The sequence below is a fragment of the Paenibacillus phyllosphaerae genome, assembly GCF_014192105.1.
GTDB lineage: Bacteria > Bacillota > Bacilli > Paenibacillales > Paenibacillaceae > Paenibacillus_Z > Paenibacillus_Z phyllosphaerae.
Window position 1 is genome coordinate 57,672 of sequence record NZ_JACHXK010000008.1, and the last position, 115,343, is coordinate 173,014.

Sequence of the window (115,343 nt, forward strand, 5' to 3'; positions counted from 1 at the left end):
GCCTGCAATCGGACTTTATTGCCACATAGTGGCGTCGATTTGGACTGTTTTGACCTGTCTTGCACTTTCTTGCACCGGGCCGAACAGGGCCGCTGATTCAAGAATGTCTCATTGCCCGCAAACGGTTCGACCTCGCATACTGAGGCTACAACGCTCTAGCGGCGATCAACTAGCGGAGGTGATCCAAGATGAAGCAGGTATCGGCTGCGACCCCGTCGGTCAAGCAGCTCTCTCGCGTCAATCGTAGCCGTCATATGCTCAGCCGGCTAAGAAGGGACAAATGGATGTACGTGCTCCTGCTCCCCGGTTTGCTCTATTTTATCGTGTTCAAATACGTACCGATGTGGGGGGCGCTGCTGGCATTCAAGAATTACCAGCCGTTCGTCGGGTTCTGGAAGAGCGAATGGGTCGGCTTCGAGCACTTCCGGCTGTTCTTCGACAACCCGGAGTTTACGATGCTGCTGCGCAATACCCTGATCCTGTCGCTTTACAACCTGGTGTTCTTCTTCCCGGCGCCGATCATTCTGGCCTTGCTGCTGAACGAGGTGCGGCTCGCATTCTACAAACGGGTCATCCAGACGATGATCTACGTACCGCATTTCATCTCGATGGTCATCGTGGCGAGCTTGACGTACGTGTTCCTCACGACCGAAGGCGGGATCGTCAACGAGCTGCTGCTGAAGTATACCGGTGACAAAATCGATTTCCTCTCCAGCACCGAATGGTTCCGTCCGCTCATTATCCTGCAGACGATCTGGAAGGAATGCGGCTTCGGCACGATTCTCTTCCTGGCCGCGCTCGCCGGCGTCGATGTCGAGCAGTACGAGGCAGCGACCGTAGACGGCGCTGGGAGATGGCGCAAGCTATGGCATATTACGCTGCCCGCGATCCGTAGCACGATCGTCATCCTCTTGATCCTCCGGATGGGACATGTTCTCGATAACGGTTTCGAGCAAATCTATCTCATGCTGAACCCGTTGAACCGGGAGGTCGCCGAAGTATTCGATACTTACGTGTACATGATGGGCATTACGCAAGGGGCGTTCAGCTACAGCACGGCGGTCGGCCTATTCAAGGCGGTCGTCGGCGTCATTCTCGTACTCGGCACGAATCACTTGGCCAAGCGATTCGGCCAGACAGGCATTTATTAGAGAGGAGGGGTCACCATGTCCCGACAACACCGAACGGTATCCGGTACGATCTTCGATGCGGCGAACTATATCTTGCTGGGCATAGCGGCAATCGCCGCGATCTTCCCGTTCCTCTATGTCATCGCCGGATCGTTCGCCTCCGACGCCGAGCTGACCGAGCGGTCGGTGTTCATCATCCCGGAGACGTTCACGCTCGGCGCTTACCGATTCATTTTCTCGACGGATACCATTCTGAAGAGCATCGGGGTGTCGGTCTTCGTTACCGTATGCGGGACGCTGATCAATCTGCTGTTCACGTGCACGATGGCTTATCCGCTTGCCAGACGGGGGCTGATGGGACGCAATCTGATGCTTAATATGATCGTCGTCACGATGGTGTTCAGCGGCGGGCTGATTCCGACTTACCTGGTCATCCGCGAGCTTGGCATGCTGGATTCCTATTGGGCGCTAATGCTTCCGGGGGCGATCAACGCCTTTAATCTGATCATCATCAAGAACTTCTTCCAGGAACTGCCCATGGAGCTGGAGGAGGCGGCGAGGATCGACGGCTGCACAGATATCGGCATTCTGTGGAAAATCGTACTGCCGCTGTCGAAGCCGGTACTGGCCACGTTCGCGCTTTTCTACGCGGTCTCGCATTGGAACGATTTCTTCGCGTCGCTCATCTATCTGAACGATCCGGCCAAATGGCCGCTTCAGGTGATGCTCCGCCAGATCGTGCTGTTGTCCCAGGCGGCAGCGGGCGATCTCGCCTCGATGGATCCGAATTTCGTGAAGCCGCCGGAGCAGTCGGTGAAGATGGCGGTCATCGTCGTCGGTACGGTTCCGATCATGCTCGTCTATCCGTTCTTGCAGAAATATTTTGCAAAAGGCGTGCTGATCGGTTCCGTGAAAGGATAAAAGGGCATTCGTGCCCGTCCGCAAGTGCGGCTGAGGTAATTCCCGAGCTGCTTCCTATGCGTGGAACGTGGTTGGCAGCAGGTTTACGTTTGTGATAGAACATCTAATAGGGAGGTTATCCGTGATGAGTGGGAAGAAGAAAGTTCGCAAGGCCTTGGTGCCGGCATTGCTGGCAGGTACGCTCGCGGTAACGATGGCTGGTTGTGCGCAGAACAATAATGGGGCCAACGGCGGCAACACGCTCGCGAACGCGAATACCAATACGGGCACGAATGCAGCAGAGGGCAGCAACGCCGATAATGGAGCAGCAACGACCGAACAGAAGCCGCTCGATATCAGCATCATGCTGCCGATCTTCAAGACGAATTATCCCAAGGACGACTCGCCGGTCGCGGCGGAGATCGAGAAACGGACGAACGCGAACATCCATTTCGAATGGGTGCCGAATGCCTCCTATACGGACAAATTCAATATTACGCTTGCATCCGGCAAACTTCCGGCGATCATGTACGTACCGGACGTGAAGTCGCCAAGCTTCGTCAATGCGGCCAAGTCGGGCGCGTTCTGGGAACTGGGACCTTACCTCAAGGATTATACGAATTTGGGCGGGGCGAATCCGGTCATTCTCACCAACTCTTCCGTAGACGGCAAGAACTATGGCCTTTACCGGGGAAGGGCGCTGGGCCGCAACGGCGTTATTTTCCGCCAAGATTGGCTCGCGAACGTAGGGCTCTCCACGCCGACGACGATCGATGAATTCTACAATATGTTGAAAGCGTTCAAGGAGAAGGATCCCGACAAGAACGGCAAGGACGATACGTACGGCATGGTATTGGTCAAATGGACCGGGCAATGGGCCAGCGGCTTCGACATTATGAAGCTGTGGTTCGGATCGCCGAACAAGTGGGGCGTGCGGGACGGCAAGCTTGTGCCGGAGCACCTGACGAGCGAATATATGGAAGCATTGAAGTTCATGCGCAAATTGTACGAGGAGAAGCTGATCAACTCGGACTTCGCCGTCATGGACAGCGCCAAGTGGACCGACCCGATCGTGAACGGGAACGCGGGCGTCATCGTCGACGTCGTGGATAACGCCGCACGCATCGACGACAAGATCCATGCCGCTCTGGTCAAGGCGGGCACGGACCAACCGGATATCCACTTCATGGACGTCATCGGCGCCGTGAACGGGACCGACGGGCAATTGCACACGCTGCCGACTTCGGGATTCGCCGGCATGCTGGCCGTTCCGAAATCGACGGTCAAATCCGAAGATGAACTCAAGCGGGTATTGGCCTTCATCGATCAAATGAACGAGCCAGAAATGCAAACGCTTGCAGGTTTCGGGATCGAAGGGAAACATTATACGAAGAGCGGCGAGGCGATCGAGCCGTCGAAGGACACGGTGCTGCTCGAATCCGAGGTGGAAGGCCTCAACCAGATGCTGACTTTCATGCCGGAGGACCGGTCGCTGAAAGTGAAACAGACGCCGCTTCGGATCAAGCAGACGGAGCTGATGAAAGAGAACGAGAAGACGATCGTGTCGAATCCGGCTGAACCGTTCATCTCCACGGTCTATTCGCAGAAAGGCGCTCAGCTCGATAACATGATCAACGACGCGCGAATCAAATATATCGTCGGCAAGATTGACGAAGCCGGTTTCCAGGAGGCGATCGAGGCCTGGAAGAAGAGCGGCGGCGATGAGCTGATCGCCGAGATGAACGAGCTATACGCGGCTAGCCAGAAGTAAGAGGGCGAACATCGCATCGCGTTCATTGACGCTTATTGCAACCATGCGATGGAGTAACGCGCGGGCATATGCACGCTGGCAACTTCGCTGCGTCTCGTGTCGAATATTGCCCGATCGTAGTTCTTGCGATGTAAAATGACGCATTGGAACCGTTTTACAAATAGGTCTTGTTCATTCATTCCTGCCGAGCTATGCTTCTCATGAAGGCAAGAGCATTGAACAAGGCCTTTTCCCATACCCATTTATGGATGCGCTTACACAAAGAAAGTCCGTCATTGCCGCGCAAGATCCGCACGCGTCGATGCACCCACTCTGACGAATTGGCTGGTGAATTCGCATGCTGTATCCGATCCAGGTTCGCGATTCGGTGAACCGCCTCCTATCCAAATTACCGGCGAGCAAAGGGAGATTCTACAGAAGAAGCCTTATTCTGTTCCTGATCGTCTCGGCCATACCGGGTATGATTATCGGCGCGTTGATCTATGGAATCGCCGGGGGGCGAATGGAGAGCGAGCTGCTGCAGCTCCACCACAACCAAATCGAACAGCGTGTCTCCAACATCGACGAGCAATTCACGAATTTGGAGCTGATGCTGTCGCACTGGGCATTCGATTCGACCTTCAATTATAGCTTATATGAAAAAGACTTCGAACGGGATTTCGAAGTGTCGCGCGATATTACGAATACGCTGCTCCTCATGCAAGGTTCGAGCACGATGGTGAAGCGCGTGGAGCTATTCGTCGGCGGACAGGCGCCGGTCGCGTTCGCGCCTGAATATTCGCGCCTTGCGTCGCGGGAGCAACTATCGGTCTACGAGGAGTTGCTGAACACGGACCAATCTACGTATTGGACCAAGCGGGCATTCGATCCGAAGCAACTGGGGACGGAAGATCTGACGCTCGTCCATCTGCTGCCCGGCGGAAGCATGAAGCCGTTCGGGGCGCTAATCGTCCGGCTAGACGGCGATAAAGTAGGCAATATGCTGCGAACGATGACGCCTTATAACGAGGGCGTTACCTTCATGATCGAGGAGAACGGCGAGATCAATGTATCTGCTGGCGAGGGGAAGCGGACCGATCCGTTCCTGTTGGGGTTGAAATCCCGGATCGAGGCGCGAAGCGACGAAGCGGGCTCGTTCTTCTACGATTGGCAAGGGACGACCTACACCGTGTCTTATGGCGCCTTCGACCGGATCGCGGATCGGTGGTCGTATGTTTCCGCGTCGCCGATCACTTCCATCACCTCGCCGGTCCTGTTTATCTCCAAGCTTGTCTTCGCCGTCAGCGTAAGCGCGCTGCTGCTCGCCGCGCTGCTGGCTTGGCTTGCTTCCCGCAGCATGTATTCGCCGATCCGGAGGCTGGTCAGCGCGCTATCCGAAGGGGGCGTGATCCAAGACGGCTATGACGACGAATTCCAGTTGATCGAGAAACATTGGCATCACTTGAATCGGGAGAGCCGCGAGCTTCAGAGCAAACTGACCGAGCAGCTTCCGCATGTGAAGGAGAGCTTCCTGCACCAGCTGCTTCAAGGCTACCTGTACGCTTATTCCGAAGCGGACCTTATTAAGCGGATGGAGGGCTACAAGTGGAACGTGGCCGGCCGCAGGTTCGTCGTGCTCTATGTCCAGTTGACCGGGATTGCAAGCCTGGAGGGCAAGTTCAAGTCCGGCGACGAAGGGCTGCTCACTTTCGCTGCCGTCAATATGATCGAAGAGCTGGCCTCCGTCCGGTTCGAGCAAGCCAATGCGATCAATTTTCATGATCTGGCCGCCGGCTTGCTGGTGACTTTACCGGAGAGCGAGGATTCTTCCGAGGCATTGCAGTCGTTCTGCTCGGAGTTGGCCGAGACGATCAATCATTATCTGAAGATGAACGTAACGATCGCCGTCAGTAAGCTGGTAGACCGGGTCAGCGACATTCCGCATGCATTCGAGGCGGTGAAGCAGGCGGCGGGTTACAGGAACTGCGAGAACAAGAATCAGTTCATTGCGCTGGCTCAGGCGGAATTCCATGACCACGAACCGACCTCGCTGCAATATCCATCGGCGCTGGAGCGCGAGCTGTTAGCCGCGCTTCGAACCGGCCGGGAAGCGGATACCCATGAGCTGCTGCGCGCTTTCCTGGAATCGTTGTCAATGGGCGGCGCGAAGGAAAATGCCGTTCAGCAGGGTATGCTCGATCTGCTCAGCGGCGTCCGTCACGCCATTATGGCTGCGGGGATCGATCCGAACCGATTGTACAAAGGCAACAATCTGTACGAACAGCTGTCTCAAATCCGCGAGTCTTCGCGCATGTTGAACTGGTTCGAAGAGAAGGTGCTGCAGCCGTTCCAACGGGAGTTGGCCGGCCGGTCCGGCAATGCCGTTAAGCAATTGATTGAAGAGGCGCGGCAATACATGGGCGAGCACTATATGAAGGATATTTCCCTCGATAGCTGCGCCGATCGGATCGGGACGAATCCGTTCTACCTCAGCCGTTCGTTCAAACAGGTCACCGGCACCAACTTCATCGACTATTTGACCGAGCTGCGCATGGAACGTGCGAAGGAGCTGCTGCGCGATTCCGAACTTCGCATTAACGATGTCGCCGAACAAGTCGGCTATCAGCACAGCTACTTCAACCGAATCTTCAAGAAGCTCGAAGGCACGACGCCAAGCCGTTATCGGGAGATGAGCCGAAGCGTGTGAAGTTGTTTCTTTGGAAAACCCGGCCGGATCGCGGCTCAACCGGTAAGATGAGCCTCCAGATAACCCCTGCAATAAAGTGCAATCGGCGCAAAAATGTACGAAGCGCGATGTGCTTAACAATTGCAAAAATGTCTCATTGAGCGCAACCTCGCCCGCTCGTACAATGAGGCCATTAGGTTCAGCGCGACCTATGCTGCATGCAAAGTCTTACGGCTTGTAACGCAAACCATGGGTCGTAGCTGGGTGAAAATGGCGAGGGAGTGGTGAGATGAGTACGCAAGCTTCGAACGCGATACCGCTGCGATGGCTCGGTGAGCCGGCTAGCATGCCGACGGGTCTAACCTGGGGCATTCCGTGGCGCGAAGGCGAACTGACCCCGATCGATCAGCTGACGCTGACGGACGAGAACGGCGATGAAGCAGCTGCGCTTCAGAGCTGGTGGACGGCCTATTGGCCGGACGGCAGCGTCAAATGGTCGGCGCACGCCGCGGTCCGCGCCAACGGCGATGCCGCCAAGTGGAGCATCAATAAGGCGAAAGGGCAAGCGGACAACGCGAAGCCTTCCGAGCCGAAGCAGATCGAGCTGACAGAGAACGAGGACACGATCCGATTGAATACGGGAGTCATGGTCCTCACGCTGAACAAGCAAGGCATTCAGCTGATACGCAGCATCGAACGGCAAGGCAAGGAGTTATGCAGCGGCGGCCGTCTTGTATGCTTGAAGGAGAGCGTCAGTCGCCTGTTCGGCGAGCGCGTGGTGAAGGAGGAGGAGTTCCGCAGTACGATCCTGCGGACGACGGTCGAACAGAGCGGTCCGGTCCGCGCTGTGATCCGCATCGACGGACGGCATGCCCATACGGCGGGATCTCGGCAGTGGCTTCCTTTTACGCTGCGGCTGTATGTCTATGCCGGTCTGGAGTCGATCCGCCTCGTCCATACCTTCAACTATGACGGCAATCCGCACGAGGATTACATACGCGGACTCGGCATCACGTTCCAGCTGCCGATGCGAGGGCCTCAGTATAACCGGCATATTCGCTTCGCCGGCGATCGCGGCTGGTTCAGCGAGTCGCCCAAGACGTTGCACACTCGCCGTACGAAAGGCAAATACCGGGAGCTGTTCGAACGGCAGACGGCCGGGGAGACGGTAAGCTTCGAGCCTGGCGCCGATGATTATTTTGCCGGCTTGCTGGATGATTCGGCGCTGTGGAACGACTTCAAGCTGGTCCAGGATTCGTCCGAGCAGTACCGGATCTGGAAGCGGACGGGAGCGGATTGCTGTTGGCTGAAATGTGCGGAAGGGCGTCGATCGGGCGGCTTGTCGTACGTCGGCAGCGAGGGAGGCGGATTGGCCGGGGGGATCCGGAACTTCTGGCGCAAGGCGCCTGCCGGCATTGAAGCTCGGCGCATGGCGGAACAGGAAGCGGAGTTCACGTTGTGGTTCTGGTCGCCGGATGCGGCAAGCATGGATCTGCGCCATTACGATACGCGCACGCATGTCGAATCTTCCTATGAAGGCGCGGAGGAGCTGCGGGCAACCCCCTATGGCATCGCGAATACGAGTGAAGCTATGTTGTGGTGCCTGGAAAATACGCCGAATCCGGAGAAGCTGGCGCAGATGAATCGCGAACTTAATGCTCCATCCCAGCTCATCTGCGAGCCCGAATATTATCAGAAGGCCGGCGCCTTCGGCATCTGGAGCCTGCCTGATCGGAGCACCGCAGCAAGAGCGGAACTGGAGGATCGGCTGGATGGCATCATCGCCTTCTATCAGGCGGAGGTGGAACAGCGGAAGTGGTACGGATTCTGGGATTACGGCGATTTCATGCACAGCTATGATCCGGTCCGGCATGTCTGGAACTATGACCTTGGCGGCTGCGCCTGGCAGAATACGGAGCTTGCGCCGAACATGTGGCTGTGGATCATGTTCCTGCGATCCGGCAGGGAAGATATTTTCCGCCTGGCCGAAGCGATGACGCGGCATACAAGCGAAGTGGACGTTTATCATTTTGGCGAATACGCGGGGCTGGGATCGAGGCATAACGTCGTGCATTGGGGCTGCGGCTGCAAGGAGGCGCGCATCGGGATGGCTGGCCTGCACCGTTACTACTATTACCTGACGGCGGACGAACGGATCGGCGATATGATGGACGAAGTCAGGGACTCGGATTACACCACCGTGAACCTCGATCCGATGCGCGCTTATTTCCCCAATGACGAGCATCCGACGCATATCCGGGTCGGCCCGGACTGGGCGGCCTTCAGTTCGAACTGGATGACGAGGTGGGAGCGGTACGGGGACACGGCGTATCGGGACAAAATTCTAGTAGGCATCGATTGCATCAAACAGGCGAATTTCCGCCTCATCTCCGGACCGACCTATGGCTATGACCCGGTTACCGGGCGCTTGACGCCGATGGGCGACGACAATTGGGGGCGCCATCTGGCGATCTGCATGGGCGGGCCGCAGGTATGGTTCGAGCTGGCCGGCATGTTGAAGGACCAGGAGTGGGAAGAGATGCTGGCCGAGTTCGGCGTGTTCTACAATTTGCCGCAGGAGCGCAAAGACGCGATTACCGGCGGGGCGATCTCGCATGGGCGGTTCGAGCATCCGGTGCTCAGCATCGCCATTACCGCCTATGGCGCGGCATACAAGCAAGACGAAGAGACGGCGCAGACCGCTTGGAAAGTGCTGCTCGGCAATCCTTTTGCCCAGACGGATCTTCAGGCGCAAGCCAGAACGGTCGCTTATGTCGACGAATTGCAGGAGATCGATTGGATGAATACGAACGAAGCGGCGCAGTGGTCGCTGAATACGATTATCGCGCTTGCGTTAATTCCCGATGCGCTGCCGGAGCGACTAACGAATCGGGAAGAACAGGAGGATGAATCGCTTGCCCAAGCATGAGGAAGCTGCAGGAAGCCCGCCAGTCGGCGTGCCGGATGGATGGAAGATGTTCTATGAGAATCCGCTTCATCGCGAAACGGACGTGCGTGGGTTCCGCATGGAAGGGGACGGCGCAGTCACTTTCCCGCTCGGTCGGATGCGTCTCGAGAGCGTACGGGATGCAGAGGAAGGGCAGGCGGCGAACATCGTATTCTGGTGCCCGGAGCAGTTCCCCTCGGATTACGCGATAACTTGGGAGTTCTGGCCCGTCCGGGAACCGGGGCTTGCGATTATGTTCTTCTCGGCCGACGGGAGGGATGGCCGGGATCTCTTCGATCCTGCGCTGCCGGCTCGCGTTGGCATCTACGATCAATACCACCATGGGGCGATGAACGCTTACCATCTGTCGTATTTTCGCAGGCTTTGGCCGCAGGAGCGCATGTTCCATACCTGCAATCTCCGCAAAAGCTACGGCTTCCACATGGTGGCGCAAGGCGCGGATCCGATCCCTGGCGTTGCGGATAGCATCGGTCCTTACCGGTTGCTGCTCACGAAGCATGGGGAAGAGATCAGCTTCACGATCAACGGGCTCCCCATCCTACAATGGCACGACGACGGCGCCACTTATGGCGAGCGTCTGGGCGGCGGCAAGCTTGGTTTCCGCCAGATGGCGCCGTTTATCGGCGAATATGCGAATCTTCGAGTTTATGTGCCGTCTTAACCATATAGGCGCCTGTTAGATTGATAAGGTTGGTGCGCTTGTCTTAGCCCATTCGAAGAGCCCCTTGCTGAATTAGCAAGGGGCTCTTCGTGTTTGGATGTCGGCACCATGACTACGTCTAGCCGGCCCCCGGCACGATCGAAAGCGGAATTCCCGCCTTTCGGTAAGCAGCGGCTTCATACTCGTCCAGACGGCTATCCGTAATAATCTCGTCGAATGCATCGACGCCGGCGAAGATCGCCAGCGAATTGTAGCTGAACTTAGTCGAATCGGCGAGCAAAATGCTTTTCCCTGCGGCCTCCATCGACGTCTGCCTTGCGCCGACCAGATTCGGCGACCACGCCATAGCGCCTTTCGCTTGGGAGACGGCCTCGCAAGTAAGGAACGCGACGTCTACCGTAATCGAACGGAACATCTGCTCCGTGTAGATGCCGTCATTACTGTACGCCCATTTGCTGACTCTGCCGCCTGCGCAATATACGTCGAAGCTGCCGAACCGCTCTTCATTGGACAGCATGAGCGCCGTATGCAGGTCGCGGGTGATGATCTTCAGCCCCTTGAACCGTTCCAATTCGTCCACCATGGCTGCAACCGTCGTGCCGGCATCAAGAATCAGGCTCATATGGTCCTGAATATGCTTGACGGCTTCCTTGGCGATCGCGGCTTTCTCCGCTTTATGTTCATTCGCTCGTTCCTCGTATTTCGCGCCCATGAACCGTTTCACTTTCATGGCTCCGCCATGGGAGCGTTGAATTTTGCCCTCCGTCTGAAGCGTATCCAAGTCACGGCGTATCGTCATCTGCGAGACGTTGAATTGTTCGGCGAGTTCAGGGATCGTGATCTGGGGTTTGGTTTCCAGCAGCTTCATCATTTCATGGCGCCGCGTTCCGATGAGCATGGGAGGGACCTCCTTTAGCAGGTATGTGTTAGCTTATATGTCATTATATCGTTCGAAGAATGCGCTGTCAGCTGAGAAATGTTCGTTTTTGTGAAAAAATAGGTGTACAGTGTTTCTTTTGTGTGATATAAATGTGATCAAGAGGTAGTTGTTGTTACATACTTGTGAGTAAAAGTGACGCAAAATTCAGAAAACTCAACTGAAATTGAAGTTTCACGATGGGTTAGAAGAAGTCGGTGGTAGATATCCTAACATCTAAACTTGAAGGGGGAGTGGTTACGATGTTGTCCCGTTACCAAGGCAATGCCTACGATCGCCGGTTCTTGCCGAGGCTTACAACCCAAGAGATCGCGGCGATGAACAAGGACGACGTCTTGATTGTCCTCCCGGTCGGCGCGATTGAGCAGCATGGCCCGCACATGCCCGTCTACACGGATACGCTCATCGGCGAATCCTTCATGGCGGCGGCATTCGATTGTCTGCCCGAAGACGCGCCGATCTGGCTGCTGCCGTCGATCGGTTACGGCAAGAGCACGGAGCATGCCGGACATCCGGGAACGATTACGCTCTCGGCCAAGACGCTGATGGCGGTGCTCGAGGATATTGCCGTGTCGCTCGCCCGCAGCGGATTCCGCAAGCTGCTGCTCTTCAACACCCATGGCGGCAATGCGGATCTGCTAGGCATGATGGCGCGCGAAATCCGGATCGCGACGGGGCTGGCCGTCTACCGGTTGGAACCTGGAGCGGTCGGCTATAGCGATTCCTTCACCGACGAGGAGGAGAAAGCCGGCGGCATCCATGCCGGCGACGTCGAGACATCGCTCGTTATGGCGGTACGGCCCGAGTGGGTCCGCGCTGAGCTCGCACCCAAGGAGTTGCCGCGTTTTCCGACGTCACGATCCTTTTCCTTCCGGGCCAAATCGTTCGCCTGGGTGATGGACGACATCTCGCGTACCGGAGTAGCCGGTGACGCCACCAAAGCAACCGCTGCGAGAGGAGAGGCGATGTTGAAGGAGGCGGGGCCGCTGCTCGCCAAGGCGCTTATGGAAATCGCGGCTTTCGACATGGAATCACTTCGTGCTGACATTGAAAGGGGATGATGCGATGACGGCGGTCACGGAAGCGAAGGAATGGGTCCGCATGGAACGGTTGTCCAAGGTCTATCCGAATGGAACGACGGCGGTGAAGGAGGTTGACCTATCGATTCGGGAAGGCGAATTCCTCTGTTTCGTCGGTCCTTCCGGCTGCGGCAAATCGACGATATTCAAAATGATCACCGGCTTGTCCAATCCGACCGGCGGTAAGTTGACCGTCATGGGGACTACGGCGAATGAAGCCCGCAAACGGTCGGACACGGCATTCGTGTTCCAGGATCATACGCTGCTGCCTTGGAGTTCGGTCATCGACAACGTCATGCTGCCGCTCGCGCTGCGAGGCGTCTCGCGCAAGGAGAGGCAACAGGAGGCGGAACGCGTGCTCGCGATGGTCGGGTTGCAAGACCATATGCGCTCTATGCCTCGCGAGTTATCTGGCGGGATGAAGATGCGGGCGTCTATCGCCAGGGCACTCGTCGCGAAGCCGAAATTGTTGCTGATGGATGAGCCGTTCGGGGCATTAGACGAGATTACGCGTCAGACGCTTCAACTGGAGTTGCTGTCCTTATGGAGGCAGGATCCGGAGATGACGATCCTGTTCGTGACGCATAACGTCTTCGAGGCCGTCTTCCTGTCGACGCGCATCGCCGTCATGACGCCGCGGCCGGGCAAGATCGATGACGTAATCGACGTGCCGGTGCCTTTCCCGCGCGACGAAACGTTCCGGTCGACGCCGGAATTCGGAAGAATCGTCCATTCCGTATCGATGACGTTAAAGCATTAACGTCCAAGTCTGGGCGGCAAGATCGAGAGGAGGAGCATGCATGGAGTGGATGAAGGACGTACTGGAAGTGTTTGGTGAGGAACGGTTGGTAACGAATCCCGCGCAGATCGACAAGTTATCGAAGGATTACTATTGGTATTCCCCTGTACTTGCGCCGCTCTTGAAGGATAAAAGCGCGGATGCGGTAATCGTGCCGCAAACGGTCGAAGAAGCGACCGAAGTATTGGACTTCGCTTACCAACGCAGCATTCCGGTTACGACCCGGGGCGCAGGTACCGGCAATTATGGGCAGGCGATTCCGCTATCGGGGGGTATCGTCCTGGATTTGAGCAAGTTGGACCAAGTGTTGGAGATTACGGACGCTTATGCGCGCGTGCAGGCTGGCGTTCGGCTCGGCGCGCTGGAGAAACGGCTGCGCGAGCAGGGGAAGGAGCTGCGCATCTATCCAAGCACGTTCATGAAAGCGACGGTTGGCGGCTTCGTATGCGGGGGCTCAGGGGGAATCGGGTCCATTACTTGGGGTAATCTGTGGGACGGCAATGTGCTGGAAGCGGTCGTCCTTACCGCTGAAGAGACGCCGCGCAGACTGATTGTCCAAGGCGAAGAGCTGCAGGCGTATATCCATAATTACGGTACGACCGGGATTATCGCCGAGCTCGTCATTCCGATCGCCGACAAGGTGGAGTGGGTGCAGACGGTCGCGCAGTTCGACGATTTCGAATCCGCGTGCCTGTTCGCTCACGATGTCGCGGTCGACGATTCGATTCGCAAGCGGCTCGTATCTCCGATGGAGTGGCCGATTCCGTCCTATTTCAAGCCGATTGCCGCCAAGCTCGAGGATGGAGCCAGCGTCTGTATGCTGGAAATCGCTCAAGGCTGCGAAGAATCGATTGCTTCCCACGCGAGCGTTCACGGCGGTCGCATCGGCTATACCATTCCGCCCGAGCAATACCGGAAGGTGATGAATCTGTCCGACTTTACGTGGAATCATACGACGCTATGGGCGCTGAAGACCGACCCGTCTCTGACCTATTTGCAAGCTGGCTTCAAGTTGGATCGTCTGATGGAGCAAGTCCGATTGATCAAGAATAAATTCGGCCACGAGGTGCTCATGCATCTGGAACTCATCCGTTCCGCAGGCAGCATCGTCCCTGCCTCGCTGCCGATCGTTCGCTATACGACGCATGAACGACTCTACGAGATTATTGCCTACTTCCGCTCGATCGGCGTCGGCATCAACGATCCCCACACGTGGGTGTTGGAACAGGGCGGACGCGGAGAATGGGACGTCATGCATCAAGCGAAGAGGGCGAATGATCCTCGCGGGCTGCTTAATCCCGGCAAACTCTTGACGCCGGTAGAAAGTTTGACCAATCAGGAGGGATAAGCGATGCATGAAGAGCTGCTCACCGAGTCGAACGTACCGCTCCGAACATCCCCTGCAGGATCGGCAACCGCGTCGCGGCTGCGGAAGATGAATCGGCAATTCGGTCCGCCTGCCGCCGCTTTCGTCCTATTCATCGGGGGGTGGGAGGTTGTCTGCCGCCTGCTCGGCACGAAGCCATATCTGCTGCCGAAGCCGTCGGATATCGTCCTGGCTGCGACGGAGAATGCCGCGAATCTGTGGGTATCGGTCTACACGACGATCGTGGAAGCGGTGCTCGGCATTATTCTAAGCATCATCTTAGGCGTCGGGTTCGCCATTCTGCTTGCCAGTTCGAAGTTCATTGAACGAAGCGTATATCCTTACGCCATCATCATGCAGACCATCCCGATCGTAGCCATTGCCCCGATTATCGTCATCTGGTTCGGCGCAGGCATGAATGCGATCGTCATCATCGCGTTCCTGATCGGATTCTTCCCGATGCTCTCCAACACGCTTATTGGTCTTGATTCAACGGAGCACAACATGAAAAACCTCTTCTACCTGTACAATGCCTCTCCTATGCAGACGATGTTCCGTTTACGTATTCCGGCCGCGCTTCCTTACATCGTGGCAGGTCTCAAAATTTCGTGTACGCTCGCCGTCATCGGCGCGATCGTCGGCGAATACATCGCGGGCATCGGCGGCGGCAAAGGCGGTCTCGGTTATGCGATTACCGTTGCTGCTTCGCGTCTTCAGACACCCTATCTTTTCGCGTGCGGCTTATCCGCTTCGCTGCTGGGCATTGCCTTCTTCCTGCTGGTGAATGCCTTCTCCAAGTGGATGCTCAGTTCCTGGCACGAATCCGAGATGAAATCGTCCGAAGGCTAACGTTAGTCCGTCAATGAAAGGAGCGTGGATGACCGATGATGATCGATGGGATAGAAGCCATCAACGTGAGGCTGCCGCTGCTTGACGATAAGGGGTTCTACACGGTTACGATTCGCGATGGTAAGTTCACGGCGGTCGAACGCCAGGAAAACTTCATTGTTTCACCGGTCCATAAGCCGATCGGACAGCTTGGGTTCGAGGAGCTCAAGACGGCGGCATGGCTCGACATGGAAGGCAAGGCGATGCTGCCCGGATTCGTCGACGCTCACATGCACTTGGACAAAGCGTATTCGCTGCCTTGGGTCCGCAACCGAACCGGCACGCTTCTCGAAGCGATCGTGAACTACCGCTCCGTCGCGCCATCGTTCACGAAGGAGGTCATTCGCGAACGGATCGTAAAAGCATCGCTGCGCGCAGCTTCATACGGATCGGCTGTATTGCGCAGCCATCTCGATGTCCCCGTGCATCTAGGCCGCGATATCGCGATGCGAACGATCGAGGCGGCGCTTGAAGCGAGGGAGATCGTGAATGGAGCATTAGATATTCAATACTTCCCGATCTTCTACTTCGACCAAGCGAAGGAGCGGGAATGGACCGATTTTGCTGCTGAGGCGCTGCGCATTGGCATCGACGGCGTCGGAGGGGCGCCGCATTTGTCGCCGGATCCCCAAGCGAGCTTGGCATGGGCGTTCAAGCTTGCGACGGCGTTCGATAAGCCGGTCGATCTGCACACGGACGAATCCGACGATCCTTCGGTCAAAACCATCGAAGTCTATTGCGAGCACGCGGAACGGTTCGGATACGCAGGCCGTGCGACGGCAGGGCATCTATGCTCCTTATCGGCGATGGAGCAAGATGAAGCGGAGCGTCTGATAGCGCGGATGGCGGAATGCGGAATAGCTGCGGTTACGCTGCCGGCCGTGAACCTGTATTTGCAAGGAAGGGGGGACCGGGGCAATGTCCGCCGCGGCGTCACGCGTGTCCGCGAGTTGCTGGAGGCCGGCGTCCTGGTTGCGGCGGCTTCGGATAATATTCAAGATCCTTTCCATCCTTTCGGTCGAGGCGATATGCTGCAGAACGGGCTGATGACCGCCTATGCCGCCCATATGGCACGGGAAGAAGATATTGGCACGGTGCTGCGAATGTTGACTTCGATTCCTGCTGCAATCACGGGGGTTGCCGACTACGGCATTGCGCCTGGGAACCCTGCAAGGTTCGTCGTTCTAGACGCCGTTTCCGCAGAGGAACTGCTGCAGGAGCTGCCTGCGGGGCGATGGGTGTACAACAAGGCGAAATGGACGTTCGCGTCCCGATTCAGCCGATCCGGATTCGAAGCGGCCATGCCTGAAGAAGCTGCTTCGCCACCACGCGCTGTTCCAACGGATTGATCTTCCTGAGGCTGCGCAGCGGGAAGTAGATCATAGATAAACAAGATTTCGCGGGATAAAGGGAGGAAGAGAACATGCTACATACGGGTCAAGCAGGAGCTTTTAGAAGAACAGGTGGTTTTACCGCCATGTTAGCGTTGGCGATCAGTCTGGCAGCTTGCGGTAACGGAGGCAATGCCAATACGACGGCTGACACTGGCAATAATGCGCAAACCACAGGCAATGCGCCCGCCGCAGCGTCGTCGTCCGAGCCGAAGGAACTTACGAAGGTTACGCAAGTGACCAACTGGTTCGCGGAACCCGAGCACGGCGGTCAGTACGCGGCGCTTGCCAAAGGGTTCTACGAAGAAGCCGGCCTTGATATGACGATCCAGTCCGGTGGTCCGGGCGTCTCTTCCACGCAGATCGTTGCAGGCGGCAAGGCGGAGTTCGGTATGGGGCAGGCCGACGAAATCCTGTTGGCGCGCAAGAACGGGATCCCGCTCGTGGCAATCGCGGCGACTTTCCAGAAGAATCCGCAGGGCATCATGTTCCACAAGGGAAGATTCAAAGATATTTCCGAGCTCAATGGCAATAAAGTCTATGTCGGCAGCGGCGTCGTCTATTGGGAATACCTCAAGAAAGCGTATAAGTTAGACGGCGTGACGGAACTCAAATATACCGGTTCGCTCGCGAATTTCGTCGCCGACCCGGATGCCGCGACCCAGATCTATGTGACGAGCGAACCGTTCTCCATGCAGCAGGAAGGCGTGGAGGTCGAGTATTTCCTTAATTACGACCTTGGATATAAGCAATACGGCAATATCCTCTACACGACGGAGGATTATATGAAGGAACATCCCGACGTCGTGAAGGCGTACGTGCAAGCTTCGATTAAAGGCTGGGATTATTACAAGGACAATTCGGAAGAAATTAACAAAGTCATGCAGGAGAAGAATCCGGACCTGAAACTCGAAGCGATGGCATACGGGACGAAGGCGCAAGAGCAACTCGTGTACGGCGGCGACGCGGAGACGCATGGCGTCGGTTATATGAGTGAAGAGATCTGGTCGGGGCTGCAGCAGCAAATGATCGATATCGGAATGCTCGAGGAAGCCGAACCGCTGGAGAAGGTCTTCACGAATGAATTCCTGCCGGCCCAATAAACGTTCCGGAGGGGGGATGGATGTGGCTAATCTATTAGTCATCTACTTCAGCGCGTATGGGCATATCTACCGGATGGCTGAAGCAGCCGCCCGTGAGGCTGAGCGGGAAGGGCATGTTGTCAAGCTAGCCCGTATTCCGGAGTTTCGTTCGCCGGACAATGTGACGGCATTGCTGGATCATCCCGATCGTCTCCAGGGCAAAGCGGATAGCGCGATATCCGGCACGTTCCGAGTCGGGGCCAGATGGGAGAAGTACGTGGCGGCGCAGGCTATCCAGCGGCATGTGCCGGAAGCCGTAACGGATGACTTGCGATGGGCGGACGGCATCGTCTGGGGGTTCCCGACCTATTACGGCTCGATGCCTGCTCAAGTCAAATCGTTCCTCGACCTGTCCGGCAGTCTATGCGCAAGCGGGGCGTTGGAAGGGAAGCCGACCGGCATCATGACCAGCGCCGGCTCCATTCATACCGGACATGAAGCGACGCTGTTGACTTCAATCGTCCCGCTGCTGCATTTCGGGATGGTCTATGTCGGACTGCCGTATTCGCAGAATCCGGAATATTTGACGGCTGACGCGATCGGCGGTTCTCCGTATGGCCCGTCCACGTTAGCCGGTCCCGACAGCAGCCGCTCGCCTGACGAGCGGGAGCTGAGAATGGCAGGTAGGCTTGCCGCTCGGGTGGCACGATTCGCGGAAGCGAGCAAAGGCATACAATGAATGGCGGTGATAAGGATGGCGGGATCGTGTGACTTCATTGTTCGCAATGTGAGATTACCCGGCAGCAAGGGGAATACCGATGTCGGGATTAGCCAAGGTAAAATAGCGGCAATCGGCAGCATGCCGGATGCGGCTTCCGTAGAAATGCTTGATGCACAGGGCAGGCTCTTGCTTCCACCGTTCGTCGAGCCCCATGTGCATCTGGATACGACGTTGACCGCGGGCGATCCATTATGGAATGAGAGCGGTACATTGGGAGAGGGAATAGCGATCTGGTCCTCTCGCAAGAAGTCGCTGACGAGCGAAGATGTCCTCGCGCGGGCAGAGCGGACGCTGCGACTGTATATTGGATACGGCGCGCTCCATCTCCGGGCGATGGTCGATATCGGCGATCCCCAGCTGACCGCGCTGCGTTCGGTGCTTGAATTGAAGGAACGGTATCGCGAGTTGATCGATATACAGGTCATCGCCTTCCCGCAAGACGGTATCGTCGCTTGTCCGGAGAACGCGACGCGAATGGAAGAAGCGCTGCGGATGGGAGCGGACGGCGTCTCGGCCGTGCCGCATCTGGAGCACACCCGGGAGGACGGCGTGCTTAGCTTGCGCCAAGCTTTCGGCCTGGCCGAACGCTATCATGCATTCGTCCATGTCTTCTGCGACGAGACGGACGACGAATCTTCGCGCTATCTTGAAGTTTGCGCCTCGCTTGCGTTGTCCACCGGGTTAACCTCGCGGGTTGCGGCCGCCCATGCCAATGCCGCCGCCTATTACGGGGAGCCTTATTTTCAAAAGCTACTCGGCCTAGTTCAACGGTCCGGGATGTCGGTCATTGCTTGCCCGCTGATCAACAGCGTCATGCAGGGCCGTTACGATGGTTATCCCAAAGGCCGCGGGATTACGCGCATACAAGATTTTCACAACGCCGGTGTCAATGTCGCCCTATCGCATGACGATATCCGCACGCCGTTCTATCCCCTTGGCACGGGGAATCCGCTTGACGCGGCCCATATGGCGGCGCACTTGGCCCATATGTGCGGACGCTCCGAGCTCTCGGTATTAATCGGCATGTTGACGCGAGGCGGAGCGACGGCAATGAATTTGGGGGAGGCATACGGATTCGAAGACGGCAGGCCAAAGGTAGGCGCGCCGGCCTCGTTCCTGCTGTTCGATGCCGCCGATGCGAGCGAATTGATTCGTCTGCGCCCCGCCCCACGATACGTCTACCGCAACGGCCGCCTGGTCGCGCAGACGCCGCCGGCAGTGACGAGCCTCGCAGCGGGACAGATGATCGAGCATGCGTGAATAAGAGTTGAAAAGAAGCGAGCCACTCAGGAAAGCAAAGACGTCTCTTGTCATCGTGGATGACGACGGGGCGTCTATTTGCGTTTTTGATTTTGAGAATAATGCATCAGGTGATGTTTCATTCTGATGGTAATTAACAGGCATTCGGTTTTGAAGCAACATTTTCACCGGCATGAACTCGAATAACGTTCGTAAGATGCGAAGCCAAGATTGGAGGAGGGAGAACAAATTCTTTATGTAAGAATACATGACGCGAATCTCCGGCGAACTCTTGTGTAGTTTACTTTGATCAAGTATGATGTTAGAAAATCTACCCCGTGTATCGCGAGTTATCGGCGGAAAAAGGTGGGGATCCCGTTGACAAGTTGGTACAAGAAGCAATTACTGTCTTATTTCCCTATTTTCCTGATGGCCATCACCGTCATTGTGCTGCTCGGACTGGTCATTGTGTCGGACATCTCTCGGAAGGAGACGCAGAAGGCGAATCGACTCTCGGCGCAGTTCATATCCGATACGATGGTGCGTGCCTTGGATGAGATCGAGACGGCTTCTCTCGAGGAGTTGGCGGCCAATGAGAGCGTACTTACGTTCACGGATCAGCGCGAAAGCGAGGAAGTCGACGAGAGCTTGTTAATGTACGGCGTGTCCAATGCGCTGCGCGCACTGACCGATAACAATCCGCTCATCCATTCCGTCTACTTGTACCGGGCAGAGGATCGATTGATGCTAACGCCGAACGGGAAGTACCGGCTGGATGCGTTCTCTGACCGCGAATTCGTTGAAGCTTCCCTCACCGCCGGACGGTCCACGGACATCTGGTCCGATGTTCGTAACTTGCGTGCCCCGTTCGAAGGTTCTGCCACGCCCGTTATCTCGCTGGTGAAGCGGCTTCCGGTCCCGTTCGGCGACAGAGGGCTGGCGGTTATCAATGCGGACGTACGGGTGCTGCGGCAATACATCGACGAGACGGCAGATGACCGAGTCACTTATCTGGACGTCGTCGACGAGCGGGGAGACGTGGCGATTGCTTCCGGATCAGGCGAATCGATCGCCGATGACGTGACGTTCCTATCACGCATTCCGATACCCAATACGAAATGGACGATTCGCAGCGGCATTCAACCGGGCCAGCTGTTCGCATGGTTCTCGCTGATCTCCTACGTATGGGTGGCGATCGGATTCGCCACCATCGTGCTTAGTTTCGGTTACATCGTTTACGTCGCGAAACGAAATTACCGTCCTATCGAGAAAATGATGAACAAGCTTGAGTCGATTCAATTGGAAGCTTTGCCCGATGATCGTAAGGTCGACGATCTATCGATCATCGGGCAAGCCTTGGAGCGATTGATCGAGCAGACGGGCGTTTACGAGCAGAAACGGCATGAAAGCTTGGTCGCCAGACGGCGTCAGGCGTTTCTGGATCTGTTGGAAGGCACGGACTCCATCGAGGAGGCCGACTGGCGGGAAGGTCTTCCTCCAGTCGGCCGTGAGGCTGCCGATGCCGGTTCCGTCGTCATCGTGGCCGAAATCGAAAACGCCGAGTCGTTCGAGGAAGGGACCACGGCCGAGGATCGTTCGGTCATGCGGCTTGCGCTGCAAAGCTTCATGCAAGACGCGTTCGGGCGCGGGGCATCTTCGTGGACCGAATGGATTAACGGCACAAGGGTCGGTATTCTGTGCGCGTTCGAAGCTGGCGAAACGGGGAGGGGCGGGCTGCTGGAGGCGGCTGAGTCCACGCGGCGTTGGATCGAGGACAATTTCCGCATCTCCTTCGTATTCGCCATCGGCACGTCGACGACGAATTGGCGCTCTCTTGCTGAGTCTTATGTTTCGGCGAAGGAGGCGCTCGATCATAAGCTCACGCGCGTGCATGACGGCGTAATCGTGGCTGAAGAGGTCGCAGACTACGATCTGGAAGACACGATCTGGTACTGGACGGCCGCTGCGGACATCGCCAAGTCGTTCCGGTTAACGCAGGAACGTTGGCAGTCGTCGCTTGCCGAGCTGTTCGACGATTTCCGTTCCCATCGCACGAAGGACCGGGAAATCTATGCGGTGCTTGAAACGATAACGAAGTTGTTGAAGAAAGAAATAGTCAGCGGGAACGGGACTTCGGAAACTGTAGCGCAGGCATGGTGGAAGATTGGCATCGACCGACAAGTAACCGGCGGCAAGACGCTTGACCAATTAGAATGGGACTTCACCGAGGCGCTCGGCGAGTTGTATCGCTTATACGTCGCGGCTTGCGAGAATGACAGCCAGCAAACCGTCGTTATCGAGATGCGAAACTATATTGAAGCGAATTTCGCCAATCCGGATTTGTCGCTCAAGCATCTTGCCGACCGATTCGGTCTGGCAGGTAAGAACGTCAGCCAAATGTTCAAGGACGCGTTCGATGAGAACTTCGTGGATTTTCTGCTGGCGCTGCGGATCGGCAAGGCCAAGCAATTGCTTACCGAAACAGGATTCGCCCAACAAGAAATCGCGCAGCAAGTCGGTTATTCGAATTCCATTACGTTCGGCAGAATGTTCAAACGTATCGTCGGCGTGACGCCGGGCGACTATCGCAAAAGGCATGAAGCTATATCATAATTCCAACCCGCGGACGGCCATTCATTACTCGATGAATCGGCCGTCTTTTGTGATGTTTTATCTAACATGAATATGACGCCAATTCGCAAGATGAACGGTTTATTTTAGATTTTTAGTCAATAACGTCCATAACAGTGACATTATATGTGTGGTTTATGTCTGAAAACAAGTTTATTGTCGCAAGTCAGGGTCGGATGACATACTGGAGTCGTTCCCGGGGAAAGCAATCGGGACGAACGTTCGAAGAGGAGATGAGAGAGATGGAGAGAAGGATGGGGAAAACCAGTAAGAAAATGCTTGCGGTTACGGCCGGGTTCGCGGTTCTAATGTCTGCCTGTTCGAATGCGGCTCCTAATGAAGGCGCGGAAGGTGCCGCCTCGGGAGAACAGGAGCGAACAACGTTGAAAGTTGAAGTATTTGATCGCGGCAACGCACCTGCAGGGATGTCGATCGACAACAACTACTTAACGAATTACGTGAAGTCTTCCTTCAGCGATACGAGCGGTATCGACGTGCAATACGTGCCGATCCCGCGTTCGGAAGAAATTCAGAAGCTGAACGTCCTCATGGCGAGCGCAGATGATGTGCCGGATATCGTGTTCACGTACGATTCGGGGACTTACTATCGGTACGCGACGCAAGGCGGCCTCACCGATGTTACGGAACTGCTCGACGAGTATGGACCGAATCTGAAGGCATTCCTGGGTGAAGATACATTAAAGTACGGTCAGATCGACGGGCAGCAGCTCGCGATACCGGGACGCCGTCTCGTGCTCGGACGATATGCTTCGTACGTTCGCCAAGACTGGCTGGACAAAGTAGGGCTGCCGGTGCCGCAGACGACCGACGAATTATATGAAGCGCTCAAGGCATTCAAGGCGCAGGATCCGGGCGGCCTCGGCGACAAAATGATTCCGCTCGGCATGTCGATGGCGCCCGCGCAATACGAATCGCTGCTCTGGTCATTCGTCGAACCGCTGACGGAAGAACAGCGCTATACGCTGACGCAGAAACTCGGATCCAGCGATTATCCGGTGCTCCTCCCCGGATTCAAGGATGGGCTGCAATTCATGAATAAACTTTATAACGAAGGTTTGATCAGCAAGGATTTTGCGCTCGACGAAGACAAGAAACAAATCTGGCAAGACGTGCAGAACGGCCTGGTCGGCGCATACAGCGAAGATGCCGGCGAGCTGTTCTTCGGATATAACTCGACGTACAAAAACATGCAGACGAACGTATCTGGGGCAACGTTTACGCCGATCGACCCTTACACGGACGCCGAAGGCAAGCATGCGAAACCGGGATACGCACCGAACGCCATGTACATTATGATTCCGAAGTCCAGCGAACGCGCGGTCGAAGCGATCAAATATCTGGACTGGATGGCATCCGAAGACCACCTGTTCTTCATGCAGAATGGCGTGGAAGGCGAGAACTACGCGCTCGAGGACGGCATTCCGGTACTGGATGCCGAGGCGCCGCAGGACGTTCAAGACCGCTTGTACAACTATGGCGATATGGCCATAATCGTCAACGGCAAGTTTATCGGCGAACCGCAGCAGAACAGTGAAGCTTACATTCGCCAAGTGCCCAAAGAATATCACGAATTGATGCGGACGTCGGTCGATATTTCGAACGTCGACAAGATCGATCAGATCGTCATGCCGCGTCCGATCGAATCCGAATCGAAGTACGGCAATGCGTTGGCCGAGAAGTATAAGGAGCTGATCGTTAAGACGACGATGGCGGCGCCGGACAAATTCGAGTCCACCTACGAATCGATTATGAAAGAATATATGGCCGGCGGCGGACAGGCGATACTGGACGAGCGCAAGACGGTCTACGGCGAGATGCGATAACGCCTTGCGCTACGGGCGGCGGGAGGGCTGATGTGCCTGCCGCTCGGCTCGCGGAAGCAATTCAAGAGGAGGGGACGCCATGAGAGCTTCGACCTATTTCATTCGATACTGGCAGTTATACGCCTTGCTGGTGCTGCCGCTCATCTATTTTGCCATCTTCAAGTATGGTCCTATGTACGGCATTCAGATCGCGTTCAAGGAATTCAACTTCTTCCAAGGCATACATGGCAGCGAGTGGATCGGCTTCGACGCCTTCCGCGAAGTGTTCCAGAATCAGGAGTTCTACAAGACGCTCCGTAATACGCTCATGCTGAACTTTCTTGATCTGCTCGTCTCTTTCCCGGCGCCGCTGTTCCTGGCAATCATGCTCTACGAGCTCAAGAGCAAGGCCTTCCGGAAAGTATCGCAGACGATTCTGTACGTGCCTCACTTCATCTCATGGGTCATTATTGGCGGCATCGTCTATCAAGTGTTCGGCACGCAATCGGGGATGATTAACAATATGATCACGGCGCTCGGATTCGATGCCGTTCCGTTCCTCACCGAGAAGACGCATTGGTTGTTCACGTATCTGGCCACAGGCGTGTGGCAGAGCGCCGGATGGGGGACGATCCTGTACTTGGCCGCCTTGACCGGCATTAACGGCGAACTGTTCGAAGCTGCGGATATGGACGGCGCGAACCGGCTCCAGCGTATCTGGTACATTACGCTGCCCAGTCTCAAGACGACGATCGTGACGCTCCTTATTATCAACCTTGGCCATATTATGACGATCGGCTTCGAGAGGCCTTATGTCATCGGCAATTTGGCGGTGCGCGATTATTCGGACGTGCTCAGTACGTTCGTGTATCGGGTCGGCATGGAATCGGGGCAATATACGCTGGCTACCGTCGTCGGTTTGTTCCAGGCCGTGGTCGGACTTATCTTCGTGCTCGGCGCCAATTACGCATCGAAGAAACTGGCTGACGAGAGTATTCTGTAACCAACACTTCAGACTATGGAGAGGATGAATGCGCATGAGTGCACGAACAGCGAACCGCATCTTCGATGTGACCAATACGGTACTGGTGATCCTTGCCGTGCTGCTGTGCCTGGCTCCCTTCTTGCATATAATCGCGATATCGCTTAGTTCCTCCCGGGCGATCATGTCGGGGGAAGTGACGCTGCTTCCCGTCGAGTGGACCGTAGAGGCATACAAAAGCGTGTTCACGGATTCGGCGATGATCCGTTCCTTAGGCTTTACGATCTTGTTGACGCTGATGACGACGCTGCTGTGCATGGCCATGACGGTGGCGGCCGCTTATCCGCTCGCCAAGTCGCAGCTCAAGGGACGAAAGCTATATATGGTGATCATCCTGATCACGATGTTCTTCAGCGGCGGGATGATTCCCGAGTACATTCTGATCCGCGACCTCGATATGCTCAATACGATTTGGTCGCTGGTGCTGCCCGGACTGATCAGCCCGTTTTATCTGATCATTCTCATCTCCTTCTTCAAAGGCATTCCGGCGGGGCTTGAGGAAGCGGCCGAGATAGACGGGAGCAATCACATCGGCACCTTGGGCCGAATCGTGCTCCCGCTGTCCATGCCTGTGCTGGCCACGCTCAGCCTGTTCTATGCGGTAGGCCGATGGAACGGATTCCAAGACACGCTCATGTACATCACCAAACCTGAGCTCTATCCGCTGCAGCTCAAGCTATACCAAATTATTAACAACAGCCAAGCGACCGACCTATTGCGTATGGAGGGAACCGGCATGTCCGAAGTGCTTCCCGAAGGGCTGAAGGCAGCCAGCGTCATCTTCGCCACGCTGCCAATCTTGATCGTCTATCCATGGCTGCAGCGGTTCTTCGTGAACGGCGTGATGATCGGATCGGTGAAAGGCTGATGGAAAAGGCGGACAAAGGAGACTACTCGTTCTCAACCTGTTGGAATATCAAGCGACACGAAAGCGGTGCTGCGATGATCGAGGAAATCCTATCCCTCGGCTTCCGGAACATCGAACTGAACTACAATGTGACGTTCGACTTGCTGCGAACGATCGAACCGATGATCGAACGCGGGGATATTGCGGTCTCGAGCGTGCATAATACGTTCCCGTTCATCGACGATCCGGATTACGGCACCGATTCCGTGCTTCTCGGCTTCGACGACGAGACGAAGCGGAAGCGGGCCGTCGAATTGATGGTTCGTTCCGCCGAGTACGCTGACCGCTATGGCGCGGGCGCCGTTGTCGTCCATCCCGGCGAGGTGCCGTTCGACTATGATGCGGATGGTGAGCTAAAACGGTTGTATGCGGATCAAGGTCCCGCATCATCGGCGTATCGCGCGCGTTTTCTCGAGCTGGCAGAACGAAGGATTGAACGGTCTGGCGTCTATCTCGAGCGGATCTCGCGGAGTCTGGAAGAAGCGTGCGATATTGTCGCGAAGCGCGGCTATCGCGTCGTCTTCGGGATCGAGACTCGCGCTCGGTTCCATCAGATTCCGACGATCGCGGAGTCGGCTTCGATCATCGATCGGCTGGGCGGCGCGCCTGTCGGTCTCTGGTACGATATCGGACACGGCATGATGATGGAACGAATGGGATTGTATGAGAACGACGCCACTCTATTGGCCAAGCAAGGAAAAGTGGCGGGCGTACATATTCACGAGACGATCGGATTGTCCGATCATTGGTGTCCGTATGTGCACAGCGGTAACAATAGTTATTTCGACCGTTTCCTCCCCGTCATCGAAGCTGCGCCGATCAAAGTATACGAACTCAAGGCGGCTTGCGAACCGGAAACGATCGAAGCGAGCCATCGGATGATCGTCGAGAAGCTGGCCGTGCGGGCGAAAGAGCGCATCAATGAGGCGAGTCGCCGATGATTGCGCAGACGTCAATGGTACGAACAACGTCTCTCCTGCTGGTGAAGCTTCGCGCGTTCTACTTGGCGACAGGTCTTGCGGGCGGGTTGTTGAACCCGTATATGAGCACCATCTTCGTGGAAAGCGGATGGAACCGCAATGACGTCGGCATCATCATGTCGATCTCGTCCTTCCTTATTATTTTCGCTCAGCTCATGTGGGGGAGAATCGCCGACCGGTACCGATTGACGCGCACGATATTACTGCTCAGCTTGGCAGTGCCGGCCGCTGTTGCGCTGCTATATCCGGTAGCGTCAATGCCGGTGCTCGTCGCGGCGTACTTCGTGGTCATCTTGTTCACCTCGCCGCAAGCGCCGATCAGCGATGCCTATGCCGTCGCGGCAGCTCGCGCGGCAGGCTCGTCGTACGGCACGATTCGCAGTTTCCAGAGCGTCGGCAACGCGCTTGGCGGGTACCTCGCCGGCATGCTGGTGGCGACATATGCCCCGCATACGCTTGTGTGGCCGTTCTTCGCGTTCGGCTGTCTAGGCGTGGCGGTGGTGCTCGCGTTTCCGAAGGAGACCGAGGTGGCGTTTACTGGCCGATCGTTTTTATCCGGCATAGGGGATCTGCTTAGGGACATGAAAGTCGTTTTGTTCCTAATCGCCTGTCTCTTAATCAATCAGACGCTGACGGCGTTCAATACGTATTTCGTCGTCGTATTCCAGATGTCGGGAGGAAGTTATGAGCAATCGGGGCTTGCGCTCATGATCGCGGCGCTATCGAACGTGCCGTCCATGTTCCTTGCGTCGCGCGTTATCGGGAAACTTGGCATGGAACGCACGATGATGCTGGCGGCGGCAGCTTACGTGCTCAGATGGGCAATCCAATATGTGCTGCCGATCCCGTCCGTAATGGTCGGCGTGCAAGCATTGCAAGGTCTGTCGTTCGGGCTGTTTTATGTCGCCGCCGTCGAATATGTCGGTTCGCTAGTTTCTAGAGACCTGCAAGCTACGGGGCAGAGCGTGTTCAACGTCGTTTTCGTCGGAGCAGCAGGGATTGCGGGGAATTTGACGAATGGATTCTTGTTGGAAGCAGGAGGGCCTGCGGCCATGAATCTCGCTTGCATGGTGAGCGCGGCTTGCGGAGCGATGCTGTTGTTGGTGATCGTGAAGCGGTCCGGAACGTCTTCTCGGACGCAATCGAGGTTGAATGCGTAAGAACGAATTCAGAGGAGGGCATAACGCACAATGGTACGACAACATCCATGGGACGATATGACGCAAGAACAGCAGTTTCTCGTTACGCAATCAATGGCCTATATGGATCGGCACTACAACGCGGGAATGGGATTATTAAAAGACGAAAGCGGCGCTTATCATTCGACGCGGGCGAGTGCGCATTACGTGCTTGGTTTGCTGCTCAGGAATGCTCCGGGAGACCGGGAACGCGCCGTCGTAGCGATTGAACGAGTCCTCGACACGCAGCTGATTGCGCCGGGCGAGATCTATCACGCCACATTCCGGGCTTCGCCGGAAGCTGCATCGCCTCCGGCGGGGCGCATGGCGTGGGGGGCTTTCCCGCCTAGCATAGCCTATTCGCTTCCGGAGACGCTGGATTCCATCTTCGATACGTTCTTGGTGCAAGCGAAGGACCTGCTTGCGCTCAATGGCCCCGAGGGAAGAACGACGGCGAAGCGTATATTCCAGGAAGCGGCGGATTCCGTGCTGCCTCCAATATGGAGGAGTTACGATCCGAATTGGAGGGAGTTCATCGCTTGCACATTCGCGCTCGTGCTCGAACATTTCGAAGACGCGCTCCCGTCCGAGACGGTTAGGCGCATGGATTCCTCGATGGAGATGGCCGTTGCTGCTTCGATCGAACGCCGGCGATCCCAATCCATAGCGATGAATACGAACATCGAGCTGATGCATATGTTCATCGCGCATTATTATGGACATCGATTCGGACGCGAAGATTGGCAACGGCATGCAGAGGAAGAAGCGGAACGGTTCTTGCATGCCTACGAGGAGTTCGATTCATTCGCCGAATACAACTCGGCAACCTATTACGGCGTCGATCTCGCCGTGCTCGGCATGTGGCGCCGTTACGGGCGTACGGCATCGTTCCGGAAGATCGGCCTCGCCGTGGAGCACGGACTTTGGCGCAACCTGGCCTTATTCTACAACGCCAATCTGGAGAATGTGTCCGGACCATTCTCGCGGGCGTACGAGATGGAGATGGTCGCGCACAGCTCATTAGGCGTATTCGTCTACTTGGCGCTTGGTGCCGGATATGAGCATATGACGGCCGTGAACTGCGAGTCGGAGCATGACCCGATCATCGCGCTTGTCGGCGTAGACGTACCGGACGACGTCCTGCCCCTATTGCGCGAACATAGACAGAACCGCTTTGTCGCGAAGCAATTCCGCGAACTGGTCGAATGGGACCTGCCCGGCAGCAACTCGAACCTATGCACGACGGAAGCGTGGATCGGCGAGGATCTGATGATCGGCGCCTTATCCGGCAGCCGCAATACGAGCGGGCAGCTGCATCCGGCAACCGTTCATTGGCGTGCCGCGAACGGCGAGCGATACTCGATCCGTCTGTTGCGGCGTCTTGCAGGCGAGCATTGGAGCAAGCATACGCGGGGATTCTTGTATGAGGCCCACGCGAGCGAAGGGCATCTTAACGTCGAGATACAGATCGAGACGGATATGGAGATCGAAGTGTTTTTCGAGGTACAAGGGCCGAACCTTGGTTCTGCGGACGTGCGGGGCGGGGAGTGGATATTCCCTGGTTTGCGCTGCTCGCTCGAAGCCGAGGCGCCGGCGCCGTTCGTTCGCGAATTGGGAGAACGTATCGAGATCGTTTATCCCTATCGGCCGGCTCAATCCGCTCAGCGAATGAGCTTCCGACTGCAGGTGGAACGGAGCGACGATTAGTTTGCATGATAGAACGGAATAAGCGAATACATAGGTGGCAAGCGAAGCAGCTTGCCTCTTTTTCTATGTTCTTAAGCAATAGTGAGTTCGACGACCATGTGCTGCATATGCATATGGAAACGTTCTTAATCAGCCGACCATTCCTTAAGATGCATTTCGAAGAGAGGAAGGAAATTGCGGTTGTGATCCAGAATCTATGAGTAAGAAAATTCGTAGGTGGTGGAGAATGAGTCGCGGCATGGAATCGTCGTTCGCCGTAAGAGTGAGCGTTCCGGATGCGGGTTGCCCATACGAAATCAATTTGGCGAGAAATTCCGCCATCAACTACCTGACATCGAGAGGATTAACTATGCACAATTGGATGAAAAAACTCATGGTCGGCGGTATTGCCGCGGCCGCGTTATTGACGGTCGCGAATCGAATAGAAGCACCTTCCGCCAACGCTGCGGCGAAGGCCTATTATGTAGCTCCGACCGGTAAGGATTCGAATGCCGGCACGAAGCAATCGCCATGGAAAACATTGCAGTACGCGGCGGATACGGTTCAACCTGGCAGCACGGTCTATGTTCGGGGCGGCGTGTATAAGCAGAAGCTGAAGATTTCGCGCTCCGGTTCGAAAAGCGGCGGTGCGATTACGTTCGCCAATTATCCGAAGGAGACGGCGGTGCTCGACGGTACGGGGCTCGCGGTCAATGGCCAGGAAGGGCTGATCGAGATCGATGATGCCAGCTACATTACGATCCAAGGCCTGGTCATCCGGAATTTCACGACTGCGAAGAAGGAGCAAATGCCGATCGGCATCTTCGTCTATGGTTCCGGAACGGATATCAAGATCGCGGGCAATAAGGTGTACGCGATCAAGCATACGGTTGCCGTCGATCGCGATCTGGCCGGGCGAGATGCGCATGGCATTGCCGTCTATGGTAATGAAGCGCCCGATGCTATTCGGAGACTGACCATTGACGGGAACGAGCTGTATGGTCTGGTCCTCGGATCCAGTGAAGCGCTCGCCATCAATGGCAATGTAGATACGTTCTCGGTTACCAACAACAGTGTCCATGACAGCGACAATATAGGCATTGACCTGATCGGGTTCGAAGGCGTATCGCCCGATGAACGATATGACCAGGTGCGCAACGGGATCGTGAGAGGCAACAAAGTATACAACATAACGGCCAATTATAATCCGTCTTACGGCCGAACCTTGCCGAACAAAAGCTATTCCGCCGGCGGTATCTATGTCGATGGCGGCAAAGATAGCGTCATTGAGCGCAATTACAGCTTCGGCAACGATATCGGGATCGAACTGGCGAGCGAACATTATGGTAAAGCAACTAGCGGAATCACGGTGCGCAGCAACGTCGTGTACAGCAATCGCTATACGGGAATTGCAATGGGCGGATACGACGAGGACCGCGGGTCGACCGTAGGGAGCGTCATTATCAATAATACGCTTTACAACAATAACACCTTGAACGATGGCAGCGGGCAGATGCTGCTCCAGAATAACGCGCGCAATAACGTCATCATGAACAATATTATTCATGCCGGACAATCGGATGTATTCATCTATAACGAATATACGAGCAACACCGGTAATGTCGTCGACTATAATTTGTACTTCAGTCCGGCTGGGAAAGCCGACTCGTTCTGGACGTGGAAGAATAAGGAGTACACCGGACTCGAGGCTTATCGGAAGGCGACTGGGAATGACAAGCATTCCCTATTCATCGATCCGAAGTTCGTGAATGCGCGAATCGCCAACCTTCACTTGCAGAAGAATTCGCCTGCCATAGATGCAGGAACGGCGCATAAGTCGATCGCGAACACGCTGGACATTGATGGGAACAAGCGCATACAAGGTGCCAAGGTTAATATTGGCGCGGACGAGTAAAAGTCAGACATTGAAGAAATCGCCCTCCGGCAAGCGGAGCGGCGATTTTTTTTTGTGTCGGAAGAAGAACGTCTATTACTGCTATAATTCTAAAATTCTATGAATTGTCGACGAGGATCTGAAGGGTCCAATCTATTGATGACTCCACACCGTTAGACTTGATCGAGCAGCCGCGAATACAAGATATAATCCAGGGCAGCCGGAGGGAAACCGCCAGCGCGCAATGCCGTGTTGATCTGTCCCCGGTGGTATTGGCCATGCAAGGCGACGTGTATGAGAATATCCCGCACGGATGTCTGGAAAGGCGCGCCGGCCTGGCTGCGATAATCGATTACCCGATCCAATTCAGCTTCGGGCAAGGCGTCCAACCAGGCCTTATAGCCGCTGCTGTTAGCTTCGATTAGCTCCGAACAGGCTGCAAGATCAGCCCGGTCTTCCCATATCTTGATTCCTTCGCTGCTGTTGCCGTTAAGGCGAATCAGCCAGACGCGCTCAGCCTGCAGGATATGCCAGAATAACGTAGCAGCCTTGCCGGCTTCATCTGCTTGAGCGGCTTGCAGCGAAGCGAGCAGCTGACGGTTGGCCCATTCGAGATGGGTGAACATACGTTGAATCGTTTGCATAATTGACGGCCTCCTCCAATACTCCATTATCGACATGGTCGGTATCATTTTCCTCATCGTACCACGACTGTATGCGGGTTCCAAGTCAGTTAGATAGACATTTTCGTTCGCCGCTAACGGTATCTTGTCCGGAACTCCTTCGGCGTGCAGCCGGCTAAACGGTTGAAGCTGCGGATGAAATACGAGAATGTGCCGAAGCCTGTCTCTTCCGCGATCCGGCCGATGGTCTCGTTCGTATCGATCAGCAGACGCTTCGCTTGCTCAATTCGATAAGTGGCCAAATATTCAAGCGGCGTACAGCCATAAGCCCGTTTCATGCAGAGCGAGATATAATTGGCGTGAAAATGCAGCTCTTCGGCCATCGCTTTATACGACACCGCCGTTTTATAATTGCGGCGCAGGTAAGCGGATGCCTCGTCCGCTACGGAAATATACGAGCTACTCGCCGGCAATTTGGCTGCTTGTTGGAGGCAGAGCAACAGCTCTTGAAACAGGATTTGCTGCCGCCATTGCGAAGCGACCGTCGTTTCGTCCTCAAGGTCCAGAAGTTCCCTTAGCCATCCGTAAGCAGCTTCCGGGAACGTCATCTTCCCGGTCTGAGGCAAGTAATGGGCAAATTGATGGACCGTCTGCGTCTGAAAGGCATCTTTGGACCCTTCATTGATTGCGTCCGGACGTTCGTCTACCTCTTTCCACTGGCCTAACGTGTGGAAATGGAGCCAGTAGAAATGCGTCTCCTCCTCGCAAGGCAGCGCTGTCCGGTGGAAGCGGTCAGGTCTCAGAAGCGCGAACGAACCCGCTGGCACGGTTAACGAAAGCGGGTCCTCGCTCAGGTGCAGGCAGCCGCGAGTCACGACCAACAGGTCGAATACGCCAATTGAAGAGCGGTCCGGGTGACGGCCGCCAATCGGATACGTATCTTCCCCGCAGCAGATGAAATGGGGCAAAGGCGGAGAGAGGAATTGTATCATTCGGATACCTCCTGGAATGATTCTTCTGGCTTAATTATAACGAATAACGGCGTGTTTGGGAGGGGCCAACTTCGAACGATAAGTTGTGATCGTATTACTAATGAGTGATATCGGCTATCGGCTAAACCGCACAGACAAGGTTATATTCGAGTGGAAGGTTATACCACTACCGAAGGTGAAACGGATTTCGCCGACTTGAAGGGGCAGCACGTTTCTTCCTGAGAAATAGAGGAGTGAGGTCAATATCATGAAGCATACGGCTTTCCAAGCATTGCCGCTCGGGGCGATTAAGCCGGCGGGCTGGCTGCATGACCAATTACGCATTCAAGCCGATGGTTTAACCGGCCATCTGGAAGAGCATTGGGCGGATGTCGGACCGAATAACGGATGGATAGGCGGCACAGGGGAGAGTTGGGAACGCGGTCCTTACTATGTGGACGGTTTGCTGCCGCTAGCTTATCTGCTGGAGGATGAAGCGTTAATCGTCAAGGCGAACCGCTGGGTGGAATGGTCGCTCGCCAGCCAGCGCGAAGACGGATCTTTCGGCCCGGAGCGGATCGAGACCGTGAACAACGATGTGAGTCGGGAATACGATTGGTGGCATTACATGATCATGCTGAAGGTGCTGACTCAATATGCGGAAGCATCTCAGGATGCAAGAGTCGAGCCGTTCTTGTCCCGCTACTTCCGATACGTCCATCGGAATATCGTCGAGAAGCCGCTCAAAGGCTGGGCACAAGCGCGCGGCATGGAGATGTTGCTGTCGATCGAATGGCTGCATGAACGAACGCAAGAACCATTCTTGCTGGAATTGGCGGAGATCATCGCGCAGCAGACGACGGACTGGACCCGCGTATTTCATGATTTTCCATTCTGGCGCAAGGTGGAGCAATGGGACTGGAAGACGCATGTCGTTAACGTAGCTATGGGTACCAAAGCGCCGGCGGTGAGGTATGCGTTAACCGGAGACGAAAGGGAACGAGCCGCCATCCATCGCGGAATCGATAGCTTAATGACGTACCATGGCCAAGCTCATGGCATGTTCTCCGGCGATGAATGGTTGTCCGGCACGCATCCTAGCCAAGGCGTGGAACTGTGCGCGGTTGTCGAATATATGTTCTCGCTCGAGCAGCTGACCCGCATATTCGGCGAGGGAAGATTCGGCGATATCCTTGAACATGTGGCGTTCAATGCGCTACCCGCGACGATTGCCAAAGACTGGACATCGCATCAGTACGATCAGCAGGTGAATCAGGTCATGTGCAACGTGGCCCCTCGAAATTGGAGCAATTCGGCGGATGCGAATCTGTTCGGACTCGAACCGAATTTCGGCTGCTGTACCGCGAATATGCATCAAGGTTGGCCGAAATTCGTCTCCCATCTGTGGATGAAGGACCGCGATGGCGGTCTGGCAGCCGTATCTTATGCGCCTTCGATCATAAACGCCAAGGTAGGCGCTGGAAACGCACAGGCCGAAATTACGGTAAGCGGCGGTTATCCGTTCCGTGAATCGGTCGAGATGGCGATTCAGCTAAGCGAGAAGGTTGAATTCGGCATTTCCATGCGGATTCCGGCATGGTGCGAAGCTCCCGTACTGTCCATTAACGGCGAGAAGCTGGAACTTCATGCTGCGAACGGTTATGCCAAGGTCGTCAGGGAATGGAAGGATGGCGATAAGTTAACCTTACATCTGCCTATGACGGTGAGAACGGTGACGCGCAATCTGCTCGCCGTCAGCGTAGAGCGAGGTCCGCTCGTGTACGCGCTTCCCGTCAAGGAGAATTGGCAGCTCGTGAAGCCTCGCGCTCGCTTCCATGATTGGGAGATCTACCCGCAGTCCCCTTGGTAATACGGACTGCTCGCCGATCATGAGTTCCAGGTCGGTTATGGGGACATTGGACGGCAGCCTTTCGACGCAACGAACTCGCCGGTTCATCTCAAAACCAAAGGTCAATTGATTCGGGACTGGAAGCTCGAAGGGAACAGTGCGGGCACGCCGCCGCTTCATCCCAATACGGAGGGACAGCCGGTCAACGAACTTACGCTCGTGCCATACGGCGGAGCCAAACTGAGGATCGGCGAATTCCCGGTTATTGGCCATGCGCTGGAAGCGAGGCATCATTTATAACAAATAAGGCGATAGGCGTGAACCTCATGGTTATTACCGTGGGGTTCTTTTGGTTGACAGCCATCTATAACGTAGTTATTATAGACTCATAATATCCGCAATTAAAGGAGCTGATCCTATGCAATATGACGTAGCCATTGTCGGAGGAGGTCCGGCAGGATTGAATGCAGCATTGGTATTAGGAAGAGCGCGGAAGCGCGTGGCGCTGATCGATAACAGCGAGCCAAGGAACGGCATTACGCACGCTTCGCACGGGTTCATTACAAGGGATGGCATTACGCCAGGCGAATTCCGGCGTATCGGGTATGAAGAAGTGTTGCGTTACCCCTCGGTGCGGCATGTCATGGCGGCGGTAACCGATATTGGGCAGGCAAACGGGCAGTTTGAGCTGATAACGTCCACAGGTGAGCAGGTGCAAGCACGTAAGGTAATTTTGGCCGCAGGATTGAAAGAGGTGCTGCCCGAGATTGAAGGTATTCGCGAATTTTATGGAAAGAGCCTATTCAACTGTCCGTTCTGCGATGGCTGGGAACTTCGGGATCAACCGCTCGCCGTGATCTCGGACAATCCGCACGTGTTCCACAAGATCCGTCTGCTGCTCAACTGGAGCCGGGACCTCGTCGTGTGCACCAATGGGAGCGATATTCTGAACGCCGAACAACGCCAGCAGCTTGCAGATAAAGGAATTACCGTGGTGGATACTCCGATACAAAGGCTGACTGGCCAGCAAGGTATTTTGCAGCAGGTGCACTTTACGGATGGTACGCAGGTAGCGCGCAGCGGAGGATTTATTGATCCGGCTCTCATTCCGCATGTCCGGTTCGAGGAAGCGCTTGGGTATGAGACAACCGCAAGCGGCGGGATCGTGACCGATGAGATCGGAAGAACAACGACAGCTGGCGTGTATGCGGCAGGAGATTCGGCCTACGTGATGCCTTCCCAATTGATCTATGCCGCAGCGTCAGGGAGCAAAGCGGCGATGGCCGTCATGGCCGATTTCACCGAAGAAGAATGGCAGTCCGTGTAGTTGAGCGTGGACGGATTCTAGCAAAGCGAAAGAGATGCGAGGGGCGACCGTATGAAACGGTTACCGTTAGAACCATTGCGCAGCGGACGCCAATGGTTAACGGCAGGACAATTATGGTATATTCAATGGGTGATAAAGAATATGGGGGTCATCCAGTTGAAAAAGTCTATCCATCTATTCGGTCTCATCATGCTCGCCGGTCTTGTATTACTGTCGGCCTGTTCGAGTGTTGAAGAGAAACCAAGCGCAACCTCTACTGCTGAAACAACTGCGTCTAACTACACAGTCGTTGAAGATAAAAAGTTCGACAATACAGAGCAAAAGCAGGTTAGAGTCGTGACCAATGAACCGAACTACGAGGTCGTCACGAAAGCCGTGATGAACGAATTTAAGAATCAGAACCTCGATTCCATGCAACTGTTCATCCATGCCGCAGCAAGCGATGGCGAGGCTTACGGCGAGCTGAAGGCGCATGCTTTTATCGCCTACACCTCCAAAGGGGTCGGTCAGGTCGGGGCCGAGAAGCCGAACACCTATAAAATCATGGTGGCGAAGACCTCAACCGAAGAGGTAACAGAGCAGACCGTTCATTAATGGCATTAACCGGTCATGATTCGCAACTCGTCAGAATAGGATTAACTTACGGTCTCATAAGTTAACTGACAAGTGATAAGGAGTTGGATCATGGGTCTTTCCCGTATGAAAGTGAGTCGCGCGAAGATGATCGAAGCCATCACCATCATGCATAAGAGCAACATCACCATGGCAGAGGTTATTTTCAAGGCTGTCGCTACGAAAGGGTTTGCTCACATGTCGGATGAGGAAATCGAAAAGCTGTACCTGTACTGCATGAGTTCCCGGGTGCACTGAGACGCTAGAGAGCGAACCACGGTTCGGCTCTCTTTTTTATATCTATATAACTTGAACTGGAAAACCGAACCTAGTGGCGGAGCGGGAGAGATGGAGCTGGAGAAGCGCCAGCGTTCGCCTTTGTGAACGGATTACACCAATAAACTTCCTATCCAAGTAATCCGTGAACAACAGCGATCGGAAGTCCAATCACTCTTGCGTAGCCATTCTTTGTTCGAATCTTCAGTTCAACTTATATAGCCCTTGATTCCAAACACAATTATTACATTTCCCATCTTGAATATTTTACGGCTCGCGGACGGCTTTCCATGGTATGATGTTGCAAGCAGTACGCGGTGTCATAAGTCCATAAGAGATAAGGAATAGGGCGGGATGGGAAGATGGACAAAAAATGGTTGAGCTATGCGGGGCTGGTTACGGTCTCCGCCATTTGGGGAGCCAATTTCGGCATTTCCCGGTATGCGATGGATACATTCGATCCGATACTTTTCACGTTTTTGCGATTCGGGCTGGCAGTGCCGTTCTTCTTCCTGCTGCTGAAGCTGACGGAGGGAAGCATCGGAATCCCGTTAAAGGCAGCGTTGCAGCTAGCGGCAATCGGTTTGGTGGGCATTACGGGACTCGAGATTGCGGTCATGTACTCGATCAAATATACGACGCTTGCCAATGCTTCGCTGCTTAATGTAGCGCCTTGGCCGATTTTTGCCGCGCTATTCGGTCCGTTGTTCATCCGGGAAGCGATCTCTTCGAGGCTGGTTGTCGGCGGCATCGCGGCGCTAGTGGGCGTCTGCCTCATCATCCTTGGCGGCGAAGAAGGCTTGAATCTGGGATCGGATCACATGGTCGGCAACTTGCTTGCTCTCGGGGTCAGCATGATCGGCGCGTTGTATAACGTGGTCTGCATGCCGCTGATGAAGCAGTATTCGGCGCTTCGCGTCTCCACGTGGATGATTCTGTTCGGCAGCTTATTCATGGTTCCGTTCACGATGGGCTCTTGGGGGAAGGTCGCTTGGACGGAGCTTGGCACGGATAGTTATATGGCCATTATGTTCAATGTGCTCGTCAGCACCGTATTTGCCTTCGTGGTATGGAATGCGAGCATGTACAAAATCGGGGCTACGCGCGCGAACTTCTTCCGTTACGTGGTTCCTGCGTCCGCGATGATTGCCGGGTACTTCTGGTTCGACGAGACTATCGCAGGCTCCCAGCTCGTAGGCGCGCTGTTCATGGCCGCCGGACTGATCTGGATTAGCATGGAGAGACGCAAAGTAAACGCGCATCCGCCTTTGCAAGAGCTGAACTAGAAGGGTGCAACGAATACGGCCTTCCACAGGTTGATTTAGATAGCTTCGAATCCGATTCAAGGGATTTGAGGCTTTTTGCTTTGAGGCCAACAGACGGTGACGGGCATACCTCCGATCGAATACGATCGATGAAGTGTATGGTCGTGGGCAATTTTGGAACCGGGGCCGCATTATGCTACACTGGTTGAGGAATTACAGCTTGTTATGGTCAAAGGAGTGAATGGAATGACGGCATTACAACATCAAACGGCAATCATCACTGGAGCAGGCAAAGGGATCGGCAAATCCACCGCGATCGCGCTCGCGAAAGAAGGCGTGCATCTCGGATTGATCGCAAGAAGCGAAGCAGACCTGGCTGCGCTGAAGGACGAGCTATCCTCCCATAATGTGAACGTGTACTATGCGACAGCCGACGTATCGGACAAAGGGCAGGTCGACCAAGCGGTAGCGGGGCTGATCGGTCAGCTCGGCCGGGTCGATATCCTGATCAACAATGCAGGCATTGCCTCCTTCGGCAAGCTCGTCGACATGGAGCCGGAGCAATGGGAGCGCATCATCAACGTCAACCTGATGGGGACGTACTATGTGACGCGCGCAGCGCTGCCGACCATGTTGGAGCAGAACAGCGGCGCCATTATTAACGTCGCCTCGACTGCAGGACTTAGCGGATTCGCGACGGGTTCGGCTTACTGTGCATCGAAGTTTGCGGTGATGGGGCTGACCGAAGCGCTCATGCAGGAGGTGCGGAAGTCGAACATTCGCGTTACCGCACTGACCCCGAGCACCGTGAACACGGAACTGGCGGTGAATGCGGGACTGCCGATCGGCAACGAGGACAGAATGATGCAGCCGGAAGATGTGGCCGAGCTGATCTTGGCTGCCTTGAAATTGCCTGCGCGGGTGTTCGTCAAGATGGCCGGCATCTGGACGACGAATCCGCAATAAGCCACGGAATCGTTAAGTAAACATAAGCCATAGCTGTTACCGACAGAAGGACAACCTTATCGCCGACAGGCGAGAGGTTGTCCTTTTTTTAATGCCGTGCGGCCGGCGGGGAAGGCGCGGGATCGTTCCATAGTCGGGCTTACGTTCGCCTAACGGTATGTTATAATTCACCACATCAGACAAACATACACGGCCCAATATGATCGGTAAGCGCTTGCAATTGACTCGCCGTCGTATGGCTGCACCGAAGAAGGAGGTATTTATGCAGGGACAACTGCACATCCGGCGAAGATTGGGATCGCGATCGCTGCGCCGCACGCTCGTCATGTACCTGATGATTGCCTGCCTGCTGCCGCTTGCGCTCGTCGGCATCATTACGTACACCTCAATCTATTCGATTCTAACGAACAAGATTCAAAGCGGAATAAGCGCCAGCCTAAAGCAAGAAGCAGCCGCGCTAGAGAATTTGATCAGCAACTTGGATTTTGCCTCCAAACAGTTCGCGCTTGACGGGCAGATGGTCGATGAGGTCTCCGCCTTCTTAAGCGAGACCCAGATTTACAAAAAATCCGAAATCATGACGCGGATCAACGAGAAGATGAACCTCGTCAACTTTACGAACCCCTATCTCGGCTTGACCGCCTATGTGATGCCGGCAGCGGAAGGAGATCCCGTCCTCTTCTCGAACCTGAGCGTGAATCCGAACTTTGCGATAGACAAGCTAAGGCCTTTCGTCAAGTACAATGGCGCGACTTACAGCGGGCCGCACCGGACGATGTACAACTACAGCGAGAATATCGTGTTCTCCTCCGTACGCCCGGTTCGCGTCTCCGAGAACCATAAGGTCTATGTGTATCTCGAATCCAACTACAATTTGTTCCGCAAAATTCTTAATCCCGAGTCCTATGGCGTCGAAGTCTCGCATCTGCTCATCAACGAGCACGGAGAGATCGCGTACGTCGAGAATGACGAAGCCCCGATTCCGCTCAGCCAGCCAAGCTGGCAGGATGCTTCGTTGCTGCATGAGGAGTTCGGAGGCTATCATCTGTTCCGTTACAAAAGCGAGCAGGGCTGGGAGCTCATCACCGCGGTGAAGAAATCGACGTTCAACAGCGAGCTTCGGCTCTGGTATTCCAAAATGGTCCTGCTCACTTTCGCCATGCTGCTCTTCGCCGGCCTGATCGCCATGCTCATCTGGCGCAAAGTGTATCGCCCGCTGCGGAAGGTGAATATCGAGATCGTCCGGATGGCGGAGAACCGGACGGCGCCTGTGACGTTAACCCGCATTGAAGAGTTCGATCTGCTGCTCATGAACTTCCAGGAGATGAAGTCAAAGGTGAACGAGCTGATCGATGCGGCCGAGCACAATGAGAAGCAGAAGAGCCAGCTGGAAATCGAGAAGCTGCTCAGTCAGATCAATCCGCATTTTCTGCACAATACGCTCAATTCGGTGCAATGGCTCGCCCGGATGAACGGGCAGAAGGAGATCGACAAGCTCGTCACGCTGCTAGTGAAAGTCCTTCATTACAACCTCGGGAAGCAAAGCTTGATTGTCACGCTTCAAGAGGAGCTCGAGGCGCTGCACAATTACATGGAGCTGCAGCGGGTACGGTACGACTATGAATTCGATTTCGATGTGGAAGCAGACAAGCATCTGCTCAATACGGCGATTCCGCGATTCTTGCTTCAGCCGTTGGTCGAGAATGCGATCTATCATGGCAGCAGCGAGCAGACGAGCCGCGTCACGGTATCGATCCGTACGTCCGGCACCCAGCGGATGGAAGTCAACGTGATGGATAACGGCAGCGGAATGACCGAAGAGGAGGCGGCGCAATTGTTGGAGGACGATAACAAGGGGGCAAGGCGCGGACTTGGCATTGGGCTGTCATATGTGAGCCGGCTGCTCAAGCGCTACTATGGCGAGGAGGCCGCAATAGCGATCCGAAGCCAGCCGGGAGTTGGGACGAAAGTGCGCATCGAGCTGCCGATTAGAGGGAAGGAGCATCTGGAATGATACGTGCCATTGTTGTAGATGACGAGAAGCTCGTCCGCAAAGGATTCATCTCGATGATTGACTGGGAACGATACGGGATCCTCATTGTCGGTGAGGCCGCTGACGCGAAATCCGCGCTGTCGGTGTTGGCGCAAACCCCGGTCGATCTGTTGTTCACCGATATTACGATGCCGGGCCAGTCGGGCTTCGAGCTGATGAAACAAGTCAGACGGCAGTTTCCGCGCGTTCAAACCGTCGTGCTGACCTGTCATCATGAGTTCGATTACGTCCAAGAGGCGCTCCGGCTGGGCGCCATCGATTATATCGTGAAAACGTTATTCGAGCTCGAGAGCACCGCAGAAGTGATGAGCCGGATCGTGGAGCGATTCCGATGGGAGCAAGGCAGCCGCAAGGCGGAAGAGGATGACGCGGAAGGCGGATGGGCAACGGATCGCACACTCGTCTTCATCCCGAATTCGGATCGCTCCGACAGCGGCGAGCTGTATCGGCTGCCGGGCATCCCCCAGAGCATCCGCATGGAGAAAGCCGGGATCTATTGGCTGGTCCCTATACTGGAGTCTGAACGTACGGCGCAATGGCTGCAGGAGTTGGACGAGCTTAAGGAATGGCGAGCGGCACAAGTCGTAGGCGTTGCTGGTGAATCCGTAGCCGATATGGAGCGAGCATTCACGGAAGGGATCGAAGACGCCTTGTACTATGTAGACGGGTCTAGTGAAGGCATGCAGACAATCGGCTATGAGGCTTTGCGTAACCAGAAGACGAGCATAAGCGCGAAAGAAGGATCTCAGCTGAACGAGCGGATGATCTGGGCATTATCGTCACGGGATTTGCGCCAGCTTCTCGAACGGATCGAATCGGAGCGTCCTGCTCCGGCAAGTCTGGCCTTGGCGGCTGAACAGCTATGCCGCGAATGGCATGGGCTGCTGATTACAGCAGCGGAGCGGGGCGAGTTGTCTTCGTTAATCCCACGTATCCGAACATGGCCGGACTTCCAGCAGTGGCTGCGTAGATTCGCCGATTGCGCGCAACGGCGCATGGTGGAACTGGGCTTGTCCAAGGAAGTGATGCTGTCACTGCTTAGCGCGGTCCAGTATATGCGTGTACAGGTCGGCACCCGGATCAATCAGCATGACGTTGCCTCGCACGTCGGGATGAGCCGAAGTTACTTCAGCCAATGCTTCTCGCGTTTCGCGGGCGAGTCATTCGGCGAGACGCTTCGCAGCATGCGGATCGAGCATGCGAAGAGACTGCTGCTGGAAACCGATGACCCGATATATAGCGTTGCATCGCTCGCCGGATTCGACGATGACAAATATTTCAGCAAGCTGTTCCGCGACCGTGTAGGGCTCTTGCCGACCGAATTCCGCTCGCGAGGTGGGAATTTGGTTTAACGGAAGGCGAATATGGTTTGATTTTTGACGACAGCCGCCTTGCAGGAGCATGCGGTTTTCGCTCTCGTTCCTGACACCTATTTCGATACAATGAAAGCGTAAACAACGGCAACGAATTCGGAAGCGGGGGATATCATGAAAGCAAAAATGTGGATGGCTTCATCGATGGTGCTCGTTATGGCGCTAAGCGCTTGCTCGAACGGCGGTAGCAATAATGAAACGGATAGCACCGGGAGCAACAACGGCGCCGCTGCCAATCAGTCTAATGCAGGAGAAGGAAACGCGAACGAACCGGCCAAAACCGGCGATGATCTTGCTTATGAAAAAGTAACGGAACCGATCACGGTTAATATCGGGTTCCGCGCTCCGGACGACAAGCTTCCGGAAGGAGAGACGAACGACAACAACATCGTCTCCCGCTATCTGGAGAGCGTGACGGGCATCAAAGTGGGACATACGTGGGAGGCGAAGGGCGAGGATCCTTTTAAGCAGAAGGTGAATCTGGCGATTGCCAGTAACGACCTTCCGGACGCGCTCGTCGTGGACCGCAACCAGCTTCGGAAACTGGTCGATAATGACATGATCGAAGATTTGACCGAGGTGTACGAGAAGTACGGTTCGCAGCTAGTCAAAGATATGTATGATTCGACGGATGGGCTGGCGCTGGCCGACGCTTCGGTGGATGATAAGCTGTATGGCCTGCCTAACGTCGCGATCGAGGCGGATGCGCCGTCGCTGCTCTGGATTCGACAAGATTGGCTGGATAAGCTGAAGCTTACGCCGCCGAAGACGATAGCCGATCTGGAGAAGATTGCCGACGCGTTCGCGAATCAAGATCCGGACGGCAACGGCAAGAAGGACACCGTCGGTCTGACCGGCGACAAAATGGTCGTGTTCGGCCAGAAACCGAACCCGAACGGATTCGACACGATCTTCAGCGCTTTCCATGCCTTCCCGAAAAACTGGATTAAGGACGCATCGGGCAATGTCGTGTACGGTTCCATCCAGCCGGAGAACAAGGAAGCGTTGGAGTTGCTGGCCGATTGGTACAAGCGAGGCATAATCGATCCGCAGTTCGCGTTGTACAAAGAAACGCAGGAGCCGATCGTCGCGAACAAGACAGGCCTGTTCTTCGGCCCATGGTGGATGCCGTACTGGCCGCTCGCGGATTCGGTCGTCAATGACACGAAAGCAGACTGGAAAGCGTACGCAGCACCGACGGACGAAAGCGGGAAGTTCGTGACGCACATGGCGCCGGTCACCGACCGTTATCTGGTCGTGCGCAAAGGCTATGAGCATCCGGAAGCGGTCGTGAAGCTGCTTAATGCCTTCACGCGGTTGGAGCGCAGGCAAGATCCGAACGCGGAAGAAGTGAAGAAGCTGGACGATTTTGCGGCGGAGACTGGTGTACATGTACGTAACTTCTATCCGTTCGATCTCCTGCTCGACTACTCGGATGCGGTCGTTCAGCGTTACGACAACGTGCAGAAGGCGATAAGAGGCGAGATCGACCCGAATACGTTCGATCCGGATACGAAACTCGTCTACGATTTCTCGTTAGCCGAGAAGGAGAATCCGAAGAAAAATATGGACGCGTGGAAAGCGGCCAAAGCGTATGAGCTGGGCGGCGGCGTTCTCTTCCAGACGGAGATGGAGAAGGTGTACAGCGTCTTCTACGGCATGACGCGCACGATGGAGACGAAGTGGACGACGCTCGAGAAATTGGAGAATGAGACGTTCTTGAAAATCATTGTCGGCGATCTGCCCGTATCGGCTTTCGATGATTTCGTGGCGCAGTGGAATAAGCTGGGCGGCGAGCAAATTACGAAGGAAGTCGCTGAGATCGCAAGCGGCAAATAAGGCGGTGACCTATGTATACTCGCAAAAACGCGCTGCATTATCATGCGATGGTACTGCCCGGAATTATATTGCTGCTTCTCTTCAGCGTCGTTCCGATGGGGTATGCCGTCATCGCGTTCCAGAACTTCAAGCCGGGCCGGGGAATTTCCGGCTCGGAGTGGATTGGGCTTGAAAACTTTCAGTATTTGATGGAGCTGCCGGACAGCCGGCTGATCTTCTTCAATACGATTTTCCTGGCGGTGCTCAAGATCATCGCGAATCTGATCGTGCCGCTCGTCTTCGCGCTGCTGCTCAATGAGGTGCGGGTCCGGTTCTTGCGCAAGTCGATCCAGACTATCGTATATTTGCCGCACTTTATCTCTTGGGTCCTGCTAGCCACGATCTTCTTCGACGTCTTCTCGCTAGAGGGGATCGTCAATCAAGCCTTGGGCTTGTTCGGGATCGATCCGGTCTTGTTCTATGCGAGCAACAGCTGGTTCCCGGCGATCATCGTCGCGACGGATGTGTGGAAAGAGTTCGGATTTAACGCGATCGTCTACTTGGCGGCGCTGACCGGCATCAACCCCGCGCTCTATGAGGCGGCGAGCATGGACGGCGCTTCGCGGTTCAAGCAGCTGTGGCATGTTACGCTACCCGGCGTGAAAACGACGGTGATCCTGCTTGCGACGCTAGCGCTCGGCAACGTCATGAATGCGAATTTTGACCAGATTTTTAATATGTACAATCCGCTCGTCTATCAGTCGGCCGATATTATCGACACCTATGTATACCGGGTCGGACTGAACGATCTGCAGTACAGCCTTGGAACAGCGGTCGGCTTGCTCAAGTCCGTCGTCAGCTTTATCCTTGTCGTTCTATCCTATGTACTGGCCAGCAGATTCGCGGGCTACCGGATATTCTAATGGGAGGTGACTGCTTGTGGTAGGTTACAACAGCGTCCGGAACCGGATCATCGACGGATCGATACTCGCTGCCTTGTTCCTCATTACGATCGCCTGTTTGATCCCGCTGCTCCATACGGTCGCCGTCTCATTCAGCGATAAGACGGCAGCTGACGCGGGCAGAGTGTTCCTTACGCCGATCAAAGCGACGACGGCGAGCTATGCGAAGGTACTCGACGACGGGCAATTTTTCAAGGCGTTCCTGATCTCGGTGGAGCGGGTGTTGCTCGGCGGACTTATTAATTTCGTGCTGACGATTATGATGGCGTTCGCCTTATCGAAGGATGCCAAGCAATTCCCGATGCGCAACGTGTACATGTGGTTCCTCGTCTTCACGATGCTGTTCAATGGAGGCGTTATCCCTTGGTTCATGACGATCAAAACCTACGGCCTGCTCGATTCGATCTGGGCGCTTGTGCTGCCGCACGCCGTACAGGTGTTCAATGTCATCTTGCTCATGAACTTCTTCCGCAATCTGCCAAAGGAGCTGAACGAAGCGGCCGAGATCGACGGCGCTGGTCCGTGGTATGTCATGATCCGGCTTTATATTCCGTTATCGCTGCCGTCGATTGCAACCGTAACGCTGTTCAGCATCGTGTTTCACTGGAACTCTTTCTTCGATGGGCTCGTGCTTATGAGCAAACAGGATCATTATCCGCTGCAAACGTATATTCAGACCCTCGTGACGCAGATCAGCGCGCAAGCGATGACGAGCATGTCGCCGGATGAGCTCGCCGCAGCGATGGCCGTGTCCAATCGCACATTCAATGCCGCGAAGATCATCGTCTCGATGATCCCGATTCTGATTATCTATCCGTTCATCCAACGGTTCTTCATCCATGGCATCACGCTTGGGTCGGTGAAGGAGTAGCAATAAAGTTGGCGAATGCCTGAAGAATATTGACAGTGTTTGCCGTAAACGCAAAAACATACATGCAAGAAAGGCAAAGGATTCGTAGCCGCGCGGCTGCGAATCTTTTTTTATTTCACTTTAATTTCCAAATGTCTATACCTAACATATTCGCGGTATATGGACGATGAATTAATAACCATACTTTAATTACACCAGGAGGAAGAAAGAAGTGAAGATCAATAAGTTATTGGATATTGTCCTAAGTCCTGCGGCTCGATTGCTGAATGCGCTGAAATATACGCAGAAGTTCATCTTGATCGGATTGATCATTCTGTTGTCGTTGTCCACTTTCGGCTATATGCTGCTTAACACTTATATGGGTGAAGCAAGTGATGCCAAACAACGCAAAGACGGTCTCGCGTATATTCAGGAAATTAAGGGACTGCTGCGGAGCGTGCAGCAACACCGCGCGCTCGCCAGCAAGGTCATCAGCGGCGATAGCGCGGCAGAACAACAACTATCTGCCAAACAAGCCGAAGCGGACGCATTCGTGGTTTCGATTGAAGCCGCATCGAGCGGCTATGCCAGCGGTTTCTACGCTCCTGAGGAGCTGGAATCCATGCTGAAACAATGGACTGAGATCAAGGGAAACGTAAACCGCTACACGACGCCAGAAAGCTTTGAGAAACATGTAGCGCTTATCGAAGAGATTCTGACCTATATCGGTACTTCTGCGGACCGGTTCAAGCTTACGCTCGCCACGAATCTGGAGCGTTACTATTTGGTCGACAATATCGTATTCAATATTCCGCAACTGACGGAAACGATCGGCAAAGCCCGCGGAATGGGAGTTGCGGCCGTCACGCGCGGCACCTTTGCGCCTGGCGAGAAAGAACAGCTCTTCCCTATGGCAGGTACGATAAAGACGACTTTGGCTAGCGTTAATCAAAGCTTCGAGCAGGCAGGATTGACCGGGGACAATCAAGCCGTGCTGCAAAGCGAAGTGGACGCGATGAATACATCCATCAATCACTTCCTGGAACAGATGGATGCAACGATGCTTTCCAACGAGAACATCACGATCACTGCCGATGAATATATGACGATTACGACAGCGGCGATCGATGCGGCTTTCAAGCTTCTCGATCAACATATCACGGTGCTCAATGAGATGTACGACACTCGCATTGACCAGCTGAACAGCCAGATTCAGCTATTCGTCGTCATTCTCGTCGTAACGCTTCTCATTCTCCTCTATTTGTTCGTCGCATTCTCGCAAACCGTAAAGCGTACGGTATCGAATCTCGCCAATGGGGCATCCGCAATGGCTGCAGGCGATATGACCGTGCAGTTGAGGCTGGATACGAAGGACGAATTGGCCATCGTCGGCGATTCGTTCAACCAAATGTCCCAATCGATGAGAGCGATGCTGCGAACTTCCGTAGAAGTCTCCGAGCAGGTCGCTGCCGCTTCCGGCCAATTGCGAGTAGCGGCGGATGAGACGGTGGCGGTAAGCGTCGAGAACGCAAACGGCATTCAGCAGATCGCCTCCGGCATGGAGTCCCAGCTGAAAGGTGCTGAGGAAACGGGCCGTGCAATGGAAGAGATGTCCGTCGGTATTCAACGCATTGCGGAATACGCTTCCGATGTATCCGAGAACTCGGCTGCGGCAGAGAAGCAAGCAAGAGAGGGCGGCGGGGCGATCGATCAAGCCATTCGCCAGATGAACACGATTCATGAATCCAGCCGTCAGACCTCAAAGGTGATCCATTCGCTAGGGGAGCATTCCAAGAAAGTCGAGGCTATTATCGAAGTCATCAGCGGCATCGCGCAGCAGACCAATCTGTTGTCGCTCAACGCTTCCATCGAAGCGGCACGGGCGGGCGAGCATGGCAAGGGCTTCGCGGTCGTGGCCAGCGAAGTGAAGAAGCTGGCCGAGCAGTCGCAGAAATCGACAGAAGAGATCGCGTCGATCATCGGGCAGATCCAAGCTTCCGTCCGCGAAGCGGTGTCGGCGATGGATGGCGGTTATCGCGAAGTAGAGGCCGGCACATCGATCATTCAAGAAACCGGCGTCGTGTTCGGGAAGATCGCCGCATCCGTCCATGAGGTAGCCGGTCAGATCCAAGAGATTACATCTTCCGCGCAGCAGATCTCAGCTGGAACCGAGGAAGTAACGGCCTCGATGCAGAACATGGTTGAAATCTCGCAAACTTCCGCAGGCAAGACCCAAGAGATGTCCGCGACCTCCGAGGAGCAGCTGGCCACGATGGAAGAAGTCTCGAAGGCTGCGGCTGACCTGAATGCGCTGGCCGATCAGCTCAAGCAGATGGTAGGGAAGTTCAAGGTTGAATAGAAAGTAGCATATTGTAAAGTAGGACAGCCGGTTGCATGCGATCGGTTGTCTATTTTTTGTTTTACACTTGAATAGGACGATATCATCTATTCCAGCTTCAATGCCGCGAATTTGGGGTATGGTATACGAAGTAAGCTATTTTACAATCAATGACAGGAAAGCGGAGGGGATTGAAATGAAGAAACGTTTAACGATGATGGTAACGGTATTAGCGGCCATGTTGATGATCAGCGCTTGCAACGCCAATACGGATTCGAATAACAATGCCAATAATAACGCGAATACGCAAACCGAAAATAACGCTAATAATAATGCAGATTAATTATCGCTCTGCGAGCCTTCCGTCTAATCACCGTCCGATAGAGAACCAGGGAAAGAGATAACTGACCGTCACGGAAACTATTAGTCGCATAATTGCGGCTTTTTTTCGTTTAAAAGAACAGAATTGCGGGGAGCGGAAATCTGCACAAAATAGTGGCATCAATCACAAAAAAATGGCCATTTTGAATCGTTCCATTAGCTGATAAGATAAGGGCGCGGCAAACGGATGTAAGAAATTACCTGAATGCCGTAAGCTTGAGAGCATGATCATCTTAAGGAAGGAGCGTGATGAACCACCGAGTAATCGATCGGTTGAAAGCTGGGAAGAGAAAGTTTCGTTCTGACGGTTGTGAAGTTTACGGCAATCTGTAAGCGCTTCAACAGCGCGAAATTGAAACCATGCTTCTTTGGCGAACAACGAATTGAAATCGTTTTCCGTGAGGAGGGTATTCATGATTCAAGTGTTCAAGGGAAGGAAACTGTATGCCATAACATTGATCTTCGCAATGCTCGGCGCCTTATTGCCGATGGCGACCGCTAATGCGGCTTATAACCTGGTCTGGAGCGACGAGTTCAACGGTACTTCAATCGACGCGAATAACTGGAGCTTCGAGACCGGAACGGGCAGCGGCGGGTGGGGCAACAACGAGCTGGAGTATTACACGAACCGTGCGGAGAATGCCCGGATCGAGAACGGCAATCTCGTTATCGAAGCGAGAAAAGAGTCGTATGGCGGTATGAATTATACGTCTGCCAGACTGAAGACGCAAGGGAAGAAGAGCTTCAAGTACGGCCGGATCGAGGCTCGCATTAAGATGCCTGTCGGTCAAGGGCTGTGGCCGGCGTTCTGGACGTTGGGCTCCGATATCAACACTGTCGGCTGGCCGAAGAGCGGTGAGATCGACATCATGGAGCATGTCAACAGCGAGGGCAATACGCACGGCTATATCCACTGGGATGTGAACGGCCATGCTACTTACGGCGGAGCTAGCCATGCCGTTGACGTCACCCAGTACCACGTCTATTCGATCGAGTGGACCCCATCGGCGATCAAATGGTTCATCGACGGCGTACAATTCAGGGAAGCGAATATCGCCAATAACGTGAATTCCACGGAGGAGTTCCACAAGGAGCATTTCCTGCTGCTTAATATGGCGGTTGGCGGCAACTGGCCAGGCTCCCCGAATAGTGCCACGCCTTTCCCGGCCAAAATGTACGTCGACTACGTGCGCGTCTACCAAGACGGAGTAGCGCCGCCGTCCTCCGGCCCGATCGTGTCGGGCGGAACGTATAAGCTGATCAACGTGGGCAGCGGCAAGGCGTTGGACGTCCAATCCGCAGGTACAGCGCCGGGTACGAACGTACAGCAATGGACAGATAACGGGACGAATGCGCAAAAATGGACGCTCTACCAAAATGCCGACGGCTCTTACAAGCTGATCAGCGTCAACAACGGGCATGCGCTCGATGTAGCCGGATCGGGAACGGCTGACGGGACGAACGTGCAAGTATGGAATGATCTGGGCAACGGCGCGCAGAAATGGAATATCGTGCAGAACGGGGACGGGTCGTTCAAGCTGATTAACGTGAACAGCGCTAAGGCGTTGGACGTCTCCGGCTCCGGTACAACAGACGGCACGAACGTGCAGATCTGGACGGATAACGGAAGCGGCGCGCAGAAGTGGACGTTCGTGAAACTATAAGCGGTTGAAACATGCGCAGCAGACGGTCGATTCCAATGGAATCGGCCGTTTTCTGTTAATCCGGTTTATGGTGAGTCGGTTGATCGCCTATGTACGCATCGCCAAAGCCGGAGTTAGTTTTATCCAAGTGTTCGCTTAGGATCGTGTATGTTGTCTTGGGAGCGCTTTTCTTATAATCGGTTTGTAAGCAACTCGATCGCATTCTAGGAGGCGTTATACGTGAGCCAACAACCAATTCTCTTGAACGATGAACAGATCCGCAGCTTTATTACGAATGGATTTCTCATTCTGAATGCCGATTTCCCGGAGGCGTTCCACCAACGGCTTACGGAACAACTGGGGACGATCTATGCTGAGGAGGGTAATCCCGGCAACAACCTGCTGCCCCGCATCCGCGAAGTGCAGCAGCTCTTCGACCATCCGACGATAACGGGAGCGCTCACGAGCGTACTGGGGCAGGATTATATGCTTCATGCCCATCGGCATGGACACTATAACGCGCAGCCGGTCCCCGGCGGCTGGCACAAGGACAGCTATTGGGGCTACTCGCGTATGCGCAACCATCATCCATGGTGGGCGATGATCATGTATTTCCCGCAGGATACGCCGCTCGAATTGGGGCCGACGGGCGTAATGCCGGGGACGCAGAACTACGAGACGCGCACGTTCGAATCGGATGAAACGGAAGGCGAGGCTTATGCAAGCGGCAAGGCCGGGACATTCGCTCTCATTCATTACGACATCTGGCATCGCTCGACCGCGAATGTGCGCGGACAATCCCGTTATATGCTGAAGTTCGAATTTATGCGCACGCAAGTCCCGCAAGCCCCGTCATGGAATAACGCGGCAGCAACGTGGACGCCGCCAGCCGATCTCCAGCTGCCGATCGCAAGTCATGACGCCATGTGGGAGGACACGTGGAATTGGTTAAGCGGCAGAGCTGGAAGCCTCGCTGGCACGCGAACGCCGTCCATCTCCGAGATCGAGGAATTGCAGGAACAGCTGCGCGATACGTTCGAACCCGTTCAATTGAACGCTGCCTACGAACTCGCTCGCTGCGGGCAACAAGGTGTTGCCGCATTAGCGCAAGCCTTGCATGACGAGCGGCTGGACGTATCCCGTTTGGCGGCTTACGGCTTGTCCGTATCCGGATCGGAAGCTGCCCAAGTGCTTCGCTCGGCGCTGCACGACACTCGGCCGGAAACCGCTGCCCATGCTGCATTCGCGTTAGGCGAACTCGGCGCTTCGGTGCAGCCTGCCCTTAAAGAACTTGCAGGATTGATGTCTCATCCTTCCGAGATCGTTCGTTTGGCTGTTGTAGAGGCCTTCGGGTTGATCGGCGAAGCCAGTGACGAAGCGGTGTCTTCGCTAATCCGGGCGATGCAGGATCCGGTTGCCCAAGTTCGATTCACGGCAGGGCTCGCGTTGGCTCAGGTCGGTCAAGGCGCCGAAGCGGCCGTTCCTTACCTGGCGGAAGCCATGGAGGACGAGAACCGTTACGTTCGCGCCCACGCGCATGAAGCGCTCCGTTACATCGGCAGCGAGCAGGCCAAAGATATTTTGATCAAAGCGCTCTTCAATGCAAGATGGTGTCCGACCACGACGCCGGCGAATACGTTCTATCCTTAAATACGGCAAAACGTCTCTGTTCGCGGATGCAGCATCCGCGGCAGAGACGTTTTTCCTTACCGGCACAGATTATGTCCGCTCCCTATACTCGCTTGGCGATAATCCCGTATATTCCTTGAACAAGCGGGAGAAGTACGCTGGTTCCATGCCGAGCTCGTGGGAGACGGCGGAGACGCTGAGTTTCGAGAACTGGAGCAGCTCGATGGCCTTGTCCATCCGTTTGCGGTTCACGTATTGGATGGGGGACAAGCCGGTCGTTTTTTTGAAAATGCGGATGAAATAATTGGGGTGGAAGTGAACCAGCTGAGCAAGCTCCTCCACCGTTATGTTCTCGGATAGATGGGCGTCTATGTAGGCGAGTACGACATTCATTTGGCGAAAAGGACCCGAATGCTGCGTGTTCAGCACCACGGCGCCGGATTCCTCGATATAGGCGGCGATCAGGCCAAGCAGGGCGGCCTGCACATGGAGCTCGGCTGTCCATGCTTCGCTCCAACGGGCTTCGACAAGCTGTTGGAACAACGACTTGGCCTTGTCAAAGTCCTTCAGCTGCACGACAGCAGGCGTATCCAGCAGTTGGAACAGATGCTGACCGCCGAGCTTGGCCGTGAAGTGGCACCAGTATTTGCTGTAGGTATGAGGACTGACCGTACCGTAAGATTGCAGCTTCTCTGCAGGAAGCAAGCACAGGGTACCGGGCGTTGGGTAATAGCGATGGCCATCGACCTGGATATAGCCTTCGCCATCTTCAATCAAGTAGAGCTTGTTGAAGTCCGGCGTATAGTGATCTTCGTTCCAGCTGAGCGGCACTTTGGTATAATTAGCGACCGTTACGGAAAGCTGAAGACCGGTCAAATATGACTTCCAGAAGGACTGTTTGTCCGCTTCCACTTGTCACTTCCTCCTTGCGCCCGATGGTTTGCAGCGGAATTCGACTTCGATATTCTGGTTGTAGTTGCCGAACTGCTGCCCGAATAGCGTTACTCCGCCGACGTGGCGGGCGTCCGAGGCGACGCCGATCCGCAGCGGGATGTCTGCGCCGTAAGTGAGGTCGAGATCGCGGATCGTCACGCCCGACAGCGGCAAGCCGTCGATAAAGGAGCCTTCTTCATTGATGGTGATAATCTTAAGCAGGCCGTACTGCGTTTTGTTGATCCGCGGCCACCAGTCCGGATTGAGTGCCCCGCGTTTGTCTCCGAAGTCCCCCGGGCAAGTCCACGTCCCGACCTGGCGGCGGTTCAACTCGAAGAAAATGTCGGATGGCCAGTTTTCGTTGGCGCCCGGTGCTTCGGAGCACAATTCGAGCGAGATCTCGAGCCGCTCCAACTGCTGGTTCTTGAGCAGATAGTTAGGAATGCGGTATTCGACGTACCCTTCGCCGAACCAGATGACGTCCGCGTTAAAATGCAGCGGATCCGAAAAATAACGCGGATCGTCGATCTGTCCGATAAATCCCGACGATTCAGCCAATCCGCAGGTCGGCTTGACCATATAATCGGTATAGTGCCCGACTCGAATGGAGCAGGTGAACGAATGATCGGCATCCCGCTGCTTGTCGAACCGACCCTCGAACTGCGTGTGGGTGAGCGAGCAAATCTTCTGCTGCCCGTGTTTGCCCGGGGCAGCCCGGCACAACAGCAGACCAGCCTCCTCAAGCTTGCGGATATGGACAGTCACCGTCGCAGAGGAGAAAGAGAGACGGTCGGCGATCTCTTTGACGCTGAGAGGCTGCTCGGCGACCATTTGGAGAATCGCGAGCCGTGGTTTGGAAGCAAGCGCTTCATAGACAAGCAACGATTGTTCATCGGTAGATAGGGAAAGCATAGATTCACCTCGTTTAGTTAGTTATCATTCTAACAAAAAGGTGGGATACCTTCAATTATCGTCCTTGGTTCCTTGGAAGGATTGACGAATCGAAAGAGGGTTTTTAGAATATAGTCTGTAGACGAATTAATTCGTTATTAAACTAACTTAAAGAAGGCTGAATAGGAACAGGAGGACTTGGTATGCAGTTGTCGGAAGCCGAGTTAGGCTCGGTCATCGAAAAAATCGAATTTGCCAAGCTGCACGGAGAGCGGGCCCGTCTCGCGGGGTCGAACGGACGGATCGGCGTGCATGGGAAGCATTGCGAAGTAAGCATTGTTCGACTCACCATCGATGGACAGACCGGATATGGATCTTCTTACTTATCGAGAGAAGAGGCGCGATCCGTTGTCGGGCAGCCGCTTGGCGCCTTCGTAGATGGGGAAGGGCGCGTCCTGAACCCGTTCAGGACCTCTTTGGAATATCCGCTGCTCGATTGGCTGGGGCGCCGGAGGAACAAGCCTGTCTATGAGCTGGCCTCCGAACAGCCGCTGTCTCCAGGCGAGCAGCTGAGCGTGCCGTGTTATGATACGTCGCTGTACTTCGACGATCTCCATCTGCCGGATGAGCGCGATGCGGTGAAGCTGCTGCAGGAGGAAGCGCGGGAAGGGTATGCCAAGGGACACCGCCACTTCAAAATCAAGGTCGGCCGCGGGGGCAGACATATGCCGCTCCTGGAAGGGACAAAGCGTGATATCGCCATCGTCCGAGGAATCAGTGAAGTTGCGGGACCGGCAGGAAAACTCATGATTGACGCGAACAACGCCTACAACTTGAACTTGACCAAGGAAGTGCTTGGCGCGCTGAACGATGTGAACCTTTATTGGCTGGAAGAGGCGTTTCACGAAGATGATGCGCTATATGCTGATCTCAAGTCCTGGCTGACCGAGCGGGACCAACAAGTGCTGATCGCGGACGGCGAAGGTCTTGCCTCTCCGTTTCTCGTCGATTGGGCGGTTAAGGGGTTCGTCGATGTGCTCCAGTACGATATTATTCATCCAGGGTTTACATTCTGGCTGGAGCTCGGCAAGAAGCTCGATGAGCACGGGCTGCGCACCGCGCCGCATTGTTATGGCAACGCTTACGGGATTTATGTATCCGGTCATCTAGCGCCGAGTATCGCTGGTTTTCAGTTCGTGGAATGGGACGACATTACGATCGCGGGCATGGACACTTCCGCTTATCGGGTCCATGAGGGGGCGATGCTCATCCCGTCCTTGCCGGGATTCGGCTTGCGGTTCGATGATGAGCTGTTCACGCACCAGTCTGCCGCTAAGGGATGGACAATTGAGAGGGGATAATAAATTGGTCGTCAGGATCGAAGATTGCGCAGTGTTACGGAACGGGGTTCATATGCCGTGGCTTGGTTTCGGCAGTATGGGAGCGGGCGCGAATCCAGAGGCAACGGTTGAGATTGTTGCAGAGGCAATTCGTACCGGTTACAGAAGCATTGATACGGCCAGCGTTTATGGCAATGAAGAAAGCGTCGGCCGCGCCATCCGGCAGAGCGGAGTACCGCGTGAGGAATTATTCATCACGACCAAATTGTTCAATACGGACCAGGGGTACGAGGAGACTCTCCGCGCCTTTGACCGCAGCATGGAGAAACTTGGTCTTGAGGTGCTCGATCTATACTTGGTCCACTGGGCGATTCAGGGCAAATACAAAGAGACGTGGCGGGCATTCGAGAAGCTGTACCTCGACGGTCGGGTGCGGGCGATCGGCGTCAGCAACTTCTTAATCCATCATCTGGAAGACCTGCTTGCCGACTGCGAAATCATGCCGATGGTCAACCAGTATGAGTACCATCCATTACTGAGCCAGCCCGAGCTGCTCGCTTACTGCCAATCGAAGGGGATCCAGGTGACGGCGTACTTCCCGCTCATGCAAGGGCGTCTCGATCATCCGACCTTGGCGGAATTAAGCGGCAAGTACAAGAAGACGGCAGCACAGATCGTTCTCCGCTGGGAGCTGCAGAAAGGCGTTGTCGTCATTCCGAAAACGTCCACGGCTGCCAGGCTGACTGAAAATGCAGATATTTTCGATTTCATCTTGGCCGAAGAAGACATGGAGCGGATCGACCTTATGAACACCAATACGAGATTCAACCATCATCCAGACGATCCGAAGTGAGGAGATAAGCACGGGGTTGTTGAACGCGAAGGAGATTGTTGCAGAAGTTGATCCCGCCAGCCCCTGTGGCGTTCTATTATGTATGGTAGTTTTGCAATGAATGCTTACCTTTGGTTTTCCATTGGTAAGCATTTTTTTGTGCGTTTATCCGGACAGAGGTCACAATGGGATCCATCTTCGCAAGATTCCCATGTTATGCGGTATGTTTCGGAAGATTCTTGGATTGTCCGGGAATTCGCGCTCCGTTACAGTTGACATGAACGATGAGAGTTCCATTCGCGAAAGGAGAAACATGATGAAGAAACCGCTTACGTTATGGTTGGCACTACTGCTTATGCTCTCCATTATGACGGCCAATGCCGGGTTTGCGGAAGCGCCTGCTGCGGACGCGAGCACAGAAGAGGCATCTTCTGCGCAAGACGGCATTACCGCCGAGCCGATTGCGCTTCAAGCCGCGTCGGAAGCTTCAGGAACGGTATATGAGGCGGAGGCTGAAGGCAGCGTGATGACAGGCAACGCTTCCGTATCGGATTGCCCTCCATGCTCGGGAGGCCTTAAGGTCGGGGGACTGTATCAGGGCAGCTCGCTTGAGATGACGGGAATCGAAGTTGCGGCAGCCGGTTCGTATTATGCCATCATCGATTACATCTCCGGTGATCCGCGCAGCGCGGAAATTAGCGTCAACGGCGGAGCTGCCAAGCATGTCGAGTTCATGAAGACCGCGGATTGGGACACGCTCGGGACGCAATCGGTCATGCTCGAGCTTGCGGCCGGCATGAATGCCATCACCTTCGCCGACGGCAACGGTTATTCCCCGGACATCGACCGCATTACGATCGTGCCTGCGGCACAAAGCTACGAGGGAGAGGCAGCGGGCAATGAACTGAGCGGCAACGCCTCCATCAACGATTGCGCGGCTTGCTCGGATGGGAAGAAAGTCGGCAATCTGTACCAAGGCGCCGCTGTACGCATGAACGGTATCAACGTTCCCGAAGCCGGCGCATATGAAATTACCGTATATTATATCTCCGGCGATCCGCGTTCGTTCAGTGTGAGCGTCAATGACGGTCCTGCGCAGAGCATCCTGTTCGCCAAGACGCCGGACTGGGACACCGTAGGCACCCAGAACATTCAGGTCATGCTGCAAGCCGGCGATAACAGCCTCTTGTTCTCGGACGGCGGCGGCTATGCGCCGGACTTGGACAAGATTACGGTCGCGCCGCATGCAGGTCAGGTCGTGGCCGGATGCGAGCGGGCCGAAGCCAATGCGCAACTGCCGGCTGGCAAGCCGACGGCTTCCAAGTCCTTCGGCAAGATCAGCGTGAAGCAATTCGAGCATATCGTTCAGATCGAACAAGGATCTTATTCGGTCCAGTACGATACGCAGAAGGGGCTTGCCGCATACAGCTGGAACGGGCAGACCGTCGCTAAAGGCGTATACAGCAAATTCGGCGATCTGGCGAGCAGCTGTTACAGCGCGCACACGTTCTCGATGAGCGACGTGAAGCCGCTGAAGGACGGATTCGGCAGCGGGATCAAAGTGACTTTCGCAAGCCATGAAGCGGGTAAGCCGACGCTGAATCAGATTTACAGCTTCTATGCGAATAAGCCGTACTTCTTGACGCGCACGGAGGCGCCCGGGGACGGAGCGCTTTCGGCGAATTATTTTGCCCCCGTGGTGACGAATACCGAAGGCGGTATCGATATCGGCCTGGGCACGCTCGGCAATGGCGACGGCCGCGTCTTGTCCGTCCCTTACGACAACGATATGTGGGTGCGTTACCAAGCGGTGCCGATCAATGCTGCCGATACGAGCTATGAAGTAACGGCCGTCTACGACAATACGTCCCGCAATGGCCTCATTGTCGGTTCTGTCACGCATGATACGTGGAAGACGGGAATCGATTTTATCGGGGAAGCGAACAAGCTGAATTCGCTTAGCGTATACGGCGGCGCTTCATCCGCCAAGACGCATGACTCGCAGCCGCATGGGACGGTTACCGGTTCGAAGCTGACATCGCCTCAGGTCTTCGTCGGTTACTATAACGATTACCGCACGGGCATGGAAGCATACGGCGAAGCGAATGCGGTCATCGCGCCGCCGCTCGCATTCGGCAAGAAGGTGCCAAGCGGAGTGCCCGTCGGTTGGAACAGCTGGGGAGCATTCGGCAGTTCGCTATCCTACCAGAATATCATCGATACGTCGAACTACTATAAGAAACAGCTCAAGTCCATGGATAACGACAACGTGACCTACATCAACCTGGATTCCTATTGGGACAACTTGAACGACCAGCAGCTCGCTGACGTGGTGGCGACGATCCGGAAGAACGGCCAGAAAGCCGGCATCTATTGGGGGCCGTTCGTCTATTGGGGCAACAATATGGAACAACCCGTAGACGGTTCAACGTACAAGTACGGCGATATCCTGCTTCGCGACCATGACGGCAATCTGCTGCCGACGCTTGATGGTGCCTATGCGGTCGACCCGACGCATCCGGGCGCGAAGGAGCGGATGAACTATTTCCTTGGCAAATTCAAGCGCCTCGGCTTCGAATATATCAAGTTGGACTTCCTGACCCATGGCGCGCTGGAAGGCGACCATTATGATCCGGCCGTGCAGACCGGTACGCAAGCCTACAATGCCGGGATGAAGGAAATGAACAAACTGATCGGCAGCTCCATGTTCATCAGCGCGTCGATCGCGCCGATGTTCCCGAGCCAATACGCGCATAGCCGCAGGATTGCCACGGATACGTTCGGCAGCATCGGCGATACCGAGTATCAGCTGAATGCGCTGACCTATGGCTGGTGGCAGAATGGCACGATCTATCACTACACGGATCCCGATCATATGGCATTGACGCGGGCGGCGACGCTCGAGGAAGCGAGAAGCCGGGTAAACTCGGCCGTGATCTCAGGCACGGTCTTCCTCGGATCCGATGACGTGAACGATCCGAAAGCGCAAGAATATATGAAAGTTCTCTACACGAATAAAGACGTGCTGGAACTCGCGACCAAAGGCAAAGCGTTCCGTGCCATTGAGGGCAATACAGGCGCGCAAGCGGCAGATGCCTTCGTATCAAAGGATAAGGATACGTATTATCTCGCTGTGTTCAATTACAGCAAAGAAGCGTCCAACAAGTCCATCTCGCTTGCGAGAGCCGGAGTGGAAATGGGCAAAACGTACAAGGTAACCGAGCTGTGGAGCGGCGCAACCTCGAAGCTGACAGGCGATGCGCTGACCGTATCGCTCGGAGCGGCCGAGTCCAGGCTGTACGAGTTTAAGGTACAATCACGCTGAGGAAAATGAACGCGCTAGCAGCATGAACGCATCAAGCGATAACGGTATCGGGAAGCCGGGCAAGGATAACTTGCCTCGGCTTTTTCCCGTTGTTTCAACGCATGCGCGAACGCAAAATTATTCTCCGAATCCATTGCCGATTAATTAGCAGATTCTTTCGCAGAACTCGTCCTCATCGTTTTCGGCTATGTTTCGTAGAGAATTGGCATAGCGAAGGAGGCGAGAGGCCCGTTATAATCGTTTACGGAAGCGCTTCCAATATTAGGTTGAGGAGATGAATGATGAAATCGAATATATTATCGTCCATGGCTCGCAAGAGAGGGAAACTCCTACCGTTTGTCCTCTCCGTCATCATGCTGGGAACGGTACTGTTCCAACTGCCGATCCAGCAGGTGGACGCTGCCGTCTACACGTACAACCAAACGACGGTAGACGATACCACCAGCGCAACAACGATTACGAATGGGTCGGTGCGTATTATTTTCAACAAAACGACCGGCCTCGCGGACTTCTATTGGAATAGCGCCAAGAAGGCAGGCGGCATGTACGCGGAGTTCGCCTCCACGGCCACCTTTAAGGCAAAGGATTATACGTCTCATACTTTCTCGACCGCCGATGTGGCCACTTTCGTCGACGGGCATGGGGTAGGCACGCGGATTACGTTCGTTCATCAAGCAAGCGGGAAGCAGGATATCCGGCAGCATTTTTATCTGTACGATGGCGAGCCGTTCTTCTTCACCGACATCAACGTGACGGGAACGGCCTCGATCAGCAGCGGCTACATGGCTCCGCTGAAGAGCGACGGCGGCGCAACCTCGATTAATGCCAGCGCGAACAAGCGCGCGCTCGTCGTGCCGTTTGATAACGACCAGTGGGTGCGCTATGACGCGAAGCCGGCGAACAGTTCGGCCCAGAGCTATGAAGTGTTCGCGACCTACGACAATGACAGCCGCAACGGGCTTATCTTCGGTTCGATCACCCACGACACATGGAAGACCGGCATCTGGTACTACGGAACCGGCAATAATGTGACGGAACTGCAAGTGTACGGAGGCGTAGCCGACAGCGCGACCCGCGATAAGGATGGACATGGCAAACTGACGGGCACGAGCTTATGGTCGCCCAAAATATTCGTCGGCTACTACGCCGACTGGCGGACGGGAATGGAGGAGTACGGGCGAGTCAATGCGACCCAGAGCGGCACGCTGGCCTGGAATGGAGGCGTTCCGTTCGGCTGGAACAGCTGGGGCAGCGTTCAGACGAACCTGAATTATACGAACGCGGTCGCGACGTCGAACTGGGTCAAGAACAATTTGCAGAACAACAACTTCGTGAACAACAACACCGTCTACATCAATCTCGATTCCTACTGGGACAATCTGAGCGACACGGAGCTCACGAACTTCGTGAATACGGTGCATGCCAACGGGCAGAAGGCAGGCATCTACTGGGCACCGTTCGTGTACTGGGGCGATAATATGAGCCAGACGGTGGAAGGTTCGAGTTACACGTACGGCGATATCGTACTCAAGCGGGCGGACGGATCCCATTGGGACAAATCGCTCGACGGCGCTTATCCGGTCGACCCGACGCATCCCGGCGCCAAGCAGCGCATCAATCACTACATCGATAAATTCAAGGCCAAAGGCTTCGATTACATCAAGCTGGATTTCCTGACGCACGGTTCGCTTGAAGGGCATCATGCCGACGTTAACGTGAAGACCGGCATCCAAGCGTACAACATGGGTATGGCCTATATCCGGGACCGGATTGCCGGCACCATGTTCATCTCGCTGTCCATCGCCCCGATCTTCCCGAGCCAATACGGCCATGCGCGGCGTATCTCCTGCGATGTCTACGGCGATCTGAGCGGCAGCAGCACATCCAGCGAGTATCTGCTGAATTCCTTGACCTACGGCTGGTGGCAGAACGGGACGATCTATAAGTACACCGATCCGGATCATATGGTGCTCAAAAGCAATACGGAAGAAGCGCGCAGCCGCGTCAACTCCGCCGTCATCGCGGGAACGGTCTTCCTAAACGGCAACGATCTGACCCAGAGCGCCGAACAAGGGCGGGCGCTGCAGCTGCTCACGAACAATAGCGTCAACGAGGTCGCCCGCAAAGGCAAAGCGTTCCGGGCCGTCGAGGGCAACACCGGCTCGGCTGCGGCGGATGCGTTCGTGCTGCAAGACGGCAGCGCTTACTATCTGGCGTTATTCAACTATAGTCTGACATCGGCCCGGACGGTATCGCTGAGCCTTGCCCGCGCGGGACTCAGCGGCAGCGCGACTTATACCGTGAGCGATTTGTGGAGCGGCACGACCTCTACGGCATCCGGGACGCTGAACGTGCAGCTGGCAGCCGGCCAATCCAAGCTGCTGAAGCTGAATTAAGCGCAAGTTAAAGGATTGGTTGAAGAAATCCCCCGGGACACCAGTAGTCCCGGGGGATCTTTATATTCGTTCATGGGAAGCAGCAGCTAGACACAGGTGAACGATTCGATGCTTCTTAGGCTAATTCCGGAATACGCCCAGAAGCGACCGTTCCAACGATAGCCCGCCACCGACGTGCGGCCGACGAACGTAGGATAGAACCAGAAGCCGTTCCCGAAGCGAGGCCAAATGTACGTATTGCGGAATAAGCAACCTCGGATTCCCCCGGGATCGACGGCGAATGAGGATACGCCTTGCTGCGACATCGGCTGCGGCGGCGTCATCTGCGGCGGCGGAGCCGTAGGGGGTTGCTGCGGACCTTGAGGTCCTTGCGGCGGCATGAATGCCATGATCAATCACTCCTTATATGAGCATGAGTGTAATGACGAGTAATTCATACAGGACGAGCGGCAAGATCACGTCATTGTGGAAATTTTGCGTGAAGCCTCTCGGCGCCGCGTGGCCGGGCATCTTCAGGTAGAGTACCCCTTTATCGCAATGGACGATAACCCCTTCGAATACATCGCCGTCGAGCGTCTCGACGCGCACGTACCGGTTCACATGCTGCTTGCACACGTGATGGATATGATCCCGAACGGATTTCATCGACTGTTTCATATTCGTGTTGGCTTGATAGATCGTATGCTCTTGAAGGTTTGGAGAATGCATGCTCATGTAACGACCTCCATCTCTATAGTTATCCGTACACCTCATCATATGCGGAGGCCTACGCCGTGCACTGGATAACAGCCTAATTCAAAGCGAGATAGGCGGATGGGGGGCAGCCGAACGGATGCTCACGTTGCCTATTCCTTCAGCCCGCTGAGCGGAATACGAATCTGCACCGACGTCCCGATGCCGAAGCGGCTGTATATCCGAACCCCGTACTCTTCGCCGAAAGCCAGCTTGATACGGGCATCCACATTGCGGATTCCGTAACCCGAGGTGCTCTCGCCGTCCCACTCGGGCTGCAGCAGCGCCAGCTTCTCGGGCCGCATGCCCATGCCGTCGTCAATGACGTGGAGCAGGAGGATATCGCCTTCGATCTGCGCTTTCAGAATAATATTGATGCCGGCTTCGTCGTCCCAGATCGCATGGTTGATCACGTTCTCGATGAACGGCTGCAGCATGAGCTTCACGACCGGATAAGGGAGCGCGGCCTCGTCGATCCGTTCATGGATGTGGAGCAGGCCCTGGAATCGGAGCTGCTGGATCGCGATATAGGATTTCGTCAGACGGAGCTCTTCGCCGAAGCTGATGATCCGCTTGCCTTTGTTCAGCGAGATCCGGTAAAACTTCGCTAGATGCCCGACCATGTCCTGAATTCGCGTATCTTGGCTGCGGGCGGCCAACGCCGAGATGGAGGCGAGCGTGTTGTATAGAAAATGCGGATTGATTTGCGCTTGCAGCATATTCATCTCGGCTTCCTTCTTGGCGATTTCCTTCTTGTAGACCTCGTTAATGAGCGCCTTCATCCGTCCGGACATCTTGGTCATGGCGAACGAAAGCTGACCGAGCTCGTCGTGGGAGTTGTCCGGCAGCTGGATGTCGAAGTCCTCGCGTTCGATTCGCCGCGTCACCTGAAGCAGCTTTTCGATTCGTTTGGTGAACAGTCGAGCCATGATATAGATGAGCCCGATCGCGACGAGCGCTGTGGCCAGTCCGATAACGGCGATGCGGGAGAACGCGCGGTTCACGTTGCTCAGCAAGCTGTCGTAAGAGACGACCGAGACGGTCCGCCAGCCGTTATCGATCGTGTTGTAGACGACATAGACGCGTTCGCCGTTATAGGTCCCGAAGTAGCTTCCGGTCAGCCCATCGGATTGCTCCCCATGCAGCTGCGCGTACAAATTCTCGTTCAGCAGCGATTTGTCTTTGCCGGAGATAATCGTACCGTCGGCAGCCACGACGAACACCGCCTTGCTCACGTTTTCCTTCTCCATCAGCGCATAAATATCGGCCTCCGGAATGTCCAACGTCAGAATTCCGTAGGGGTAATTTAGGCTGTTGTTATCCAACTGTCTAGCCAGCACGATCCGATTGGGCTTACGTTCCTCGGTCCCTTGGGCGACCGCTTCGTTGGTCGGGTTGGTCGCGCGCATGACCGTGAAGGTGACGGAGCCGTAAGCTTTCTCCACCGCCCGGTACCACGCATTCTGCTTCATCTTCTCGTCGGCACGCCTGATGAAGACTTGATCGGCCGGGAGGGTAGGGTTAGTGGAATAGACGACCACGTCCGCAATATCGGAGTTGGTCGCGAGCAGGTTGTTGAAGGTGTTATTGATATAATCATAGGCTTCGAGATAGCCGCTCCCGCTCGAATAATCGTTCGTCAGCATCGTCTGCAGACGGCGATCGAGGTAGAGGGAGGACGATATTTTGGAATACGAGTCGAGCTTCATCTTCAGGTTGGCGCTTACCTGCCCGGTCGTCCCGGCCATCGAGTCGTACATCTGGCGGGTCAGCTCCCTGCGCATCGTCTCGTACGAGTAAGCGCCGAACAGCAGAATCGGACCGAGGGAGACCAAGCCGACGAGCGCGAACAGCTTGTTGCGCAGACGCATATGGCGGAAAGGCTTCGTTAAGATAGCAAAGATGGTGTACAGCACAGCCGATACCCTCCGGATCTTCTAGCAAATTTGCTTGCGGTAGCTGTTCGGCGTAAGGCCGGTCGTCTTCTGGAATATCGAGCAGAAGTAGGATACGTTCTCGTAACCGACGCGGCCGGCGATTTCATGGATCTTGAGCGATTTGTCGGCAAGCAGGAGCGAGGCCTGTTCCATTCGATGCTGGGTGATGACCTCGAGAATGGTCTGACCGGTCTTCTCTTTGAAGATGGTGCGAATGTAGTTCGGCGATAGATAGACTTCCCGGGCGATATCTTCGACGGTGATCGGCTTCTGGTAGGAAGTCTCGATAATCGAGCGAATTTGCCTCACGATATGCTGATGGCGGTCCTTATCTTTCTCCGACAACGCCATGATGAGGCGGTGGCACACATGCCGGACATGCTCTTCAATCTCCGCCATCGACGCGCAATTGTTCATGATTTCCCATTCGCTGTTCATCGCCGGGATCGACAATTCCTTCATCGCGGTGCCAAAATGCTGCAGCACGCCGGATACCAGCCGTACGGCCGCAGTGCGGACAAGATGCCGATGGATGCATCGGTCGCGCAGCTCCCGGAAGAAACGCGCAACTTCGGTCTCGGTCTCTTCGGATTGCTGATGACCGATAAGACGGCATAAGTGAGCACGCGTATCTTCGACCTCGATCTCCTCCGTCACCGGCGTGCGAAGACGGTCCGCTACAAGCAATGAACCAAGACCCCAGTAGAAGGCGTGATCGCTTGCCAGCTGAGCTTCCCGGAACAAGGTATAGGCATTCTCTAGACGCGCACCGGTACTCGACAACCCGATCGTCAGCCGAATCGGAAAATCATCCGCGAGCAGCAGCTGCAGCCGATCCCACATCGCTTCATCTTCTTGATCGGATTGGAATAACGCCGTGAACGTGCCGTGTTCCCAATCGAGGCATCTTCCGTTATAGCCAAGTGCGCGCAGGGATCTCGCCAGCGCGTCGCGCACGCTGCTCTGGATCGGTTCGCTGACCGGTTCGCTTGCTTCGCCCGCCGCTCCGGCATTCCCGCAGTAGCTCACGGTAAGATAGGCAGCCCGATAGGGGCCTTGGAGCGGAAAGGCGCCGCGGTCGAGCTGATGAAGGCCTGCGGCGAGGTGATTGCGGTGCTCCGGCGAATTCTCGGTCAGCAGCAGACGAAGCTGCTTGTCCTTTGCCATCTCCTCCGATTGCGCAATCAGCTTGGCTTCCTCGCATTTGACCTTCACTTTATCCATGAGCAGCGTCAGTTCTTCCATGTCGATCGGCTTCAGCAGGTAGCCGGAAGCTTCGACCGCGAGCGCCGTCTTAATATATTGGAATTCATCGTGTCCGCTCAGGAACACGATCTTCAGATGTTTGTTGAACTGCTTGGCCCGCTTGGCGAATTCCAGGCCGTCCATAATTGGCATGCGGACATCCGTAAGCACGATATCGGGGTTCAGGCGCTGCGTCAGCTCGAGCGCTTCGCGTCCGTTTTTCGCCGTGCCGATCACGCGAATGCCCATGGAAGCCCAGGGCACGCTTTCTGTGAACGCTTCCAATTCAAGTTTCTCGTCATCCACGATTAAGATCGTATACATCCGGGGCAGCCTCCTAACGTTCAGGTTTCTTCAATGTCTTCATTGTAGTAGGTCTACCGCATTTCAACAATCCTTAGCGTCAATCTCCGGCGGTTAGAGCTACGATTCGGCGGATGTTTGCATAGAAGGCGCCGCGAGAGCTCCCCTATAATTAGAGTCAATCAAGCACATTACACACTCACAAGGAGGGGCACCAATGAACACAGCAGCGGCACAAGCGAAGGCCACGCTGCCGGGAAACGGCAAGTCCGCCGGGATCGGCAAGCGGTTACGCCAGCAAAAAATGCTCTGGCTGATGATCCTGCCGGCATTCGTCTGCACGCTATTCTTCTCGTACGGCCCGCTGTTCGGCCTGTATATGGCATTCATTAATTATCAGCCGGGCGGTTCGTTCTTCACGTCGTTCTTCCACAGCGAATTCGTCGGGCTGCAGTGGTTTCGTTACTTCTTCACGAACGGGGACTTCTGGATCATCATGCGCAACACGCTGGCGCAGAGCTTGCTCAGCCTGTTATTCGGCTTCCCGGCGCCGATCATTCTGGCGCTAGCGATCAATGAGGTGCGGAGCGGGGCGTTCAAGAAGCTTTTTCAGACCGTATCGTATCTGCCGCACTTTATCTCGTGGGTAATCGCGGCGAACATCATCATCACGCTGCTGTCCTCGGAAGGTCTGGTCAATAAGATCCTGATGGTGCTGCATCTGACCGATGAGCCGATCGCGTTCTTCCAGAACGGGCATTACTTCTGGTGGATCATCGCTTCGTCCAACACGTGGAAGGATATGGGGTTCAACGCCATCATGTATCTGGCCGCCATCGCCGCGATCAATCCCGAACTGTATGAAGCGGCCAAAGTCGACGGAGCCTCGCGAATGAAGCAAATGCTGTACGTGACGCTGCCCGCGCTGAAGCCGACGATCGTGATCCTGCTCATCCTGGCGGTCGGCGGGGTGCTGAATGCCGGATTCGACCAGCAATATTTGTTACAGAATGACCTGGTGCTTCAATACTCCGACGTTATCGACACCTATACGTACCGGTACGGCTTGCAGAACAGCATGTTCTCGTACGCTTCGGCCGTCGGATTGTTCAAGTCGATCGTGGCATTCGTCCTGGTGCTGACCGTGAATCATATCGCGAAGAAGGTCAATGACCAATCGCTGTTCTAGCAGGCGGCTCGCTTAGAGAAAGGAAGAGGTTTCATGAGAAGCAGAAGCATGGGGGATATCATCTACACCGGCGTCGTTTACGCGTTCTTGATCGCCGTGCTGTTCGCCACCTTCTATCCGTTCTGGAACGTGCTGGTCCTGTCGGTCAACAGCGCTTCCGATACGATTAAAGGCGGGATTTATTTCTGGCCGAGGGAGCTGAGCTTTACGAGCTACCGCGAAATTCTGACAGACGGCGAGATTCTTCATTCGGTCGGCGTCACCGTCGCCAGAACGGCAATAGGCACGCCGCTGACGGTCCTTGTCATCAGCTTGCTGGCTTATCCGCTCAGCAATCGGGAGCTGATGCTCCGCAAGCCGATCACGCTGTATTTTATCTTCACGATGTACTTTAGCGGAGGCTTGATTCCCTACTACATGGTGCTGAAGAACCTGCAATTGATCGATTCGTTCTGGGTCTTCATTCTGCCCGGACTGATGAATGTGTTCTATATGATTCTGATCCGGACGTATATCGAAGGATTGCCGGGAGAGCTGGTCGAATCGGCCAAAATCGACGGCGCGAATGACCTGCATATTTATTTCCGCATCATCCTGCCGTTAACGCTGCCGGTGCTGGCAACCATTGCGCTATTCACGGCGATCGGTCACTGGAATGCCTGGTTCGATTCCTACGTGTTCACTTACAATCCCGATCTGAAGACCTTGCAGGCCGTGCTGGTCAAAATCCTCAATCAATACCAGACCGGCAGCATGGTATCCGACGCCCAGAAGATGGCCGACTCCGCCAAGCGGCTCGCGGTCTCCTCGGATACGATCCGGATGGCCGCCACGATGGTCGCGACGCTGCCGATCGTGCTGGTGTACCCGTTCCTGCAGCGGTATTTTGTCAAAGGGATGACGCTCGGCGCGGTGAAAAGCTAGATCGGTATAGGGCAAGGAACGATCATAACGCAGCAGATCTTGAGAGGGGGAATGCCGCCCAAGCAGGCTAATCGGGCATACGGATCGAACTTAAGGTAAGTAGAGGTTGTGACGCAACGATTACGAACATAGGGGGATACACGCATGACCAAAATACGCGTACTTTCCGTGGCGATGTCGCTCGTGCTCGCCGGCTCGATGCTGGCCGCATGCGGCAATAATACAGGCAATGGCGGGAATAGCGGTAACGCAGACAATACGACGAACAATGCAGCAGATTCGGGCAATGCAGGCGATACGACGAAACCGTCCGAACCGATCACGCTGACGTTCTTCGACCAGAATACAGGCGAGTCGTTCACCAATCCGGTTGCCCAAGAGATCATGAAACGGACCGGCGTGAAAGTCGAGATCCAGCAGCCGACCGGCAATCCGGCGGAGAAGCTGAACCTGATGCTCGCAAGCGGCGATCTGCCGGACATCATCCTCATGAGCCGCGGCGGCGATCTCGTGAACAAATATATTGCAGCCGGCGCAATCATTCCGCTCAACGATCTGCTCGATCAATACGGTCCAGACGTGAAAAGCATGTATGGCGACATCCTGAAGCAAACGCGCCATACGGACGGCAAGAACTATTATCTATCCAACTGGTATGGGCTCGATAACGATCCGGTATTCGGCGTGCAGATGCGCAAAGACGTGCTCAAGGAGCTCGCGCCGGATAAAGCGGAAGGCGGCCAGCCGTTCACGACCGAGGAGTTCGAGGCGCTGCTGAAGAGCTACAAGGAGAAGTATCCGAGCGTAGACGGCAAGGCGTCGATTCCGCTGACGCTCAACGGCGAGAATATGGGCGCGGTGCTCGGCACGTTCAAAGGCATGTGGGGCTTGAAAACGTATTTCGAAGATAACGGCACGCTGAAGTTCGACGTGAAAGATCCGAAGTACCGCGAAATGATTCTCTATATGAATAAGCTCTACCGCGATGGCTTGATCGACAAAGATTGGGCGGTGAGCAAGACGCAGACATGGGAGCAGAAGATCGCCAACGGCATCGTCTTCTCGACGCCTGCAGCCTATTGGGATCTCGGCAATGCCAATGGCGCGCTGAAAAAATCCGGCGGCGACGATAGCCAATTGTATGCCTACAAGGTGGTAGCGCCAGGCGTCGATCCGGCCAAGACGACATACGGCCCGCGCAGCCCGCTCGGCTGGGATGCGATCGCGATCACGAAGAACAACAAGCATCCGGAAGAAACGATGAAATTCATTAACTTCCTGGCAAGCGAAGAAGGCCAATACCTGCTCATGTATGGTATCGAGGGTACGCACTGGGATATGAAAGACGGCAAACACGTCCCTCGCGAAGAGCTGCTGCAGGGGCTGAAGGACGACTGGGCCGCAACGACCAAAACGAACGGCGTCCGCTACTGGACCTGGTTCGTGAAGAACGGCGTCGGCTCCGACGGCACGCCATACGATATCGGCCGTTACAACCGCGGCGAGATCGATCAGATGGCGATCAAGAACCTGCTTGATTCCGTCTGGGATACGTCGCCATACGACAACCTCGGACCGGAAGGCGGCACGCCGGAATCGCTGAACTACCAGAAAATTCAAGATATCATGAAGCAATCGCTGACGAAAATCATCATCTCCGGCAGCGAAGCTGAAGCCAACGCAAGCTTCGACGCGATGCTGGCGTCCATGAAAGCAGCGGGCGACGAGAAAGTGGAAGCCGTGATAACGGATAACTTTAAGAAGCGGCAGGAGTTGTGGAAGTAAGCGTAATGGCTTGCGTGTGTGGTAAAGCACACGCAGCATTGCGCTCAGTAGATATAAAGGGGCACAAGATTTCACGCTTGGCCCCTTTTGTCATTTTGCCAAACAAGATGAGGAGGATCATGGGATGAGCAAAGACGTAGCAACGACAAGCGTGCAGACGACGATCGGCTTGGATGCCGTCACAGCGGATAATGGGATCGTTCGGCTAGCGATCAGCCTTACCGATGGCACCTATGAGCTGGCGTGGCAGAACGGAGACCGGATCACAGGCGCGTCGGGAGCGGTGAAACTGGACAGCGGGCTTCGACATACGACGGACTATGCACAGCATCTGGCAACAGTGGCGCCGACCGACGAAGCTTTAGGACGAGGAGCAACGGTCACGGTCACGCACGAGGCAGCCGGATATCCGACGATGGAGCAGCAATTCACGGTCTACGAGCAGACGCCTTTCGTGACGGTACGGCTTACCGTGCGCGAGCTCAATACAACCGTTCAGACCAACTATATCGCACCGGTATTCGTGACCGCGGACGCAGGCGGATCGTTACAGGCAGCTGCAGACGGCGAAGCTCTGCGCGCGCTCCTTATTCCGTTCGATAATGACAAATGGGTGCGCTACGAGTCCATCGAACTGCCAGGTTCCGTCGAAAGTTACGAAGCGTCGGCGATCTATGACGCTGTAACGAGACGGGGGCTTGTCGTCGGATCGTTAACGCACGATACGTGGAAAACCGGTCTTCGCATTGCAGGCGATACCGCGAGCGCGGCGAATTGGCTGGAGGTGTTCGGCGGTGCGGCCGGCGAATTGACCCGGGACTCGATTACGCATAGCGAGGTAATCGGCGATACGGTGACATCTCCGCTAATCTTCATCGGCTCCTATGACGACTATCGCGAAGGGCTCGAAGCGTTCGGTAAGGCGAATGCGAAGGTCACGCCGGCGCTTGCCTGGGAAGGGGGCGTTCCGTTCGGCTGGAACAGCTGGTCGGCAGCGGCCGATAAGCTCGATTATGACCTGTACGTGAAGACGTCGGACTTCTTGCACGGCATCCGGAACGATTTTCACAATGAGGGCGTTGTGTATATCAACTTCGATTCGTTCTGGACGAGTCTGAGCGAGGAGCAATTGACCGACGCAGTCGCGCATGTGAATGCCAACGGGCAGAAGGCGGGCATCTACTGGACGCCGTTCACGTTCTGGGGGAACAACTTCGATCAAGCCGTCGAAGGGACGGACGGCGCTTACGCGTATCGGGATTTGCTGCTCCGCGACCGGGCAGGCAACGTGCTGCCCAGCTTGGACGGCGGTCTGTCCATCGATCCGACGCATCCGGGCAATCTGCTGCGGACGGAATATCATTTGAGCCGATTCGTCGAATGGGGATTCGAATATGTGAAGCTCGATTTTCTCGGCCATGGCGCCGTGGAAGGGAAGCATTACAATACTTCGATTCAGACGGGGATTCAGGCTTATAATTTCGGAATGGCGGTTATCCGCGATCGGCTTGCTCCGGAGCTCATCGGGCGGCCGTTCCATATCAACCTCTCGATCGCACCGCTGTTCCCTTATCAATACGGACACAGCCGGCGTATCTCCTGCGACGCTTTCGGCTTGATCGCTGACACCGAATATATGCTGAACGCCTTGACTAACGGCTGGTGGATGAATGATGCGCTCTACCGGTTCAATGACCCGGATCATACGGTCCTCTATAAGAGCTTTAATCAAGAATCGACGGCTTATCATGAAGGACGCAGCAGGTTAACGGCCTCGGTCGTTGCCGGAACGGTCATGTTGATGGGCGATGATTTCCGCAATGAAGAAGCTCGGAAGCGGGCGGAAGAATGGCTGTCGAATCAGGACGTCTTGCGCCTTGCGCGTAAGGGGCAGACGTTCGTGCCGGTAGAGGGGAATTCGTCTGCAGGCGCATCCGATCTATTCCTGCTTCGAACGTTAGAAGACGATGCTGTAATCGTCTATCTCGCTGTATTCAACTACGACCGCGAGCGGAAAGCGGAACGGGCGATCGCCCTGGATCGAATCGGATTGTCTCCCAAGACGGAACGCTTTGCCATTCAAGAACTGTGGAGCGGTGAGGCATATAGCGTATCGAGCGGATTCCGCGTTGAACTTGAGCCCATGGAATCCAAGCTGATTCGCATCGCAGAGGAATAGGCCCACGACGGTGTAATGGGCACATAAGAAAATGGGGGAAGATTCTGAAGCCGAACAGGCAACAGGGTCTTCCTTTATTTTTGGCTAGACTCCTGTGCCTGTCTCCGATATAAAGCGGGCGGAGTACCGTTGTGCTCGCTGAACACGCGAGTAAAATAATGGACCGAGCCGAAGCCGGTCACGTCCGCGATCTGTTTCACGGAGAGTTCAGAGTACCGCAGCAGCCTTTCCGCTTCGCGGAGCCGATACGTCTGGACATAATCGGTGAACGACAAGCCAAGCTCCTGCTTGAACAATCGGGCGAGATGGCGCGAGGATAGATAACAATGTTGAGCGAGCTCCTCTAATTGCAGCGATTGTCCGATGTTGTCCTGGATGAATTTCTCGGCGATCGCGATGACCTTCGATCCGGATCGCGGTTTCCTGGACATGGAAGGCGCTTCGTTCCCGAGGAAAGTCCCGGGGAACATGGCGAGCAAAGCATGCGTCAGCCGATCGAAGAGAAACCGCTCCGACTCTGCGGCTTGCATGGCATAGCCGCAGAGCGACAGCCATAGCAGCACCAGCGGGTCGTCTTGCGCATGATGGCGAACGAGCGGCCCTGCTGAGGCCAACCGGGCGAAGCGGTCCTGCCATGCCGGATTGGTGCCGAAGGCATTGATCTCGAAGCCGATCCAGATGAGCGACATCTGCTCGTTGCGGATCTGATGCATAACATGGGGGCGGGAGAGGAAGAGAGTCCCAGGCGCCAAAGGGAAGACATGCGAATCTTCGATATATTCGCCGCTCCCGTCCAGCACATAACAGGCCTCGAAGAACGAGTGCAGGTGCGCGTTATTCGTCCGGTGACGCTTGGCGGCTCCCCAATAATGGACGAGGAAGGCCAGCTGATCGTCAGCCGGTTTGTGCACGGCATCTTGCAGAATCGTAATGGATTGCTCGATCGTTTCATTTTCCACGGTAGGCACCTCGCAGGAAATAATGTCCGAATGTGACAAAAGGTTGGTCGTACGGTGAAAAGACGCCAAGCGCCATGAATCGTATGATAAGACTTAAGGAAGAACTTATTGCCAAGAAGGAGAGATATAGATGATTTCATCACAAGAAGCCGAATTTTACAAGGAAAACGGTTATTTGCTCGTCCGAGGCGTCTTCAGTCCCGATGAAGTGGAGCAAATGCGCCATGCCGTTGAACGCACGATCCAGAAAGCGGCTGCCGCCAAATTCGATGACAATCATGCGTGGCAAGGCGACTTCATACCGGCCGATGAGCTGAAGAAGTTGGTGTTGAAAGGCTTCCATGACCTTCAGTTTCATGATGCGAGTTTTACGCGGGCCGTCGCCCATCCGAACATGGTGGCCGTGCTTAAACAGCTGATCGGACCGAACGTGCAGCTCCATCATACCAAGATGCTCGTGAAACCGCCGGAGAAGGGCGCCGCATTCCCGATGCACCAGGATTATCCGTATTTCCCCCATGCGAATCATTCCATGCTCGCAGCCAGCGTTCACCTGGACAATGCCGATGAAGAGAACGGCTGCTTGCGCGTCATACCCGGCTCGCATAAGGAAGGACCGCTGCCGCATGTCGGACGTCATTACTTGAATCACAAGGAGTATCCGATCGATCTCGGAACTGCGCAGCCTGCCCAAGCCGGCGACGTACTCTTCTTCAATTATTTGACGATTCACGGTTCCGACGTGAACCGCAGCACCCGTCCGCGCCGCAATGTGCTGTTCCAATACCGGGATCCCGCGGATCCGCCGACTGCGGAGACGCATTACGACTGGGGCATGGGCATGATGGTGTCCGGCGAAGATCCGGCCTATCGCCGATATGAAGTGAGTGTCGCGATCAAATAACGACGGATGGAACTGCAACCGCTTACTGATCTATCCGCTATCCTAAAAAAATGGATTACCCCCAACGCCGATCTGGCGATGGGGGTATTTGTATTGTAATCGCGAAATTAGCGGGAGCTGGCGACAATTGCGCTTACGGGCTGCAACAGGGCGATGAACAGTCCGCCGACAACCGACCGGTTCTGGAAGCCGATCTGCTTGCCCGTGACCGTATCGTACCAATCGGTAAACGGCACGCGGCTCTCCGTCTCGTGCTGCGCCAGCCAGAGCGGCGCGATGAGCGTCTCGAATTCCGCCTGCGACTTGGCCAGCGTGGCGCTCCATACGAGCCAGTCGGACTTCGTATAGGAGTTGCGGCTGTCTAGCGGCGTGCCGTACACATTTTGCCGGGCGATGTAGTGCGCGACTTCCGCTTCCGCGATCTCGCATGGGAACAGCTTAAGGTCGAGAAGGCGATCCCATACCAAATTATATTTCAAGCTCCATGATTCTGGCGAGCTGTCGAAAGTGAGCTTGTAATGATCGCCGGCCTTAGCCATCACGACCCACTGCTCAGCCATCTGCTTCGCCGCTTGACGGTAGGTATCGGCTTCTTGTTCGCCAATCATGTCGCACAGCAGAGCGTAAGCGCCGATGCCTGCAATGGCCTTGATCGACAGATTCGCATTATGCGCCAGATGCCCGGCAAAATCATCCGTGCACAGCTGATTATCCGGATCGAGGCCATGTGCGCTCAGATACCCGGCCCACTTGGTCAGCAGATCCCAATGCTCACGGGCAAAATCCCCGTTCCGTTCATACGCGCAGACGGCCGCGGCCATGAGCAGCATATTGCCGCATTCTTCGATCGGCATCTGGAATTCGAGCTTGTTCTCGCCGTATACTTGCCCGTTCGCCTTCGGATAACAGCCGACATCGTGAGGCGCGAAGTCGAAGGTCCAATCCTCAGAGGCGGCATACCGGAAGATCGGCCTCATCATACCTTTGACCAGCTCCGGATTGTAGAGCAGGAACAGCGGAATCGACGGATAGCTGACGTCGACCGTAGCGATACAGCCGTTGCTGAAGTTTTCTTTGGAGAAAAAGAGGACGCTGCCGTCCCGGTCGCTCACGAGCTTGTGAGCAGCGATGGCCTGCCGATAAGCGAGCGATAGGAGATCGGCGTATTTGGCGCCCCCGGCTTGCTGGCTATCTTGCTTGAGCCTGCGGTTGAACGCTTCGCATCTAGCTTGAATCGCGTCATAGTCGCGCATGGCCGATACAAGCATATCCTCGAACGACTGACCGCTCCTGCGCCAGTAAGCCTGAAGCGGCGCGCCGAAATATTCGATCGACAGAATGTCGTCATAAGCGGCAGCCACGTAGGCGGAGCTAGGCTGCGACTCCACGACGCCAAGATCAATTGCCGTCGCCATGACCGGCCAATTGTCGGAGATGGAACGGGATATGCCGGTTTCTTCGTGCTCCGGCAAGCTGCCTTGCTGCGCAAAATGCTGCCTCATCGCGCTTGCGCCAATCGCGGTCTCGACTTGCTCCGATTGCCGAACAGCCAGATAGGCGTAACCCCAATCGATTCGGGTATCATCGCCGACGCGTGCCAGAATCGGCTGATCCTCCGTGCCCATGCTCAGCGCGGCGATCGTATCGCCGATCAGCTTGCGCGACCAGCTTACCGCCTGATCGGCGGCGTGAACGCAAGCTTCGCCGGATAGATCCAGATACAGCTTCACCCGATGCGGGGCGCCGTCAGTCGAGCGCCCGCGGAATGAAATGTATGTAACGGGGCGTGAGAGCAGCTCCAGATCGTCGAGCAGCAGCGGCGTCGTGAATTGAACGTCAAGCGCAATGCCACCGGCCGTGAACGTATAGGTGGTGGTAAGCGGATCGACGTTCAAGCTAGTCTGCTCCATAGCCGGCGTTGCTTCTAGTTCCGGCAGATCCGTATCGGCTAGGCCGATTCCTCCCATGAATCGATAGGCTTGGTCGTCAATGCGGATCAACCCGCACATGCTGTTGCGTTTGCCCGTCCAATGAACGGTGTGGGCATCGGTTAATCGGTCGGCCGGCGACCAAATGCTGAAGTACGGATCGACGGTAATAAGCGGCACGGAGGCCGGACGGAATGCGGTAGACAACGACAATCTCTCCTTTGAGCTGCAAAATAACCCCTGAAAAGCAGAAAGTAGCGCAGGTATCTTGCTTAACTGAGGACGATGCGAATCAGGCCAAACAATCGGAGAGGGTCTAAGCCCCGTCCGATTGTCGCCATTATGAATTTTGATCGATTTTGACTTCGATTACTTCGCCTGAAGTCCGTTCGCTTCACGGACGAGCGCAAAGTATTGATCAGCCAGCACGGCCTCGAATTCCGGTCCGAGCGATTCCTGCAGCCCGGCCACATCGGAAGGCGTCATGCTCCAAGCGAGCAAACCGAGCGAGACGAAGAGCGGCGACTTGCCGTCCCAGTTTTCTTTGGCACGATCGAGAATGGCCTTGCCGTCCTGCGCGGTGCTGATGCCCTGAATGGTAGATACAGGGAGGTTGCCGTTCAGCACTTCGATGCCGTAACGGTCTTCCCAGCTGAGGAATACGCCAGGCGCCCGGTATTCTTCCGCATACGCCTTGGCCTTGGCTTCGCTAAGCGGTACGTTCTGGCCGTCGATCCGGTTCAGCACATACGGGATCGTCATCCCGGTTTTCTTCAGATAGCTGTACGTCTGCTTCAGGTAAGGCGCGAACGTGCTGTCCGGCCAAGCATTGGCATAGAAGTAACCGGCGCCGGAAGGACCGGAGATCAGCAAATCGTTCTCTGTCGCGGTATTGAGGTAGTGGTTCAGGATTGCCGGCGCGCCATCGTACAGGAGCGGGCTCGACGTCCAGTTCAGCGGCACTTGTCCGCGGCTCGGATCATCCCACAGAACACGCATCCGGTGCTGATTGTATTGGAAGTTGTCGCCTTCGCTGAACGTATAAGTGACATAGATTTTGTTCTCGAGCTTCGGCGTCTTGGCTGGCTTCGGCGGGTTCGCGGCAGGCGTCTTCGCGGAGAAGACGGTCAAGTTGCTGAACCAGTCCGCCGCCAGTACATAGACGCTGTGGCGGGAGGTGATTTCAACGGAATTGAATTCGCCCTCCACGTCGTTGCTGAACCAGCCTAAGTAAGGCGTGCCAGGCTCGACGTCGGAGAGGATCTTCTCGAACAGTTCGCGCTGTTCAGGTACGTTCGAATCCAGCCAGAACACCATCGCTTTATTCGCGACGGCGTAATCGCGGAGATAGCCGTACGGTTCCTTGTGTTCCGAAGACAGAGGCTGAACGTTCCCGGCCGATACCTTGTATTGGTTCCACATATCGACGGAGGCGGTCAGCTGCTTCGTGCCGGCAGGCGGAGTGAAGCGGTATACGAAGTAACGGCCATTATCGGCAAAACGATGTCCGCCGTTGCCGGAAGAAACTTGGGAGTTCTGGCGGTCATACAGGAATTGCTCTTCCTCCGGCGTGCCCGGGATGAACTGAGCGATCGTCTCCCCGTCGGCTTGGACCGTCACTTCATGGACGGCAGTGCCCCAGCCGTCTTGCGTGAACGCATCGTCGAACCGGAGATAGACGTCCGACTGGCCCAGGAACGAAGTCAGGTCCAGATCGTACACGTCGCGGTTCTTGCCGTCGCGCTCTTGCGTCGTGTCCTCGGCGATTGTCTTGAACGAAGCCGGCATACCGCCCGGAATGCGAATGGACGTGTCCGGACTTAATCCGACGAGCATCCGGTGCGAGGTCTGATCCCACAGGTTCTCGAACTGCCATGTGTACGCATCCATACGGTCTTTGAACTTGCCCTGCAAATCTTCCAGCACATTCAGATTGTAAGGCGATCCGGTCAGCTTGGCTGCGAGCGCTGGACTGGCCACGACGGCATCCTTCAACCCGGCAAGCGTCGTCGCGACATTGATCGAGTCGGGGACGTTCGGATCGTAGACGATGATGCCTTTAATCTCCTTGCTGAACATGTTGAAGATGTCCCAGTAGTTATCGCGTACCTTATAAGTAACGTCGAGGTCGTTAAGCCACGTGAACTTGCCTTCTTCCTTGCTCTCGAGCAAGTACACGCGAGGCTCTTGGCGATTCACGATCCCTTGCAGCGTGGCCATCAAGATTTTCTCGTCGCCCGGCGCATCGTAGATGTCCGCGACTTCTAGCCGCTTGGCTTTGGCGAAGGTAGGGAGTGCCTGATCCTTCGGCCAAGAGATGGAACTTGTTGGCTTACCGGATCCTTGAACGGCGGTTGATTCTGCTGTTGCGCCGGACGTGAAGGATAGCGTACATACGATTGCCAGACTGACGGCCGTGAGCTTTCGAATCACGATTGAACACCTCATCTTATCGTGGTATGGTGGAACTTGGTCTAGCAGAACAGCTGACTAACCCTCGCAATCCCACCTCCTTCATGTCTGTTACCGTTAGGAATCGAAGATGATCTCCTCACAAGTCATATTAAATATATATTACATAGATAATTCAAGTGTTTCGACAAAACTTTTCACAAAATATGCTGTTTGACCTTCTTTTTAGACCGAGTAAACTGGGAGTTATGGGTGTGTGTGATACGCATCGCAGCTCGAAATTGCGGCTTATTACCTGTTTCCGAGTCTGTGGAACAACTGTTGCATAACTGGAGCGGGGAATATATTATATATATAAATATCTGACAGAAGATTGGTGATGGGAATGAATACGAACGATCGAGTTCCGCTCTATCAGAAGATCCAGGATTATATCCGCGAGTTGATCGATTCCGCCGGTCTGAAGGAAGGCGAGCGCATCCCGACGGAGAAAGAATTGATGGAACGTTTCAATGTAAGCAAAATCACCGTCGTTAACGCGCTGACCGGACTTGCGAACGAGAAGATTATTACCCGCGTGCCGGGCAGAGGCAGCTTCGTCAGTGACAGAAAGACGGCAGAAGCCGCGGAATACGCGGGTTCGACGGCTTCCGCCGCAGCTCCTGCGCAAGTATCGGCTTTGGGGGGCTCGGCTTTGCCATTTGCCGGTGATCGGACTGTGCGCACAGGCATTATCGGTCTTGTCATGCCTTCCATCTACGATTTCTTCGCGATCCGCTTATTGGACGGCATTCGCAATGCGGCGGAGGATAAGGGCTACCGCATTATGATTCTGTTCTCGGACGGCGATCTGGCGAAGGAGAAGGATGCGATTAAGACGTTGAAAGCCGTTGGGGTGGAAGGGCTGCTCATCTTCCCGGTCGATGAGGAGCAGTACAACGAAGAGATATTGACGATGAAGTTCACGGGCTTCCCGTTCGTGCTGATCGACCGTTATTTGCCCGGCGTGGAGACGCATTATATTGCGGCTGACGGGCGGATCGGCACGAGCCTTGCCGTGGATCATCTATGGGAACTCGGTCATCGGGAAATCGCGATCTGTTCGGATTCGCCGCTTCAGACCGTTACCGTGCAAGAGCGGATCGAAGGGTATATGAATGCGCTGAAGAACAAAGGCGCGCTAATCAATCCTGCCCACATGATTACGGATTTCACGGTCGAGAGCGTCAATCTTCAGGACGTGAAGTCGCATCCGCTGTACCGGTATATCGCCAATAAGATGGCGACGGCTTATATCACGCTGAACGGACGCCTCGCCGTGCAGATCTACCAGATGGCGAAGCATGCCGGACTTACGGTACCGGGCGATCTGTCCATCGTCAGCTTCGATGACCCGACTTCGATCGTCGACGAGTTCAGCTCGTTCACCCACATCAAGCAATTCGAGTATGAGATGGGTTTCCAGGCCGCGGAGAAGCTGATCGAAGTCATTCAGGGCGGCGGCACAACAACCGGCAAGTATACCAAGACGCTGATCGAGCCTGAGCTCGCGGTACGTCAAACTTCGGGACCGCCTAATTGAAGCTAACGATTGGAACGCAAACCAATGAGCTTTTAGCTCAATGCTGCATGCCAAGTCTCACGACTTGGTACGCAAACCAATGAGCTTAACACCTCCAGTTTCCCCACTTGGGAGCTGGAGGTTTTTTTTTTTTTTTTGTGTGCGCAAAAAAAGCTATTGGGAAATTTTTAAAATCATATTGAATATATATAATATTTATATTATATTCGTGTTGAGCCACCAGCGAAAAGGAGACGGGGAACCAATGCCATATGAAATCATTAAGCCCGAGCAATTGCGCGCCATGCTGGACCAGCTCCAGTCGCATATCTATCAGCCGGTCGCTCCGTTAAACGTTACGGCTTGGGTGACGGCGGAGCCGGTATCCTATGAAGCGCGTGCGACAGGGCGCAGATTAGAGCTTGTCCCCGGAGAGCGGTGGGGCGAATTATGGGATTGCGCATGGTTTCACTTCAGCGGCGCCGTGCCGCCTTCCGCCGTGGGCGAGAAGGTCGTGCTGCTCATAGACGTGAACGGCGAGGTATGCCTCGTCGATGAAGAAGGTACGCCGGTGCAAGGCCTGACGAATATTAACTCCGAATTCGACTATTCGCTCGGCAAGCCGGGTAAGCGGGTCGTTCCCCTCAGCGATTCGGCAGACGGAACCGAGAAGATCGATCTGTGGGGCGATGCCGGCTGTAACGATCTGTTCGGCCGCTATCGGAGCGGGACGTTGAAGGAAGCGGTCGTCGCGATTTGCCGGGAAGAGGTGCGGCAGCTGTATTACGATGCCGAAGTGCTGCTCGAGACGGCGGAACATCTACCGGCCGGTTCGGCACGCCGGTCGCGTATATTCAAATCGTTGTATGACGTATCGCTACTGCTGACCGACTTGGCTGAAGAGCGCGTCGCAACGGCTCGCGGAATCCTGCAGGAACAGCTCGCCAAGCGAGGCGGCGACCCGGTGGTGACGATCAGCGCAATCGGGCACGCGCATATCGATCTGGCCTGGCTGTGGCCGATCCGCGAGACGATCCGCAAAGGGGCGCGAACCTTCTCGACCGCGCTGCACATGTTGGAGCGTTATCCGGACTATGTCTTCGGCGCGAGCCAGCCCCAACTTTACGAGTGGATGAAGCAGCATTATCCGAGACTGTACGAACGCGTCAAGGCCAAAGTTCAGGAAGGCCGCTGGGAGCCGCAGGGCGCCATGTGGGTCGAGTCGGATACGAACGTGCCCGGAGGCGAATCGCTCGTGCGTCAAATTCTGTACGGCAAGCGCTACTTCATGCAGGAGTTCGGCATGGAGATGAAGTCGCTGTGGATGCCGGACGTGTTCGGCTATACGGCGAGCCTGCCGCAAATTCTGAAGAAAGCCGGAGTCGATTACATGATGACGCAAAAGCTCTCATGGAGCGTCTACAACCGGCACCCGCATCACACCTTTATGTGGGAAGGCATCGACGGCTCCCAGGTGTTGACCCATATGCCGCCTGAAGATACGTATAACAGTCCGGCCGCTCCGCGATCGATCGCGAAGGCGGAGAACGGCTATCTCGATAGTTCCGTATCGGATCGCGCGCTCATGTTGTTCGGGATCGGCGATGGCGGGGGAGGCCCGGGCGAGGAGCATCTGGAACGGCTTGCGCGGGAAAAGAATTTGCTCGGCTTAAGCCCCGTCGAGCAGGAGCCGTCGGCTCGATTCTTCGAGCGGCTTGCGGAAGGGCATGGACGTTACCAAGTCTGGCGCGGAGAGCTCTATCTCGAGAAGCATCAAGGGACGTTGACGAGCCAAGCCCGGAACAAGCGCTATAACCGGAAGCTGGAGAAAGCGCTGCGCGAGCTAGAATTCGCTGCCGCCCTGGCGCAACTGACCTCAGGTCTGCCCTATCCGGCCGAAGCGCTCGAGCAGATATGGAAGGAAGTGCTGTTGTACCAATTCCATGACATCCTGCCCGGTTCGTCGATTAAGCGAGTGTACGACGAATCGTTGGAACGCTATGCGCTGCTGGAAGAGAAGGTCGAGAAGCTTGTCGCTTCCTCGTACGAGGCGGCATCCGTCGGCATGGAAAGCGCTGTCGTATTCAACTCTTTGCCATGGGAACGGGTGGAGTGGCTGAACCGGGAAGGAAGTTGGCATCTTGCGCGTGTACCGGCAATGGGCTATGCGAAGCTGCCTGGACCGGCGGAATCCATCCCGGAAGTGGAAGTATCTGAAGAAGGACGAAGGATCGAGAACGAGCTGCTTGTCCTCGTTTTCAACGATGACGGCGAGATCGTCTCGATGGTCGACAAAGAGCAGGGGCGAGAACTTGTGAAGCCGGGATATACGCTGAATCGGCTGCGCGTGTACGCGGACAGCGGGGATGCATGGGATTTCCGCCAGGACTACCGCCTGACCGGTGCCAAACGGCTGGCGCTGCGCCATATCGAGGCTTTCGCGGACGGTCCGACCGCAGGTTTCGTCATGACTTATGCCTTTGGTCAATCCGAGCTGGTTCAGCGTGTTACGATAATGTCGGGCAGCCGGCGGGTCGATTTTGCCACAGAAGTCGATTGGAAGGAAACCGGCCAGATGCTGCGGACTTCTTTTCCCTTGCAGATCCGCGCCGACAGCGTGAGCTGCGATATTCAGTTCGGTTATCTGAAGCGGCCGACGCATCGCAATACGATGTGGGATTACGCGAAGGACGAAATCTGCGCCCATCATTATGCCGACTTGTCAGAACCGGATTATGGCGTCGCCCTGCTCAATGATTGCAAATACGGCCACCGTGCCGAGGATGGCGAGCTCGATCTGAACTTGCTGCGCAGTCCGTCCTATCCCGATCCGGAAGCAGACCGGGCAATGCATACCTTCACGTATTCGCTGTTTCCGCATCCAGGGGATCATGTCGAGGCGCAAGTGAACCGACGCGGCTATGAGCTGAATATTCCGCTTCGAATTGCAGTGGCGCAGGCGTTACCTGTTCAAGTTGGAGAAGGCGCGAATTCGACGGCACAGCCTAGACAGGCGGCGGAGTTGGCGGCATCGGCAGCGCCGGAAGGACTTACCGTCGCGTGTGATTCATTCCTGCTACCAAGCCATCCGCATGTCATGATCGAAGCGGTGAAGCGTGCCGAGGACGGCGATGCGCTTATCGTCCGGCTCTATGAGACGGCAGGCACGAGACTGACGACGAAGCTGCAGGCCGGGTTTACCTATGCAAGCGCGTGGCTGACCGATTTGATGGAAGAGAAGCTGGAGATTCTGCAGGTCGAAGAGGATGGGACGGTTGCGTTCGCGATGGACCCGTTCGAGATCGTTACCGTGAGATTGGAGAAGCCTGCGCTTCACCGTTAATGGAGGATTGGCGGATCTCGAGGCGTCTGCTCTCCCTGAAACAGGCGCTTCCTACTGCCGCATGCAACCGATTCAAGTCGCAAGAGAGGAGAAGTCGCCATGAATGAAACGCTGCTGTGGAAAAGAATTTGGCGGCACAAGCTGCTTTACTTGTTCATGCTGCCGGGCATCGTCTGGTTTTTCTTATTCTCTTACGTCCCGCTATACGGCATTCAGGTGGCGTTCCGGGATTTCACGTTCTCGGGAGGGTTCACCGGGAGTCCGTGGGCAGGCATGAAATACTTCCAGCAATTCTTCGACTATTATCAATCCAGCGCATTGATCCGCAATACGATTATCATTAGCGCGCTCAAGCTTCTTATAGGCTTCGCGATGCCGATCTTGCTCGCTATATTGCTGAACGAAGTACGTCAGCTCAAGTTCAAGAAAACGGTGCAGACGCTGTCCTATCTGCCGTATTTCGTCTCCTGGGTAGTCGTCGTAACGCTCATGCAGCGCCTGCTCACGCCATACGGGGGACCTGTCAATGATCTGCTTACTTCAATCGGTCTATTGAAAGAGCCGATTCAGTTCTTGAACAATACGACCTGGTTCTATCAGATTATTGTCGGCTCGGACATCTGGAAGAACATCGGCTGGAATTCGATCATCTACATGGCGGCAATGGCCGGAATCGACCAGCAGTTGTATGAGGCGGCGAAGATCGATGGAGCGGGACGGTTCCGCCAAATTTGGCATGTGACGCTCCCCGGCATCCGCAATATTGCCGTCATTCTGTTCATTCTGGCAACCGGCAGCCTGATGAGCGCAGGCTATGAACAGCTGCTTCTTCTTAACGGGCCGGCCACCGCAGCGATCGGCAGCGTGCTCGACGTGCATGTCATCGGCGCCGGGATCAGCCAAGGCCGACTCAGCTATGCCGCAGCGGTAGGTTTGTTCCAGAGCGTCATCGCGCTGGTGCTTATCCTGACGGTGAACCGGATCGCCCGTAAAGTGAGCGATGTCTCGCTCTTCTAATCGGCTAGAAAGGAGTGTTCGGCATGAAGAAGTGGCGGTTCTCGCTGTTCAACGCGCTCAACTATGCATTCTTGACGCTGTTCGGGCTTTCGATGATCTACCCGTTCATCTATATTCTCGTCTACTCGCTCAATGACGGCAAAGACTCGATGATGGGAGCGCTCTATTTTCTGCCCCGCAAATTTACGCTGGAGAATTACGCGCAAGTATTCGAGAATCACCTCATCTGGCAGGCGTACAAAATCACGATCCTGCGCACGCTGATCGGCGTCGTGCTGCACGTAACGCTCTGCACGATGATGGCTTACGCGCTGTCGAAGAAAACGCTGCCGGGCAGGACGTTTTTCACCTTCTACATCTTCCTGCCGACGATCTTCGGCGCTGGCTTCATCCCGTACTTCATCACGCTGCAGAAGCTTCATCTGATCAACAGCTTCTGGGTCTACGTGATCCCGCTGCTCTTCAACTTCATGCATATCGTCATCATCCGAACGTTCCTGCAGGGGATTCCGGAGGAACTCGAAGAGTCGGCGCGCATTGACGGATACGGCGATTTTCAGATTTTTCTCCGTATCGTACTGCCGTTGTCCGGTCCGGTACTCGCGACCATCTCGCTCTTCATCGGCGTAACGCACTGGAATGATTGGTTCAGCGGCGCTTACTATGTGTCGAACAAAGAGCTGCTCCCGGTTCAAACCTTGCTGCAGCAAATGCTAACCGAAATGGAAGCGTTGTCATCGTCGATGCAGCGAGCGGCTCAGCAGGGCGGCCAGACCGTCAACGTGAGCATGGCCGGCGCGACGCCGGAATCGCTGCGCATGGCGCTGCTCGTGATCACCGTGTTCCCGATCCTTTGTGTCTATCCGTTCCTTCAGCGGTATTTTGTGAAAGGCGTCATGCTTGGCTCGGTCAAAGGCTAGAGGATAATCGCTCCGCTTATCCAGGAGCTTTATCATATCCATTATCGCGTTCATGGAGGGGTTCGAATGAAGAAGAAGCGCAGCACAATCGCTAATACGCTGCTGGTTGCGGCAATGATGGGCACGGCGTTGATGGGATGCAGCGACAATGGCGGCGGCAACGCTAACGGCGGGAATGTTCAGACCGGCAATAAGGAAGGCAATAGCGGTACGGGGACTGAGAAGGCCGTTACACTCAAAATTCTTCACAACTGGAACGGATCAGGTACCGGCGACGTAGACGTGACGCCGATCGCCGAGGCCATTAAGGAGAAGACCGGCGTAACCGTACAGCTCGAATATACGAAGGGCAGCGAGACGGAGAAAGTGAACACGATCTTCGCCACGCAGGATTTGCCTGATATCTATACCGGACCGGCTTGGGGCGGAGAACTCGACGGCATCGTGAAGGCAGCCAAGGAAGATCAGCTCGTCGATCTGTCGGATAAACTCGCGAGCTATCCGAATCTGTCCAAGGCGATTGCCAAGGAGAACGTGCCGCCTGCGTTGTACGAGAAAGCGATCGGCGCTTTTGGCGATAAACAATATTTGCTGTATCAGAACCAGCCGGCGAGCGACAAGGATGCGATGGATTGGCTGTATGGCTTCTACGTTCGCAAGGATATTGCGGAGAAGATCGGCGTTGATCCGCAATCGGTGAAGACGAAGGATGATTTGTATCAGTTCCTGAAGAAGATTAAGGACGCGAATCTCGAGGAGAACGGCATGCCGGTTATGCCGCTCGGCGGGTTCAGCAACGGCTGGGCGGTCGGGATCGGGAATACGATGTTCTATGGCAGCGATTATCAGGACAAAGGCGACGGTACGCTCGAGCATACGTTCTTCACGAAACCGTATGAAGAATATACGTTGTTCTACCGCAAGCTGATCGCCGAAGGCTTGCTTGATCCGGAGACGTTCACCCAGACGGACCCGATCGCCAAGGAGAAAATCAATCAGGGCCGCATCGCGGTGTTGGCCGCTCACTTCCCGGCGATCTACGATGCGACCAAAGAATACGTGAAATCGCATCCGGGCAGCGATTTCGTCGCGGTGGGTCCGCTCGAGCGGGCAGGCGCCGAGCCGAATCGCCCGGTCGATCTGGGCATTCAAGGCAACAACGTGACGGTTATTACGAAAGCGTGTAAGGACGTCGATGCCGCGCTCAAGCTGCTTGATTACTTGGCTTCCGATGAAGGCTTCAAGCTCGTGCATTACGGCGTGGAAGGCGTTCATTATGATATGGTAGACGGCAAGCCAGTCGCCAAGAAGGAGTTCTTCGACAAGTTTGCCGCCGACACGACGGGCAAAGAGAAGAAGAACGTCGGCATCGGCATTGGCTTCGAATCGCTGACCGGCCAAGACCGCACGAATACGCTCGGCGGCGATATCTGGGCGGATCAGGAACGTGTAGCTGCGATGGATCAAGCTCGGGCGATTCTTCGTCCGAACGGCATCTCGGTCATCTCTGCCTACAATGCCGGCGATGTTATCGCGAAGTCGCCGCAGTGGGAGACGCTCAAGCCTTCGATGGATCAGATCGGCGACGTCTGGAAGGAAGCCGTGTTCGCCAAGTCGGACGAGGCGGCGCTCAAGGTTATTAACGCGCTGCGCGACCAGATGAACAGCACCGGTTATGCGGAAGCCATTGCGTACGTCAACGAGAACCTGAAGGGCAAAGAAGTCGTGAAACTGCAGATGGCGAACTAGCCGCGGTGAAGCGTTTGTAATCGAATAAACGAATTGTGCGAGCGGCTGCCCGAGGGGCGGCCGCTTTTGGTTATGCGTGGACAAGGAGGGGGTCTTAATAAAAATGTGGTGAGATGGAGGCATGCAACTTATGGATAACAGAACCCGTCAGTAACACCAGGAGGCGAGCACCGAATGATCAAAAAGTTAGTATTGTTCAGGAGCCGAATATCCCTCATTTCGTACACGATGTTGCTCTTCATTCTCGTGTTACAAGGCTGCGGCGTTAAACCTGATCTCGTAACAGATCCTCTTACGGACTTCGAAGGGAATTCCCAACTTTCCAGCCAAGCTGCTGCCTCCGAGGATTCGCATGTTAGAGCATCCATCGTGTCTGGAGCGGACGTTCGGTGGGTACATATGTCTTGGCCGATTCCTATGGACAAGGTAAGCCAACCCTTGATTGGTTCGAGGGATGGCAACAAAATCAATGAACTGCTCGGTTGGGTTGATCAAGCGAGGCGGATTGAACCAAGAGGGCTTACTTCCCCCTTGGATGGCCGCAGCATGGCGATCAACATCGACTACGCCAACGGCGAACGACTGCAGATCCGGCCGGCGTGGACGTGCACGAGCAGCCAAGATGAACAAGGCAATACGGAGACCTCTTGCAATTCGGTCGAAGATCGTATCTGGGTATCGAACTCGAAGGAAGGCGAGTATTTCGCCGAATCGGCAAGCTTGTATGATTTTATCCAACAAGATTATCTGGACTGGATGCCCAGCGTGGCACCTTATGAAGCTCCGGATCAACTTAAAGCAGGGGACGAGTATCTAATCCGAGGACATGGGGCTCTTGCGGATTGGGCGACTGTCGAATTGATCGAGGATAACGATACCGTCTTGCTGCAAAAGATTCCCGTGAAAGATGGAGAATGGCAAGCAAAAGGTACCCTTCCCGATAACCTGCCGGAAGGAGATTATGAGTGGCAAATCGATACGGGGGAGACTACCTACGGTGTTGCCGTTCATATCTCTCATAAGTAAATTCCCTTCCAGTATGTGGTATTATTAGTGCGAGTGAATGCTATGTATAGCTAGGAGTGAGGAGATGCGGAATTATATCAAGCTTGTTGCTGTGAATCTCTTCGTAGTCTTCGCTTTAACTGGCTGTAACGAAACGATAGCCGATCATCTGACGGAAGAAAAGATAAAACCCATCGTGAATCCAGAATCGACTTTAACACGTGTCAAAGTAAACACAGACGGGGTATGTTAGCCTACGGATACAGCCACCCCCATCCTTTTGCTGTGAACAACGAAGTGTTAGTGGACATGACCTATTATGCTAGCTATGAGATAGCTAGAGGAGATATCGTTGTTTTCAGAACAAAAGACCAGAAGGAGCAAGAAACGGATATCGCTCGAGTCGTGGGATCCTGTTACAATGCATGAAGAGGGAATACTATATTTTGGCCGATGTTCGATGGCGAGGATTTTACGATAGTCAAACCGCTGGACCTTTCCGGAAACAAGCTATTATCGGGAAGATTGTTGGGTATGACAAGCAGTAAGCAATCGTTGACTCAAATCATATCAGGGAGGACCAGCATGGCGCCAAAACATATCGTTTCTGCAGCGGCAATTGTAGTCAATGACCATAACGAAATCTTACTGATTAGAGGACCCAAACGAGGGTGGGAGATGCCTGGCGGGCAGGTCGAAGAGGGAGAATCGCTGAAAGATGCGGCGATCAGGGAGACGAAGGAAGAGAGCGGCATCGATATCGAAGTGACGAAGTTTTGCGGCGTTTTTCAAAATGTAGGCGCTGGTATCTGTAATACGTTATTTCTCGGCAGACCCGTGGGTGGAGAGTTAACGACGACCAACGAGTCTTTAGAAGTAGGATATTTTCCAATCGAGACCGCATTAGAGATGGTCAGTTGGGGGAATTTCAGAGAACGAATCGAGCTCTGCCTGAATGAAGAGGCGCATCCTATTTATGTGGAGTTTTCCATTCCGCTGAAGGAGTGCTGAATAAAATTCCATACGCTTTTATGCAAAAAACAACCTTGGCCGCAAGTAAGCCAAGGTTATTTTTGGTTTTCGAGGCCGTATATACATAGCTTGTGCTTGTCCAAGACGTTTATCCTCCATCTGCATTCGTCAGCTGCCGGCATCCGTTTGCCGTGACGTCAGCCTGTCCAGCAGCAAGCCGTCCGATGCGGCATTCTCGCCTGTAATGAAGGTTGTCATGTAGGTCGACAGATATTCGCCATATCGGCTGTCCGTTTGCAACAGCAGCTCGTCTACCCAATATACGCCATCGGGTATATCGTCTAGCAGCAGCGTCGCAAGCGCGCCATAGAGACCGCAGGCCACTTGCAGATAGGTCGCATTCACGGCAAAGACCGGGTAGATGTCGGAGCTGCGCATGACGTTGTACATATAGCGTTCATGGTCCGGGTATACGAGCAGCACGCCGACCAGATCTTCTCCGTCCAATTCGGCTTCCTTAGGGTTCAGCACATGCAGATCCCAATCCCAAAGCTCGTCCGTCCGGTCCAGATTCGCCCGAATGAGCGCCGTCATTTCCTCGCTTACCCGATAGATGAATCCCATCTCCATGTCGAACGTTTGCGCGAGCGACAGAATCTCCTCATGCGGCATCAAGCAGCCGTAGAATTGCTTGTCTCCCAACGTAACCTTGAATTCCTGCTCATAGACGTCGCGGTACATCATATGCGGGATATGCTTGGTGACGTACATCGGATAGTTGTCGATCGCTTCATCCAAGAAACATTCCGGTGACCAGGTCGAATAGATCGTATTCGGCTGAGCAAGTGTTCTATCTTTGAAAAAAGTCGTGTCCTGTTCGACGATGTAGCATCCGATCGGCTTCTCGCCGGGATGTTGATGCATAAGCGTAAGCGCCATCCACTGGACGACGCCGGGATTCATGCCCGACCCGATGATCGCTTTCATGCGGGGAAAACGGCTGCGATGCTCTTGGAAAATACGGAAACGCTCGAGCAGCGTATAGCCTTCAAGCTTCTCATTATTGTCGACCATTACATTCTCAAGCGCGGTATTGACATACGCTACGCCCATTTCATGGCAGCAATCCAGCATATCGACCGTGTCTGCCCAGGAGACGTCGATGACATGAGTCGTTCCCGTCTCGGCCAAATGTTGACGGAAGCGGTCGAGGTCATCCAGATCGAATTGATGCAACACGAAGGCGTTCGGCCGAAACGAGTCAAGGATTTGATCGTAATACGCCCGGTTTTTCTGCTCGCGGTCGATCAAATGCAACGTACAGCTGTTGATAGGCATATGAATCGGATCGCCGGCATATTGATGCGAGTGGTTTAGTATCGCGAGAATAGCTTTGGCAACGCCGCCGCCGCTTCCGAGCAGCGTGATAATGATGTCGTTCTTCTTCATTCTTCTCACCCCCTCTATGAATAATGTATTCATAGAATCGGAAGCGGACCGCGCACCTGCACGAGGGGGAAAGCCTATTTCACGACGCATTCGCATTGTCGCTTAATTACATGCCGATTCCGGTTCATATGGCGCTTAGTTGAATTGTTTGAAACCGCTTACGTACCTACAATGAAGATGAGTAGTCCCGCAATACATAATGGGAGGGGCACATACGATGAGCAAAATTCGCGTGGGCATGATCGGCACCGGCGGCATGGCCGGATGGCATGCCAAACAGCTGTTGGAATTGCCGGAGGTACAGATCACGGCGCTGACGGATACCAACGAACGCAACCGGCAAGCTTTCGCCGAGAAGTTCGATTTGCAGGAAGCAAGCCTGTTCGCTGACTATGAGGCGATGCTGGATCAAGCCGAGCTCGATGCAGTCGTAATCTGTTCGCCGCATACGCTCCACTTTCAGCAAGCATACGATGTGCTGACTAAAGGGCTGCATGTGCTCATCGAGAAGCCGATGACCTGCTCTTCAGCGGAAGCCGAGCTGCTGATCCATACCGCGAAGCAGGCGGGCAAGGTGATGCAGGTTTCGTATCAGCGGCATTTTCAACCCGAGTTCCTCTACATTAAGGAGGCTATCGCAAGCGGTTCGATCGGCAAACTGACTTCGATTACGGCCTCGCTCTATCAAGAATGGCAGCAAGGCACGACGGGTTCGTGGCGGCAGGAACCGGCTTTATCGGGTGGCGGATTCCTGATGGACTCCGGCAGCCATATCATCGACGTCTTGCTGTGGACCACGGGACTTACGCCGGTCGATGTGAAGCCCCAGCTTCATAGACACGGCACGCCCGTGGAGATCGATACGTTCACGTCCATCAGGTTCGCGGAAGGTGCGTTGGCGGGACTGAATCTGGTCGGGTATGCCCCTTGCTGGCATGAAACCTTCGTGTTCTGCGGCGAAGAGGGCGGTATATTCTACGAGAACGGCAAAGTCACGCTGCGACGCTACCGTGAGGAAGCGGTCATTCCCGAACTGCCGGAGCCGGTTACGAATCAAGACAAGAGTTTCATCGACGCGATCCTTGGCCGGCATGACGTGCTCGTACCGGGCGAATTCGCCTTAAAGGTCGTTAAATGTTCCGAAATGATCTATCAAGCCGCCGGATATGTGCCGGATGCGCCAATTCAATCGGAAGGGGAAACAACTTCATGAGATATCCGATCGGAATGAGAATACCGCCGCGAATCGGGGAGCAGGGCATCCATTACACCGTTCAATGGGCGGCGGAAGCCGGACTTGATCTACTGGACGTTCCGCAGTTGACTCCCGAGATCAAGCAAGCCTGCGACGCGCGCGGGATCGGAATTGGTTCGGTCGACGCGCAGCATACCTCCCGTCTATTGAGCCGTAATCCGGAAGTGAGGAGCGAAGCCGTCGAATCGTTCAAGCTGCAGATCGACCAGATCGCCGAACTGGGCGGACGCGTGATGTTCCTGTGCCTAGTCCCGGAAGATCATACGCTCCCAAGGCGCGAAGGCTTCGCGATCTGGAAGGAAACCTTCCCGGAGATCGTTCGCCATGCGGAGCAGCAAGGCGTATATATGGCAATCGAAGGCTGGCCTGGACCGGCGCCTCATTATTCGACGTTAGGCTGTACGCCGGAGATGTGGAGAGCGATGTTCGAGGCGATTCCGTCGAAGCATTTTGGCCTGAACTATGATCCTTCCCATCTCGTTCGGCTTGGAATCGATTATCTGCGCGCGCTGACCGAGTTCGGGGACCGAATCGTACACTGCCACGGCAAGGATACGGAGATTCTGCATGACGAGCTCTACGAATGCGGCATTCTTCCGTCGACATTCGAGTCCAAGTATGCCTTCTCGGAAGGTTCGTGGCGATATACGATTCCTGGACATGGCGACGTGGAATGGAACAAAGTTGCCGTACGGCTCGAGCAGATCGGCTATCAAGGCGCAATCTCCATCGAGCTCGAGGACCATCGGTATTGGGGATCGATCGAAGCGGAGCAGCAAGGAATCGTGAAAGCAGCAAGTCATCTTGCGCAATATTTCAGATAGTATTGTCCGACGATAAGGATGATCGACGAAGCCGCGTCATTTACGCGGCTTTTTCTATTGGCAGCAATCCCGTTATAATAGGAGGTAGTGTTTGCAGGAAGGAATGAATCGTATCGTGAACGTGATTGTTATCGGAGCGGGCATCGCCGGCGCTTCAACGGCCTATCAGCTAGCCAAGCTGGGCGCGAATGTCCGCATCGTCGACCGTAAAGATCCTGGACAGGCTACCGATGCGGCGGCCGGCATTATTTGTCCATGGCTGTCGCAGCGGCGCAATAAAGCTTGGTATCGATTGGCCCAAGCCGGCGCGCGTTATTACCCTGAGCTCATTGCGGAGCTTGAACGGGAAGGAGAGACCGCGACCGGTTATGCTCAAGTCGGTGCGTTAAGCTTGCATAGGGAGCCGGAGAAGTTGGACCGGATGGAAGAGCGAGCGCAGATGCGCAGAGAAGATGCCCCCGAGCTGGGCGAAATTACCCGGATGGATGAACATCGCACCCGCTCGTCGTTCCCGTTGCTTGATGAAGGATATGGTGCCGTCCATATTAGCGGGGCTGCCCGCGTCGACGGCCGCGCGCTTCGGGATGCGCTGCTGCGCTCCGCTCAGCGGAATGGCGCAAAGATTATCTATGGAGACGCTGCTATCGATTTTCAAGAGAATCGTGCGACAGGCATTACCGTCAATGGCAGCCAATACTCGGCAGATCGGGTAGTCGTATGTGCGGGAGCTTGGGCGGGGCCATTGCTGCAGCCGCTCGGTATCGATTTCAAGGTAAACTACCAGAAGGCGCAGATCATGCATCTGCAGGCTTCGGACGCTGTGCCGAGCACGGACGGCTGGCCGGTCGTCATTCCGCCAACCGATCAATATTTGCTCGCGTTCGAACAGCGGAAGCTGGTCATTGGCGCGACGCACGAGAACGATATCGAAGGTTATGACACGAGAATTACGCCGGCGGGCATGCACGAGGTATTGAGCAAAGGGCTTGCTTTGGCCCCTGGTCTGGCCGATTGCGAGTTCCGGGAAGTCCGGGTCGGGTTCCGTCCTTTTACGGCCGACTTCTTGCCGGTGATCGGCGCTATTCCGGGTTGGGAGGGGCTTCTCGCCGCGAACGGACTTGGCGCATCCGGATTGACGGTCGGCCCCTATGTCGGCAGCCAGCTTGCGAAGCTTGCGCTAGGCATGGAGCTTGCGATCGATCTGGCCGATTACGACATCCGCAAGGCGCTTGGCCAATAATGCCCAGGCATTCTATATGATGAAGGGAAACGCCATGACGAACATCAACGATTTTAACGCGCTGAAGTATTTTAAATATTTGGCTATCCCGATCTTGGTCGTCCTTGCAGGAGGTACATTCTACTTCCAAGCAAAGACGAATCAGACGATCGAGGCGGTCCAAGAACATTTTGCGCCATGCACGGATGTAGAGATTCAAGGCGCGCCGGCTAACCCGTCGATCGTACAAGCCTGCGGCAAGTCCTACTCGGTTTCGGTCGATGACCGATGGAATCCCCTCCGGCGCGTCACGGTGAGCGAAGCGGTCGAGCAATAGAGCGGCATACAGATACAGACGAAGTATTATTTGCCATGAATCCACTTTCCGAAGTGGATTTTTTGCGTTGCTCCCCTTCCTCCTAATTCGAACAAATTTCGCGTTATCCGTACTTTGTACCTATAGTTTCACGATTAGGTATTACTGGTAACCAATGACAACAGACACTGGTGATATGACACAATAAAAGGTAAATTCTGTGTGTAGAGAGGATAACGAAACGCAAAGATTGGGATTGGTCAGCAGGCGTTACCTGCTCGCAAAATTTCATTGTAAAGGGGAACTATTCATGTCCAGCAATCAAGAACCGATGATCAAGCTTCAGCCCGGCGGTACGGCGCCGATCCTAAGTTATAATGTGCCAGAACCGACTGCCTACAGCGGCCGGAACTTCATTGACATACAGTTCCCGGACAGCTACTTCACGCCGAGCACGGTTGCAAGCGCTAACGCATTCAGCTCGCAGGCAAGCGGCGGAGAAGCGTCGCTAACTGCGCCGGCCGATGAGAATGCGAGCAAGTCGCTCAGCGCGCTCGCTTCGATTCCTGCCGATGAGCGGGTAAGCCCAAGCCTGGCGAAACTGACCGAAGAAGAAGTGCTCCGGATGGAAGCATCGGGCAAAAAGCTCAACTTGTACAAATCCATGACGGGCGCGCTTACGTATAACTTCGTTGACAACATTGTCGGCGACGAGCAGCCGTTCGCTGCGGGCACGCCGTCTCTGGCAGCCGGGCGATTGGCTGGCCTTGCCGCGCAACAGCCGATTGACGAGCCGATTCCGACGCTGCGCCCGATCGATGACGGCACCGGCGGCGGAGATCTCCCGGATCCTGTCGTCGTATCGGTCTATATCTCGTCACCGGCAGCGAACGGTACGATTAATGGCGCGCATACCGGCGCGGTGTTCAATGTATACGGCAACGCGAGCGTCGACTCCGGCGATGCAGCGATCACGAAAGTCTTGGTGCAGATCGGCAGCGGATCTTTCCAGACCGCACAACTCGGAGGCGACGGTTCCTGGTCGCTTGACAATGTAACCATCACAACTGCCGGCCAAGTTGCCATTACGGCCAAAGCTTACGCCGGAACTAAAATCTCGACCCATAAAATTACCGTCAACGTTACGATCGCGGCGGCGCCTGACGTCACGCTGCCGTCGCTTGCGATCACGGCTCCGGCTCCGGGTCAATTCTTCTCCGCGAACGGAGCAGCGACGGCGAATGTTACGATCGAAGGGACCGCTTCCGATGACCGCGCGCTTGGCAAAGTGGAAATCTCGCTTGATAACGGCGCGTTCATCGCAGCCGAGTCCAGCAATAACTACGTGAATTGGCGCAAGACGATCAGCGTTGCTCCAGGCAATCATACCCTTACCGTCAAATGTACCGACGCGGCAGGCAACGTCACGACCAAAAGCCAGACGCTCGCGGTCGATGCCTCTCCTCCTAGCCTTGCCATCACCGCTCCGCTCAACAATGCGCAAATCGCGGGTACCAACTCCAAAGGCGCCGTCATCGAAGTGACGGGTACCGCTTCGGACGAAGGCGGAATCAAGCTTGTCGAAGTCTCGCTCAACCTTAATCCGGTCTTTATTCGCGCATCGGAGAAGGCGCCGGGCGACTGGTCGTCATGGAAAGCAACGCTCAGCGTTACGGAGCCGGGCATCCATATCGTAACTGCTCGCTGCACGGACGCTGCGGGGAATTCCATCGAGAAGACAGTCTCGGTGAACGTTACGATTCTGCCCGAAGTCAGCTCCAGGCTGAAACGAATTATTCTCGTCGAGTCCTACCGGATGTCATCCTTCCTCGGCAATTACGGCGCCGGCCGCACGATCAAGACGTTCTCCCTGCTGCCGGGCGAGAAGACCAAGATCAGCATTCGTTCGTATACGCAGAATGAGCAAACGGCCAAAAACGCTTCCACCATTCTCGATTCCGTTACCGACGAAATCGCCGACGAGTTCGAAAAATCGATGGGGAACGAGCAGACCGATCAGAAGAATTACAAGGAAAGCTTCGAGTACAAGGTAAGCGCCGAAGCCGGGGCAAGCTGGGGATGGGGCAGCGCATCGGTGAGCGCGAGCGCCAGCGGCGGAACGAACGCGGCCCGTGAACAGTTCGCGCGCAATATCTCGAACAGCACGCAGAAGCATGTCGCCAGGGCATCCGCTCGCCGTGACGTGCAGATCAACACGAACTACGAAGAGAAGACGACGTCGGGCGAAGAGTCCGCGCTGATCCGCGAGATCGAGAACATCAACGTCGGCCGCTCGCTCAACTTCGTGTTCCGTCAGATGAACCAGGAATTTATTACGCTCTTGCATTTGGTCGACATGCGCATCGGTTTCTTCAAGGTCGACATGGTAAACGGCGTAGAGAAGCACACGTACAAGGAAGTGACGCTCCCGCAGCTGGATGCGCTGCTGGCGGAGATTATTCTCCCGGAGAAACGGACAGAGGTACGCAATTCGATCATTAACCAGCTGACGAATATTTTCGACTATCAGGATAAGCATCACCGGTTCGTCGAGGATACGCCATTCAAGGACGAGAACGGCAACGTCATTCCGCTGTCCAACTACTTGCGCGTCAAAAAAGATTACGTCTCGACGTACAATGACGAAGCCAGCGGCACGAAAATTTCGGTACCGGGCATCATCCTGGCGGCCAATCGCCACGTACTGCGTACGGAGGGCGTCATCGTGGAAGCGCTCCTCGGTCAAGGAGAGGCGCTCGACAACTACTCGCGCAACCTGCAGACGGAGACGGTACGCGAGAAGTCGCTGAAGAACAATATGCTCGAGACGGAGATCCGCATGAAGCAGATGGCGCTCGAAATTCTCGAATCGCGCGATGAGCTGGCCGCCAAGCTATATAGCATTATTAATCCGTCAACTACGGAAGCAACGACGGAAGAAGCAGCCGAAACGACGACAACGCTAACCAACAACGGCGTATTGATTTAACGGAACCGACAGCCGCAATAGGGAGAGGCACAGCGTACTAGAAGCGGCACGCTATATGAATATAATGCAACCCGCAACAATGGCGTATCCACTGGGATACGCCATTGTTATTCGCGGTAATTCCGGTTAGCAAACACGGGTTGACAGGGAGTGGGTCCTAATTTATACTGTAACTATATTTAATACAGTAACAATTGATATTACAGTTAAAGAGTGGAGGAATAAGTAATGACCCAGACAGTACAGACGGATTTGTTCACGGTAATTCGGGAGCGTCAGTCGATTCGCACGTATGATCCGAATGTGAGTATCTCGCAAGAGGAGCTTACGGCGATGCTGGAAGAAGCAACGCTCGCGCCTTCATCTTCGAATCTTCAGCCATGGCGGTTCATCGTCGTGAACGATCCTGAAGTGAAAGCGAGATTGCATCCGATCGCGAACAATCAGCAGCAGGTGCTCGACTCGGCGGCGACTGTCATTATTCTTGGAGATAAGGAAGCCTACAAGCGTGCGGACGAGATCTACGATCTTGCCGTTCAAGCCGGAATGCCTCAAGCATCCCGCGATGCGTATGTGCCTCGCATGAAGGAATACTACGCAAAGATGTCCGAGGACACAGCGCGCAGCGTGGCGCTGATCGATGGCGGATTGGTTTCGATGCAGCTGATGCTGGTCGCGAAGGCGAGAGGGTACGACTCGGTTCCGATGGGCGGATTCTCGCATGAGAAGCTCATCGAAGAGTTCCAGATCCCGTCCCATCTAGTACCCGTGATGCTGATCTCCATCGGCAAAGCGTCCGGCGCCGGTTTGCCGAAAGCCCGTCTGCCGATCGGTCAAGTCACGTACTGGAATAAGCTGGAGCAATAAGAATAGCTGACGGTTATTAGTCGGTTCATATAGCGCGCAAACAGGCGTATCCCTGGAGTCATCCAGGTGATACGCCTTTTGTTATAACTTCTTATTCCTTGGGCTGGTTCGTCACGATAAACGCTGCTTCGATCGGGCCGGTATCCTTGGTCTTCTCGTCGAGCAATTTCATGACTTCCACGAAGTAATTCTTCAGCGCGGTCGCTTTGGCCGGAACGCTGAGCTTATCCCAGTCATCGCCCTTCATGCGGGCATAGGAGCTCATTATATCCCGAAAGCGGTCGAACCAATAATACGTCAGGTCGGAGCGGATACCCCTGAATCCTTCGTCCCCGTTACTCACGACGTAAGGGGAATCCCCGGCATCTTTCTTGAAGCCGTACATGCGAGCCCAAATGATGATCTCGAACGTCCATTGATATTGGTCGCGGATGAAGGAAGTATCCGGCAGTTCCTCGGCCTTGAAGATAGACGTCAAGTCCTTCAGTTCCTTGACGGTCATGGCAGGCTGGGAGCGAACGAGCGCGACGATGCGAGCTTGCTGGAGCCGCAGCGCAAAACGGTGACGGCTCACGTAAGACTGCGCCGCCTTGAGCATCGACACGCCTGGCGTATCCGTCGTCTCGAGCGTCGTTTCGCTCACTTTTTCCTTCATATCTTTCCATTTGCCGACGACGCCGGTTGCCTTCTCCCAGACTAAGTCCGGCGCCGAAGCGACCAGGTCACGCGCTTCTTTGCTGAACAGGGCGAATTGTTCGCTGTTGAACTGCTGCGTGTTCCGGACGTGATCGCTGATGATTTCCTTCAGCAGCGTCTTGCTGTCCTTCTCCTGTCTGGCATAACCGATGAACTGGGCTCCGTAATCGGACTTCTGCAGATGGTTGTACACGGCGCTGTACTTGAGCGATTTGGAACATATGATACGCGTAACTTCTTTCACTAGCGGCTGCAGCACATGTCCGACCAGGCCAACCTCCCACAGGTATACGGACAAGAGATCGAAGATGACGTCGTTGATCGTGACGGTCTTGCCTTTCTCCAACAGTTCGAGCCGTTTGTCCTGAATCTGTTCGACTGCCAACAGCGCCGCGTCGACGATAATTTGAATCCGTTCCTGTTGAATGGCGAAAGACTGTTCGATCAGCGCGACGGCTTTCTCGATGTCGTAAGGGGAAACGCGTGCCTTGTCGTTGCCGATCGCGTCGCCGATCAGCGATTGCCCCCTGGATAATGAGGAGGCATTCGATACGCGGGCATTATTCTGCAGTGCTTTTTCCATCATCTCTCTCCTTTGCGTTCGACCAAATATTGGATGTCTTTCCTCAAGTATGATGGAATCGTCTGCCGCACACCAGTATCCTTAGGCATATTTAAACTTCATGATTTGCTATGACAAGTCATATGACTGGCAGGTGACGGTCATGACATCTCGGTCCGAGAAACAACAATAACCGACCTCGATCAGGTCGGTTGTTGCCCGTAGCGCATTCAGTTCAGTATTGTCTTCGCGACGATGACGAGGTCCGCAAGTTCGATCTTGCCGTCATCGTTCAGATCGTATTGCTTGACCTGCTGCCAATCCGCGCTTGCCGAAGTCTTGCCATAGTTGGCCGCCACGATGGCGAGATCGCCGATCGAGACTTTGCCGTCGGCGTTCGTGTCGCCTGGAATCGTAACCGTTCCGTCCGTAATCTCAACGGAATGCGATACCTCAGACAAAGTCGTCTCGTTGCCTGTCGCGTTCGCAAGCAGGGCAGAGGACAACGACACTTCGGTGCCAAGTGCCTCGCCGAGCGCCTTCCAGGTCAGCTTCAACAGATCGCCGTCCTCATCAATCGCATGTTCCGCGCCTTCACTGATGACGAGGACCCGCGCAAGTCCCGCCGAATCGACCTTGTAGTCCAGGACGGTCAATCCTTCGACCAGCGACTCGACCGATACGAGTTCGACCTTCGATGGATCGTAACGGAAGATCAGATCCTGGGCGAAGAACGCCTCATCCTGAGGGATATGGGATAGTCCATACCGGATGGTGAATGTGCTGCCGGCCGCAACTTCATCGTCGCCCGTCAATGTTGCAGACAGCGGGGATTCTCCTGTAGGATTCGGCACATCCGCTCGGTACATCGTGATGAAATCTACGTTGACGTTGCCGATGCTGCCGTCGTCAATGCGGTAGCTGATCACGTTCTTGCCGGCTTGAAGCGTCAATCGCTCGGAGCCCGTGAACCACTCCTCCCAGCTGATCGCCGTTTTATCCGGGGCAATCGTCTTGGCGAACACGCCGTTCACGAAAATATTGAGCTCAGCGCGAGCAGGCAGCTGCGTATTCGGCTGATTGGTGGATTCGCCGTTCACTTGTTTGCCGTACGCATAGCGCAGACCTACGATGTAATCGCCTTCCTCCTCGGCATTCACGACGAAGCTGGCTTCGGCGCCGGCCGTCTCCGGCAAATGGACGTAGCCGCTTCCTTGGTAATTGGCGTACGCATCGTCCGCCGTGGCGCCGCCATATAGAATCGCGTCTTCCGCTTGGTACATATCGCCTTGGCCCGGATCGCCAGAAGGCAGTTCCTGCCATTCATAAGGGGACACAGGCTGCCCGAAGTCCGGCGTACCGTCTTCATTCCACCCGAACTCCTTGATGTTGACTTGCCGCCACCAGTTTCGACTCGTGTCTTTGTAGACGCGGGAGTGGTAGATCATCCAATCTTCCTTGCCGTCCGCCGACTTGACGAAGCCCGCCCGCGCCGGACCGGACACATCGCCGGTGGCCACGAACACATCGTTCTTCCGCGACCACGAGTTCGGATTCAGCACGTCGCCATCCGTGTTCATGAAATAGGAGAGACGGTAGCCGTTCGATTGATAGTCGCCTTCCGATACGGTAATGAAGATGCGGCCGTCCTTCTGCAGCACACGCGGGCCTTCGCCTCCGCCGCCGGGCAGGAAGGAGCGGTCTGCCGTAATCGTGTACGGATTGTCCATCGGCGCAATGGCCGGACCGACCGGTTCGCCTGCGCCAAGCGTTCCCCACACCGCGTACAGCTGGCCACCGTGTTCGAATACGGTGAAGTCGTTCGCCTGTTTGGTGACGCCGTTCTCGCCTGTATAGATCGCGCCTTTGTCGATATAGGCACCTTGCGGATCGTCCGTTACCGATTCCAATACCGTAGCCATATGCTGATAGCCGAAGCTCTGCAAATCCGCGCAATAATAGATATACCATTTGCCATCGAAGAAGAAGAGTTCCGGCGCGAAGATGCGCGTCTGCGTGCCTTGCGAATCAAACACCATGACTTTCTCGCCTTGGTCGGTCAGCGTACGGGATTTGGAGACGTATACCTTGTTGTTGGAATCCAGATTGCTGGAGGAGACGAAATAGTAGAAGCCGTCCTTGTACGCTACGAAAGGATCCTGCCCCTGATAGAGCGGGTTGTTGAATTTATCGTGCACGGTGGAGCTGGTGACGCCCATCTCTTGCATGAAAGTGGTCCGGGCCGCGGACAGTTTGCCGGTTTGCGCAAGCAGCAGCGCGATTTTGTCGCGGACTTCGATTTCCATGCCGTCCATGGCGCCTAACAATTCGGTCGCCTCTCGTTGGGAGGCGCGGATCGCGTCCACGACATTCGGCGTCACCTTATCTGCGAACGTATCCGTCAGATAATCGGCCTTCTGCAATTCAATCGTCAAAGCGGCTTTCTGGGCGGCAAGCGTATGGCTCGCGGGTAGATAGAGCGCCGACTCCGGCACGGTCTCCCGCTGCTGGCTCGCGCTTTTCCATTCCATTCGAAGCCAAGCGCCGCCCCAGCCTTGCAAGTATTCGATCTTGATGTCGTAATGCTTGCCTGCTTCGAGCGTTATTGGCTTGCTGGCCTGTTCGATTTCCCATTTTTGCTGCCAAAAATCAATGATTAGCTCGCCGTTCACCCATAATCGGAACCCGTCGTCGCCTTTCATGTAGAAGGTGTAATCTTCCGTATATTCCGGTACGATCGTGCCCGTGAACCGCGCCGTATTGTAGTCCGGCGAACCGGTTATCGAGTTGAATAGCCCGGTGAACGAATCGCCGTTCAGATTGGCGACAGTCCGTTCTCCCTTCCGATCATTGAAAGTGAACACGTCAATATCCTCCCGGTTAGCCGGGTTCGGCACGCATTTGTAAAACTCGCCAAGCAGCCCATGGCCGTCTTGCGACGGAGCCGCCGCACGCGCGTCCGCGGGAATGATGGTACAGGCAAAGAGCAGAATAGCCATAACGATGCCGATCGTTCTGTTCAATTGAAACCCTCCTAAGTGATAGATAAAGATGCCTGTGCGCAGTGCTGTGAAGCCTCCTCCTTTCCGGTCATCGATTGGGCCGGGAGATGCTTACAAAGTAACATAAATACAGCCAAATTGATTTGTAATAAGCGGTCCTTTCATACGATTTTCCAATCTTTGTTGGCGTAAATATCAGGTGGAAGCGCCTGGATAGGAGGGGATTGATTGCTTTCCGAGTAGTTTGTCGAACATCGTCGTAATATGATGCTAAAGTCCTTGTTAAAGCAAAACTAAAGACCTATTATATGAAGAGGACTATGAATCTAATTCGATGATTGGAAGAGAGGCATCATATCATGGGTGCAAACAAGGGGAAACAGGCAACGGCAGCTGCTCTGGCGCTCGTAACCGCGGTTACGCCGCTAACGGCATATGCGCAAGAGACAGCTAGCATACAACAAGGTCATGAGCAAGATTCCGAGCAGGTACTAGAAGCGATTGCGCGTGGGCTGATGAGCAAAGACAAACAAGGCAATTTCCATGCCGAGCGTACATTGACGCGCGCGGAGTTCGCCGCGTTGCTGTCGCGGGTATTCGGACTATCCGTTTCGGCGGTTGCGACCAGCTCGTTCAAGGATGTACGTCCGCAATCATGGGCTGCTCCGTCGATCGAAGCCGTAACAGCTAAAGGCTGGATGAAAGGAAGCGGCAACTCGTTCCAGCCGAATGAGCCGGTGACGCGGGAGCAAGCGGCAACGGTACTGGTTCGGGCACTCGGTCTAGACCTAGCTGCAATGGCCGGCGCGCCTACTCCTGATGATCTTGCAGAAGCAGGGCAATGGGCACGCGAAAGCGTTCAGGCCGCCGCGGCGGCAGCGCTGTTCCCGATGACGGACGGCAAGTTTAATCCTAAGGCCTCGCTCGTAAGAGGAGAGGCAGCGGCAGTTTTCGTCACCGTATCGAACCAGCTTCCGCTCACGATCGAGCAAGTCGGTGAAGGAACGGTAACGGCATCCGGAATCACGTATACGGCGGCTGCAGAGGTTCAAGGTTTGTTCGTTGCGGACAATCAAGCCGCACTTGCAGGCGCGAAGCTTTCTGCGACCATGCGCAATGGTGTAATCGAATCTGTCGAAGCGCTTGAGCTGCTGTCCGGCGGACGGTCTGCGGCGGAAGGCGCTGCGGAATTCAGCGGCAACGCAGTGTTGGATGGGCACGGAGCAATTGTAGCGGGGACGCTCATCGCGAACGCGGACTACATCACGGTCAACAATTTGACGGTCAAAGGAAACTTCGAGGTCGGGGCAGGTTTGCAGCATGACTTTTATTCTTCCGGTCTGAAAGTTGAAGGTGAGACGCTGATCAAAGGCGGGGACGACAATACCGTCGTGTTCCAGAATGCGAACCTGGGAAGCATTAACGTGAACAAACCGGGCGTTCGTGTCGCCGCAGGCGGCAATACTACAGTCGGAACAATTGCGGTGAACAGCAATGCGACGATCGAAGCCGATACCGGAATCACGCTGCCGAAGATGACGGTCGGTGAAGGGGCGAAGGACGTCAATCTGGATGCGAACGTCACCGATTTGAACGTTGCGTCGGGGAATAGCAACATGACGTTAGGCGACAAAACGAAGATTGCGAATTTGACGTTGCCGGAAGGCGTAGACCCCTCATCGGTAATTAGCAATTATAGTCAATTCAAAGACAGAATCGGCAATGTGAACGGGACGTCCAACAACACTGTCGTCACGAATACAACAAGCACGACAACGAGCGTGAACAAAAAGACGCTTGAAACTGCCATCTCAGCGGCGAAGGATTTGGCGGACGGCATCGATGAACTATCGGCGATCGGGGACGATTACGGCCAATATCCAAGCGCGGCCTTCGATACCTTCAAGCAAGCGATTAACGCAGCCGAAGCGATTTACGCGCAATCCTCAGTCAAGCAATCCGCCGTCAATAGTGCGGTAACGACGCTGAACGCAGCGATTGAAGCTTTCCGGAACGCGAAGATTACGACGGTCAGCACGAAGGCACTGGCGTCTTTGATTGTAGAAGCTCAAGCTGCGGCTGAAGAAGAAACCCTCTCGGCAGGAGCGAAATCCGCACTGCTGGCGGCAATCGAAGCCGCTCAAGCCGTCATCGACAGCAAGCCTGAAGGAGCAGAAGGGCATGCGGCAGTCAGTATTGGGTTGAGTCAGCTACAAGCTGCGCTAGATGCGCTAGATGCTCCTGCAGCGAGCAAAGAGACGATCCAAGCGGTGATTGGGGAAGCAACGGCAATCGTAACCGCCTTGAATCCGGAGACGGATCTCGGCGAAGATTACGGCCAGTATCCAAGCTCGGCGCTAGACAACTTGAATGCAGCGATTGCAGTAGCAGAGACGACGAATGGTTCGATGACGGCAACGCAATCGGCTGTGGACAATGCGGCAGCTGCGCTATCGTCTGCATTTGAAGCTTTCCAGAGCGCCAAGATTACGACGGTCAGCACGAATGCGCTGGCGTCTTTAATTGTAGAAGCTCAAGCTGCGGCTGAAGAAGAAACCCTCTCAGCTGGAGCGAAATCCGCACTGCTGGCGGCAATCGAATCCGCTCAAGCCGTCATCGACAGCAAGCCTGAAGGAGCAGAAGGGTACGCGGCAGTCCAAAGCGCATTGGGTCAGCTACAAGCTGCGCTAGAATCGATCGACGCTCCTGCAGCGAGCAAAGAGACGATCCAAGCGGTGATCGGGGAAGCGAAGGCGATCGTAGCTGCATTGAATTCGGAGGCGGATCTCGGCGAAGATTACGGCCAATATCCAGTCTCGGCACTAGACAGCTTTAATGCAGCGATTGCAGCTGCGGAGTCGACGAATGCTTCAACGACGGCGACGCAATCGGCCGTGGACAATGCGGCAGCTGCGCTAAAAGCAGCAATTGAAGCTTTCCAGAGCACCAAGATTACGACGGTCAGCACGAATGCGCTGGCGGCATTAATAACGGAAGCTCAAGCTGTGGCTGAAGAGGAGACCCTCTCGGCTGGAGCGAAATTCGAGCTGCAAGGGGCAATCGAATCCGCTCAAGCCGTCATCGACAGCAAGCCTGAAGGAGCAGAAGGGCACACGGCAGTCCAAAGTGAGTTAAGTCAGTTACAAGCTGCTCTAGATGCGCTAGACGCTCCTGCAGCGAGCAAAGAGACGATCCAAGCGGTGATTGGGGAAGCGACGGCAATCGTATCCGCATTGAATCTGGAGACGGATATCGGCGAAGAAGATTATGGCCAATTCCCAGTCTCGGCACTAGACAGCTTTAATGCAGCGATTGCAGCTGCGGAGTCGACGAATGCTTCAGCGACGGCGACGCAATCGGCCGTGGACAATGCAGCAGCTGAGCTATCGTCTGCGATTGAAGCTTTCCAGAGCACCAAAATTACCGTAGTCAACACGAATGCGTTGGCGGCATTAATCGCTAAAGCTGAAAGCATTGACCTGGAATACAGCGGAACGCAAGCAATCGAAGATCTGACTAACGCGATTGTTTCAGCCAAAGAGGCGCTCAATCAGGACACGCTGACAGGCTCTGAATGGCAAGTGGCAATCAACCAGGGCAAATCGGGACTGCAATCAGCGCTATCCAATATTGAGACTTGGAAGCTAATGGTTGATTTGGTGAATGTAATTCAATCTTACAAGGCATATATCGCTAGCACTCCCGATGTATACCGAGAACTTGATGCAAACAATTTCCTTGCAGCTATCGAAGCAGCCGACGATTACTTGACTTCCGGCGATTTGAATTATGCCGCCATTTCTACTCATTTCGGCAACCTCGATAGTGCTTACATGTATTATCAGTTTTCCAACACGATCTATCTCGCACAAGCTGAGTATGATCGCACTGAACTAGGGGAAGAAGTCGGCGACATACTGTACGAAGCAGACCAGGCCGTCTTCCAGAATGCAATTGTTACAGCGGTTAACGTGCTTTCAGATCCGAACTCAATTCCTTACGATATTCTTATGGCGCAAAACGCTCTAGGCACCGCTTCTAACCAGTTCAATCAAATGAAAGTCGGAGACAAGACCTCGTTGGCGGAGCAGATACAGATGGCAGAACTTACGCTGACTTCAAATCCGGATAACACCAATGCAGCCAACTTAAAAGCCGCTATTGATGCTGTCAAAGCAGTCATGGATGGACCAGCTGCAACTGTATCGACCATCCAACAAGTCTCAGTAAACTTGTCGTTTGCTCTTTTTCAATTCAGTAAAGCTGAAGGCACGAATTCGGGTATTCCGCTGATTCCGTCTGAGCTGGTGACTTACAATGAAGAGACAGATTCTTTCGACCCGATCATGTCCGAGTAGAAGGATGCGCTCCATATGACACGGATTCAGATCGTCTCTCCCGAGTCGCTACGCGGTTATGTTCCGAATCATCTGTTGAGTCTCAGTCACGACTCTAAGCGTGACCGTTCATTTGCACTGCAAGCGGAATCGGATGGAATTCGCTCAGGCGCAGTGCTGACTAGCATTACCCCTGACGGCCAAAGCGGACTGATCAGGCATCTGCATGTGCTCGAGCCATTCCGCGAACTTGGTATCGGCAACCAGCTGCTGCATGAGGCGGAATCGCGACTGGAGCAAGCGGGATGCAAGGTCAGCTATGTGGAGATCACGGAGAACGAAGGCGGTCACGGCCGCCGGTTCTACTTCAACCGAGGATATTCCATTGATCAAACGTTGTTTCATCAGTTCACCTTCCGCATGCCCGAGTCATTGGATAAGGAAGAAGAATGGCTTCGCTTAACGGAACTGCCGGATGGCTATGAATTGATCGATTGGGCCGAAATAGAAAATCGAGTAGCGTTGGATCCGCTCGCTGATTCGGAACTGAGCAAAGGATTAACCTATCATGGACAGTTGGTTGGTTGGCAGTCGATCCAGCGAATCGCGACGAATATGCTGCTCTTCCGGACCCTTCATGCCGAAGCGAATCATCGCATGTTCGGACAAGGAATTGCGCTCGCGTGCGAAATGATAAGGAGACACGCTCTTCATACGCAGTATCGATATATCCGCATGGCGGTTGCTGCATCCAACAAGCCGATGCTCCGCTTCATCCACAAGCGGTTGCATCATCATATGATCCATCGCAAAACATCCTTGCGGTTGCGCAAACCGCTTTCATTACGTGAATACGGATAAAGCTATAACAAAGGGACACCGCCCATGGTGTCCCTTTTGTGTTCAATCATTTTGTTTTTCACTTGGAATGAAACCCGACTACGCCATTAAAGATGGTGCCAGCGGGTTCGCCTTGATTTGTCGCTAATTGGCATGCCTAAACGAGAGTAGGCCCAAAGTTGGAAAAGATAGCGTTTTCACAGGAAAAAGAAATAGAGGCGTCGAATGGGTCGTAGACTTTACTTGCCAAAAGGGGGAAACTGTTGTCTTGCATTTGCGCGCCTATTACAGCAATCAGTTGATCAAGAACAAAATCTTCCTCATTACGGCCGTGATCATGACGCTAGTGTCGGGCCTGAGCATGGTCGCGGTCCATTACGCAACCCAAATTTATGAGGACAAGGTCTATGCGGAGGCGGCGCAAGTATTGAATTTGTCCTCGGGCATGGTTGACGGCAAGCTGAGGGAAATCGAGGATTTGACCTTCGATATCCTTAGCGACCGTACGATCCAGACACAGTTATCGAGCGTTACGGGACTTATGAGGGATTACGATTATTTCAAAATGAAAGATAAACTGACGGATCGGCTGATCGAGCTGGCTCAGCATCATCATGCCGTATCGGCAATCCAGATTAACGATGTGACGGGCGGGGAGAGTCAGGCAGCCATTACGTCGCGCTATCGTCTCGATACCGCCGAATATGAGCGAAGGGCGATGGAGGCGGGAGGATCGGTCGTCTGGCTGCCGGCCGAGGAGCCGAATGTGTTGATTGCCGTCCGCCAAATTCGCAGAATGAGCAGCCTTAGCCTGAAGAATCTCGGCGTCATGATCGTCTACATCGATATGAAGCGGTTGACCGGCCAGTCGCTCGAGCTGAGCGGGGACCGTTACTTCGTCATGGAGCATGCGGGGCGCGTCGTGTTATCCAACGGCGCCGGATCGGTCGAGCCGCTTACGCAGTTGCCGCTTCGCGAACGGCAAGGGTACACAATCGCGAAAATGAACGGCGAAACTTTTTTCATCACTCATCTGATCTCCAAATATCAATCCTTCACCTACTATAACGTATTGCCCTACGGAAGCGTCTTCCTGCAATCGAACATGATCAAGTACGGGCTGTTCGGCGTGTATGCGCTGCTCTTCGGATTGGCGCTCTACATCGCGAGGGTGGCCGGCCGTTCGATCTCCAGGCCTCTGGAACAGCTGACGGCAAAGATGAAGCTGGTGCAGAAGGGGAACTTCAATACCGAGGAGCTGTTTCAGGGCGACAATCCGAATATGGACGAGACCGGCCAGATCCATCGCCATTTTCGCTTGATGCTGGAGACGATCAACGCGCTGATCCGCGAGAATTATGCCAAGCAGCTAGCCATCAACGAATCGGAATATAAAGCGCTGCAGGCGCAGATCAATCCGCACTTTTTATATAATACGCTCGAATCGATCAATTGGATGGCCAAGACGAACCGTCAGCCGGATATCTCGGCGATGGTGACGGCACTCGGGCGTCTGCTGAGAGGGATCATCAGCCGGAAGGAACCGCTCATTACGATTGAGGAGGAGATGCGGATCGTCCGCAATTACCTGACCATCCAGCAGATTCGATTCGGTGAACGGCTCCAATTCCGCATCGAAGGGGAGGAGCAATTGTCTGGCTGTTACATTCCGAAGCTGACCGTACAGCCGGTGCTGGAGAACGCCATCCAGCACGGACTCGAGGCGATGTCGAGTCCATGCACCATCACGTTGTCGTTCGAATCAGGCGATTCGCACATCACGATCAGAGTGACGGATGACGGGCCGGGCATCGACGAAGCAACCTTGCTCGCGATCAAGGAGGGTTACGTCGTGCCGAAAGGAACGGGCATCGGGCTGAGCAACATCCGCGAACGGATCCGGCTGATGTTCGGCGACGAATATGGCGTCGATATCGACAGTGACACAGGGAAGGGGACCACGGTTCGGATACGCGTCCCTTATCGATGGGAGGATGAAGATGTATAACGTACTGCTGGTGGACGATGAGCGGATTATTCTTGAAGGCATTGCGAGTGTCGTGGAATGGAACAAACACGGGACGCGGCTCGCAGGCAAAGCGGTGAACGGCATGGAAGCGCTCCGTCACATCGAAGCCATGCCGCCGGATATCGTCATTACCGACATCCGAATGCCCGAACTTGGCGGGATCGAGCTCATTCAGTGGGCGAAGGAACGTTATCCCGGCATGATCTTCATCGTACTGTCCGGTCATGAAGAGTTCTCTTCCGCCCAGACGGCGATGAAGCTAGGCGTCCGGCATTATTTGCTCAAGCCCTGCACGGAAGATGAAATCGAACATGTGCTGGTCGAAGCTGTCGAGGAGCTGCAGGAAAGGCAGCGTCAAGAGTCGTTCCGGGCGGCAACGATGGAGCAGTTGGCGCGCGTTCTCCCCCAGATCAAGGAGCAATTCCTGAAGGAATGCCTGATGAACAAGACCTATAGCAAGCGCGATTGGGATTATTATGGCGGACTGCTGGGTTTAGACATCGAAGGGCGAGCGGTACGGCTGCTGCTGTTCGAGATCGAAGGCAGCTGCGAGTTCGAGCATCTGTTCGCCCTGCATAATATTGCGGAAGAACTCGTTCGCGACGCCGGCCAGCACGTACTGCTTAACACGACGATCGGCGATCGTCTCGTGCTGCTCGTAGAGGACGGCGAGCTGGCGCGTTGGCTTACGCTGCTGGAACGGGTGAAGCAGGTGTACGGACAATACTTCCGCCTCGATCTGACGATCGCGGTCAGCCATCCCGGCTCCATCACCCAGCTTCGGTATCTGTACCGAGAGACGCTGGCATGCTTGTCGCACCGTTTCTATCTGGGAGAAGGAAGCATTATAACCTCAGAAGATATCCTGCATCCCGTCGAAGGCTTGCCGATGGAGCTGGAGGTCGACGCAGAAGCGTTCGCCATCGCAGTGCGCAGCGGAAATTTGGAGCGCGTGCACACTTTCGTCCGCGATACCATTATCAAGCTAAAGGCGAGCAAGCTGGATGTAGGGTTGGTCAAATCGTGCGTGCTCGAGCTGTATCTCGTGTTGCTGCGGGAGAAAGGAAGCGCTAAGCCAGCGTGGACGGCAGGCTCCCATTCTGCCAATAACGCCGGCCCCGGATGTTCCCCCGATGCGGCCGATATGACGGCAGCGGGTACGTCTGCCCGGATCAAGCCGATGCTTGGACTCGAATCGTATCTGCTGCGGGAGGATGCGTTCGATACGTTGGACCAGACGGAGGACTACCTGCTGCAGGCAGCCGCCGAAGTGGCAATGCGCAATTACGAGGCCAACATGCAGACGCAGTCGAAGGTGATCGACCAGGTGATCCGTTACGTGGCGGAGCATCTGCCTGAAGAATCACTGACGTTATCGAAGCTGGCTCATGACATTTTTTACTTGAACGTGGACTACCTCGGCAAGCTGTTCCGCAAGGAGACCGGCGAGAAATTCTCGCAGTATATGATTCGCGTCCGCATGGAGGAAGCGATGCGGCTGATCGCGGCCGCGGAATACGTGAAGATTCTAGACATTGCCGCGAAGGTCGGATTTCGCAGCAATCCCCAATATTTCAGCCAAGTGTTCAAGAAGCATACCGGGCTCACACCCTCGGAATATATGAAACAACTGTCCATTATGCCGGAAAAATGAACGTCTAACGGAAATTTGAACGTCAACCAGCCGATTCCTAAGGCGCGACGCCTGCACAGGATATCGGTTTTTTTAACGGATGATGCCGATTCGTTATATTTTCGAGTCCTTATGAATGCGCTACCATTATGTAGCAGCTATACGAAAAGAGCCTTGAGGAGGTCTATCCATACCATGAGAAGACGGTCGACGTTGATCACGCTCGCTGCAGCCTTGATGCTTACTTTCACGATGTCTGCCTGCAGCAATGGCGGCGGGAATGCGGGAACGAACAACACGCCTACGAATGAAGGCGCCACGCCGGCTGTGACGAACAGCGGCAAGGAAGGAGCCGGGGAAGGTTCCGCCGGTGACAGCGAGGAGGATATCACGCTCCGCCTTATGTGGTGGGGATCCCAGACCCGTCACGACCTGACGAACGAAGTGGTGAAGCTGTACGAATCGAAGAATCCGCATGTCAACATCGAGACCGAGTTTACGAGCTTCGACGGTTATTGGGAAAAGCTGGCCGCCATGGTCGCCGGCAACAATATGCCGGATGTGCTGCAAATGAACTTCGGCGAATATATGACCCAGTATGCCAGCAAGGATGTCCTTCTCGATATGAAGCCGTTCACCGAGAACGGAACGATCGACGTCAGCAAGGCGAATGAAGGTATCATGGCTTCCGGGATCGCGAACGGCCAGCTTCTGGGCATTCCGCTCGGGATGAACGCGCTGACGGTCATCTACGACGAACAGATGTTGCAGGATGCCGGCGTAGCCGCACCTGACATGAACTGGACGTGGGACGACTGGAAGAAGGCAGCCGAAACCGTGTATGCCAAGACGGGAAATTACGGTACTCAGGGTCTTGAGATTACCAATATCTTCGAGTATTACGCTCGCCAGCACGGCCAGAAGATGTACAGCGAAGACGGCAAGGGACTGGGCTTTGACGATAAGCTGTTGGCCGAATATCTCGCCATGACGCTGGAGCAGCAGGAGAAGAAGACGTATCCGTCGATGGACGTCATCATGCAGCATGAAGCGATCGAGGATCAGCTGATCGTGCACGGCAAAGCGCCGTTCGATTTCCGCTGGTCGAACCAGGTAGTCGCGCTGACCAAGGCGGCGAACCGGACGCTCAAGCTGGCCCCGCTGCCGGGCCCGGACAGCAGCAAAGGCATGTATCTGAAACCATCGTTGTTCTTCTCGATCAGCAAGAAGTCCAAACATCAAGAGGAAGCGGCGAAATTCATCGACTACTTCATCAACGACGTGGAAGCGAACAAAATCATGATGGGCGAACGCGGCGTTCCGATCACGTCGACCATACGCGAGACGCTGGCTGCCGATCTGGACGAGACGAATAAGATGATTTTCGATTACATCGATAGGATCGGCGAGAACAGCAGCCCGATCGACAGCGTCTATCCGGCCGGCGCCTCCGAAATTTCGAAGGCGATGGAGGAGATTCACGAGCAAGTGATGTATAAGCAGCTTACGCCGGAAGAGGCGGCTGCCGAATTCCGTAAGCGGGCGGAAGAAATCATCGCGCGAGGGGCGGAATAATGAAGACAACTATCGGCGCATAAGGAATGGCCGGCTCCGAACGAATGACGCCCGCTCAGATCGAAGCGGAGCCGGTCTTCTTATACGGATTGCTTAAATCGCGGAAGGAGGGGTTGGCATGAGTCTAGAGGCTTCGTCGTCAGCTGCGGCAGCGCAAGGTAAGAGGAAGAAGAAGGAGAACGATAACCTGACCGGCTATCTGTTCATCCTGCCGTTCTTGGTCGGCTTCTTCGCGCTGACGGTATTCCCGGTAGTCATGTCGCTCTACTTGTCGTTTACGAATTACGATATGCTCGGCACGCCGAGCTGGATCGGATTTGCCAATTATGAGCGCATGCTCATGGATGATCCGAAATTCGTGCAATCGGTCAAAGTGACGCTCTTCTACGTATTCACGGCAGTGCCGTTCCGGCTTGTCTTCGCGTTGGCGGTCGCGCTGCTCTTGGCCAGGCTCGTCGTCATGAAAGGGATGTACCGAACTTTGCTCTATCTGCCTTCCGTCATCGGCGGCAGCGTCGCGGTCTCCGTCATGTGGAGGCAGCTGTTCGGCAATGAAGGGGCGCTCAATTCGATTCTCGCCAAGCTCGGCCTGCCGACGGTCTCATGGCTCGGTGATCCGGCCTATGCGATTTGGACGTTGATTTTGCTCTATGGCTGGCAATTCGGATCCTCCATGCTCATCTTCCTTGCGGGATTGAAGAATATTCCGGCCAGTTATTACGAAGCGGCCGAAGTGGACGGCGCAGGCGCTTGGAGGCGGTTCGTCCGCATCACGATCCCGCTGTTGACGCCGATCATCCTATTCAATGTCGTCATGCAGACCATTCAAGGCTTCATGGCTTTCACCCCGAGCTATATCATCTTCGAAGACGGCCGACCGCTCAACTCGACGCTCGTGTACGTTCTCTATATGTTCCAGCGCGCATTTACGTTCTTCGATATGGGGTATGCGTCGGCCATGGCGTGGCTGCTGCTGCTCGTGATCGGGCTGTTCACGGCGCTGATCTTCAAGAGCTCTTCGTACTGGGTGCATTACGAATCGGAAGGAGAGCGGTAGGATGTACCTGCGTCGAAAGTCCGTCCTCAAGCTGGTTTGCGAACAAGCGCTGCTGCTTGCGCTGACGTTCATGATGCTTTACCCGCTGCTGTGGATGATTGCGGGCTCATTCAAAGATAACGGCACCATCTTCACGACGGCCCATTCCCTCATTCCGAACCGTCTCGATTTCTCCAGCTACATCGAGGGGTGGCAAGGATTCGGGGGCGTGACCTTCGCAACCTTCTTCATCAACTCGACGATCATTACGCTCCTGTCCACATTCGGCAGCGTCGCTTCTTCGGCATTGATCGCGTACGGTTTCGCCCGGATCCGCTTCAGGTGGAAGAACGTCTGGTTCGTCTGCATGATGCTGACGATGATGCTGCCGTTTGAGATTATTATGGTGCCGCAATATGTCATGTTCAATTGGTTCGGCTGGGTCGATACGTATTGGCCGCTTATTCTGCCGACCTTCTTCGGCACGCCGTTCTTCATCTTTCTCATCATGCAGTTCATCCGCACATTGCCGCACGAGATGGATGAAGCGGCCAAGATCGACGGATGCGGCAAGTTCGCGATATTCTCGCGAATCATCGTGCCTTTGATCGTTCCGGCGATGATGACGTGCGCCATCTTCTCTTTCTATTGGCGCTGGGACGACTTCATGGGGCCGCTGCTCTATTTGAATAAACCTCAGCTTTATCCCGTGTCGCTAGGCCTCAAGATGTTCTCCGATCCGGATTCGATCACGAATTGGAGCGCGCTGTTCGCAATGTCGACGCTAAGCGTCATCCCGGTGTTCATCATCTTCTTCCTGTTCCAACGCTATATCGTGGAAGGGATTAGCACGAGCGGCCTCAAGGGCTAATGCAACCGGGTCGATCTGATTACGAGAGGAGAACCACATGAAACGATTAAAGCTTATGAGCAAGTCGGCCGTCCTAAGCATCGCAGCCGTAATGAGCGCGGGCGCGGTATGGCCTGCTCTCCCCGTGAATGTCATGGCTACGGTTTCCGCGCAGACAACGAGCGAGAAAGCAACGGTAGAAATCCTGTTGGAGGCGGAACAAGCCGATCAGCAACAGGGCGTGATCGTGGATACGAAGCACGCCGGCTATACGGGCGAGGGCTTTACCGATTTCAACCCCAATGTGCCTGGCGGATACCTGGAGTGGACATTCGATATGCCGGAGGCG

The 115,343-nt window shown here is 55.0% G+C and carries 83 protein-coding genes (1 of these 83 only partly in view); 68 read left to right on the forward strand and 15 right to left on the reverse strand.

The genetic code is table 11. The annotated features are described in order from the left end of the window. Positions 1-188 precede the first annotated feature (188 nt). From FHS18_RS18020 to FHS18_RS18045, 6 genes are all read left to right on the forward strand, one after another. A complete protein-coding gene (locus FHS18_RS18020) occupies positions 189-1,151 on the forward strand; it encodes an ABC transporter permease (RefSeq protein ID WP_183601490.1) in 963 nt (320 codons plus the stop codon). A 15-nt stretch (positions 1,152-1,166) separates the two neighbouring features. Beyond that, a complete protein-coding gene (locus FHS18_RS18025) occupies positions 1,167-2,051 on the forward strand; it encodes a carbohydrate ABC transporter permease (protein ID WP_183601491.1) in 885 nt (294 codons plus the stop codon). 124 nt (positions 2,052-2,175) lie between these two features. Beyond that, complete coding sequence (locus tag FHS18_RS18030) at positions 2,176-3,801, forward strand: extracellular solute-binding protein (protein WP_246427744.1); 1,626 nt, start codon at positions 2,176-2,178, stop codon at positions 3,799-3,801. A 337-nt stretch (positions 3,802-4,138) separates the two neighbouring features. After that, positions 4,139-6,487 (forward strand): helix-turn-helix domain-containing protein, encoded by a 2,349-nt coding sequence (locus FHS18_RS18035; protein WP_183601492.1) that lies wholly within the window; start codon positions 4,139-4,141, stop codon positions 6,485-6,487. Between the two features lie 268 nt (positions 6,488-6,755). Further along, positions 6,756-9,395 (forward strand): exo-rhamnogalacturonan lyase family protein, encoded by a 2,640-nt coding sequence (locus FHS18_RS18040; protein ID WP_183601493.1) that lies wholly within the window; start codon positions 6,756-6,758, stop codon positions 9,393-9,395. Between the two features lie 46 nt (positions 9,396-9,441). Further along, positions 9,442-10,095, forward strand: coding sequence for a DUF1961 family protein (locus tag FHS18_RS18045; RefSeq protein WP_183601630.1), 654 nt, complete (start codon positions 9,442-9,444; stop codon positions 10,093-10,095). A 118-nt stretch (positions 10,096-10,213) separates the two neighbouring features. Here FHS18_RS18045 and FHS18_RS18050 read toward each other — a convergent pair whose 3' ends face one another. Next, the gene (locus tag FHS18_RS18050; RefSeq protein WP_183601494.1) at positions 10,214-10,993 is read right to left on the reverse strand and encodes a DeoR/GlpR family DNA-binding transcription regulator; all 780 of its coding nucleotides are present in this window, start codon (positions 10,991-10,993) and stop codon (positions 10,214-10,216) included. 281 nt (positions 10,994-11,274) lie between these two features. Here FHS18_RS18050 and FHS18_RS18055 point away from each other — a divergent pair, with 281 nt between their 5' ends. The 16 genes from FHS18_RS18055 to FHS18_RS18130 all read left to right on the forward strand — a co-directional run bounded on the left by FHS18_RS18055 (position 11,275) and on the right by FHS18_RS18130 (position 31,819). Continuing rightward, a complete protein-coding gene (locus tag FHS18_RS18055) occupies positions 11,275-12,093 on the forward strand; it encodes a creatininase family protein (protein ID WP_183601495.1) in 819 nt (272 codons plus the stop codon). A 4-nt stretch (positions 12,094-12,097) separates the two neighbouring features. Then, positions 12,098-12,871, forward strand: coding sequence for an ABC transporter ATP-binding protein (locus tag FHS18_RS18060; RefSeq protein WP_183601631.1), 774 nt, complete (start codon positions 12,098-12,100; stop codon positions 12,869-12,871). 40 nt (positions 12,872-12,911) lie between these two features. After that, entirely contained in the window at positions 12,912-14,258 is a 1,347-nt protein-coding gene (locus tag FHS18_RS18065) for an FAD-binding oxidoreductase (protein WP_183601496.1), read from the forward strand. Positions 14,259-14,261: 3 nt separating this feature from the next. Then, a complete protein-coding gene (locus FHS18_RS18070) occupies positions 14,262-15,125 on the forward strand; it encodes an ABC transporter permease (RefSeq protein WP_183601497.1) in 864 nt (287 codons plus the stop codon). A 35-nt stretch (positions 15,126-15,160) separates the two neighbouring features. Continuing rightward, complete coding sequence (locus FHS18_RS18075; protein WP_183601498.1) at positions 15,161-16,513, forward strand: amidohydrolase family protein; 1,353 nt, start codon at positions 15,161-15,163, stop codon at positions 16,511-16,513. Between the two features lie 128 nt (positions 16,514-16,641). Then, positions 16,642-17,658 carry an ABC transporter substrate-binding protein gene (locus tag FHS18_RS18080; protein WP_183601499.1) on the forward strand — a complete coding sequence of 339 codons (1,017 nt, stop codon included), beginning with the start codon at positions 16,642-16,644 and terminating at the stop codon, positions 17,656-17,658. A gap of 22 nt (positions 17,659-17,680) precedes the next feature. Further along, positions 17,681-18,376 (forward strand): NAD(P)H:quinone oxidoreductase type IV, encoded by a 696-nt coding sequence (wrbA, locus tag FHS18_RS18085; protein WP_183601500.1) that lies wholly within the window; start codon positions 17,681-17,683, stop codon positions 18,374-18,376. Positions 18,377-18,391: 15 nt separating this feature from the next. After that, a complete protein-coding gene (locus FHS18_RS18090; protein ID WP_183601501.1) occupies positions 18,392-19,678 on the forward strand; it encodes an amidohydrolase family protein in 1,287 nt (428 codons plus the stop codon). 357 nt (positions 19,679-20,035) lie between these two features. Beyond that, on the forward strand, positions 20,036-22,270 hold the full coding sequence (locus FHS18_RS18095; protein WP_183601502.1) for a helix-turn-helix domain-containing protein: 2,235 nt from the start codon (positions 20,036-20,038) through the stop codon (positions 22,268-22,270). A gap of 251 nt (positions 22,271-22,521) precedes the next feature. Next, entirely contained in the window at positions 22,522-24,132 is a 1,611-nt protein-coding gene (locus FHS18_RS18100; RefSeq protein WP_183601503.1) for an extracellular solute-binding protein, read from the forward strand. 79 nt (positions 24,133-24,211) lie between these two features. After that, a complete protein-coding gene (locus FHS18_RS18105) occupies positions 24,212-25,114 on the forward strand; it encodes an ABC transporter permease (protein ID WP_183601504.1) in 903 nt (300 codons plus the stop codon). Between the two features lie 34 nt (positions 25,115-25,148). Then, on the forward strand, positions 25,149-26,021 hold the full coding sequence (locus tag FHS18_RS18110; RefSeq protein WP_183601505.1) for a carbohydrate ABC transporter permease: 873 nt from the start codon (positions 25,149-25,151) through the stop codon (positions 26,019-26,021). Next, positions 26,021-27,001, forward strand: coding sequence for a TIM barrel protein (locus FHS18_RS18115; protein ID WP_183601506.1), 981 nt, complete (start codon positions 26,021-26,023; stop codon positions 26,999-27,001). Before FHS18_RS18110 ends, FHS18_RS18115 begins: the two co-directional genes overlap by 1 nt. Beyond that, positions 26,998-28,200, forward strand: a complete 1,203-nt coding sequence (locus FHS18_RS18120) for an MFS transporter (protein ID WP_183601507.1) — start codon at positions 26,998-27,000, stop codon at positions 28,198-28,200. The genes FHS18_RS18115 and FHS18_RS18120 overlap by 4 nt, the downstream gene beginning before the upstream one ends. A gap of 30 nt (positions 28,201-28,230) precedes the next feature. Next, entirely contained in the window at positions 28,231-29,925 is a 1,695-nt protein-coding gene (locus FHS18_RS18125) for a hypothetical protein (protein ID WP_183601508.1), read from the forward strand. A 361-nt stretch (positions 29,926-30,286) separates the two neighbouring features. Next, on the forward strand, positions 30,287-31,819 hold the full coding sequence (locus FHS18_RS18130) for a right-handed parallel beta-helix repeat-containing protein (protein WP_183601632.1): 1,533 nt from the start codon (positions 30,287-30,289) through the stop codon (positions 31,817-31,819). Between the two features lie 152 nt (positions 31,820-31,971). On the opposite strand, the gene FHS18_RS18135 is transcribed toward FHS18_RS18130, so the two are convergent. Both FHS18_RS18135 and FHS18_RS18140 read right to left on the reverse strand, forming a co-directional pair. Further along, entirely contained in the window at positions 31,972-32,442 is a 471-nt protein-coding gene (locus tag FHS18_RS18135) for a DinB family protein (protein WP_183601509.1), read from the reverse strand. A 113-nt stretch (positions 32,443-32,555) separates the two neighbouring features. Next, entirely contained in the window at positions 32,556-33,413 is an 858-nt protein-coding gene (locus FHS18_RS18140) for a helix-turn-helix transcriptional regulator (protein ID WP_183601510.1), read from the reverse strand. Positions 33,414-33,660: 247 nt separating this feature from the next. Between FHS18_RS18140 and FHS18_RS18145 the strand changes: the two genes are divergently transcribed. From FHS18_RS18145 to FHS18_RS18215, 16 genes are all read left to right on the forward strand, one after another. Beyond that, positions 33,661-35,262: a beta-L-arabinofuranosidase domain-containing protein gene (locus FHS18_RS18145; protein WP_246427746.1), complete on the forward strand. Its 1,602-nt coding sequence runs from the start codon at positions 33,661-33,663 to the stop codon at positions 35,260-35,262. A 105-nt stretch (positions 35,263-35,367) separates the two neighbouring features. Further along, positions 35,368-35,541, forward strand: coding sequence for a hypothetical protein (locus tag FHS18_RS34430; protein ID WP_246427747.1), 174 nt, complete (start codon positions 35,368-35,370; stop codon positions 35,539-35,541). A gap of 118 nt (positions 35,542-35,659) precedes the next feature. Then, a complete protein-coding gene (locus FHS18_RS18150; protein WP_183601511.1) occupies positions 35,660-36,568 on the forward strand; it encodes an NAD(P)/FAD-dependent oxidoreductase in 909 nt (302 codons plus the stop codon). Between the two features lie 51 nt (positions 36,569-36,619). Next, positions 36,620-37,162 carry a hypothetical protein gene (locus tag FHS18_RS18155; protein WP_183601512.1) on the forward strand — a complete coding sequence of 181 codons (543 nt, stop codon included), beginning with the start codon at positions 36,620-36,622 and terminating at the stop codon, positions 37,160-37,162. Positions 37,163-37,252: 90 nt separating this feature from the next. After that, entirely contained in the window at positions 37,253-37,438 is a 186-nt protein-coding gene (locus FHS18_RS18160) for a hypothetical protein (RefSeq protein ID WP_183601513.1), read from the forward strand. A 380-nt stretch (positions 37,439-37,818) separates the two neighbouring features. Beyond that, positions 37,819-38,742, forward strand: a complete 924-nt coding sequence (locus tag FHS18_RS18165) for a DMT family transporter (RefSeq protein WP_183601514.1) — start codon at positions 37,819-37,821, stop codon at positions 38,740-38,742. Between the two features lie 225 nt (positions 38,743-38,967). Continuing rightward, a complete protein-coding gene (locus FHS18_RS18170) occupies positions 38,968-39,687 on the forward strand; it encodes a 3-ketoacyl-ACP reductase (protein ID WP_183601515.1) in 720 nt (239 codons plus the stop codon). A gap of 262 nt (positions 39,688-39,949) precedes the next feature. After that, the gene (locus FHS18_RS18175; RefSeq protein WP_183601516.1) at positions 39,950-41,701 is read left to right on the forward strand and encodes a sensor histidine kinase; all 1,752 of its coding nucleotides are present in this window, start codon (positions 39,950-39,952) and stop codon (positions 41,699-41,701) included. Beyond that, the gene (locus FHS18_RS18180) at positions 41,698-43,092 is read left to right on the forward strand and encodes a response regulator (protein ID WP_183601517.1); all 1,395 of its coding nucleotides are present in this window, start codon (positions 41,698-41,700) and stop codon (positions 43,090-43,092) included. The genes FHS18_RS18175 and FHS18_RS18180 overlap by 4 nt, the downstream gene beginning before the upstream one ends. A gap of 135 nt (positions 43,093-43,227) precedes the next feature. Then, positions 43,228-44,952 (forward strand): extracellular solute-binding protein, encoded by a 1,725-nt coding sequence (locus FHS18_RS18185; RefSeq protein ID WP_183601518.1) that lies wholly within the window; start codon positions 43,228-43,230, stop codon positions 44,950-44,952. Between the two features lie 11 nt (positions 44,953-44,963). Continuing rightward, positions 44,964-45,854, forward strand: coding sequence for an ABC transporter permease (locus FHS18_RS18190; RefSeq protein ID WP_183601519.1), 891 nt, complete (start codon positions 44,964-44,966; stop codon positions 45,852-45,854). Positions 45,855-45,870: 16 nt separating this feature from the next. Continuing rightward, a complete protein-coding gene (locus FHS18_RS18195) occupies positions 45,871-46,764 on the forward strand; it encodes an ABC transporter permease subunit (protein ID WP_183601520.1) in 894 nt (297 codons plus the stop codon). Positions 46,765-46,975: 211 nt separating this feature from the next. Continuing rightward, positions 46,976-49,102, forward strand: a complete 2,127-nt coding sequence (locus FHS18_RS35200; RefSeq protein ID WP_183601521.1) for a methyl-accepting chemotaxis protein — start codon at positions 46,976-46,978, stop codon at positions 49,100-49,102. 175 nt (positions 49,103-49,277) lie between these two features. Next, positions 49,278-49,424, forward strand: a complete 147-nt coding sequence (locus FHS18_RS18205; protein ID WP_183601522.1) for a hypothetical protein — start codon at positions 49,278-49,280, stop codon at positions 49,422-49,424. A gap of 451 nt (positions 49,425-49,875) precedes the next feature. Next, on the forward strand, positions 49,876-51,126 hold the full coding sequence (locus tag FHS18_RS18210) for an RICIN domain-containing protein (protein WP_183601523.1): 1,251 nt from the start codon (positions 49,876-49,878) through the stop codon (positions 51,124-51,126). Between the two features lie 219 nt (positions 51,127-51,345). Beyond that, entirely contained in the window at positions 51,346-52,755 is a 1,410-nt protein-coding gene (locus FHS18_RS18215) for a HEAT repeat domain-containing protein (RefSeq protein ID WP_183601524.1), read from the forward strand. Positions 52,756-52,824: 69 nt separating this feature from the next. On the opposite strand, the gene FHS18_RS18220 is transcribed toward FHS18_RS18215, so the two are convergent. Next, complete coding sequence (locus tag FHS18_RS18220) at positions 52,825-53,646, reverse strand: AraC family transcriptional regulator (protein WP_183601525.1); 822 nt, start codon at positions 53,644-53,646, stop codon at positions 52,825-52,827. A gap of 3 nt (positions 53,647-53,649) precedes the next feature. Next, positions 53,650-54,579: an ArsR/SmtB family transcription factor gene (locus tag FHS18_RS18225; RefSeq protein WP_183601526.1), complete on the reverse strand. Its 930-nt coding sequence runs from the start codon at positions 54,577-54,579 to the stop codon at positions 53,650-53,652. A gap of 182 nt (positions 54,580-54,761) precedes the next feature. On the opposite strand from FHS18_RS18225, the gene FHS18_RS18230 reads away from it, so the two are divergent. The 4 genes from FHS18_RS18230 to FHS18_RS18245 all read left to right on the forward strand — a co-directional run bounded on the left by FHS18_RS18230 (position 54,762) and on the right by FHS18_RS18245 (position 62,451). Then, a complete protein-coding gene (locus FHS18_RS18230) occupies positions 54,762-55,919 on the forward strand; it encodes an enolase C-terminal domain-like protein (protein WP_183601527.1) in 1,158 nt (385 codons plus the stop codon). A gap of 52 nt (positions 55,920-55,971) precedes the next feature. Next, positions 55,972-56,751, forward strand: coding sequence for an aldo/keto reductase (locus FHS18_RS18235; RefSeq protein WP_281378796.1), 780 nt, complete (start codon positions 55,972-55,974; stop codon positions 56,749-56,751). A gap of 292 nt (positions 56,752-57,043) precedes the next feature. Then, positions 57,044-60,055 (forward strand): carbohydrate-binding protein, encoded by a 3,012-nt coding sequence (locus FHS18_RS18240; protein ID WP_183601529.1) that lies wholly within the window; start codon positions 57,044-57,046, stop codon positions 60,053-60,055. Positions 60,056-60,333: 278 nt separating this feature from the next. Then, positions 60,334-62,451: an alpha-galactosidase gene (locus FHS18_RS18245; RefSeq protein ID WP_183601530.1), complete on the forward strand. Its 2,118-nt coding sequence runs from the start codon at positions 60,334-60,336 to the stop codon at positions 62,449-62,451. Positions 62,452-62,537: 86 nt separating this feature from the next. Here FHS18_RS18245 and FHS18_RS18250 read toward each other — a convergent pair whose 3' ends face one another. From FHS18_RS18250 to FHS18_RS18265, 4 genes are all read right to left on the reverse strand, one after another. Next, positions 62,538-62,840: a transporter gene (locus FHS18_RS18250; RefSeq protein WP_183601531.1), complete on the reverse strand. Its 303-nt coding sequence runs from the start codon at positions 62,838-62,840 to the stop codon at positions 62,538-62,540. A gap of 13 nt (positions 62,841-62,853) precedes the next feature. After that, on the reverse strand, positions 62,854-63,165 hold the full coding sequence (locus tag FHS18_RS18255) for a hypothetical protein (protein ID WP_183601532.1): 312 nt from the start codon (positions 63,163-63,165) through the stop codon (positions 62,854-62,856). A gap of 131 nt (positions 63,166-63,296) precedes the next feature. Beyond that, entirely contained in the window at positions 63,297-65,099 is a 1,803-nt protein-coding gene (locus FHS18_RS18260; protein WP_183601533.1) for a histidine kinase, read from the reverse strand. Between the two features lie 21 nt (positions 65,100-65,120). Further along, positions 65,121-66,689, reverse strand: coding sequence for a response regulator (locus FHS18_RS18265; RefSeq protein ID WP_183601534.1), 1,569 nt, complete (start codon positions 66,687-66,689; stop codon positions 65,121-65,123). A gap of 196 nt (positions 66,690-66,885) precedes the next feature. Here FHS18_RS18265 and FHS18_RS18270 point away from each other — a divergent pair, with 196 nt between their 5' ends. The 4 genes from FHS18_RS18270 (at position 66,886) to FHS18_RS18285 (ending at position 72,745) form a co-directional block, all read left to right on the forward strand. Beyond that, the gene (locus tag FHS18_RS18270; protein WP_183601535.1) at positions 66,886-67,857 is read left to right on the forward strand and encodes an ABC transporter permease; all 972 of its coding nucleotides are present in this window, start codon (positions 66,886-66,888) and stop codon (positions 67,855-67,857) included. Between the two features lie 33 nt (positions 67,858-67,890). Continuing rightward, complete coding sequence (locus tag FHS18_RS18275) at positions 67,891-68,781, forward strand: carbohydrate ABC transporter permease (RefSeq protein ID WP_183601536.1); 891 nt, start codon at positions 67,891-67,893, stop codon at positions 68,779-68,781. Between the two features lie 144 nt (positions 68,782-68,925). After that, positions 68,926-70,566, forward strand: a complete 1,641-nt coding sequence (locus FHS18_RS18280; RefSeq protein WP_221401378.1) for an extracellular solute-binding protein — start codon at positions 68,926-68,928, stop codon at positions 70,564-70,566. Between the two features lie 124 nt (positions 70,567-70,690). Continuing rightward, a complete protein-coding gene (locus tag FHS18_RS18285) occupies positions 70,691-72,745 on the forward strand; it encodes an alpha-amylase family protein (RefSeq protein WP_183601537.1) in 2,055 nt (684 codons plus the stop codon). 74 nt (positions 72,746-72,819) lie between these two features. Here the strand turns inward: FHS18_RS18285 and FHS18_RS18290 are convergent, their stop codons facing one another. Next, positions 72,820-73,704 carry a helix-turn-helix domain-containing protein gene (locus tag FHS18_RS18290; RefSeq protein ID WP_183601538.1) on the reverse strand — a complete coding sequence of 295 codons (885 nt, stop codon included), beginning with the start codon at positions 73,702-73,704 and terminating at the stop codon, positions 72,820-72,822. A 130-nt stretch (positions 73,705-73,834) separates the two neighbouring features. Here FHS18_RS18290 and FHS18_RS18295 point away from each other — a divergent pair, with 130 nt between their 5' ends. After that, positions 73,835-74,608, forward strand: coding sequence for a phytanoyl-CoA dioxygenase family protein (locus FHS18_RS18295; protein WP_183601539.1), 774 nt, complete (start codon positions 73,835-73,837; stop codon positions 74,606-74,608). Between the two features lie 107 nt (positions 74,609-74,715). Here the strand turns inward: FHS18_RS18295 and FHS18_RS18300 are convergent, their stop codons facing one another. Both FHS18_RS18300 and FHS18_RS18305 read right to left on the reverse strand, forming a co-directional pair. Then, the gene (locus FHS18_RS18300) at positions 74,716-76,743 is read right to left on the reverse strand and encodes a glutaminase family protein (RefSeq protein ID WP_183601540.1); all 2,028 of its coding nucleotides are present in this window, start codon (positions 76,741-76,743) and stop codon (positions 74,716-74,718) included. A 162-nt stretch (positions 76,744-76,905) separates the two neighbouring features. Beyond that, positions 76,906-78,969: a GxGYxYP domain-containing protein gene (locus FHS18_RS18305; RefSeq protein ID WP_183601541.1), complete on the reverse strand. Its 2,064-nt coding sequence runs from the start codon at positions 78,967-78,969 to the stop codon at positions 76,906-76,908. A 364-nt stretch (positions 78,970-79,333) separates the two neighbouring features. On the opposite strand from FHS18_RS18305, the gene FHS18_RS18310 reads away from it, so the two are divergent. The 7 genes from FHS18_RS18310 to FHS18_RS18340 all read left to right on the forward strand — a co-directional run bounded on the left by FHS18_RS18310 (position 79,334) and on the right by FHS18_RS18340 (position 89,554). After that, positions 79,334-80,530 (forward strand): GntR family transcriptional regulator, encoded by a 1,197-nt coding sequence (locus FHS18_RS18310; protein ID WP_183601542.1) that lies wholly within the window; start codon positions 79,334-79,336, stop codon positions 80,528-80,530. Between the two features lie 244 nt (positions 80,531-80,774). Beyond that, the gene (locus FHS18_RS18315) at positions 80,775-83,852 is read left to right on the forward strand and encodes an alpha-mannosidase (protein WP_183601543.1); all 3,078 of its coding nucleotides are present in this window, start codon (positions 80,775-80,777) and stop codon (positions 83,850-83,852) included. A gap of 99 nt (positions 83,853-83,951) precedes the next feature. Further along, positions 83,952-84,869: an ABC transporter permease gene (locus tag FHS18_RS18320; protein ID WP_183601544.1), complete on the forward strand. Its 918-nt coding sequence runs from the start codon at positions 83,952-83,954 to the stop codon at positions 84,867-84,869. Positions 84,870-84,892: 23 nt separating this feature from the next. Further along, the gene (locus tag FHS18_RS18325) at positions 84,893-85,789 is read left to right on the forward strand and encodes a carbohydrate ABC transporter permease (protein ID WP_183601545.1); all 897 of its coding nucleotides are present in this window, start codon (positions 84,893-84,895) and stop codon (positions 85,787-85,789) included. Positions 85,790-85,855: 66 nt separating this feature from the next. Further along, a complete protein-coding gene (locus FHS18_RS18330) occupies positions 85,856-87,538 on the forward strand; it encodes an extracellular solute-binding protein (protein ID WP_183601546.1) in 1,683 nt (560 codons plus the stop codon). 174 nt (positions 87,539-87,712) lie between these two features. After that, positions 87,713-88,564: a hypothetical protein gene (locus tag FHS18_RS18335; protein ID WP_183601547.1), complete on the forward strand. Its 852-nt coding sequence runs from the start codon at positions 87,713-87,715 to the stop codon at positions 88,562-88,564. A gap of 564 nt (positions 88,565-89,128) precedes the next feature. Further along, the gene (locus FHS18_RS18340; RefSeq protein WP_183601548.1) at positions 89,129-89,554 is read left to right on the forward strand and encodes an NUDIX hydrolase; all 426 of its coding nucleotides are present in this window, start codon (positions 89,129-89,131) and stop codon (positions 89,552-89,554) included. Between the two features lie 129 nt (positions 89,555-89,683). On the opposite strand, the gene FHS18_RS18345 is transcribed toward FHS18_RS18340, so the two are convergent. Then, complete coding sequence (locus FHS18_RS18345) at positions 89,684-90,964, reverse strand: saccharopine dehydrogenase NADP-binding domain-containing protein (protein WP_183601549.1); 1,281 nt, start codon at positions 90,962-90,964, stop codon at positions 89,684-89,686. Positions 90,965-91,181: 217 nt separating this feature from the next. On the opposite strand from FHS18_RS18345, the gene FHS18_RS18350 reads away from it, so the two are divergent. From FHS18_RS18350 to FHS18_RS18375, 6 genes are all read left to right on the forward strand, one after another. Next, complete coding sequence (locus FHS18_RS18350; RefSeq protein WP_183601550.1) at positions 91,182-92,177, forward strand: Gfo/Idh/MocA family protein; 996 nt, start codon at positions 91,182-91,184, stop codon at positions 92,175-92,177. Continuing rightward, positions 92,174-93,043, forward strand: coding sequence for a sugar phosphate isomerase/epimerase family protein (locus FHS18_RS18355; protein ID WP_183601551.1), 870 nt, complete (start codon positions 92,174-92,176; stop codon positions 93,041-93,043). Before FHS18_RS18350 ends, FHS18_RS18355 begins: the two co-directional genes overlap by 4 nt. 112 nt (positions 93,044-93,155) lie before the next feature. Then, positions 93,156-94,283: an FAD-dependent oxidoreductase gene (locus FHS18_RS18360; protein ID WP_183601634.1), complete on the forward strand. Its 1,128-nt coding sequence runs from the start codon at positions 93,156-93,158 to the stop codon at positions 94,281-94,283. A gap of 34 nt (positions 94,284-94,317) precedes the next feature. Then, positions 94,318-94,599 (forward strand): hypothetical protein, encoded by a 282-nt coding sequence (locus FHS18_RS18365; RefSeq protein WP_183601552.1) that lies wholly within the window; start codon positions 94,318-94,320, stop codon positions 94,597-94,599. A gap of 289 nt (positions 94,600-94,888) precedes the next feature. Further along, entirely contained in the window at positions 94,889-97,567 is a 2,679-nt protein-coding gene (locus FHS18_RS18370; protein WP_183601553.1) for an Ig-like domain-containing protein, read from the forward strand. 228 nt (positions 97,568-97,795) lie between these two features. Further along, positions 97,796-98,434 carry a nitroreductase family protein gene (locus FHS18_RS18375; RefSeq protein ID WP_183601554.1) on the forward strand — a complete coding sequence of 213 codons (639 nt, stop codon included), beginning with the start codon at positions 97,796-97,798 and terminating at the stop codon, positions 98,432-98,434. 91 nt (positions 98,435-98,525) lie between these two features. On the opposite strand, the gene FHS18_RS18380 is transcribed toward FHS18_RS18375, so the two are convergent. Continuing rightward, positions 98,526-99,716, reverse strand: a complete 1,191-nt coding sequence (locus tag FHS18_RS18380) for a hypothetical protein (RefSeq protein WP_183601555.1) — start codon at positions 99,714-99,716, stop codon at positions 98,526-98,528. 206 nt (positions 99,717-99,922) lie between these two features. Beyond that, positions 99,923-102,715, reverse strand: coding sequence for a family 43 glycosylhydrolase (locus FHS18_RS18385; protein WP_183601556.1), 2,793 nt, complete (start codon positions 102,713-102,715; stop codon positions 99,923-99,925). Positions 102,716-103,053: 338 nt separating this feature from the next. Here FHS18_RS18385 and FHS18_RS18390 point away from each other — a divergent pair, with 338 nt between their 5' ends. The 8 genes from FHS18_RS18390 to pelA all read left to right on the forward strand — a co-directional run. Beyond that, complete coding sequence (locus FHS18_RS18390; protein WP_183601557.1) at positions 103,054-107,052, forward strand: S-layer homology domain-containing protein; 3,999 nt, start codon at positions 103,054-103,056, stop codon at positions 107,050-107,052. A gap of 15 nt (positions 107,053-107,067) precedes the next feature. Beyond that, positions 107,068-107,892: a GNAT family N-acetyltransferase gene (locus tag FHS18_RS18395; protein ID WP_183601558.1), complete on the forward strand. Its 825-nt coding sequence runs from the start codon at positions 107,068-107,070 to the stop codon at positions 107,890-107,892. Positions 107,893-108,139: 247 nt separating this feature from the next. After that, positions 108,140-109,879 (forward strand): sensor histidine kinase, encoded by a 1,740-nt coding sequence (locus FHS18_RS18400; protein ID WP_183601559.1) that lies wholly within the window; start codon positions 108,140-108,142, stop codon positions 109,877-109,879. Continuing rightward, on the forward strand, positions 109,872-111,554 hold the full coding sequence (locus tag FHS18_RS18405; RefSeq protein WP_183601560.1) for a response regulator: 1,683 nt from the start codon (positions 109,872-109,874) through the stop codon (positions 111,552-111,554). The genes FHS18_RS18400 and FHS18_RS18405 overlap by 8 nt, the downstream gene beginning before the upstream one ends. A gap of 174 nt (positions 111,555-111,728) precedes the next feature. Beyond that, entirely contained in the window at positions 111,729-113,108 is a 1,380-nt protein-coding gene (locus FHS18_RS18410) for an ABC transporter substrate-binding protein (RefSeq protein WP_183601561.1), read from the forward strand. Between the two features lie 118 nt (positions 113,109-113,226). Continuing rightward, positions 113,227-114,165 carry a carbohydrate ABC transporter permease gene (locus FHS18_RS18415; RefSeq protein WP_183601562.1) on the forward strand — a complete coding sequence of 313 codons (939 nt, stop codon included), beginning with the start codon at positions 113,227-113,229 and terminating at the stop codon, positions 114,163-114,165. 1 nt (position 114,166) lies between these two features. After that, positions 114,167-115,015 carry a carbohydrate ABC transporter permease gene (locus FHS18_RS18420; protein WP_183601563.1) on the forward strand — a complete coding sequence of 283 codons (849 nt, stop codon included), beginning with the start codon at positions 114,167-114,169 and terminating at the stop codon, positions 115,013-115,015. 37 nt (positions 115,016-115,052) lie between these two features. Then, positions 115,053-115,343 carry the beginning of a pectate lyase gene (gene pelA / locus FHS18_RS18425; protein WP_183601564.1) on the forward strand. It continues 3,084 nt past the right edge of the window, so 291 of the gene's 3,375 nt are visible here — the first part of the coding sequence; it begins with the start codon at positions 115,053-115,055; its stop codon lies off the right edge, out of view.

Excerpts from the sequence above, each read along its gene's own strand:
- FHS18_RS18020 (WP_183601490.1), top strand. The coding sequence starts at position 189 with ATGAAGCAGGTATCGGCTGCGACCCCGTCGGTCAAGCAGCTCTCTCGC.
- FHS18_RS18025 (WP_183601491.1), top strand. The coding sequence starts at position 1,167 with ATGTCCCGACAACACCGAACGGTATCCGGTACGATCTTCGATGCGGCG.
- FHS18_RS18030 (WP_246427744.1), top strand. The coding sequence starts at position 2,176 with ATGAGTGGGAAGAAGAAAGTTCGCAAGGCCTTGGTGCCGGCATTGCTG.
- FHS18_RS18035 (WP_183601492.1), top strand. The coding sequence starts at position 4,139 with ATGCTGTATCCGATCCAGGTTCGCGATTCGGTGAACCGCCTCCTATCC.
- FHS18_RS18040 (WP_183601493.1), top strand. The coding sequence starts at position 6,756 with ATGAGTACGCAAGCTTCGAACGCGATACCGCTGCGATGGCTCGGTGAG.
- FHS18_RS18045 (WP_183601630.1), top strand. The coding sequence starts at position 9,442 with ATGTTCTATGAGAATCCGCTTCATCGCGAAACGGACGTGCGTGGGTTC.
- FHS18_RS18050 (WP_183601494.1), bottom strand. The coding sequence starts at position 10,993 with ATGCTCATCGGAACGCGGCGCCATGAAATGATGAAGCTGCTGGAAACC.
- FHS18_RS18055 (WP_183601495.1), top strand. The coding sequence starts at position 11,275 with ATGTTGTCCCGTTACCAAGGCAATGCCTACGATCGCCGGTTCTTGCCG.
- FHS18_RS18060 (WP_183601631.1), top strand. The coding sequence starts at position 12,098 with ATGACGGCGGTCACGGAAGCGAAGGAATGGGTCCGCATGGAACGGTTG.
- FHS18_RS18065 (WP_183601496.1), top strand. The coding sequence starts at position 12,912 with ATGGAGTGGATGAAGGACGTACTGGAAGTGTTTGGTGAGGAACGGTTG.
- FHS18_RS18070 (WP_183601497.1), top strand. The coding sequence starts at position 14,262 with ATGCATGAAGAGCTGCTCACCGAGTCGAACGTACCGCTCCGAACATCC.
- FHS18_RS18075 (WP_183601498.1), top strand. The coding sequence starts at position 15,161 with ATGATGATCGATGGGATAGAAGCCATCAACGTGAGGCTGCCGCTGCTT.
- FHS18_RS18080 (WP_183601499.1), top strand. The coding sequence starts at position 16,642 with ATGTTAGCGTTGGCGATCAGTCTGGCAGCTTGCGGTAACGGAGGCAAT.
- FHS18_RS18090 (WP_183601501.1), top strand. The coding sequence starts at position 18,392 with ATGGCGGGATCGTGTGACTTCATTGTTCGCAATGTGAGATTACCCGGC.
- FHS18_RS18100 (WP_183601503.1), top strand. The coding sequence starts at position 22,522 with ATGAGAGAGATGGAGAGAAGGATGGGGAAAACCAGTAAGAAAATGCTT.
- FHS18_RS18105 (WP_183601504.1), top strand. The coding sequence starts at position 24,212 with ATGAGAGCTTCGACCTATTTCATTCGATACTGGCAGTTATACGCCTTG.
- FHS18_RS18110 (WP_183601505.1), top strand. The coding sequence starts at position 25,149 with ATGAGTGCACGAACAGCGAACCGCATCTTCGATGTGACCAATACGGTA.
- FHS18_RS18115 (WP_183601506.1), top strand. The coding sequence starts at position 26,021 with ATGGAAAAGGCGGACAAAGGAGACTACTCGTTCTCAACCTGTTGGAAT.
- FHS18_RS18120 (WP_183601507.1), top strand. The coding sequence starts at position 26,998 with ATGATTGCGCAGACGTCAATGGTACGAACAACGTCTCTCCTGCTGGTG.
- FHS18_RS18125 (WP_183601508.1), top strand. The coding sequence starts at position 28,231 with ATGGTACGACAACATCCATGGGACGATATGACGCAAGAACAGCAGTTT.
- FHS18_RS18130 (WP_183601632.1), top strand. The coding sequence starts at position 30,287 with ATGAAAAAACTCATGGTCGGCGGTATTGCCGCGGCCGCGTTATTGACG.
- FHS18_RS18135 (WP_183601509.1), bottom strand. The coding sequence starts at position 32,442 with ATGCAAACGATTCAACGTATGTTCACCCATCTCGAATGGGCCAACCGT.
- FHS18_RS18140 (WP_183601510.1), bottom strand. The coding sequence starts at position 33,413 with ATGATACAATTCCTCTCTCCGCCTTTGCCCCATTTCATCTGCTGCGGG.
- FHS18_RS18145 (WP_246427746.1), top strand. The coding sequence starts at position 33,661 with ATGAAGCATACGGCTTTCCAAGCATTGCCGCTCGGGGCGATTAAGCCG.
- FHS18_RS18150 (WP_183601511.1), top strand. The coding sequence starts at position 35,660 with ATGCAATATGACGTAGCCATTGTCGGAGGAGGTCCGGCAGGATTGAAT.
- FHS18_RS18155 (WP_183601512.1), top strand. The coding sequence starts at position 36,620 with ATGAAACGGTTACCGTTAGAACCATTGCGCAGCGGACGCCAATGGTTA.
- FHS18_RS18160 (WP_183601513.1), top strand. The coding sequence starts at position 37,253 with ATGGGTCTTTCCCGTATGAAAGTGAGTCGCGCGAAGATGATCGAAGCC.
- FHS18_RS18165 (WP_183601514.1), top strand. The coding sequence starts at position 37,819 with ATGGACAAAAAATGGTTGAGCTATGCGGGGCTGGTTACGGTCTCCGCC.
- FHS18_RS18170 (WP_183601515.1), top strand. The coding sequence starts at position 38,968 with ATGACGGCATTACAACATCAAACGGCAATCATCACTGGAGCAGGCAAA.
- FHS18_RS18175 (WP_183601516.1), top strand. The coding sequence starts at position 39,950 with ATGCAGGGACAACTGCACATCCGGCGAAGATTGGGATCGCGATCGCTG.
- FHS18_RS18180 (WP_183601517.1), top strand. The coding sequence starts at position 41,698 with ATGATACGTGCCATTGTTGTAGATGACGAGAAGCTCGTCCGCAAAGGA.
- FHS18_RS18185 (WP_183601518.1), top strand. The coding sequence starts at position 43,228 with ATGAAAGCAAAAATGTGGATGGCTTCATCGATGGTGCTCGTTATGGCG.
- FHS18_RS18190 (WP_183601519.1), top strand. The coding sequence starts at position 44,964 with ATGTATACTCGCAAAAACGCGCTGCATTATCATGCGATGGTACTGCCC.
- FHS18_RS18205 (WP_183601522.1), top strand. The coding sequence starts at position 49,278 with ATGAAGAAACGTTTAACGATGATGGTAACGGTATTAGCGGCCATGTTG.
- FHS18_RS18210 (WP_183601523.1), top strand. The coding sequence starts at position 49,876 with ATGATTCAAGTGTTCAAGGGAAGGAAACTGTATGCCATAACATTGATC.
- FHS18_RS18225 (WP_183601526.1), bottom strand. The coding sequence starts at position 54,579 with ATGCTTTCCCTATCTACCGATGAACAATCGTTGCTTGTCTATGAAGCG.
- FHS18_RS18230 (WP_183601527.1), top strand. The coding sequence starts at position 54,762 with ATGCAGTTGTCGGAAGCCGAGTTAGGCTCGGTCATCGAAAAAATCGAA.
- FHS18_RS18235 (WP_281378796.1), top strand. The coding sequence starts at position 55,972 with ATGCCGTGGCTTGGTTTCGGCAGTATGGGAGCGGGCGCGAATCCAGAG.
- FHS18_RS18240 (WP_183601529.1), top strand. The coding sequence starts at position 57,044 with ATGATGAAGAAACCGCTTACGTTATGGTTGGCACTACTGCTTATGCTC.
- FHS18_RS18245 (WP_183601530.1), top strand. The coding sequence starts at position 60,334 with ATGATGAAATCGAATATATTATCGTCCATGGCTCGCAAGAGAGGGAAA.
- FHS18_RS18250 (WP_183601531.1), bottom strand. The coding sequence starts at position 62,840 with ATGGCATTCATGCCGCCGCAAGGACCTCAAGGTCCGCAGCAACCCCCT.
- FHS18_RS18255 (WP_183601532.1), bottom strand. The coding sequence starts at position 63,165 with ATGAGCATGCATTCTCCAAACCTTCAAGAGCATACGATCTATCAAGCC.
- FHS18_RS18265 (WP_183601534.1), bottom strand. The coding sequence starts at position 66,689 with ATGTATACGATCTTAATCGTGGATGACGAGAAACTTGAATTGGAAGCG.
- FHS18_RS18270 (WP_183601535.1), top strand. The coding sequence starts at position 66,886 with ATGAACACAGCAGCGGCACAAGCGAAGGCCACGCTGCCGGGAAACGGC.
- FHS18_RS18275 (WP_183601536.1), top strand. The coding sequence starts at position 67,891 with ATGAGAAGCAGAAGCATGGGGGATATCATCTACACCGGCGTCGTTTAC.
- FHS18_RS18280 (WP_221401378.1), top strand. The coding sequence starts at position 68,926 with ATGACCAAAATACGCGTACTTTCCGTGGCGATGTCGCTCGTGCTCGCC.
- FHS18_RS18285 (WP_183601537.1), top strand. The coding sequence starts at position 70,691 with ATGAGCAAAGACGTAGCAACGACAAGCGTGCAGACGACGATCGGCTTG.
- FHS18_RS18295 (WP_183601539.1), top strand. The coding sequence starts at position 73,835 with ATGATTTCATCACAAGAAGCCGAATTTTACAAGGAAAACGGTTATTTG.
- FHS18_RS18310 (WP_183601542.1), top strand. The coding sequence starts at position 79,334 with ATGAATACGAACGATCGAGTTCCGCTCTATCAGAAGATCCAGGATTAT.
- FHS18_RS18315 (WP_183601543.1), top strand. The coding sequence starts at position 80,775 with ATGCCATATGAAATCATTAAGCCCGAGCAATTGCGCGCCATGCTGGAC.
- FHS18_RS18320 (WP_183601544.1), top strand. The coding sequence starts at position 83,952 with ATGAATGAAACGCTGCTGTGGAAAAGAATTTGGCGGCACAAGCTGCTT.
- FHS18_RS18325 (WP_183601545.1), top strand. The coding sequence starts at position 84,893 with ATGAAGAAGTGGCGGTTCTCGCTGTTCAACGCGCTCAACTATGCATTC.
- FHS18_RS18330 (WP_183601546.1), top strand. The coding sequence starts at position 85,856 with ATGAAGAAGAAGCGCAGCACAATCGCTAATACGCTGCTGGTTGCGGCA.
- FHS18_RS18335 (WP_183601547.1), top strand. The coding sequence starts at position 87,713 with ATGATCAAAAAGTTAGTATTGTTCAGGAGCCGAATATCCCTCATTTCG.
- FHS18_RS18340 (WP_183601548.1), top strand. The coding sequence starts at position 89,129 with ATGGCGCCAAAACATATCGTTTCTGCAGCGGCAATTGTAGTCAATGAC.
- FHS18_RS18345 (WP_183601549.1), bottom strand. The coding sequence starts at position 90,964 with ATGAAGAAGAACGACATCATTATCACGCTGCTCGGAAGCGGCGGCGGC.
- FHS18_RS18350 (WP_183601550.1), top strand. The coding sequence starts at position 91,182 with ATGAGCAAAATTCGCGTGGGCATGATCGGCACCGGCGGCATGGCCGGA.
- FHS18_RS18355 (WP_183601551.1), top strand. The coding sequence starts at position 92,174 with ATGAGATATCCGATCGGAATGAGAATACCGCCGCGAATCGGGGAGCAG.
- FHS18_RS18365 (WP_183601552.1), top strand. The coding sequence starts at position 94,318 with ATGACGAACATCAACGATTTTAACGCGCTGAAGTATTTTAAATATTTG.
- FHS18_RS18370 (WP_183601553.1), top strand. The coding sequence starts at position 94,889 with ATGTCCAGCAATCAAGAACCGATGATCAAGCTTCAGCCCGGCGGTACG.
- FHS18_RS18375 (WP_183601554.1), top strand. The coding sequence starts at position 97,796 with ATGACCCAGACAGTACAGACGGATTTGTTCACGGTAATTCGGGAGCGT.
- FHS18_RS18380 (WP_183601555.1), bottom strand. The coding sequence starts at position 99,716 with ATGATGGAAAAAGCACTGCAGAATAATGCCCGCGTATCGAATGCCTCC.
- FHS18_RS18390 (WP_183601557.1), top strand. The coding sequence starts at position 103,054 with ATGGGTGCAAACAAGGGGAAACAGGCAACGGCAGCTGCTCTGGCGCTC.
- FHS18_RS18395 (WP_183601558.1), top strand. The coding sequence starts at position 107,068 with ATGACACGGATTCAGATCGTCTCTCCCGAGTCGCTACGCGGTTATGTT.
- FHS18_RS18405 (WP_183601560.1), top strand. The coding sequence starts at position 109,872 with ATGTATAACGTACTGCTGGTGGACGATGAGCGGATTATTCTTGAAGGC.
- FHS18_RS18410 (WP_183601561.1), top strand. The coding sequence starts at position 111,729 with ATGAGAAGACGGTCGACGTTGATCACGCTCGCTGCAGCCTTGATGCTT.
- FHS18_RS18415 (WP_183601562.1), top strand. The coding sequence starts at position 113,227 with ATGAGTCTAGAGGCTTCGTCGTCAGCTGCGGCAGCGCAAGGTAAGAGG.
- FHS18_RS18420 (WP_183601563.1), top strand. The coding sequence starts at position 114,167 with ATGTACCTGCGTCGAAAGTCCGTCCTCAAGCTGGTTTGCGAACAAGCG.